Origin of the sequence: Bacillus cereus group sp. N8, from assembly GCF_016483685.1 — a bacterium.
Lineage (GTDB): Bacteria > Bacillota > Bacilli > Bacillales > Bacillaceae_G > Bacillus_A > Bacillus_A proteolyticus.
This window is the reverse complement of sequence record NZ_JAEHBK010000004.1, coordinates 115,343-230,685: the sequence shown is the minus strand read 5'-3', so window position 1 is coordinate 230,685 and position 115,343 is coordinate 115,343. Positions and strand designations below refer to the sequence as shown.

The window sequence follows — 115,343 nt, the reverse complement described above, 5'->3', positions numbered from 1 at the left end:
TATGCAATTCTTCTCCGTTTACTTTCGTAAAACGGAACATATTTTTATTGGAAGACGAGTGACGAACGAAATGGTGCTGCAGTGTACAGATCATCTCTTCGTTATCGAACAAAAGAATATTTACACCTTCGCATGCTTCCTCTTTCGGTAAGAAAGATAAATAATTATGACAATACATGCAATCATATAAAGAGTAATGAAGCGATTGTAATGCCTCAGTTAATAATGTAAAGACAGAGTCAGGTAACTCCTCAAGCCATTCCGTATAGCTAAGAAGTAATTTTTTTCGAATTCGTATCATTTCCCCATTTTGCAAATGGTGCTGTTCGTTGGCGATTTGTAATACATCTTGTTCATAGAAACGTGCTGGTAGCCAATTGTTGTTATACAAAAGTTCAAAGCCATCTTGGATAATATCTTCTAATAAAAATGCTTCATCATTTTCATCATCAAAGAATACCCACTCATTGTTTATATATTCTACATTACCGACTGTATGAGCGCGCGGCTGGTTATACAAAATATGTTTGCGTTGTACCATAGTTCATTTCTCCTTTTATAGAAATAGTTATTCTTGTTATGGACAGTTCGTACGTTCTTTATAACTAGACACACCTAAAGAGAGGTGGGCATACAATAAAACACGCTTTACACTGTGAAACTGCTATTCCATATATGAATAGTTAGTTATCGTCAAGTTTGTTGTTTTTATGTATCCGCACTCATAGGGTGGGGATTACTGCACGTTCAGAAACAGATATTAGATTAGGAAGGATGATTCTTATGTGCGGGATTACAGGATGGGTGGATTATAAGCGCTCATTAGAAGGGGAAAGGGACGTTGTGACGAAAATGGCGGAAACGCTAGCGAAACGTGGTCCAGATGATAATAAAGTTTGGATAAAAGGAAATGTCGCATTTGGACATAAACGGTTAATCGTTGTAGATCCTGAAGGTGGTAAACAGCCGATGACTTGTTTAAAAGATGAAACGAATTATGCTATTTGCTATAACGGCGAACTGTATAATACAGAAGACATTCGGAAGGAGTTGTTAAGAAGAGGGTACACATTCAAGGGTCATTCTGATACGGAAGTATTATTAGCTTCTTATATCGAATGGAAAGAAGAATGTGTCGATCATTTAAACGGTATATATGCGTTTGCAGTATGGGATGAACAGAAAGAACAAGTGTTTATTGCAAGAGATCGATTAGGTGTAAAACCGCTTTTTTATAAATATGATAGTGGACGATTATTATTTGGTTCAGAGTTAAAAGTGATACTGGCGCATCCAGAGGTGAAGGCGGAAGTAACGTTAGAAGGATTATCAGAAATATTCGGTCTTGGACCATCTAGAACGCCTGGTCACGGTATTTATGCTGGTATTAAAGAATTGCGTCCAGGTCATGCGATGACATTTTCCAAGAACGGTTTATGTATATGGAGATATTGGAATGTAGAAAGCAAAAAACATGGAGATTCATTTGAAGAAACAGTAGAGAAAACACGTTTTTTATTACAAGATGCGATTACAAGACAATTAGTTTCTGACGTACCGTTATGCACATTTTTATCGGGCGGTGTAGATTCAAGTGCAATAACAGCAATTGCCGCAAGAGAATATGAAAGATCAGGGAAAGGTCAATTGCACACGTATTCTATTGACTACGAAGATAACGAAAAATACTTTAAAGCGAATGCATTTCAGCCCAATTCAGATGCTCCATTTATTAACCTAATGACTGAGACATTTCAAACAATCCACCACCGTTGTGTCATTTCAAATGAACAACTAGCACAGTATTTAACAGAAGCAGTGCTCGTTCGTGATTTGCCTGGTATGGCAGATATTGATTCTTCATTATTATGGTTTTGCCGTGAAATAAAACAAGATTTTGTCGTCGGTTTATCTGGAGAATGTGCAGATGAAATATTCGGTGGTTATCCGTGGTTTTATAGAGAAGATGATTTACAATCAAGTGCATTTCCGTGGATGCGTTCTACAGAAGCGCGTGAACAACTTCTAAAGAAAGAATGGAGAAATAAATTAAATTTACAACAATATGTGCAAAGGCGCTATGAAGAATCCATTCAAGAAGTTCCGATTTTAGAGGGAGAAAGCCCATTAGAAGCGAAGAGGCGACAATTATTTTATTTGAACATGGTTTGGTTTATGACAACATTATTAGACAGAAAAGACCGTATGAGTATGGGGGCAAGCTTAGAAGTACGCGTTCCATTTGCGGACCACCGACTTGTCGAATATGCGTGGAATATTCCTTGGGAAATGAAAATGTATAAAAACCGCGAAAAAGGTCTATTGCGTAAGGCGTTAGAAGGATTACTTCCAAATGATATATTGTATAGAAAGAAAAGTCCGTATCCTAAAACGCATAATCCATACTATACGAAAGCAGTAACGGTATGGCTACAAGATTTATTAACGGATAAAGGATCAATTTTACACGAACTATTCGATAAAGAGCAGCTGAGTGGATTGATTGAATCTGGTGGCAGTGCATTTCAAAAACCTTGGTTCGGTCAATTAATGACTGGGCCTCAGCTTTTAGCTCATTTGGCACAAATTCATGTTTGGTTTAAAGAATATGGGGTAAATATTAAGGAATAGTAAGAGGCGGCTTGCATGTTGTGTAAGCCGCCTTTTTTTCTATTTCACTTGAATATAAACATATCTATTGTATTTTCCATCATCTGTTGTTGCGGTTAAGACAACACGTCCGGGTTTTAAAGCTTTCACATGAGTTGTATCATTTTGGGTTTCCAGGGCAATGATGTTTGTGTCACTACTTTTCCAAACTATCTTTTGATTTGTTGCATTTTCAGGAAGAACGGAGGCAGATACAAGTTTTTCATCTCCTTGATTTAGCTCAAAAGATCGCTCGTCTACTTTGATACCTGTAACGGGCACGTGATTTGGTTCGACAGTTACTTTACATGTTGCTACATATTCGCCAGTAGCAGTTGCTGCAGTGATAGTTGTAGTACCAGTTTGTACAGCATGGATACTTGCTTTTTCATCCGTTGCTTGTATTGTTGCTACATTTGGATTATCGCTTTTCCAAATTAACTTTTTATTTGTAACGTTTGGGGTAATCTTCGCAACAAGTTCAAAGGTTTCTCTTTCTTTTAAAGAGTGTTCGGATTGATTAAGTGTAAGGTTAGTAGGGAACGTTTCAAGTAATTTCTCAGGTGTTTTTGCGTCCCAAGTCATAGGTTTATTCGAGCGCAGTGCTTGTGCTACAACTGCCGCTGTATCCATATTCGTCATAGAAGTTGTAATAGAGGATTTTGCTAGAATTCCAGGGCCGTTTGCCGCCCAAAAAATTGTCTTTTCTTCAGGAGATTCTCCGCCATGTTCATATCCTTTTCCTCCGTGGTCCGTTGTCATAATAATGAGGCTATCTTCTAATAAACCAGCGTCACGAATTGCATCTAATACAACCCCTACATTTTTATCTGTTTTTTCAATTTGTTGCATATATGCGGGGCTACCGTAGCCTTTAGAATGCCCAGCACCATCAATATCGTCAAAATGAATGAATGTGATCGCAGTATCTTTTCCTTCGGTTTTAATGTAATTTGAGATTTTTGGTGCTAATTGGTCATCCGGGACAGACTCTAAGTGAGCGCCTACAGATTGTTCGATAATACCTTTATTAATAGGACTCCATCCAGCGAATGAGGCTATTTTTGCGTATGGTCGTTCTTGTTTTAGTACTTTCATAAAGGATGGATAAGGTGAGTTTTCAGGGAATGCTACTGACCCTGCGACTGTATTATCAAGTTTGGTTTTATCAGGTGTTACACCATGTATGATGCCACCCCAGTTTTGAGCGCTAATCGTTGGTGAAAGAGCTTGCGCATTATAAGTGCTGGCACCGTTAGCGATAAAATTTTTAATATTAGGAGCAGTAGCATCTTTAACAGCGATACCGGCTCCATCTAACCCGATAATAAAGACATGTTTGTATGGGTAGTTTGTAGATTGTTTTAACCGCTCTTGAAGAGGAAGCATGTCCTGTTCGTCAATTTTTCCATCTTCATTTAAATCCGCATGCTTAATTTCATCCCAGTTTGGACTATTTATATCTGATCCGGTGTATTGTTTTATAAAGTTTAAATCGTCTTGTTTAAGTAAACCATCACGCGTTATATCTAAAGAATTTCCAACAGTTAGTTCTGCAGTAGCGGCTTTTTTTCCATCTTCAGAAATGGCTTGAATTGTCGTTTTCCCAATGCCTTTTCCAATTACTTTGACTCTTTCATCTGTCGCTTCAATGTCTGCGATGCTTTTATCACTACTTGTCCAAGTAACTTTTTTATTTGTTGCATCGGAAGGCTGGATATTGGATTGTAAATAGGTGTAACCATCAATATTTAAATGAAGGGTTGGTTGATCAATGGAGATGTCAGTAACAGCAATTGGTGGAGCGGATTGATACATCTTTTGAACATCTGCAGCTGTTACTGCTTTTCTTAGAATAGATACTTCATCTAGTGTTGCGTCAAAGTTGTTTCCAAATAAAGTTCCTTTGCCATCAACTCCAATTTTTGTTGTGTAATTTGTATCGATTGTACCTTTCGTTTTACTAATATCAATTTGTTGTTCTAGCTTTCCGTCTTTATAAATAGTTGCATATCCATCGCGGTCATGAGAAATCGTAATGTGATGCCAAACGTTATCAGCGATATTTGGAATAGAGGCATCTATGCGAGAGCTACCAGAAGTTTTGAAATTCCAAAGGAGGGCCTTGTCCTTTAACCCAATAAACCACCCTAAGTTTCCGCCACTATTCCAATCTTTATTTGAAATGATAGCCGGATCAGCATTTACCCCGGAAGATTTTACCCAAAAGGCTACTGTGAAATCTGTACTTTCTCCAAATTTTAATTGCGAAGTGTCTCCTAAGTCGATATAAGAAGCGGTTTTTTGTGATATTGCTTTAAACTTGAGAGCCTTATTTATGCGTCCATCTGTAAATAAAGGATTACCATTTTTATACGAAATGATGTGATTGGACGCGGAACTATCATTTAGATTTTCCTCGAACGAAAGTTTCATAACCTCGTCAGTGAGTTTTTCTTGTTGCATTTGTATTGCTGGGGTGGGTGCAGCTAAAACGTTAAATGGAAGTGTCGTGGATAGGATCGTACTCATGGAAAGTGTAGAAATCAATACTGCTTTTTTTATAAAAGGTTGTGTCATTTTAAATCCTCCTTATATGCTTCTTTAATTAGAATTCGACGGAATTCTGTTTTCTTTTCTAAGATAAATAGTAAAGTACAAATTTTGAGGAATTATAACCAGAATATTGAGATTTTTTTAAGGTGTTGTGAAGTTCCACAGTAATTAAGAAGGATACAAAAATATGACAAATAATATTAAATGAATTGTCATATAAAATTCAAAATCATATTAGAAATAATACTTATTTAGAATAATTATTTTGACGTACTTATTATTACTTGTTATAATTGGAAACAAATGTTCTTGAAAAAGATTCTCATTTATAAGGTGAAACTTTAATCAGTGGGGGCATCCCCCACTGATTATCAGCCCTCACCAATCGGGCGTTTACGGGCAGTTGATCTTCCGGCTAAATTTTTTGCACTCGCCGAATTTTGAAGTGGGAGTCTTACTGCCCGTTAACGTGGGACAAAATTGAGGTGTTATATAGATGACGAAGAAGAAAATAGGTTTGCTTGTAATGGCGTATGGAACACCGGAGTCATTAGATGATGTAGAGGCGTATTATACTCATATCCGTCATGGGCGTAAGCCGTCTGAAGAAGCGCTTCAAGATTTAGTAGGGCGCTATAAAGCGATTGGTGGAATTTCGCCGCTTGCAAAAATTACGAAAGAGCAAGCGCATAAATTAACAGATTCATTGAATAAAATGTATACAGAGTATGAATTTGTTTGTTACTTAGGTTTAAAACATATTACTCCGTTTATTGAAGATGCAGTAGAAGAGATGAAGAAAGATGGAATTGAGCAGGCGATTAGTATCGTATTAGCACCGCACTATTCTACATTTAGCATTCAAGCGTATAATGACCGTGTAATTCGCCTATCAAAAGAAATAGGTGGGCCTGTTATTGAACCGATTGAGCAATGGTACGATGAACCGAAGTTTATTTCGTATTGGGCAAATCAAATACAAGAAACGTTTACTACTATTGCAGATAAAGAGAAAGCAGTCGTAATTTTTTCGGCGCATAGTTTGCCAGAAAAAATTATTGCAGCAGGTGATCCTTACGTAGAGCAATTACAGCAGACAGCGGATTTAATTGCGGCAGAAGCCGGTATAAAGCATTATAAAACGGGTTGGCAAAGCGCTGGAAATACACCAGATCCATGGATTGGGCCAGATGTGCAAGATTTAACGAGAGATTTATATGAAGAACATGGTTATGAGTCTTTCGTATATTGTCCAGTTGGCTTTGTGGCAGAGCATTTAGAAGTTTTATATGACAACGATTATGAATGTAAAGTTGTAACTGATGAATTAAATGCCGCATATTTTAGACCAAATATGCCTAATTCACAATCTGTATTTATTGATTGCTTAGCTGAAATTGTTTCCAAAAAAATGAAGGAAATAGTTGACAAGGATTTAGTTTTGAATAATAATTAATTTATAATAATTTTAAATAAATAATAATTACTATGAAAGAAAGAGGATGATCCCCCATGACGAATCCAAATAATCGCTTAACAACAAACCAAGGTGCTCCGGTTGGAGATAACCAAAATTCTCGTACAGCTGGTCGCCGTGGACCGGTATTGTTAGAAGACTATCATTTAGTAGAAAAACTGGCTCACTTTGATCGTGAACGTATTCCAGAGCGCGTTGTGCATGCACGTGGTGCAGGTGCTCATGGTGTATTCGTAACGAAAAACAGCATGAAGCAATATACGAAAGCAGCGTTTTTACAAAATGAAGGAACTGAAACACCTGTATTCGTTCGTTTCTCAACGGTTATTCATGGTCAAGGTTCTCCGGAAACAGCGCGTGATCCACGAGGGTTCGCTGTTAAATTTTATACAGAAGAAGGAAACTACGATATCGTAGGTAATCATTTGCCGGTTTTCTTCATTCGTGATGCAATTAAATTCCCAGACATGGTGCATTCTTTAAAACCAGCACCTGATACAAATATTCAAACTCCAGATCGTTACTGGGATTTCATGACGTTAACTCCAGAATCAACACATATGATGACATGGGTGTTTTCTGATTATGGTACACCAGCAAACTACCGTGAAATGGAAGGTTTCGGCGTCCATTCATTTAAATGGATTAATGCAGAAGGTAAAATCGTTTACATTAAATATCACTGGAAACCACAGCAAGGTGTACGTAACTTAAGTGCAAAAGAAGTGCAAGAAGTACAAGGGAAAGACTTCAACCATGCAACTCGTGACTTGTTCGATGCGATCGAAAAAGGAAACCACCCAAAATGGGATTTACACGTACAAGTGATGCAACTAGAAGAAACGGATTCTTTAGATTTCGATCCATTAGACCCAACGAAAGTATGGCCAGAAGATCGCTTCCCATTAATTGAAGTAGGGACGATGACGTTAAATCGAAATCCGAAAAACTTCTTCGCAGAAGTAGAGCAAGTGGCATTCTCTCCAAGTGCAACTGTAAATGGTATTGAACCATCTGAAGATAAATTATTACAAGGTCGTTTATTCTCTTACCCAGATACACAGCGTTATCGCCTTGGTGCAAACTACTTACAAATTCCTGTAAACTGCCCATATGCAGCTGTTCATAACCAACAACGTGATGGTGCGATGCAAGTGAATCAAAACCCATCTACAATCAACTACGAACCGAGCCGTCATACTGAAAATCCAGTTGAAGACAAAGCTTACCGCGATTCAACTATGAAAGTAGAAGGCTATGTATCTCGTGAAAAAATTGAGAAACCAAATGATTTCAAACAAGCAGGTGAGCGTTACCGTTCATTCTCTAAAGAAGAACAAGACAACTTAATTGCGAACTTAACAAATGACTTAAAGGACGTAAATGAGCGCACGAAATTATTAGCTGTTTGTAATTTCTTCCGTGCAGATCAAGAGTATGGAATGCGCTTAGCGCAAGCTTTAAATGTTGATATTACGCAATATGTAGGGAATACTCCGAAATAAATAGGAAAAGACGACCGGGTTTCGGTCGTCTTTTTATGTGTAAAATAAGCTTTACACGGGGTATTGTACGTTTAAATTATGTCGGAATTTGTTAGTAAATCGATACAATGTGTCGAAACGTCGATATACCCGAAGAATCGCTGATATATTTACATTGATACTGACTGGGGTATACTATCAACAAGTACGATAAAAAGAGATGCAATCTACTATGAATAGATTGCATCACTTTTTTAATTTACCCGCTCAGTATACTCGTAAGCTTTCTCCCCGTGCATCGAAATATCAAGCCCCATTTGTTCTTCGTGCTCATCGACGCGAACAGGAAGGAAGAAGTTAATAGCCTTAATAATGGCGTACGTCATTATGATCGTGAATGCATATGTTGCTCCGATTGCTACAAGTTGTTTGAAAAGGAGAGCTGCGTTTCCGTAAAATAATCCGTTAGCGCCATCGCTATTTATAGAAGTTGTTGCGAAAAGTCCGGTTGCAATACCGCCCCAAGTTCCTCCGATGCCGTGGCATCCAAATGCATCGAGTGTATCGTCGTATCCGAATTTTGTTTTTAAGAAGAAGACGGCGCTGAAGCATAATATGCCGCCAATTGCTCCGATAAGAAGAGCGGAGAAAGGTGTAACAAATCCGCAAGCTGGCGTAATTGCGACTAAACCAGAAACAACCCCGCAAGCAGCTCCCATCGCAGTCGGTTTTGATTGGAAGAACCATTCAGAAAGCATCCAAGTTAGAGCTGAAGCAGCAGCGGCTATATTTGTATTAATAAATGCAGTTAAAGCTACGTCATTTAAAGATAATGCACTACCGACGTTAAAACCGAACCAGCCGAACCAGAGTAAGCCTGCGCCTAGCATTGTAAATGGTAAATGATGAGGAGAGGTACCGCTTATGTTTTTTCGTTTTCCTAGGAAAATAGCTAATACAAGACCGGCAACACCAGATGTGATATGAACGACATTACCACCAGCGAAGTCTAACGCACCAAGTTCTCTTAGCCACCCACCAACGCCCCACACCCAATGAGCGACAGGATTGTAAACGATTGTTGTCCAAAGAAGGATAAAAATAAGAAAGGCGGAAAATCGCATTCTTTCGGCGAATGCACCTGAAATTAAAGCGGGAGTTAAAATAGCGAACATAAGTTGGAACATCATAAATAAATTGTGAGGAATAGTAGATGAGTAGTCTGGATTTGGTGCGTAGGTAACTCCATTTAGACCGAACCAATCGAGATTGCCAATAAGCCCGTGCCAATCTGGTCCGAATGATAAAGAATAACCGATAACAATCCATTGAATCGAAACGATAGCCATTGCGCTATAACTGTGCATTGTCGTACTGAGTACGTTTTTACTGCGAACCATGCCCCCGTAAAAAAGTGCTAATCCTGGTGTCATCAACATGACCATTACTGTCGTTACAAAAATAAAAACTGTATCTCCCGTATTCATTCTCTCTCCTCCTATGATGTTAGAAAAAATAACATCGACTTGTTATGTTTCATATCATATTCGAAATAAAAAGAAAAATCAACTAAAAATTCAGAAAACTTTTTAGTTGATGTTAGAAAATCTAACATTAGGTATTTTGGAGGGATAAAATCAACGTATGCGATTTGTTCTAATAATTGGTATAATATTCTTACAATTAGAAGTTTGGGGGATGCGTGTGAAAAAAATATGGACTAAGGAACTATTCATTTGTTTTTGTTTAGCCGTCGTTTTGTTTGTACCAATACATACTTTTGCAGACGAAAAAAGAGAGTGGCGAGATGAAGTCATATATTCCATTATGATTGATCGCTTCAATAATGGAGAACCGAAAAATGACAAACAGTTAGACGTTGGAAATTTAGAGGGGTATCAGGGTGGAGATATACGAGGGATTATAAAAAGACTGGATTACATAAAAGAAATGGGTTTTACTACTATTATGCTTTCGCCGCTTTTTGAAAGTGAAAAGTATGATGGATTAGGTGTTCAAAACTTTCAAAAAGTAAATGAACATTTCGGAACAGAAAATGATGTGAAAGAACTTGTAAATGAGGCTCACCAAAAAGGAATGAAAGTTGTATTTCAATTTCCGATTGGAGAAAACGAACAACAAGTCATCGACTCGATGAAATGGTGGATCAAAGAAGTTGATTTAGATGGAAGTTATGTAATACATAGTGAAAAAAAGTCGCGTTCTTTCTGGGATGACGTGCAAAAAGATATGCAAGCGATAAAGAAAGATTTTCATATTATGACAAAAGAAGATAGTGAATACAACGAAAAAATAGTAGAATCGTTTTCCAAAGCTGATGTATCGGTGAAAGCTTTATATGATGTGAGTAAAAAAGACGGGGAATCCGTTACATTTTTAGATAATCAAGATACAAAAAGATTTGCACGTATTGCAAAAGAAAATATGTATTACCCGCCGTCCCGTTTAAAACTAGCGCTCACTTACTTATATACATCCCCGGGGATACCGAATTTTTATTACGGAACTGAAATCGCATTAGATGGAGGGGGGGCTCCAGATAATAGACGATTAATGGATTTTAAATCGGATGAAAAGTTTATGCAGCACATAACGAAGTTAGGTGAACTTAGACAAACGAGACCATCTTTAAGATGTGGTACGTTTGAACTTCTATATGATAAAGATGGAATGAGTATATTAAAACGAAAGTATAAAGACGAAGTAACACTAGTAGCGATTAATAATACGAAAGAAACACAAAAAGTTTCCTTGCCTGTAAGTACAATTGGTGAAAAACAAGAGCTAAGAGGATTGTTAGAAGACGAAATTATAAGAGAAGAAAACGGGAATTTTTATCTCGTTTTAAAGCGAGAAGAATCCAATGTATATAAAGTTAGCGAAGAAACAGGTGTGAATTGGTTATTTATCTCCTTAATAGTTGGTGTGAATGTATTATTTATTACTTTTTTAATTGCGGTTAAAAAGAAACGGAAATGAGTAACTCTTCTTTTTAGTAGTCCGTTTGCAGTTTAAGATGAGGTGAGATATTTGGGGAGAAAGAAGTTGTTCGCTCTATGTTCCTGTCTTCTTATCGTATTCGTAAGTTTGTATTTTTGGGCCAACGGTGACGATGGGGAATTTGTTCAGTGGGGCGATAGTGTTCATTCTGTTGATACAGCGGTTCTTAAGAGAAATAATATTAAATACAAAATTGAAAATGATAAAGTGTATATTCCAGAAAAGTCATTTGATAAAGCAATATATTGTTGCTCGTAATAAGTATAAAACCTCCTCTGAATAGAGGAGGTTTCTTTTTAGCGGTAGTTAATGAACTGTACGTCGATTGGTAAGTCAACGCTGCGAACGGCTGCGATTACTGCTTGTAAGTCATCACGGCTTTTCGCTGTTACGCGTACTTGGTCATCTTGAACTTGTGTTTTCACTTTTAATTTCATTTCTTTAATGATGTTGTTGATTTTTTTCGCGTTATCTTTATCGATACCTTGTTGCAGAGTTGCACGTTGGCGAACAGTGTTACCAGATGCAGCTTCAACTTTTCCGTAGTCCAAGTTTTTGATTGGAACGTTACGTTTTACAAGTTTAGCAATTAGAACGTCTTTTACTTGGTCTAATTTGAACTCGTCATCAGAAGTTAAAACAAGTACTTCTTTTTCTAATTTAATATCACTTTTACTACCTTTAAAGTCATATCGGTTTTGGATTTCCTTTAATGCGATGTTAATTGCGTTTGTTACTTCAGGTAATTCTACTTTCGAAACGATGTCAAAAGAACTCTCTTTTGCCATAGTTAGCACCTCCAAATAAATTTCTATCTTTTCATGCACCTAAATAGGCTATGTAATATACATATTAAAGTATAGCGGAAAATACATCGATTAGATAGAGTGTTGCGAATTAAGTGTTTTGACGGATCATCCGTAGGGTAATATAGTCCGATAGATAAAGTCTTTATTTAATTATAGTGAATTTTGGGCAGTTGGACAAATAAAGGGAAAATCGTGTTATAATTAACTTTTGTTTGGAATGATAAAAAAGATAACTTTATATATATAGAAGGGAATTAAATAATATGTATTTGCAATTAGGATCGATTGAACAGGTAACTGTTTTACGCGAAACGGAAATCGGATATATGGTTGGGAACGAAGAGGAAGAAATCTTCCTGCATAAAAACGAATTAGCTGGAGAAATTGCAGAAGGCGATACAATTGATGTATTCTTATACCTTGATCACCAAAATCGTATTTCAGCAACAATGAAGGAACCAATTATTACAACGCATGATTGGAATTGGGTAAAGGTTGTAGAAGTTATTCCTAGTTTAGGTGTGTTTGTTGATATTGGTGTATCAAAAGATATACTAATTCCACTTGATGAGTTTCCGATTTATATGCCAGTATGGCCTCAAGAAGGCGACGAATTATATTGCACATTAAAATTAACGAATCGTGATCGTTTAATTGCTCTTCCGGCAAGAGACAGTGATATGCAAGAAATTATCGTAGATGCAACGCCATCTATGCGTAATAAAAACGTAAATGGACGTGTGTATCGCTCACTTCAAGTTGGTTCATTCATACTAACTGATGAACATTTCCGTGCTTTCTTACACCATACTGAAAGAAAAGAGCAAGTGCGAATTGGTGAGCGTGTAACAGGTCGTATTATTGATGTGAAAGATGACGGTACAATCAACATTTCACTGCTTCCTCGTAAAGAAGAAGGAATGGAAGATGATGCTGCAGTAGTTTATGAATATATGGAAGAACGAGGCGGAGCAATGCCGTTTTGGGATAAGAGCCACCCAGAAGACATTAAAGAACGTTTCAACATGAGTAAAGCTGCATTTAAGCGTGCACTTGGTAAGTTGATGAAAGAAGAAAAAGTTTACCAAGAAGAAGGTTGGACTTACTTTAAGAAATAAAGTGAATAAAAAAGAACTATCTTTTCTCTAAAATTATTAGGGAAGAGATAGTTCTTTTTGCGTTTAGCAAAAATTGAGAGGGGGAGTAAGAGAATTGTTGGAAGAGGAATATTTTAAAGAATATAGAAAGGATAGATAGTTATATCTATATGAAAGAGAATTTGAATTTATTTTTAATGGAAAAGAAAAGAGGTGTGTAAATGAAATATTATAACGCTGGATACCTCATAATTTCCTATGATAGGGAACTTATCTATGAAGATTGTAATATTGAGGGACTATCACAAACGATTTTAACGATATGTAATGGGATTCGGCCTACCTTTCCGGATTATTGGTTTTTTCCTTGGTGTAATTCAAATAAAAATGATCCTATTGCTAAGGTGATAAATGGAAAGTTAAGGATTAGTAAAGAAGAGCATGAAAGTGGTCAAACCTTTTTAGATACACTAATGGAAGAAGCAAAGTTTGCCTGGCCGAATGTTTTTAAAGATTTAGAAGATGCGAGATTCTTTAAGAGAAATTATTTAAAGGGGATAGAAAACTTAGAAATTATCTGCTTAAATCTTTCAGAAGAGTATCGGACGGACTTTTTAATGAATGAGCGGGAAGAAAATGACTTTGAAGTTTCTATATATGATTTTCTCGAAAGTGCATTACCTGCTGATGTTGAAAACGATGAAATATTAGGATTTGATATATGTGGCTTTAGTAACAATGATTTTTATTCTTTTATTCATAACAATCTACAAGAGGATTTTGGTAAGAAATTAAATGATTTATCACTTGTTGATAAGTATGAAGATGCAAAGCGGATTATCCATTTAATTGATGATGGGGAAATTGAGGCAGAAGAGGTGTTGTGGTATCCGTGGTTAGTTTTGAAATGTTGAAGAAATCTGCATAAGTATCGGCTGAAAAGGGAGGTATGATAGTGCAAGAGAATGTACTAGAACAATTAATAAAACGTCTTTCCGTATTATCCCCTGAAAAAGAAAGTGAAATAGCAGCGGTAGATTTATATGATATATATGAGAGTAGTGAAGGCTTTCAAAAAATGCTTGAAAATATGATACACTCTCAGCAGTCTAAAGAAGACTTAATAGATGCGTTAATTGAAGTAGAGATAGAGTTAGACCATATCAATTGGCATTATAAAAGCTTGAAGAACAAATTGAAAAAATTGAAAAAATTGATGGAAGATTAAAAAGCACAATCTTATTTTTTTAATAAGATTGTGCTTTATTTTAGTTCTCTTTCCCAAAAAGATGAGAAAATGTATCTTTCAAATCACTATCGTTTATTTTAATATCCGCCTTTTTTAATTCATCTTGTAATAACTTTTGACCGAAGGAAGGATCAGCAATACGCTCTTCCTCTAAGTCTTTACGTATAGAGTCTTTCACTTCATCGTAAGGTTGTAAATCTTTTTTATCAGTTAGTTTAATAATGTGATAGCCGTTTGGTGATTTAACGGGATTGCTAATTTGGCCGGGTTTTAACTTATAGGCAGTTTTTTCGAATTCAGGTGTCATTTTGCCTGATCCGAAGTATCCGAGGTCTCCACCATTATCTTTTGATAATGAATCTTGAGATTCTTGTTTTGCTAACTCTTCAAATGAAGCGCCGGTATCTAATTTTTTCTTTATTTCTTTTGCTTCATTTTCGTCACTTACTAAAATGTGACTAGCTTTAATTTCTGGTTTATAGCGGTCTTTTACATCTTTTTCTGTAACGCTTTGTTTAATCGCTTCATTCAATGCGAGTTTGAATCTAATTTGATCTTGGAAATCTTTTTCATCTTTTAAACGATTATTTTCTAGTGCTGCTTTAAATTGGTCTCCATATTGATTTTTTGCTTTTTCTACTTCTTTATCTACCGCATCATCAGATACTTTATATTTTTTAGTGATAACATCTTGTGCTACCATTTCATATAGCATGTCTTTTCCGTAGCGATCTTTTAATTGCTTTTCGAAATCGCTCTTTGTAATGGTTGAGTTTGTTGTTGTGGCGATTGTGGCCGAGTCATTTTTTTGTCCGCAAGCAGATAGCATTATTATACTTATTAGTGCCGTGATAATGAATATACTTTTTCCTTTCATGCTAACACCTCATCCGAATATGTTATCGCTATTGTAGAATATAGAAGTGAACATGAAGTGAATTTTTAATGTTTTTTTCCTGTGAAATGTAAAAAAAGTACATCAACATTAATGTTGATGTACGATGTAATCAAAGGTGATCGGTTTTTTTTGAATATGCACGTTTTCCTTGCTGAATATTTTTTTGTTCTTGTTCATTTTTTTGAGTGCGCTTTGCATTATTATCGCGTGCTTTTTTGTCGTTATCGCTCGTATGTGGCATATGTATCAACTCCATTTCTAAACGTTGTACGTTTATCATTTCCTTTTTCGTAAAGACTATGTATAGCGGTGCATTCATGAATACTAAAGGTGGATTAGAAAATGGATTTGAAGCTGAATTATACCGAACTTATTAAGAAGTTAGTCGTTGTAATCATTGCGGGTTTATTAAACGCGATTGGGATGAATTTATTTTTAACACCAGCGAAAGTGTACGCGAGTGGTTTTGCTGGATTGTCTCAATTATTATCACAAATATTAGGTGACTTTTTATCTATTCATATATCTACAGGAGTATTGTTTAGTTTGTTTAATATTCCTGTCGTTATTTTAGCGTGGAAAAAGGTTGGGAAGGCGTTTACGTTTTTTAGTTTTTTATGCGTTGTATTTATGACATTGTTTTTGGAAATCATCCCAGTTCGAGCGGTTTCGAATGATATTATATTGAATGCGATTTTTGGTGGGATTATTTCTGCAATTGGAGTAGGAATTGCGTTAAAATGGGGTGCTTCTACAGGTGGTTTAGATATTATCGCTATGATTTTATCTAAGATAAAAGATAAACCTGTTGGCACATATTTTTTCTTTTTTAATGCAATTATCATTATTGCTGCGGGTTATGTATATGGGTGGGAGAAAGCGTTATATACGTTGGTGACTTTATATGTATCAACGAGAATTATCGATGCGATTCATACTCGTCATGTGAAGATTACAGCGTTAATTGTTACGAAGAACGGGGCAGATGTAAGAAAGGCGATTCACTCGCGCTTGGTGAGAGGGATTACAACTATACCAGCAACAGGTGCTTATACAAATGAAAATAAAGAAATGTTAATGATTGTTATTACTCGTTACGAGTTGTACGAATTAGAGAGGGTTATTAAACAGGTGGACCCAGGTGCATTTACAAATATACTGCAAACGGTCGGTGTGTTTGGATTGTTTAGAAAAGATTAAAGAGGACCAAAGCTGGTCCTCTTTTTTTAATGCGAATTCGTAATGTTTTGCAATTGCTCCTGCATTTCACGTAGCTGAACTTTTTCAGCAGTTGAAGAGTGGGCATAAGCAGAGTGCAAAGAGTTTTTTGCTCTATAAACGAGTTCCTGTTGTTCAGCGCCACTTGAACAAGAAACGGCACTTGCAACAGCGTCTCTAGCTTGTTGGAATAGTAAGTTCCCCATTTAAACCCCTCCAGACGAAGAGTTACTTCTTGCTTTTTCTGCCTCAGCTAATGTACCTCTGTACGGGAATCTTGCATCGTGCTTCATAACAGCATCGGCTCCTTGCTGGATAAAACGTTTTGATTTGTTCTTTTTACCCATTCGAAAAACCCCCTTTATTTAGCTGAAAACAATTGACGCGCTGACTTTTGCGTCTAATAATAGTATGAGCGTTTGGCGAGAAACTATAAGCAGGGAATTTTTAGATTACAACCCAAGAACCTCTTCTAAATATAGAGCGATCCCATCTTCTTCATTCGTTAATGTCGTATGATTTGCGAGTGATTTCAGCTCAGGAATTGCATTACCCATTGCGATGCCATGACCAGCAAATTCGATCATTTCAAAGTCGTTATCTTCATCACCAAAAGCGATAATTCGCTCTTTAGGAATATTGTAATGACCTGAAATTTTTTGTAATCCGACAGCTTTATTTAATCCGCTTTTTACAATTTCAATAATTGGCCAAGGCGCACCCCATTTTCTATGATCGATGACTTCAGCGTGCATATCTGTTAAATGCTGACGAATTGCAGCGGAATGCTCGTCATGTGCGTCGATTAATAAGCAAGTTGGATGGTCGTTTAAAATATTTAATAAATCTCCTGTGAAAATCTTTGGAGAACCGAATTCAAAAATATGTTTTTTATCTTCATCAATTTCACGGACATACACATCATCCATGACTTCGGCATATACATTTTTTACGCCGAAATCAAAGCAAGCTCGGACGATTTCTTGCGCCGTTGAAAGTTCAAGAGGAGAGTGATGTGTTCCCCAACTTGAATCAAGTGGGTGATGCACGTAAGCGCCATTAAAGTTTACGATTGGTGTGTTAAGGCTAAGTTCTTTATAATAATCGTAACTAGCGCGGAATGGACGCCCTGTTGAAATAACAACAATATGTCCTTGTTCTTTTGCTTTTGCAATTGTGTTTTTAGTTCTTGGAGAAATTATTTTGTTGTCTGTTAATAAAGTTCCGTCTAGGTCTAGTGCGATTAAATGTTGTTTATTCATAATTTCACCTCTTATAATAATTTTTTTGTTTCTATCTGTATTTCCGTTTTTAATATGCAGAAATAAGAGGTTAGACTGGGTGAAACTACTGTAAATGAAAGTTTCACCATATATCCATCTTACGTCGTGAAGCGCTGTGGTGTCTACTATTTCTCATTGGAAATTAGGGAAAGTCAACAACTTTTTAGAAAGTTCAAACAATGTTTCTTTCATTATGTACAATTTGTGAAAAGGGTTACATTGTTTGACCGATGCGACTTATAATGAACATGTAATCTTCTCGTATATGTTTGACTCTCCTTTGAAACTGGCCTAAAGTAGGTTGGTTTCTTTTTTTCAACAAATATGCCAATAATTCCTGCTTAATCTTGTGTAATTATATATATGTGCATGAGTAAACGGTAGTACTTGTTTCCTAAACATGACAGAAAAGCTTTCTTTTAAAATGGATATACTAATGAGGCAAGACGTCATGGAAGGAGAATGGAAATGGGACAAAATCGCAGGTTTCGTTCAGGGCAAAAAGCGCCAAATGATGGGATTTATGTAGAAATTGGTGAAACGGGAAGTATGGTGAAAGATCCACAAATGGTGAAATTAACTGCCGGGGATCGGTTTCCAGAGAACACAAATCATAACCGTCAGTGGACATATAAAAGAAAACCGTAACAGAAGCCGCAATCGTTATTGCGGCTTTTTTGATTAGGAAAATGAATGTTACTTTTTGCATTTTCCAATAATAAGTTTGAAATACATAAGCAAAATTATTGTATAAAAAAGTTAGTTGGCGTATAATCAAATCAAAGGTCAAAGAAAGTCAAACATTTGGAGGACGGTAAAGATGGACTTAAATCAAATGACAACGAAAACACAGGAAGCGATTATGAGTGCTCAGTCTTTAGCGGTATCTCATCATCATCAAGAAGTAGATACTGTTCATCTATTGCTTACGTTATTAGAGCAGCAAGACGGATTAGCAGTACGTATTTTTCAAAAAATGAATGTCGATATAGAAGCGTTAAAGCAAGGCGCTGAAAGTTTAATTAAGAAAAAGCCTTCTGTAACTGGAAGCGGAGCAGAGGCTGGGAAATTATATGTAACCGGTGCTTTGCAACAACTGCTTGTAAGAGCAGGGAAAGAAGCAGAGAAATTGCAGGATGACTACATTTCAATCGAACATGTATTACTTGCTTTTTCTGAAGAAAAAGGCGATATAAATCAATTATTTACGAGATTTAATATTACGAAAGATAACTTATTACAGTCTTTAATGACAGTTCGGGGGAATCAAAGAGTGACTAGTCAAAATCCAGAAGCAACTTATGAAGCATTAGAAAAATATGGCCGTGATTTAGTGGCGGAAGTGAGAGCGGGGAAAATTGATCCTGTTATCGGCCGAGATAGTGAAATTCGCCGCGTGATCCGCATTCTTTCACGTAAAACGAAAAATAACCCAGTTTTAATTGGTGAACCAGGTGTTGGTAAAACAGCAATCGTTGAAGGATTAGCGCAGCGTATTGTGAAAAAAGATGTACCAGAAGGATTAAAAGATAGAACAATCTTCGCTTTAGATATGAGTGCACTTGTGGCCGGAGCAAAATTCCGCGGTGAGTTTGAAGAGCGTTTGCAAGCTGTATTAAATGAAATTAAAAAGAGTGAAGGGCGTATTTTATTATTCATTGATGAACTTCATACAATCGTCGGCGCTGGTAAAACAGAAGGAGCGATGGATGCAGGGAATATGTTAAAACCGATGCTAGCTCGTGGTGAACTACATTGTATCGGGGCGACGACGCTCGATGAATATCGTAAATATATCGAGAAAGATCCAGCATTAGAAAGACGTTTTCAACAAGTATTAGCAGAAGAGCCAACTGTTGAAGATACAATTTCAATTTTACGTGGTTTAAAAGAGCGTTTTGAAATTTATCATGGTGTAAATATTCATGACCGCGCGATTGTAGCAGCATCTGTTTTATCAGATCGATATATTTCGGATCGCTTTTTACCTGATAAAGCAATCGATCTAGTTGATGAAGCTTGTGCAACAATCCGAACAGAAATTGATTCTATGCCAACAGAATTAGATGAAGTAACGCGCCGCATGATGCAATTAGAAATTGAAGAAGCTGCTCTTGGGAAAGAAAAGGACTTAGGTAGTCAAGAACGTCTAAAAGTACTGCAACGTGAATTATCGGATTTAAAAGAAGTTGCAAGTAGTATGAGAGCGAAATGGGAAAAAGAAAAAGAAGACATTCATAAAGTTCGTGACTTACGTGAACATTTAGAGCGTCTGCGTCGTGAATTAGAAGAAGCGGAAGGGAATTACGACTTAAATAAAGCAGCTGAACTTCGTCACGGGAAAATTCCTGCGATTGAAAAAGAATTAAAAGAAGCGGAAGAAATGGGCGCGCATAATAAGCAAGAAAATCGTTTATTACGTGAGGAAGTAAGTGAAGAAGAAATTGCAGACATTGTTTCACGCTGGACTGGTATTCCTGTAGCAAAACTCGTTGAAGGCGAACGCGAGAAATTATTACGCTTAGAGCAAATTTTATCAGAGCGTGTGATTGGTCAAGAAGAAGCGGTAAGCCTTGTATCAGACGCAGTTCTTCGTGCGCGCGCTGGTATTAAAGATCCGAATCGTCCAATTGGTTCATTTATTTTCTTAGGACCTACAGGTGTTGGTAAAACTGAGCTTGCAAAAACGTTAGCACAAACGTTATTTGACAGTGAAGAGCAAATGATTCGTATCGATATGTCTGAGTATATGGAGAAACACGCCGTGTCACGTTTGATTGGTGCACCTCCTGGATATGTTGGATACGAAGAGGGTGGTCAATTAACAGAAGCAGTAAGACGTAAACCATATTCTGTTATTTTGTTAGACGAAATTGAAAAAGCACATCCAGAAGTGTTTAATATTTTATTACAAATGTTAGATGATGGACGCATTACAGATTCACAAGGCCGTACAGTAGACTTTAAAAACACGGTTATTATTATGACTTCAAATATTGGATCTGCTCACTTATTAGAAGGATTAGAAGAAGATGGCTCTATTAAAGAAGAGTCAAGAGAACTTGTAATGGGGCAATTAAGAGGACATTTCCGACCAGAATTTTTAAATCGTGTCGATGAAATCATTTTATTCAAACCTCTTACAACGAATGAAATCAAAGGTATTGTTGATAAAATTGTAAAAGAATTACAAGGTCGTTTAGCTGACCGTCACATTACAGTAGAATTAACAAATGCAGCAAAAGAATTCGTTGTAGAAGCTGGATTCGATCCAATGTACGGGGCTCGTCCGTTAAAACGATATGTGCAGCGTCAAGTTGAGACGAAATTAGCGAGAGAATTAATTGCAGGAACGATTACTGATAATAGTCACGTAGTGGTTGATGTAGAAAATAACCAATTGGTTGTTCATATAAAGTAAAAAAAGAGTTCGGATAAAATCCGGACTCTTTTTAGTGTTGTTCTACTGGCTCGTTTGGAATTGCAGCTGCAATCGCTAATACTAATACTGCAAGAACAACTGAGAAAATAGACGCTTGGTTAAAATCGTATGTACCGCCAGTCATAGAGCCGATTACATAGCTCATCATATGTACAAGTGCGAACGACCAAATTAATGCCCAAATGAAACGCATATTTTACACCTCTATTCGTTCAATCTGTCCTTATTGTAACACAATTGAAAAAAGAATATAGAAAAATATTTGTAGATTTTTCAACGCAAATTTGTATTCTGTTCATACATTATAAAAGAGTACTTTTATACGTTTAGAAAATAAGGCGGGGGAAAAATGAGTATTACGGAACGTTTTTTTTACTTAGAAAAAGAACCATGTGTAATTTATTTACCGGAAAAGCCAAATGGATTTTCTGTTATGCTCCTAGGAGATTATAACTATTTTATTGAGAATGGTACAAGTTTATGGACACAGCATGCAGGAAGAGCTTATTTTTTACAGGGCCTTATCGAAAAAGGCTATACAGTCTTTTCGTCTAACTTATACGGAAGACATTGGGGAAACGATCGAGCTGTTCGTCTTGCAAAACGTTTGTATGATGTCGTACTAAGAAAAGAGACATTAAATACGAAAATGCACATTATGGCAGATGGTATGGGTGCGCTTGTAGCACTTGAAATGATGAACAAATACCCTGAATGTATACGTTCTGTCGTTATGTTAAATCCGTGTTTAGATTTACCAGAATATGTGGAGTTTGAGAAAGAGCATAAGTTTTTTTACAAAAGATTAGTGAAAGAATTAAGTTTGGCGTATGATTCCAAAGAAGAAGAATTAGAATCAAAAATAAATAAGAAATCATTTGCGCTTCTTCCGTCTTGTGTACCTGTTAAAATTTTCGTATCAACACAAGAAAAAAGAGGAAGAAAACAATTGTTACGTAAATACGAGAAAATGAGGCAATTAAATCAATGCGATACTTCTGTCTTATTCCATCTCCAAGATGTGAAATATAAAATGGTTAGGCAAACGACTGATTTCTTTAAAAAATATGAAGAAGAATTGTGAAGCTCCCATATACATAAATGAGGAGCTATTTGTTTCAAGGGGAAAGGGTTGGTGGTATGGAACGCGTGCTGATTATAGGTGCACTTACGTTTGTAGGTTATCACCTTGTGAATAAAATGATTGCAGAAGAAGTAGAAGTATATGGTCTTGATTTTGATGAATTTGATAGTATGACAAAAATTAATGAAGAGAAATTATTGTTGATTGGGCGAAATGCGTTATTTACGTACTATTCTATAAGGGATGAAGACGGATGGCGATCGGTAGAGGAAGAGAGTTTCGATACAGTTTATTTTTGTTTGTATGAGCCGAATCAGCAAAGTGGCTTTCGGAATGAAAGAGTCATATTACAATATTTAAAACGAATCGTAAGAATGTGTGAAAAAAATAAAGTAAAGTTAAATCTAATTTCTTCTATTGAAATAGGAAGCACTGAAGAATCCGAAAACAAACGTCTGTTTTCGAAAGTGGAAGAAGGGGTGAAAAAAGGAGAATTACAATATAGTGCATATCGAGTTCCTACATTATATGGGCCATGGCAACCGTCGTTTATGATGTATCATCAGCTCATTTTATCAGAACTTGATGAAAAAGAGTGCCGTTGTATAAGTGAAGAAAAAGGAAGTGATTTACTTTACGTTGAAGATGTATGTGAATACTTATGGGAAAATGGAATGAATGTAAAGCACCTCGGTATATATAATTTACTTAGTGGAAAAGAAGCATTATGGGAAAAAGGTATGAGCCTTTTACATGCAGATGGTAAGGTAAACAAAAAAGATGAGCATATAAGAAATGAAGCGGTAGAGGTTGTTTCTCTTAAAAGAAATACGCCGTTAGAATTTGGTTTAAATAAACAATTGGCACATATGAAAAAATATAAAGAGTTATACGAAGGGTAGTGTACGTGTTACACTATTGTATGGACTATAAATTTAAAGTTTTATTGGAGAGGAAGAGCATATATGAACGAAAAAAGCATGCAATTTTTACAAATCGCAATGAAGCATTTACCAGAAGCTAAGGCAATTTTAGATGATAATGGAATTGCACTTGATATGGAGAAAGCACAGCCGGTGTTAGAGCTATTGATGAAAGTAATGGGCGAAGCATATGAGCTTGGGAAAGCTGATAAAGAATAAAAAAAACCTTCTTTTTTGAGAGGGAAAGAGGCTCAAGCCGTATGTAGAAGCGGTAAGGGCCTTTTTTGTTTCGAGCGAGGTAAGGCCAGAGCGGTGATGAGGCGAAGGTCTTAGTTTTGAAGGGAAGCTGATAAAGAATTAACCCGTCTTTTGGAGGGGAGGAGGCTCAAGCCGTGAGTAGAAGCGGTAAGGGCCTTTTTGTTTTGAGTGAAGTAAGGATAAGATGATGGAGTAATTTGTATTTCAAAATGGTAGGGATTTTTCTGTTTCTTTTAATGAAAAATAAAGTTGGTAATACGCCGTCTTTATTTTTTAGCTGAAATATATTCTAGACAAAAGTACATTTATGTTTTAAAATTAGTACCAAGTCATAATAATTGATATAAAACGGAGGGCTGCGATGTGAACGTGGGCATTTTAGGGATCGGAAGATATGTGCCAGAAAAAGTAGTCACAAATCACGATTTAGAGAAAATCGTAGATACATCTGATGAATGGATTCGTACGAGAACGGGAATTGCAGAAAGACGCATTGCCGATGATACAATAGATACTTCATATATGGCGGTAGAGGCTTCTAAAAAAGCACTTGAAGATGCAGGAATTAGCGGAGAGGATATCGATCTTATTTTAGTCGCAACAGTAACGCCGGATCGCGCATTCCCAGCAGTAGCTTGTGTAATCCAGGAAGCAATTGGCGCAAAACATGCAGCTGCAATGGATTTAAGTGCAGCGTGTGCTGGCTTTATGTACGGAATGATTACAGCGCAGCAATTTATTCAAACGGGGACTTATAAAAATGTATTAGTAGTTGGTAGTGACAAACTATCCAAAATTGTAGATTGGAACGACCGAAATACAGCAGTACTATTTGGGGACGGAGCAGGTGCTATCGTAATGGGAGCTGTTTCGGAAGGAAAAGGTGTACTTTCATTCGAGTTAGGAGCGGACGGAAGTGGTGGTAAGCATCTTTATCAAGACGAGTATGTTATGATGAATGGCAGAGAAGTCTTTAAATTTGCCGTTCGTCAACTTGGTGATTCTTGTCTTCGTGTGTTAGAAAAAGCAGGACTTACGAAAGAGGATGTGGACTTTTTAGTACCACATCAAGCGAATATTCGTATTATGGAATCTGCAAGAGAGAGATTAAATTTACCGAAAGAAAAAATGAGTATGACAATTGAAAAGTTCGGTAATACATCAGCCTCTTCAATTCCAATTGCGATGGTAGAGGAATTGCAAAATGGACGTATTCAAGACGGTGATTTAATTATACTTGTTGGTTTTGGCGGCGGATTAACATGGGGAGCAGTCGCTCTTCGTTGGGGTAAATAAGGACTGAGAGAAAAAAAGGAGTGTATTTTGTATGGAAAAAAAGAGGGTCGTAATTACAGGATTAGGAGCTGTTACACCGATCGGAACAGATGTTGAAACAGCGTGGGAAAACATTAAAAAGGGTGTATCTGGAATCGGACGACTTACAAGAATTGATCCAGAAATGTTTCCAGCAAAAGTAGCAGCAGAAATTAACGACTTTGAAGTCGAGAAATATATTGATAAAAAAGAAGCGCGCCGTATGGATCGCTTTACACAATATGCAGTAGCAGCAGCGAAAATGGCAGTTGCGGATGCGAACCTTGAAATTACAGAAGAAAACGGACCTCGAATTGGTGTATGGATTGGTTCTGGTATTGGCGGTATGGAAACATACGAAGAACAATTTAAGATTTTTACTGAAAAAGGTCCACGCCGTGTGAGTCCATTCTTCGTACCAATGATGATTCCAGATATGGCAGCAGGTCAAGTATCAATCGCTACAGGAGCAAAAGGAATTAACACTTGTTCTGTAACGGCTTGTGCATCTGGTGCAAACTCAATTGGAGATGCATTTAAAGCAATTCAGCGTGGTGATGCTGACGCGATGATAACGGGCGGAGCAGAAGCACCGTTAACAAGTATGGCATTTGCTGGATTTAGTTCAGCGAAAGCATTAACATTTAATGAAGATCCAGCGACGGCTTGCCGTCCGTTCGATAAAAACCGTAGCGGTTTTGTAATGGGTGAAGGATCAGGAATTCTTATTCTTGAAGAATTAGAGCACGCGTTAGCACGTGGTGCCCATATTTATGCGGAAATTGCTGGTTATGGTGCAACGGGTGATGCGTTCCATATTACAATGCCTGCTCCTGGCGGTGAAGGCGGAGTGCGTGCAATGCGTCAAGCTTTAGCTGATGCAGGTCTAGAGCCAGAAGATATTGATTACATTAATGCGCATGGTACAAGTACAGATGCGAATGAAAAGTATGAAACGATGGCAATTAAAGAAACTTTCGGCGAGCATGCATATAAAGTAGCGATTAGCTCAACGAAATCAATGACAGGTCACTTATTAGGAGCAGCGGGTGCTGTTGAGGCGATCTTCTCTATTAAAACAATTACAGACGGAGTGATTCCTCCGACAATTAACTATGAAACGCCAGATCCAGATTGTGATTTAGATTACGTCCCAAATAAAGCGAGACATCAAGAAGTAAACGCGGTATTGAGTAATTCATTAGGATTCGGTGGTCATAACGCAGTATTAGTATTTAAATCGTATAAATAATAGATAAAATAAGGTGTTTTTTCGTAACAAACTACGAAAAAACACCTTATTTATTTTTACGCTCTTTCCTTTTTTCGCATATACATAAAAAAAGGAGGGATGAAGATGGGGGTTGTTGATACGGCAAAATGGTTACACCTGTATTATGGACGCCCAGAAAAACTTTGTGAGAAATTTACAAAGTATATTCCATTGCCAAAAGAGAGGTTGTATCGCTTTTTAATCTCTAGAGGTATGTATCGCCCGGTAATGCGGGGTGAGCAGGAAATTAAAGAATTAGAGAAAAAAGAAATTTGGAAAGAACTTAGCATGGAGTATGAAAAATTAAAAAATTGGCTAAAAGGTCCAGATGTTCCTATCTTTATTTTATTATCAGATTCATATAATCGAACGGTACAAGAAGAGTATAACGGGAAGGCTGGTTTATCTATGCGTCACGTTATTTTCTTATTCGTATGTGGACGTAATTCAGTAGAGGAACTAAAAGCTTTATTAACGCATGAATATCATCATATATGTAGATTGCATCAAATTGAGACGAAAGAAACAGAGTATACATTACTTGATACGATGATTATGGAAGGCTTAGCTGAGCAAGCTGTATATGAAAGGTATACAGAAAAAAGATGCGCACCGTGGACTACTTACATTTCAAAAGAAGATGCTATTTATTATTGGAGAAATTCAATACAAGAACGAATAGATGTAAAGAGAGGTACGAGAGAGCATGATGTTTTATTAAATGGACTGCACCCGTATCCAAAAATGCTTGGCTATGCACTTGGATTCCATATTGTAAAAGATTGCGTAGCTTTTGAAGGAGAAGATACACTTTCTTTATTATCTATAGATGCGAAAGAAATATTGAATAAAGCAAATACATTTCATGTTTCGTAAAAAAACAGGAGAGCTATCTCTTGTTTTTTTATATATTATAGAAGAAAAAATAATAATTAGAATATATTTCCTCAAGTGGAATAAAGTTAAGCAAAAATGAACATAATGATTGGTACAAACAGTAGTGAAGTGAGGGGTAGAGAATGTTATATCTACATGATGTATGGGTAAATTGGTTTGAAGGTGAAGAGAATGGGTATAACGTTTGTCATTTTTACGAGTGGCGGAAAGATGATACGATTGAGCTATTAGATCAAGTGCCATTATTAAAAGTAGATTCCACATTATATCATTACATCGAGAACGAATTGTTAGAGCTTCCGCAAAAGTTATTGGAAGACGTACATCATAAGGCTTATATTCGTAAAAATCACGAACGTTTGCAACAAGAATATTGTTTTGTAGTTACAGATGGAAAAGGAATTATCGCGATTGATTCAATCGGCTATAATGTGCCAATTAGAAAAAGTAGGCTTATACCTCGTCAAGAGCAGATGGTATATGAGATGGTAGAAAATGTGCAAGCAGAAAAGTATGAGTTCCAGGTAGAAGAAATTGAAAAAGAGCATCATATTTTATCACCATCGCCTTTCATTATGAATGGCTTGACTCGTAAAGAAAGACAGCTAAAACAATTATTATTTATGGCGTTAGATCAATTACATACAACGAAAAATCCAGCTGAAATTCGCTATTGGTTCACAGAGTGGGATCCATCAGCATATGGAATGGTTCAACATATGGAATTTGAAGATATTTGGGCTAAACTTTATGATGAAGCGAAAACTGGATGGTCTGAGAAGCACGAACAATTATGCGAGCGCCTTGTAAAAGGACAGCCGTTTTTTGAAAAGCTATGGGAAATGGAAAATGAGCAGAAGGTAAATTAAAAAAACCGCCAATTGGCGGTTTTTTTTATGGAGTTGGCAAGAATGTTCGGTGGCTTCGCGCCTTCCTGCGAGGCCAAAAGCGCCTCTACGTCAGGAGCTCCATCCCCCTCACATTCTAAGCGAGCCGCTTCCGCTTTATATAGAAATCCAGCTCCGGCTCCTAGCCCTTCGCGTCTAAGAACCTTCCCCGCGAGAAGGTAAAAAGCACCTTCTGTGGGAAAGAACCTTATCCGTCAGGGCTAAGCAGTCGCCTCCGCTTTATATGTTACCTACGCTTTCTACTTAGTCCCATTGCGTTTTCTACTTTGCGTAGTTGTTTGAATGCAACGCGGTTTGCTTTTTCTGCACCTTTGTCTAGAATTTCGTCTAGTTCTGGGGAGCTGATTAGTTCGTTATATTTGTCTTGGATTGGGCGAATTGCTTCTACGACTACTTGTGCTAGGTCGCCTTTGAAGTCACCGTATCCTTTTCCTTCGTACATTGCTTCTATTTCTTCAACTGTTTTTCCAGAGAATGAAGAATAGATTGTTAATAAGTTAGAGATACCAGGTTTGTTTTCTTTATCGAATTTTACGATACCTTCAGAGTCAGTTACAGCACTTTTAATTTTCTTTTCAATTGTTTTTGGTTCATCAAGCATACTGATCATTGATTTTGGATTTGGATCAGATTTACTCATTTTTTTCGTAGGTTCTGTTAATGACATAACGCGAGCTCCTACTTTTGGAATGCGAATTTCAGGAACTGTGAACACTTCACGGAAGCGTTTGTTGAAACGCTCTGCTAGATCACGTGTTAATTCCATATGTTGTTTTTGATCATCACCAACAGGCACGATTTCAGTGTTGTAAAGTAAAATATCAGCAGCCATTAATGGTGGATACGTAAGTAATCCAGCCGGAACTGAATCTCTACCAGAAGCTTTATCTTTATATTGTGTCATACGCTCCAATTCTCCAACGTAAGCAACTGATTGCATGATCCATCCTAGTTGAGCGTGTGCTGGTACTTCTGACTGTACAAATAAAGTAGCTTTTTCAGGATCGATGCCGCATGCAACATATAGTGCAGCAAGACTGCGGATGTTTTTACGAAGCCCGACTGGATCTTGAGGTACTGTAATTGCATGTTGGTTTACAATGCAGAAATAACAGTCGTGTTCGTTTTGAAGCTCTGTAAATTGCTTCATAGCTCCTAAATAGTTGCCAAGTGTAATTGTTCCACTTGGCTGAATACCAGAAAAGATAACTGACATAAGTAATTCCTCCTAAATTTGAATGTGTGATAGGGAAGAGAAGGCATACAAAAAAGCCCATTCATCCCAAATTACATAGGGACGAATGGACCGCGGTACCACCCTAATTATTTCACCGTTGTGAAATCTCTCAGATCCATAATAACGTCTGGATATAACGCCAAAGCCTACTACTCACGGTTCGGTTTGGTGCTCAAAAGCCCATTCCATATTGCACAATTACTTGTTCACACCAACCACAAGCTCTCTGAAATTGCCTCAATATGTACTCTTCTTTATCATCGCATACATATAAATTTATTTATTGTTAACTGAGCCCTTTTAATATGAAAGAACTAAAGTTTTATAACAAAATGTTTTGCTGATTATTATATCATATGGAATAGCGTTTGCAAACTACATCAAAATAGTAAAGCTAATGAGAGTCGAGAACAGACCGAGTACGATGCCAGTAATACAAATCGGATACGTCCATTTGAATGAATATGTTTTATAAATACGTTCTTTCTTATCGGTAGGTTCCTCTGCTTCTTCAATTAAGGAGTCAATTTTTTTGTTCGTACCAAATACTCTTTGGAATGCGTAAATTGTTACGTTAAAAAATCCATTTTGAAATATGTATAAAAAACCACCTATAAGAATAAATAACAATGAGATATAGAATGAAATGTTGACAAAATTCAACAAAAACTGAGATGAAACGAGGAATGCGCCAACACTAGAAGCGATTATCGCTACAAAAAATAGTATACAAGAATGAAAAAAAACTTTATTCAAAATATTCCCCTCCGTCAAAATATCACTAGAATTATTATACTATAAAAGTTATAATAAGTAATATAAATAATTTTTTGAAAATTATACGCAATTGAAGCCCTAATTTCAAGATGATGGTAGCAATGTTAACGTATTCCTTTACAAAAAAAAAATAAAATAAATAATTTATTAAAAATTTTAACAAAAAAACAAAAAACTATATTCACAATCGTCATATTATATGTATAATGAAAATTGTAGAAACTTGGAGATTATTCTTTCAATTCTGTTTTTTGCAAGTGAGGGTACAGGAAGTGCAATTAGGGGAGGCAATACAACATGAAGAAAAAGATACCGTTATTAATTGCATCAACGTTGACAGTGAGTATGTTAGGAGCTTGTAGTTATCAAAAAGAAGATAATAAAGCAGGCGCAAAAGAAAAAGCCTCAAATAAGCAAGTGTTAAACCTAACTGAAACAGCTGAGATTCCAACAATGGATACGACGTTATCAACGGATGCAGCATCTTCTAACATCATGAATAATACAATGGAAGGATTATATCGTCTGGGGAAAGATGATAAACTCGTTCCAGGTGTCGCTAAATCCTATGAGAAATCAGAGGATGGTAAAAAGTATGTATTTAAATTACGTGAAGATGCGAAATGGTCCAATGGTGAGCCTGTAACAGCTAAAGACTTCGTTTATTCTTGGAGAAGAGCTGTAGATTCAAATACGGGTGCCAAGTTTGCTTACATACTATTTGATGTTAAAAATGCGGAGAAAGTTAACAAAAAAGAGTTACCAGTTGAAGAACTTGGTGTAAAGGCAATTGATGATCACACACTTGAAGTGGAATTAGACAACCCTGTTCCTTATTTTGTAAGTTTGACAGTCTATCCAACATTTTATCCTTTGAATGAGAAATTTGTAACAGAACAAGGAACAAAATTTGGATTAGAATCCAATACAACACTTTATAATGGCCCATTCGTTTTAAATGAATGGAAGCATGAACAAAGTTTCCAACTTAAGAAAAATCCAACGTATTGGGAAAATAAAGAAGTAAAACTTGAGGAAATAAACTTCAATATTGTTAAGGATCGTTCAACTGCTATAAATTTATATGAAACAAAAGCGATTGATCGAGTAGTATTAACATCAGAATTTGTAGATAAATACAAATCAGATGCTGATTTCAAAACGATTAAGAGACCATCTACACAATTTATTCGCTTAAATGAAAAGAATAAGTTTTTAGCAAATAAAAATATCCGAAAAGCAATTGCAATGTCCTTTGAACGTGAAAATATCGGGAAAGTGATCTTGAACGATGGTTCAGAAGGAATATATGGTTTTGTTCCGAAAGGCTTAGCAAAAGGTCCGAATGGAAAAGACTTCCGTGAAGAAAACGGAAAGCTTATAAAAGAGGATGTTAAAGAGGCTCAAAAATATTGGGAAGCTGGTAAAAAAGAACTTGGTGTAGACAAAGTAGAGTTAGAGTTATTAAACTTTGATACCGATGATGCAAAAAAAATCGGAGAGTATTTAAAAGGACAATTCGAAAAGAACTTACCAGGTTTAACAGTTTCAACAAAAATGCAGCCATTTGCACAAAAATTAAAGCTTGAAGCAAGTGGAGATTATGCGATGTCGTATGCGGGCTGGAGTCCAGATTATATGGATCCAATGTCATTCCTTGAAATGTATACAACAGGTAATTCACAAAATAAAGTGAATTACGCAAATCCAGCTTATGATGCGCTAATTAAGAAAGCCAAAACAGAAGTAGATGTACAAGCTCGCTGGGATGCTCTATTAAAAGCAGAACAAAAACTGCTTGAGGATGCAGCGATTGCTCCAGTATATCAACCTGGAAAGGCATATTTACAACGTAGTTCAATTACAGGCCTATTAGAACATAAATATGGCGGAGAATTTAGCTATAAGTGGGTTGAACTCAAAAACTAAAAATGGTTTCCATCATGAATAAGGGTATATGCCTATGATGGGCATGTGCTCTTATTTTAAAAAAATAAAAGTAAGAATATTTCAAACTATCTTATTGCTTTTGAGAAAAACGGGGAGGTGCTTGACTATGGGACGTTATGTATTAAAACGTTTCGTGTACATGGCTTTGACATTATTTTTAATTACTACACTGACTTTCTTTTTGATGAAATTACTACCGGGTTCTCCACTTAAAAACCAGGAGAAGCTATCACCGGCACAAAAAGAAATCATTCTTGAAAAATATGGATTAAATGATCCAGTACCAGTTCAATATGCACGTTACTTAGGTAACTTAGCAAAAGGTGATTTAGGGGTATCATTCCAATATGATAACCGCCCAGTAACAGATATGATTGTGGATCGTATTGGACCATCAGCACAACTTGGTTTACAAGCGATTATATTAGGAACATTTATCGGATTAATTTTAGGAATCGTTGCGGCACTTCGTAACAATACGTGGGTCGATTATGGGGCGACAATAATTTCCGTACTCGGGATGTCGGTACCATCATTCGTATTCGCCGCATTACTACAATATTTCGTAGGGGTAAAACTTGGTTGGTTCCCAGTAGCATTCTGGAAAGGACCTGAGTTTACAGTAATGCCTACAATTGCCTTATCGATGGCAGTTATCGCAACAATCGCACGTTTCGCTCGTGCAGAGTTAATTGAGGTTATGCAAGCTGACTACATTTTAACAGCGAAAGCGAAAGGAATTAGCCAAGGCGTTATCATTATCAAGCACGCACTTCGTAACGCATTAATTCCAGTTGTAACAATTTTAGGACCAATGGTTGCTGGATTAATTACAGGGACACTAGTTATTGAGCAAATTTACGCTGTACCTGGACTTGGGGAACAATTCGTTAAATCGATTACAGTGAATGACTATACAGTTATTATGGGAACGACAATTTTCTATAGTGCGATCTTCATCTTAGTTATTTTCATAGTCGATATTTTATACGGAATTATTGATCCTCGTATTCGTTTAGCGGGAGGGAAAAAATGATGAAAGATGTACAAAAATTATCTCCAGATTTATTTCAACCAGCCAATCAAAGTAATGTTGATAATGAAGTCATTGCCCGTCCAAGCTTAACGTTTTGGCAAGATGTAAGAAGACGTTTGTTCCAACATAAAGGTGCAATGTTTGGTTTCGTATTATTAATGCTTATTGTACTACTAGCAATTATAGGACCGATGGTAAGTAAGCATTCTTATAAAGAGCAGGATTTAGGTCGTGCGAAAATGCCGCCGAAAATTCCAGTGATTGAAAATATTCATTGGCTACCATTTGACGGTACAGATCAATATGGTGTTGACCAATATGAAAAACGTGATGTTAAAGAGTATTTCTGGTTTGGTACAGATGACCTTGGCCGTGATTTATGGACAAGAACATGGGAAGGTACACGAGTATCATTATATATCGCTCTTTTAGCAGCAGCGATTGACTTAGTAATTGGGGTTGCATACGGAGGTATTTCGGCCTTCTATGGCGGCAGAGTAGATAATATTATGCAACGTATTATGGAGATTATTAACGGTATTCCATACTTAATCATCGTTATTTTAATGGTAATCATTATGGGATCAGGTATTTGGTCGATTACACTCGCGATGGCAATTACAGGTTGGATAGGAATGTCGCGTATCGTTCGTGGACAAATCCTAAAATTAAAGAATCAAGAATATGTATTAGCATCTCGTACATTAGGTGCAACAAATACACAATTAATTGTAAAACACTTAATCCCGAACGTAATGGGACCAATTATCGTAATGACAATGTTTACAATTCCAACTGCAGTGTTTGGTGAGGCATTCTTAAGCTTCATCGGTTTAGGTATTCAGCCACCATTCGCATCACTTGGTTCTCTTGTAAACGATGGTTATAAATCAATTCAAACGTATCCACATATGATGTTCATCCCAGCGGTTGTCATCAGTATGTTAATCTTAGCATTCAACTTAATGGCAGACGGATTACGCGACGCGTTAGATCCAAAAATGCGTAAGTAAAAGAGGGGAGAAGTAAAAATGAAAACATTGCTAGAGGTAAAAGATTTGCAAGTCTCCTTTGATACACATGCAGGTGAAGTACAAGCTGTACGCGGTGTTACTTTTGATTTGAAAAAAGGAGAGACATTAGCAATTGTAGGAGAATCTGGTTCTGGTAAATCAGTTACTTCTAAAGCGTTAATGGGATTAATTCCGAATCCTCCAGGACGTATTAAAAACGGTGAAATCGTATTTGAAGGTCGTGACTTAACGAAACTAACAGAAAAAGAAATGCAGCAAGTACGCGGTAAAGATATTGCGATGATTTTCCAAGATCCAATGACATCATTAAATCCAACGATGACAATTGGTAATCAGATTATGGAAGGTCTTATTAAACACCAAGGGATGAGTAAAGCAGATGCACGTAAAGTTGCTTTAGAATTAATCGACCTTGTAGGTATTCCAAATCCGGAAGCACGCTTAAAACAATATCCTCACCAATTCTCAGGTGGTATGAGACAACGTGTAGTTATTGCGATGGCGTTAGCTTGTAATCCGAAATTATTAATTGCCGATGAGCCGACAACAGCGCTAGACGTTACAATTCAGGCGCAAATTTTAGAACTTATGAAGGACATTCAGCAAAAAACAGAAGCAGCAATCATTTTCATTACGCATGATTTAGGTGTAGTGGCAAACGTTGCTGATCGCGTGGCAGTTATGTACGCTGGTAAAGTTGTTGAAATTGGAACTGTTGATGAAATTTTCTACAATCCAAAACATCCATACACATGGGGCTTAATCGCATCTATGCCAAGCTTAGATGGTTCAGAGGACGAACTATATGCGATTCCAGGAACGCCTCCTGACTTATTAAAACCGCCAAAGGGTGATGCTTTTGCACCACGTAACCCGCAGGCGCTGAAAATTGATTTTGAAATGGAACCACCTTTATTTAAAGTAAGTGATACACATTATGCGGCAACTTGGTTACTTCATGAGCAAGCGCCAGAAGTAAAACCACCCGCAGTTGTTGAAAAACGTATTCTTCAAATGAAAGCAGGTGAACAACATGACTAAACAACGTGAGAAATTAATTGAAGTAAAAAATGTGAAACAACACTTTGATGTGAGTGGTGGTGTTGTTAAAGCAGTTAATGATATTTCATTTGATATTTACCGCGGTGAAACATTTGGACTTGTAGGAGAATCTGGTTGTGGTAAGTCAACAACTGGAAGAACGATCATTCGTTTATACGATGCAACTGCCGGTGAAGTGTTGTTCGATGGTGAAAATGTACATGGTAAAAAATCACGCGCAGAACTTAAGAAGTTCAACCGTAAAATGCAAATGATTTTCCAAGATCCATATGCATCATTAAATCCTCGTATGACAGTAGGGGATATTATCGCAGAAGGTATTGATATTCACGGACTAGCAAAAGGCAAAAAAGAGCGTATGGATCGTGTTCACGAGCTGTTAAATACAGTTGGTTTAAATAAAGAGCACGCGAACCGTTTCCCGCATGAATTCTCAGGCGGACAACGTCAACGTATCGGTATCGCTCGTGCGCTAGCTGTAGAACCTGAATTTATCATTGCTGATGAACCAATCTCAGCACTTGACGTATCGATTCAGGCGCAAGTTGTAAACTTACTAAAACAGTTACAAAGAGAAAAAGGTTTAACGTACCTATTCATCGCCCATGATTTATCGATGGTAAAATACATTAGTGATCGCATCGGTGTAATGTACCGTGGTCAAATCGTTGAGCTGACAACAAGTGAAGAGTTATATGAGAATCCAATGCATCCATATACAAAATCACTACTATCAGCAATTCCACTTCCAGATCCAGATTATGAGCGCAATCGTAAACGTATCGTATACGATCCAACGCAGCATGATTATGGTAGCGAAGTACCAACAATGCGTGAAATTCGCCCAGGACATTTCGTATTATGTTCTGAAGCGGAGTATAAGAAATATAAAGAAATCTATCAATAATAAAAAAAGCCATTCTTCCATTTAAGGAAGGGTGGCTTTTTTCTACTATATAAATGTGTTGTCAACATTGTCGGTAAGTCGATATATTGAAAGAATCGCCGATATAAATTTCATTCACTAATAACTACATCTTGATCAAACAAGCGTTACTGTACCTGAACAGAAACACTTTCTTCTTGTTCATTTGGTTTAACAAGTGCATAACTTTCCCAGGCTCTACTTCTCCATCGGAAGAACATAATAATTGCCCGCGTCCATTCGTCGATAGCAATTGCTAACCAAATACCAACGAGACCCATATCTAAGTGGAAGACGAAAAAGTAGCCGAGCGGTAAGCTCATTAATACCATAGAGAATGCACCGATTAACACAGGGTATTTTGCATCGCCTGCTGCGCGGAGTGAGTTAATGATGACGATGTTCATCGTCCGTCCTGTTTCCAGTAGTACACTTAGTAAAAGAACGGTTGCCCCTAGAGAGATAATATGTGGATTATCCGTAAATAGTCCCATTAATTGTGTGCGGAATGTAACAACGAGAATGACCATAAATAGAGTTACACCAATCGCCCATTGTACACTTTTCCATACGCGTGTGTACGCTTCATCTTTTTCATTTCCACCAACTAGGCGTCCAACGATAATCGCTGTTCCCATACCAATAGCAATAGCGAATAAATAAGTGAACATAGAAATGTTAGTAGCGTATTGTCTTGCTGCTAATGATTCCGTACCTAAGTATGTTGCGTAATATAAGAAGACAATTTGACAAGCTTGATACATGACTTGTTCGAATGCAGATGGAATGCCGATCTTTAATATTTTACCAACGTATTCTTTTGATAAAGTGAAGTAATATTGTAATTTCACACGGTATTCCATAACGCGGTATAGTAACCAGAAGAACACAATAAGTGCCAGTAGTCGACTGACAGCGGAAGAAATAGCGGCCCCCTGTACACCAAGTTCAGGGAAACCGAATTTCCCGAAAATAAGTACGTAGTTTCCGGCGATATGAATAATATTCATTCCAAGCGAAACGAACATTGCTTGCTTTGTAAAGCCGTGAACACGGATAATAGCGGCTAATGAGTTAATAATAGCTTGAAGGAAAATAGCTCCTCCGACAATGGATAAATAACCTTGTGCATACGTTAGTACATCGCCTTGTAAATTCATTGCCATCATCATATGTTTTGAAAATAAAAGAAAAGCAGCGCTTATAACGAGTCCGACCACTAAATTTAATGTGACGGCTAATGCTGATATTTTAGATGCTTCCATAAAACGTTTGGAACCGAGGTATTGAGATACGACGATTGCAGCGCCGTTCCCGATTACTTCTAGTACCAAAATAGCGATATGGAGATATTGATTCGCTGCACCAACCCCAGATACAGCATCGTCTGATAATGCACTTAACATAAAAGTATCAGCGATCCCCATCAACATAAAAAGAAAAACTTCTAGAAAAATAGGCCATGTTAATAGGAATAAACTTAGTTTCTCAGTTGGCCCACTTTTTGAGTGAATTGCTGTCATATCTGTCCCCTCTTTACCGATATCTATTTTTAGCAAAGTGTATCGTAACATACTTTCATAGCCATTGCACTCATTTTAACCTACATATTTTTAATATGAAGAGACCTTCATTTTATGTTAATAAGAGAAGGATAATTATACATAAAATATTATAGGATATAAAATTTATTTTTCTCTGATAATTTAGAAAAATATAAAAATAATATTTTTTTACGTTTCAGTCAGGAAAAATAGCAATGTGAAACGTTTTCAAAGGTTTATTTTTTAACAGAAAATTTTAATAAAATAGAAATATAAATATACAAAGAATATATTTGTGTGTATAATATGAATTATTAGAACATATATATATTTCTTTCTGTTTGAAAATGAAAGGGCTAACATTTTTTGGAGGGGTGGAAGTATGAAAAAAAAGATACCAGTTTTTGTAGCATCAACAGTAGCGATGAGCATGATTTTAGGGGCATGTGGCTATCAAAAAGATGAACCGCAAGCGAACGCAAAAGGGGATAGCGGGAAAAGCGGTGCGAAGCAAGTTATTAATTTAATTGAAACACAAGAAATTCCAACGATGGACCCAGCGTTATCAGCTGATGCAGTTTCTTCAAAAGTAATGAATAATACGATGGAAGGTCTATACCGCCTTGGGAAAGATGATAAATTAGTGCCAGGTGTAGCGAAAGAATTCCAAAAGTCAGAAGACGGTAAAAAGTATACATTTAAATTACGTGAAGATGCAAAATGGTCAAATGGTGAACCTGTAACAGCGAAAGATTTCGTATATGGATGGCAAAGAGCGATTAATCCAGATACAGCTGCAAAATCAGCGTACATTATGTATGATATAAAAAATGCAGAAAAAATTAATAAAAAAGAGATGAGTCCAGATCAATTAGGCGTAAAAGCAATTGATGATCACACATTAGAAGTGGAATTAGACAACTCGATTCCGTATCTTGTTGATTTAATGGTATATCCAATCTTCTATCCTGTGAATGAAAAGTATGTAAAAGAGCAAGGTACGAAGTTTGGTTTAGAGGCAAACACAACACTTTATAATGGGCCATTTACATTAAGTGATTGGCAACATGAACGTAGCTTCAAAATGACAAAGAGCCCATCATATTGGGACAATAAAGAAGTGAAGCTTGAGGAAGTAAACTTTAATATTGTAAAAGATACGTCTACGCCAATTAATTTATATGAAACAAACGCAGTCGATCGAGCGACGTTATTAGCAGAGTTCATCGATAAATATAAAGGAAAACCAGATTTCAAAACGGTAGAAGATACTTCTGTATTCTTCCTTCGCTTAAATCAAAAAGACCCAGCTTTAGCAAATAAAAATATTCGTAAAGCAATTTCTCTTGGTTTTGACCGTAAACCATTCGTTGATACATTATTAAATAACGGTTCTAAGCCAGCGACGGGATTAATTCCTGACAATTTCATTAAAGGACCGGATAAAAAAGATTTCCGTGCTGAAAATGGAGATATTATAAAACCAAATGTAAAAGAAGCCAAAAAGTATTGGGAAGCTGGTAAAAAAGAGCTTGGTAAAAACGAAATTGAATTAGAGCTATTAAATGAAGATGTTGAATTATCGAAGAAAACTGGTGAATATTTAAAAGGTGAATTAGAAAAGAATTTACCAGGCTTAACAGTGAAAATTAAACAACAGCCATTCGCGCAAAAACTAAAATTAGAAGATGCTGGCGACTATGTAATGTCATTCTCTGGATGGAGTGCAGACTTCCCGGATCCAGTTACATATCTTGATATGTTCGTAACTGACGGGGCACAAAACAAAATGAAGTATTCTAATCCGAAGTACGATGAGATTATTATGAAAGCGAAGAAAGATGGAAGCGACGTAAACGCTCGTTGGAAAAACTTATTAGAAGCAGAAAAAATGTTACTTGATGATGCTGCGATTGTTCCAGTATATCAACGTGGTAGAGCATATTTACAAAGAGAAACAATTAAAGATATGTACAACCATAAATATGGTGGCGAAGTAAGCTTCAAATGGGCATCAGTAGAGAAATAACAAAAAAAAGCAGGTGATTACCTGCTTTTTTTAGTACGTACGTTTTTTATAAATACCTTTTCCGCCAACTTGATTCCAGCCAGATTGTACATCTAAACTTTTGTTAACAAACTTCATTTTTTCTTTCCCACCAAAGAGTTTTTCACCGATGCTATTTGTAATGACACCAATCAATGCTGTTATTCCGATGATGAGGGTAGCAACAATGATAAAATCAGTAAAAAAAGCAATCATATGCAAATTCCCCCTTTGCCTGTCTGTATTTTTATTGTATGAGATAAAAGATAAAAAAGAAAGAAATGTCAGAAAAATATTTGATTAATTTTAGAAATCGTATAGACATGAGTGATGAGATTTGTTAATATAAGAACAGGTGTTCTTTTTTGTTTTAGCTTTTGGTCTTACATTTCTCAATTGAATTATTGGGAAAAGGTAAGAAAACGTTCTCTTTTAGGCGATTCATGTTATGAAAAACCAATCGTATATAACATGAAGTATATTATGAAAAGCAGGCGTCAAAAGGGTTGAAGATTGTTGTTAGATGACAGTTAAAGTGAGTGTAATTATGTTACATAGCAGTGGAATACACGGAGAAGTTTTCTCAACTAGCAGTAAATTTACTGTATATTTCTTGCAAAAACTATTGTATAATGATTATAGAAGTTACTTATTAAAAGTAATTATTGTTGCTTACATGAATTGCGATTTTTTACTTTGCTATAAGACAAGTTATCGCGAAAAATTGCGGAAGTTAGAAATTTAAACTGTAATTAGTACAGAATTTGTACTCTTTAAGGAGAGTGAGCTTTGTATGGTAACATTATATAGTTCTCCAAGCTGTACGTCTTGTAGAAAGGCGAAATTATGGCTAGAGGAAAATCATATTCCTTATACAGAACGTAATATTTTCTCAGATCCATTAACGATTGAGGAAATTAAAGAGATTTTACGTATGACAGAAAGCGGAACGGATGAGATTATTTCTACTCGTTCAAAAGTTTTCCAAGAATTAAATGTAAACTTAGAGTCTTTACCACTTCAAGATTTATATAAGATGATTCGTGACTATCCAGGGATTTTACGTCGTCCAATTATGATTGACGAGAAGCGCCTTCAAGTAGGTTACAACGAAGACGAAATCCGCCGTTTCTTACCACGTACAGTAAGAACGTTCCAATTGCGTGAAGCACAGCGTCTTGTAAATTAATTATAATAATATGAAAACCTTCTACCTATTATATAGTAGAAGGTTTTCTTTTAATGTTTCACATTTCGTAATCGAACTCGTTGAACGATAATACCGATGCATAAAACGGTGAAAATGAATAAGTAAGGAATACTTGTCGTGAAACTTGGGTTGTTATGAAAAAAAGTTGCAAGTCTGTCTTCATGTGTAATCATTTTTCCTGCTGTATAGGCGAGAACTGCTGCCCCGCAAAAAATGAGGAACGGAAAACGTTCCATGAGTATTAAAATAAGTTTGCTGCCCCAAATGATAATCGGGATAGAAATGAGTAGACCGATTATTACGAGTAATAATCTTCCGTGAGCTGCACCCGCAATGGCAATAACATTATCAAACCCCATAACGAGATCTGCGAATACAATCGTACGCACCGCTTGGAATAAAGTCGTTTTTCCTTGAATCGAAGAAAGATCGTTGTTGTTATCAGTTAGTAAATTTACTGCAATTAATGTGAGTAAAACTCCGCCGATGAGTTGTAAAAATGGGATGTCGAGTAAATAGACAGCTAGTATTGTGAGGAGAATTCGCAGCACAATTGCTAAAATAGTGCCAATCAAAATTGCTTTATTTCGCTTTGATTCAGGTAAATTTCGGCTAGCTAATGCGATAACAATTGCGTTATCACCACCTAGTACAACATCGATACCGACGATCATTAGTACAGATGTTAAAAACTCTAAGTCCATTCGTCTGCCTCCGTTTATGATGTTTTAATGAGCGATATGTATGTGATGAAGAAAGTTTGTTTAGCTTTTATCCCGCGCCTTTGGGATTAAATAATCTTCTCTTATAGAAGTTTCACTTTATTACAGTGTACGGGGCAACACGCAAATGTATGTCCAAATTTTTTGTGAACAGAGAATTGGAATAATGATATTTAGCCGACTATCTGCGGGTAGTAAGATTCCGTGACAAAATCCGGCTATAAAGAAAAGGAGTGCGTTTTGAGCTTCCCTGTCCGTAAATGCCTGATTAGTGTGGCTAATAATCAACGTGGATGAGCAAAGACCCCAACAATTAAAGTTTCAGTTTATGTAAGTAGCCGAATGCAGATAGGTATATAACTATTTTTGTAAAATAAATCGATTTTATTTCCATTCTGGAGAATCTTATCATAAAATGAGAGTACAAGAATCTATTGATTTGTCATATGAGTGGGGGATCCCTTCATAACAATTCTAAACAGGAAGGGAGAGTTGTATTTTGGAAATTGAAAGAATTAACGATCATACGATGAAATTTTTTATTACGTACGTTGATATAGAGGACAGAGGGTTTAACCGTGAAGAAATTTGGTATGACCGCGAACGGAGTGAAGAACTTTTTTGGGAAATGATGGATGAAGCTCGCGATCATGATGACTTCTTTATTGATGGTCCGTTATGGATTCAAGTGCAAGCAGTTGACAAAGGGATTGAAGTACTTGTAACGAAAGCAGAACTTTCAAAGGATGGACAAAAATTAGAACTACCGATAGGTGTAGACAAAATTATAGATATTCCTTTAGATGAAGGAATCGAATCATTATTCCAGCAAGAATTAGAGGAAGAGGAAATAGAACCGACAGGTACAAACTTTAATGAAGATGGTACGTTTGGCTTTTTAATTAAGTTTAATGATTTTGAGGATGTAATTTCATTAAGTCATCGTCTAATTTTTGAAGATATAAAAGATGAACTGTATTCATTTGAGGACCGCTATTATGTATATGTGGAATTCGATGAAGTGCTACATGATGAAGAAGAAATTGATCGTATTTTAAGTATTGTTTTAGAATATGGAGAAGAATCTACTTTAACGATTCACCGTGTAAGTGAGTATGGGAAACAGGTTGTGAAAGAGCGTGCGCTTGAGACAATTCGCAACCATTTTCCTGCCAAAGCGTAGGCCGATTTCTATAGTATGAAATCGGCTTTTTTTATGAAGAATAGGAAGGCTTTCTTAGTAAGGAGGTAAGAGATGAAAAACACGTTAAAACTACTTTTCTTTTTTCTACTATTGTTCGCATTATTTGTTTCGTTACGTATGTTTATTGATGTAGCATTTTATTCGGATGTCATTGGTATAAAAGACGTATCGATTTTAGGTATTATTAGTATTTTATTTACGGTTTCCGCATTTTTAATTGGATGTGTTATTTTCTTAGAAAACAGACATCCATCTAAAACACTTACATGGTTAATCGTACTAGGTATTTTTCCAGTGTTCGGTTTCTTTGCTTATTTATTATTTGGACAAAACTTTCGCAGAAAAAGAATGTTCCAAAAGAAGGCGTTACTCGATGAACAGGCATTTTTACAATATAAGGGACATGAAGATTACGAAGAACGAATTTTACGAGACCATAAGCATCAAGAATTGTTATTTCGTTTAGCAGATCGATTGGGTGCTTTAAATATTTCATTTCAAACTGAAACGAGGACATTAACAAATGGAGACGAAGCGTTTCAGGCAATTTTAGATGGGTTAAATCGAGCGAAACACCACATTCATATGGAGTATTACATTGTGCGTGATGACAAGCTCGGTACAGAAATTAAAGATATTTTAATAAAAAAATCAAAAGAAGGCGTTGTCGTTCGTTTTTTATACGACGCGGTTGGAAGCTTTAAATTATCAAATTCGTATATTGAAGAATTGAATGATGCAGGAGTAGAAATGATTCCATTTTTCCCTGTGCGTTTTCCAATTTTAAACGATAAAATTAATTATCGAAACCACCGAAAAATCGTTATTATAGATGGAAATGAAGGGTTTGTAGGTGGATTAAATATTGGTGATGAGTATTTAGGGAAGGATAAATATTTCGGTTTTTGGCGAGACACGCATTTATATTTACGCGGTGAAGCGGTTCAAAGTTTACAGCTAATTTTCCTTCAAGACTGGTTTTATATGACTGGTGAGGCGGTATTAGCACCTGAATATTTACAAGCGGAAGCAGTTGAGGGTGATCATTGGGGCGGAGTCCAACTCGTTGGAGGTGGACCGGATAATAAATGGGAAACAATTAAACATTTATATTTTGCAATGATTGCTTCAGCTAGGAAATCGATTTGGATTGCAACACCATACTTTATTCCAGATGATGATATTTTATCTGCATTAAAAGTAGCTGCACTTGCTGGTATTGATGTTCGTTTGTTAATGCCAAGTAAGCCAGATAAGCGGACTGTCTTTTATGCATCAAGATCGTACTTTCCGGAGTTATTAGATGCAGGAGTAAAAATATATGAATATGAAAAAGGTTTTCTTCATAGTAAAGTTGTTATCGTGGATTCTGATCTCGCATCAATTGGGACAGCTAATATGGATATGAGAAGTTTTCATTTAAACTTTGAAGTAAATGCCTTTTTATATGATACAGATAGCATTCGAAAGCTCGTTCAAGATTTTAAAGACGATTTAGAAGAATCCAGTGAAATTCATGTTGACCGATTTCATAAGAGACGTCTTCATAGGCGGATTGTTGAATCGACGTATCGGTTATTATCACCTCTATTATAGAAAGAGATGTCCTAATTTAGGACATCTCTTTTTTTGAGAGGAATTTGTAGTAAATTGTAGAATACAAGGAGTTGAAAGGGTGTGATTGTGATGTTTATTGCAAGGAGAGAAAACGGAGAAAAAATTCATCTATTATATAACCGGGATGAAGAGCTTTTACGCGAAATACGTAAACGAGAAAAATTTTTTTGTACAGCTTGTGGAAAAGAAGTGCAAATGAAATTAGGAAAACAGAAGAGGTGGCATTTTGCTCATAAGAAAGTGGATTCATGTCTTGCCTTTTATGAAGCAGAATCTATGTATCATATGCACGGTAAATAATTGTTATATAGATGGTTAAAACGTCAAGATTTTCATGTAGATATAGAGCATTATCTGCCGGCAATCCAGCAACGGCCAGATATTTACGTAGAGAGAGCGGATAGAACAATTGCGATTGAATATCAATGTGCAAATCTCTCCATAGAGCAGCTATACAAGCGAACATATTCGTATTTGCAAGCTAGTATACAAGTCATCTGGATAATCGGTGGAAATCAGTTAAAAAAGCGATCCGCCTATTGGATGACATTCTCCTCCCTTATGGCGTTCTCCTTACAACCTTATCCTCAGCCATTTCTCATTTTCTTTTGTCCGAAACAAAAATCGTTTATGAAATGCGCATTTATCACTCCGTTTTCTACAAATGTCTCTTTCTCACATACTATTTATTTACCAACCGATACGACTACTGTTGATATGCTCTTTTCTCCCGTTCCTTTCCGGAAAGAGGTATTAAGACAAGAATGGAAGAGAAAAAAGAACTATTTTCGGCAAAACGCTCTATCTATTTGGAATTATAATCATAAGTCACTACTCCGTCTCTTATATCAATATAAATGTACCCCAGCGAGTTTTCCTTCTGAAATCGGTGTTCCGCTCCCATCCTCGTTTGCTTTTCAAACAAATCCATTTATATGGCAGGCTTCTCTTTATATGAAGTGTATAGGTATGCTTAAGGTAGGGGAGTATATTTCTCTGCAATACGTATGTAACTATGTAGCAAAATATACGAAGAGGCGGTTACTTCCGTATTTTGCGCAACATATATGGAAGGTAGCAGTTGCAGAGTATATGACATTTTTATGTTATGCAGGTGTATTAATAAAAATAGGTATTAATAAGTATCGAAAAATAAGAGATGTTATTTTGTTAAAAACAGAGGAGGAAATTATGAAATATGATGACATTTGCTTAGCGCATGCACTATCTCTATTTGAGACAAAGTACAACATGAGAGAGGGAAAAGGGGATATAATAAAGACTGATCGTGAAGGAATTACATAAGAAAAAATCGAATTGTACTTAAGTAGAGATATTTAAAGGAGGGCTTAAAGAATGGCTGAACAAAACACAGTAAAATCATTACCAGATCGCAATGAGATTGAAGAAGCAAACACATGGCGATTAGAAGATATTTTTCAAACAGATGCAGAATGGGAGAAAGAATTCCAAGCTATTAAAGAGCTATTGCCAAAGTTAACTGAATTTAAAGGGAAGCTTGGTGACTCTGCAGACAATTTGCTTGAGGCATTGCAATATGAAGATGAAATTTCAATGAGATTAGGTAAGCTATATACATATGCACATATGCGTTACGATCAAGATACAACAAACTCTGTGTATCAAGCATTAAATGATCGCGCAACAAATTTATACTCACAAGTATCTAGTAGCACAGCTTATATCGTGCCTGAAATTTTATCTATTTCAGAAGATACATTGCAAACATTCTTACAACAAAATCGAGAACTAAGTGTATATGAGCATGCATTAGAAGAAATTACACGTCAACGCCCGCATGTATTATCGGAAGCTGAAGAAGCGCTATTAGCAGAAGCATCTGAAGTGATGAGTGCATCAAGTAATACATTTGGTATGTTGAATAATGCGGATTTAAAATTCCCATCTATTAAAGGTGAGGATGGAGAAGAAGTAGAAATAACACATGGTCGTTATATTCAATTTTTAGAAAGTGATGATCGTCGAGTGCGCGAAGATGCATTCAAAGCTGTATATGAAACGTACGGAAAATATAAGAACACATTTGCAAGTACGTTAAGTGGGGCTGTGAAACGTAATAATTTCAATGCACGCGTTCGTAAATACGATTCTGCACGTCAAGCTGCATTAAGTAATAATAATATTCCTGAAGCAGTGTATGATCAACTTGTTGAATCGGTAAATGATAATTTACACTTACTACATCGCTACATTGATATTCGTAAGCGTGCCCTAGGTCTTGATGAGCTTCATATGTATGATTTATATACACCACTTGTACCAGAAGTGAAAATGAATGTGAAGTATGAAGAAGCACAAGAAATGTTATTGAAATCTTTAAATGTACTTGGTGATGAATATGTTGAAATTTTAAAAGAAGCATATGAGAATCGCTGGGTAGATGTATATGAGAATAAGGGAAAAAGAAGCGGAGCATATTCATCTGGTGCATACGGAACAAATCCGTATATTTTAATGAACTGGCATGATAATGTAAATAATTTATTTACACTTGCTCATGAGTTTGGTCATTCAGTGCATAGTTACTATACAAGGAAGACACAACCGCACGTATATGGTGATTATTCAATCTTCGTTGCAGAAGTAGCATCAACTTGTAATGAAGCACTTCTAAATGATTACTTATTAAAAACGACAGAAGATAAGAAAGAGCGTCTATATTTATTAAATCACTATTTAGAAGGATTCCGTGGTACTGTATTCCGTCAAACGATGTTCGCAGAGTTTGAGCATATTATTCATAAGAAAGTACAAGAAGGACATGCTGTTACGCCAGACATGTTAACGGAAATTTACTATGATTTAAATAAGAAATATTTCGGTGACGCGTTAGTGATCGATAAAGAAATCGGTTTAGAATGGTCTCGTATTCCGCACTTCTATTACAACTATTACGTATATCAATACGCAACAGGATTTAGTGCAGCGACAGCTTTGTCAAAACAAATTTTAGAAGAGGGACAACCAGCGGTAGAACGTTACATTAATGAATTCTTAAAAGCTGGAAGCTCTGATTACCCAATTGAAGTGTTGAAAAAAGCAGGGGTAGATATGGCATCACCAGAACCTGTAAAAGAAGCATTACAAGTATTTGAAGAGAAATTAAATGAATTAGAAGCGCTATTGTTTGAAGAGAAGTAATGAGAAAAGACGAGGAATTTTATCCTCGTCTTTTTTGTTTGGAACATTTGCTCAAAAGCACATCGTGTCGATATTTGTCGAATGATTAAGTTGATTTTCTTTACTTTTTCTATATTAGCAGGAATTTTCACGACTTATTTTTGTAGTTAAAATCCTTTAAATCGTTTTCTATAGTTGAAATAAGAGACAGCGATGACGATAACTCCGAATAAAAGAGGGAAGGCAATAATTTTAGGAAAAGCTTGTAATAGAGAGAGGATATACAAGAAAAAAGAAACAATAACACATAGAAAGATAAGAAAAATATGAGACTTTTTCATAAGGAAACCTCCTAAATTGCTTTTTTTATAGTTTATTCAAGAATGAAAACGTTTAGAATGTGACAAAAGTGTGAAATTCGACAAAAGGGGTTGTCATCTGACGTCGAATCTTGTAATATAATAAGCGTGAACGAATTCACATACAAACATATACCCCTTTGTTTGAACGTGAAAATTTCTCCCATCCCCTTTAATATTTTTATAAGCCGTAAAGAAAAAGACCTGGTGTTTACACCAGGTCTTTTTCTTTTGCTATCCATTTCCAATAACGCTCGCACTTCACTTCAATCATTTGTACTTTTCGTTTTAGTTGTAATTTTTTTAGTTCGCGCTCTATTTCTTGCTGCGGGCAGTCATATATAAATGAGATTTCCTTTGAAGAAATAAATTGTGTTACTTCTAGTAATACCTCTAAAGGAGGTAATGGCTCTGGCTCAATCTCGCATTTTACAAGTTCTTTTAATAACTGTACGTATACATCATAGGAATAAATTCCTGCGATTTTAATACCTTCCTCATCTGAATTTGCATGGAAAAATAGGAGGGAAGGTATTTCTGTAATATGCATCTCATTTGTGAATTTTAGGTCGCATTGGAAAGCTTTTTTTGCGCTAACTGAGTGTAGGTCTTTTTTAAATTCCTCTACATCAATGTCGCTATCTTTTGCACATGTAAGCAATAGTTCACCATCTGGGTTTGATACATTTTTAAGAAGAATGTATTCTTGGAGTTTTCGCAAAAATTTCGAACCTGCTTTTCGGCCTTGCAACTCCGCCGCTTTAATTGCCATCGAAACTAGATACGGCGTTGACGATGCCTCTTGCATATGTACTTTTCCATCACATGAAAAACCTTGTAAACTTGTTGTCTTTTCCCACACAAATCGAATATTAGCAGGTTTATTCCATTTGTGTGAGGAAGCGTTTGCCCCGTCCACTTTTCCAGTTACTATATGACGAATAGAGAAGTATTTCCCATATTCGAGCCATAGTTTAATAATAAATGGCTCGATATCCCAGCAATCTTTACAAAGTGGATCAATAAATAAATATGCTTCTACAGACTTATGCTCGCATGTGAAAGGAGAAGGCATATTCATATGCTTTGCTTCCTGCTTATCCATTACACTTCACCTGTTTCATTTGGAGTATTGACCATATGTTGAGCAGTTAATGCTAAACGTTCAAAAACAAACTCTCTTATATGACCGTGCACTCCTGTATCATCCATTGCTTGCTCCATACATGATAGCCAAGCTTCTGCGCGTTTTGGAGTAATCTCAAACGGAAGATGGCGTGCTCTTAGCATGGGATGCCCATGTTCTTCAGTGTATAAATTAGGACCACCTAAATATTGTGTTAAAAATTGTTTCTGCTTCCTAGCGGTTTCTGTTAAATCATCCGGGAAGATCGGAGATAAGTCAGGGTGTTCACTGACATAGGAATAAAATGTATCCACTAATGTTGCAATGCATTGTTCACCGCCAATTGCTTCAAATGGTGTCATCGGTTGCTTGCTCATCCTTTATAAACTCCTTTTTCCATGAAATGTATATCTATTGTAGCAATGGAATGTTATGAAGAGCAACTAAACAGCCTTCATAACATTCGTTGCTTATTTTATGTGTTGCTAATAAATCTTTACTTTCCAAAAAGGCGAAACATAACCACCAGTAAATCACTTCTCCACTGATGGAAATTTCACTTTAGCGCTCTTTGTTTTGTTTGGCAAGGAAAAAGCGTTTTACTTTGTTATTTGTATGACGAACTGGTACGTTATGTTGTTTTAGTAAACTCATAAATGCGGCTTTACCAGCTTCCTCATCTTGTACTTCATATTCGATTTCATAATCATCGTGATTGTAATAGAAACTATGATCAAAGACAAGTGTTCCGCCTTCAAATAATGTTTCAGCTCTTTCTGTTGTTAAACTTCCCATATAAGTTAAAGAGGAAACTGGAATTTGTAGTTTCTGAAGTTGATCCCTTACAGTGCCTTGAATGATTACGTTTGTTTCCATCATAAGTTTTGCTTCTTTTTCAGTTATAGATTGATGAGTTTCTAATAAACCAATTTCAGCAGGTTGTTTTAATGTGAATGTATAAGTTCCATCTTTATGACGAATACGAAGTGCAGAGCCCGCGTCTTTTAAAGAGAAGTGAGGCGTTTCAAAGTAGTGATTCACTTGTTTTGTAAATGCTTCAATAGAAAAAGATTTGCATAATGTTTGGAATTCTTCCTCTGTAACCATATTTTTAAATTCAATTTCAATTTCTTGTGTCATTGTATGCGCTCCTTTTGAAAAATAATTCTTTCCACATTATCGCTTTTTCGCAAATTTGGTTCAATGTTTTATTTGTTTGCGTCCATGTTATGATACAATAATACTGTTAAGTAAGACAGGAAGTTGAGATGGAGGAGTTTGAGCATGCAAAATAAAATTCAAGTTAAGAGCGTAGAAAAGAGAGAGAATGCGCTTATTTTTTGTGCGGAAAATACTGAAATAGAGGTAAAGGAGCTAAGTGCGCGTAATCACGTACTTGTAGACTCAGACAATTTATCATTTTTATATATCTTAGAAAACGAATCATCTTTCATTTATGTAAGTATGCCGCATACATGCTGGGAAGCAATGCATGAAGCGATGAATAAAGATACAGCGATGTTTATTCACGTGAATGATGTTGAAATAGAATTAGAAGGATTAAAAGAAGAAGTAGAATATTTAGTTGAAAATATTGAAGGTAATGCAAATTACGGAGAAGAACTAGTAACTGCTGTAGAAAAAGTGTTTCTATAAGTAAATGGATTGATTTTGGTGGTGGTTGAAATGAATCGTAATTGGGAAGAATTTTTAGCACCTTATCACCAAGCGGTGGCGGAGCTGAAAGTGAAACTAAAAGGAATGCGTACTCAATTTGCAATGTTAACGGAGCATTCTCCAATTGAGTTTGTAACAGGAAGGGTAAAATCGGTTGCAAGTATTATTGATAAAGCGGAGAAGAGAAATGTACCGCTAGACCGGCTCAGAGAAGATATGCAGGACATCGCGGGCCTTCGAATGATGTGTCAATTTGTTGATGAGATTAAGCCTGTTGTAGAATATCTTCGAAAACGAAATGATTTTGAAATTGTGGAAGAACGTGATTATGTAACGCAAAAGAAAGATAGCGGATATCGCTCTTACCACGTTGTCATTAGTTATCCTGTTCAAACGATACAGGGAGAAAAAAAAGTGTTAGTGGAAATTCAAATTCGCACGTTAGCGATGAATTTTTGGGCAACGATTGAGCATTCTTTAAATTACAAATATAGTGGACGTTTTCCTGAAGATATTAAAATACGCTTACAACGTGCAGCGGAAGCGGCATTTTTATTAGATGAAGAAATGTCTTCCATTCGTCTTGAAATTCAAGAAGCGCAAAAGATCTTTTCACGAAAGCAGGAAACGAAAGATTCTGAATCATAAACTAAAGGGTGTTGGGCGATGAAATTTACAATTATGTCAAAGGGCGATCAATCATCAGATACATTAGCAAGTACGATGAAAGAATACTTGTTAGATTTTGGTTTTACGATGGATGAAAAGGAACCTGATATTGTAATTTCTGTTGGGGGAGATGGAACGCTTTTATATGCGTTTCATCGTTACTATAATCGATTAGATGAAACCGCATTTGTTGGTGTACATACAGGGCATTTAGGTTTCTATGCAGATTGGTTACCGACGGAAGTAGAGAAGTTAGTGATTGCGATTGCTAAAACACCGTTCCAAGTAGTTGAATACCCACTTTTAGAGGTGATTATTCGCTATGTGAATGGTAGTAAAGAGTCGCAGTATTTGGCGATGAATGAAGCGACTGTAAAAAGTGCAGAAGGAACATTAGTAACTGAAGTGGAAATACGCGGAGAGTATTTTGAAACGTTCCGCGGAGATGGTCTTTGTATTTCTACTCCTTCAGGAAGTACTGCGTATAATAAGGCACTTGGCGGAGCGATTATTCACCCTTCTATTGAAGCGATTCAAATTGCAGAAATGGCATCAATTAACAATCGTGTATTTCGTACGGTAGGTTCACCGCTCGTACTGCCGAAACATCATACATGCGTTTTAAAGCCGGCTGCAGGAATGAACTTGCAAATTACGGTGGATCATTTGACGATGGTTCATCAAGATGTGAAATCAATTCAGTATCGCGTTGCAAACGAGAAAGTACGATTTGTTCGTTTCCGTCCGTTCCCGTTCTGGAAACGTGTCCGTGACTCGTTTGTTGCAGATAAATAGAGAGGGTTTATATATTTGAACAGATTTACATTGAAATGGGATATACAGCTTGCAGATGAGGGGACTTTAGTTAGAGAGTTTTTGAAAACGAAAGGGATTTCGAAAGCTGCTTTAACCGATATAAAGTTTCGCGGCGGAGCTATTGAAGTAAACGGTCAACATGCGAGTGTTCGCCACAAGTTACAAGCCGGTGAAGGGTTACAAGTCTTTTTTCCATTCGAGGAAAGAAGTGAAGGGATGGAAGTAGAAGATATTCCTTTAAATATTGTATATGAAGATGACGCAGTGCTTGTTGTAAATAAAGAAGCATATATGTCGACAATTCCATCTAGAGAGCATCCATCAGGAAGTGTTGCAAATGCTCTGTTATATCATTATGATAAACAGAACCTTGCAAGTACAGTGCACATTGTAACGAGACTCGATCGTGATACTTCAGGACTTATGTTAATTGCAAAAAATAGATTCGTTCATCACCTTTTATCAAAGCAGCATCAACAAAAAGGAGTGAAACGAACGTACGAAGCGCTCGTTCATGGGATAATCCTAGAAGAGATAGGGACGATTGACGCACCGATCGGACGAAAAGCGGATAGTATTATCGAGCGAACTGTCTGTGAAGATGGTCAAAGAGCTGTTACTCATTTTAGAGTGATGGGAAGCTCTTCTAATAAGACGTATGTAGCACTTGAGCTTGAAACAGGAAGAACGCATCAAATTCGTGTACATATGGCGCATATAGGACATCCGTTACTCGGGGATGATTTATACGGCGGTCGAAGAGATGTGATGAAGCGCCAAGCGCTTCACAGTACGTCTTTGACGTTTTATCACCCTATTTTAGAAAAGGAAATGACTTTTACAGTAGGTATCCCAGATGACATGCAATCCGCTTTACATAACAATTAAAGGGAACAAAATTCTTACTGAACGAAGAATTTTGTTCCCTTTTTTTTAGCGGAATAATATTAAAATTTGATTTTCACCAGTACGTTTAATAACGAAAAAGCCACTTTCAGCTTTTGTAGCAATGCCGTCATCATTTGGAAGACAGTATCCGTGTGTTTCACAAGTACCGTCATCACGTACTAACATTTGTCCAATTAATCCGACAGGAAGCCACTCAGTGCGGTCTCTTCTTGATATATATTTACAAGCTGGATCCCATTCTGTATTCAAAAGAGGTTGTGTGTCTTGCGTGTCCGTACGCGCATATTGACGTTTTCCAAAGCTATCTGTTTTATAGCGTTTTTGCCAACTTAAAGCACCGCTATTTCCTATGAGAGCAGGAGTAGCACTAGATATTCCTAATATGAATAAATCATTTGAAGTAGCTTTTCGAATTTTTTCTTCGCTACTAAATGTAACGAAATGACCGACATCAATAGAACTATGATCTGCTGTCTCAAACATTTGTGCAAAATCCGTTCCACTTGCATTGTAAGAAGCACCATCGATATACATTTCTCCGTTGTGAGCAAGCCATTTTGCACCGATATTATGGTCGGTGTCATTTGTACCATTTGCAATAAACCAAGAATAAGATTCTTCTGCCGTGCCGAAGCGCCCCATAATATGGCTGCCTGCAAAATGATCTGTTGATGTATGCATACCTTCCGCATGAGAAGAGAATCCGTTAGCGATAGTTGCGGTTCCTTCTGCATGTGCTGCTTCGCCTAAAGCAATTGTATGTTTTCCTTCCGCATGAGAATAAGAGCCGCCTGCTGTCGTTTCACTTCCTTCACTATGCGAACTATGTCCAGTTGCTTTTGTTTTTGATCCTTCTGCATGAGAGTAAGAACCTTTTGCGTGTGTAAGAAGCCCTTCTGCATGTGAAACAATGCCCTCAGCATTAGAGTGAAGCCCTTCTGCAGATGCATGTCGGCCCCCTTTTGTTACTTTCGGATTTTCAGGAATAGGGGCCTGAATTATGATCGGTTTTCCAGCGGGTGTATCATTTGATGGGGCTAATGCTTCTTTTATTTTTTTTACTTGATTTATAATAGTAGCTGGAATTTCTGGTTCCTCTTTTTTATTTATTGCTACAGGTATATTTTCTTCCGGATTTTCCTCTGTTTGCTCAGAATGTGGTGTCTGTTCATCATGAGTAGAGAGAGGTTTGTTTTTTTGCTGCATCTTTGTTTTTTTACGATCAATTATGCGGCTCATTACAGCATTTTCTAAAGAGACATATTTTGGTTTTGTTTTACTTTTTTTTGATGACTCTTGTTCTTCCAGTTCTTCTATAGCTGCAGCTCGAATACTGCACCAGTTGTTAATTCCGTATAGGGGCTGATATAAAGGAAAGAAGTTTCTTTTTTGTTTAGAAGATTTTTTCTTCATACTGTCACCTCCTGCGACAGTATATGCCGTGTAATTAAAAAAAGATGCACTTTATTGCATCTTTTTTTAATTACTTTACCCAATTTTTATATGAGGTCCGCCTAAATAATACGGTAATCCCTCGTAATTTATGAATTGTACTTAAATAAGGGTAGTTATGAAATTGGGCGAAATTTCTCAGGGACAAAAGGCAGGGAAGACGGGACGGAAACAATCTCCATTTCAGGATAACGTAATCCGGTTAAATTGCCGCCAAATACAGCCCCAGTATCAATATTGACTGTCTGATTTACGAAGCGAGGTTCTTTTACTGGAGTATGTCCATATATAATCCAAGTTTTCTCGTTATATTCTTGCGCCCAGTCGCGACGGACAGGTGAGCCGTCAGGATGCTTTTCTCCTGTAATATCGCCATATAATACAAAGGTTTGTACTTTTTTATCTTGTCTTCCTATGTAATCTTGCCGAATCCCAGCGTGACATACGATTACTCTTTTTTCATCTAGTATGTGATATAAAGGGGATTGCTCATAAAGGGTGATGAACTTTTCTTTTATAATGTTTTGCTTATGAGAAGATAGTGCTTCATATTCAGCGACAGTTGTTTCGAGTCCGTGAGCGATTGTTACATTACGCCCAAGGAAAAATCGGTATAGTTTATTGCAGTGATTTCCAGGAGCGTAATAAGCTTCTTTTGTATTTATGACAAGTTCCCATACAATTTCAATCATACGTAATGAGTGAGGACCGCGATCTGTAATATCACCAACGAATGCAAGCTGACGTTGGTCAGGGTGAATCGGTAGGCCACTATTCCAGTTGTATCCAAGTTTCGTCGTTAAATTTTGAAACTCTTGGAAGCACCCATGAATATCTCCTATAATGTCATATTTCATATTTAAACCTCCATCATATTTTTTCATTAGTATATCTAAAAAGGGATAGAGATAAAAATATACCGTTTTTGTGATTCATTTAAACATAAAGATTTTTGTTCTTGAGCGAACGTTTAAAATAAACCCAATCGCAATCATGTATGTGAGTAAGGAACTTCCTCCGTAGCTCATAAGGGGCAATGTAATCCCTGTAATAGGGAGTAATCCGATGGTCATCCCGATATTTTGAAATACTTGAAAAGTAAACATTCCGATTGTACCAGCGCAAATATAACTACCGAAAGGATCATTACTTTCTAAAGCGATATGAATCATTCGGAAAATGAGTAAGAAAAAAAGTGAAATAATGACACTTGCACCTAAAAAACCAAATTGTTCAGCGACATTAGTGAAAATAAAATCTGTATGTGGTTCTGGAAAATATACTTGTCCATTTTCCCAACCCTTTCCTTGCATTTCCCCTGATCCAGCAGCTAAGAATGCTTGTCTTAGTTGATAGCCTTGCGCATCATATTTGTATGGTGCTAACCAGCCGTAGAAGCGATTTAATTGATATTCTTTTAAAATGTTGGCTTTAAAGAACTCTGTATGAGAAAAAAATATATATATTAATGTAGAACCTGCTGTGACAATGCCGGAGACTAATCCGAAAATAAAACGCCATCGTATACCTGAAACTAGTATCATTGCTGCGAGCATAGCTGAAATTACCATCGTATTCCCTAAATCCGGTTCCTTTGCAATAAGGAGTAGTGGTGGCAAACTTGCTGCGAATATCTTTCCGAGTAATAAAAAATCGCCCTGTATTGTTCTGAAAAAATATTTCTCATTGTGATTTGCTATAATTCGTCCAATGACGATAATTAAAAATAATTTCATAATTTCAGAAGGCTGGAAGTTACCTATGCCTGGTAAGTGGTACCAAGCGGTGGCACCTTTAATCGTTACAGCTCCTGGGATTTTGAGTTCCAGTCCAATGAGAAGTAACATTGCAAATACATATAAATACCATGCGATTTTTTTATAACGATCAAAGTCAATAATCAGAATGGAGATGATTGCTATCGTTCCAATGATATACCATTGAATTTGCTTCAGTACAAAATTTACATTTTTAAAAATCGGTGGTAAAGATGTCTGTGCGCTTGCAATAGCAAAACAACTAACAGTCCCGATTGTAAGTAAAATCAGTATCAATATGTAATCTATTTGATATTGAGAATTTTCGTCTTTCACCGTACGTAGTCCTTTCTATTCTCTTCGTGTAATAAAAATAAGACATTATCATCATATTAATGAATTTTAAGCTGTTTCGTTTATTATTTCGCTACTGGCGGACAGTAATACTTCTAACTCAAAATTCAGTGAAAGTAAAGAAGTTAGGTAGAAGATAGCTAGCCTGTAACAGTCAGCACTTTATAGGGTATGTCAGAGAACAAACTGGAAAGAATTTTGCTAGGCAAAAAGCAAGATTGAAATTTCTTCAACCTTGCTACTGAGAAGTATAAAGCTGTAATTCATTTTGATTGGATTGAAGACAATCAAATAGAGAAGGTTGTGCGTCTTGTGCTAAGTCTGAATTCGCTTTATAGTATTGAAGTGATCCGGTAATCTAAGGCAAGGTACAACCTATTCCAGTGGGGTAATCTTCACGTTTTTGTAAAAAAACGTACTTTCGTGAAGTAAGTAATGAGATGAGTAAAATCTTCTGTTCCTTCTAACAATTTTTGATGAATTTGCTGACTGGCTGTGATAACAAAAACTACTGAGTAGTTCAGCAATATATATTGCTGTTCCTTTTAATAGAAAATGGTAGAGGGTGAAATATCTTGAAAAGTTCGATTGGTATTTCTCGCAATAATCTACTGATGAATGTGAGTTTATATTCATATAAAGGAAAACAGCATGTTTATTCTTTACGCCAATATACACTTAAATTGTCAATAGGAATAAGAGGTGCTTTAATGCTATTTTGTTCTCTAAAATCAAATATAGCTGCTTTACATGTAGGCAGAGCAAAATCATCAATAATAATAAATCCACCTGGAGAAACTTTATCATATAAATTTGTTAAACTATCCATTGTAGATTCATACATATCTCCATCTAATCTAGCAAGTGCGATTTTTCCGATAGGTGCACTAGGTAGAGTATCTTTAAACCATCCTTTTAAAAACTGCACTTGAGAATCTAATAAATCGTATTTTTTGAAATTCTTTTGTACTTCTTCTAATGGAACTCTTAAATAATCATATTGATACAATGTATCATCTTTATCTTGAGGATAATTTTCTATATCTGGTTTAGGAAGACCTTCAAAAGAATCAGCAACCCATACTTTACGATTTGTTAATTCGTAAGCTTTTAAAAATCCCCGCATAAAAATACATGCTCCACCTCTCCATACTCCTGTTTCAATAAAATCTCCATCAATATTTTCTTTTATTATTGTCTCCATAGCATTATGTAATTGATTGATACGAAGACGTCCAATCATACTATGAGCTGCTTTTGGCCAATCTTCTCCTAATGTTCTATCCACTTTTGAAAAATTCTTTTTAACTATATCTAAATTTAAAGCTTCTACATAAGCTTTAATTTCAGGTGCAACAGGAAAAGTAATTGGTTCATAAGGTAAATTTTGAGATATATGCAATGTTCCAGGTAAATAACGTTCATATTCTTCCCAAATTTCAAATAAAATTGTTTTCTTTAACAATTCAAGATACAACTGAATAGCTGTTTCATTTTGCATAAGAGTCCCTCCTGAAAAATTATATACAATAGTAAGAGTATGTGGAAAAGTTGAACTTATGAATGAAAAAACTATAAAAAAAGACAGTAAAGCTTAGCAAAGTTTTACTGTCAATTAAAAAGGTTATGCTACTTTTTCAATAATGATGGACGCATTTACACCTAAAGCAAGAGTTAATCCAAGTCCAGTAGAAATAACTTCAATTATAGCTGGTGTTACGATTGGTGTAATAGCTTGCACGACCATCGTTGGTCCAACTGCAATAAGGCTTACGCCAGTTCCTGGAACTGGAGCTCCATTTACTTGGATTTGGAGACCGCCGAGCACGTTAATTATTGAAGTGTATACAATTACTGTGATTTTATAGAATCCATTTTCTGCAATAAAGAATGTCTCATCAGTTAGCTTTGTAATTGCTGTACCAAAACGTGCGCCTAGTGTGTTAAATTCAACTGGATCGTTAAGACCGAGGGTGATACCAATACCAGAGTTAAAGGCATATAATCCTGCAGGAAGCCCTAACCCACTTAGTCCAGTTGGTCCAGTGGGTCCAGTGGGTCCAGTGGGTCCAGTGGGTCCAGTGGGTCCAGTGGGTCCAGTGGGTCCAGTGGGTCCAGTTGGTCCAGTTGATCCAGTTGGTCCAGTCGGTCCAGTGGGTCCGGTTGGTCCAGTGGGTCCAGATGGAAGCGTAAATGGCGGGATTGGTGGTAATGTTGGACCTACAAAATCAGGATCAAGCGCACTAGCTGATAAAAATTCTTCTGGGTTTAAATCATTTGAAAATTTTTCGTTGGACATAAATTCACCTCCACAAAGCTTTCATTATATAGTAGATGCAAAAGCTGAAGAAAATGACACAGACATATGAATAATTTAAAAGAATTAAATGAAGCTTGAATATTATTAATTTTTTGGAAAGTTTTTGTGCCCTTCCTCATATGCTTGAGTTTGAAGAGGGTGATAACTGTGAGAGAAAAGGAGATTACAATTAGTTTATGTATGATTGTTCGAGATGAAGAACTCACGATTGGAAGATGTTTAGAATCTGTTCATCAATTTGTGGATGAAATCATCATTGTTGATACAGGATCGATAGATCGAACGAAAGAAATTGTAGCAGACTATACATCCAATATTTATGAATTTCAGTGGATTGATGACTTTGCGGCGGCTAGAAATTTTTCATTTTCTAAGGCTACGCAAGAGTATATTTTTTGGATGGATGCTGACGATATTTTGACGGAAGAGGCACAAGAGGAATTTAAAATATTAAAACAAAAGCTAGAGGGAAAAATCGATGCGGTATCGATGCCTTATCATCTTGTTATGGATTCGAACGGAACCCCCTTATACGTTTCAAGGCGTCACAGGCTGGTGAAACGAGAAAGACAATTTCAGTGGTTTAGCAAAGTACATGAATATTTAGCTGTATCCGGAGAGATTTTCAAAAGTGATGTGGCAATTACACATAGAAAAGAAAAGAAGTCGACTGATCGGAATTTTAAAATTTTTCAAAATTCAATGAGAGACGGAGAAGAATTAACTCCAAGAGATATTTTCTATTATGCAAATGAATGTACAGATCACCAAAAGTATCGTGAAGCCATTCCTTTATACGAAATGTTTTTAAAAGGTAGAAAGGGCTGGAAAGAAGATAACATTTATGCTTGTGGAAAATTAGGAGATTGTTACGTCCAACTTGCAGAGTGGGAAAAGGCAATTGAAGCGTGTGTAAAATCTTTTCTATATGATACTCCAAGAGGTGAAGTTTGTACACGCTTAGGAAATATATATAGAGAGCTACAAAGATATAGTGAAGCAATTTTTTGGTATAAATTAGCAACGGAAGTTCCGGTACCAACAGATTCGCCTTTCCATAGTCCTGCAAGTTATACATGGATTCCGTATTTGCAAATGTGCATATGCTATAGCCTTATTGGAGAGCATGAAAAGGCTTATTATTATAATGAGTTAGCAGCAGTATATGTGCCCAATGATGCTGCTATTGAATACAATCGTAAATATTTTAGAAGTTTGTTTCAAAAAGAATGAGAGTACGTAATTGCGCAAGGGGATGGACAGGGAAAGGTAGAATTTGAAATTGGGGTTATAGAATACGTCTTGACAAACTATAATACTATAAACACTCATTATAATATGCGAGAGTCAGGACCTGTGTGTGAATGATGATTATTATTTTAACTCACAATCAATTATACAAAAGAGTGTATGGATAGTGTGAAAAAATGTACAAAACAAGGAAGTTATGAATGAATATAGGGTTTCCTCACTGTGAATATATGCAGGTTGTGTATTTACTATTAACAGTAAACATTACAATCAAGTTGAATAGGAATTTTTTTATAATATAGAAAATAATACAGAAGAAAAAGAGAAACATAGTTTAGAAGGAATGCCTGTTATGAATCGTATTGTAATTTGTTATATACAAAATTCATGATGGATAAGGAGGGAGACTCAATGAGTAAAGAAAAATCGTATTTATATAAAGAAAAGTCTGATTTTTATTATGGTGGTGCAAATTCTAAATTATTAAAACATATAAAAGATGATTGGAAAGAAGTGCTTGATGTAGGGTGTTCTGAAGGTGGCTTAGGAGTAAAAATAAAAGAAAAGGGCATACGTGTCTCAGGGATTGAAGCTTTTCCACATGCTGCACAAAAAGCGAGTGAAAAGCTTGATCACGTCCTTCAAGGTGATATTGAAACGATGGAGTTGCCATATAAACCAGAACAATTTGATTGTATCATTTTTGGAGATGTATTAGAGCATTTATTTGATCCGTGGGCAGTTGTGGAAAAAGTAAAACCATATTTAAAGCAGGGGGGTGTCATTTTAGCGAGTATACCGAATGTTGCTCACATTTCAATATTAACTTCTTTACTTGCTGGAAATTGGACGTATACAGACTATGGTTTAATGGATAAAACACATATCCGCTTTTTTACATTTAACGAAATATTGCGTTTGTTTTTTTATTCAGGTTTTAATATTAGGGATGTTGATCGTGTATATGCTGACCATGAAAGTTATATTCCAATTATTGAAGATGTAAGTGAAGTTTGTAAAAAATATAACATCGGAAGTGGGTTTATGGCTGAAACGGTTGTGTTTCAATATATCATTGAAGTGGAGAAAGTATAAGTATGAATACGGACGAAAAAACAATTTTATTTGTTACTTGTGTGAACGATCAGAAAATGTATGCAAAATGTGTAAATCATATTTTAAATTTGGCAGTGCCGGATTCGTACAAATTAGATTTTTTCCCTATTCTAAGAGCAGACAGTATGACAAGTGGTTATAACAAAGCAGTTTCACATCCAGCAAAATATAAAGTGTATTTACACCAAGATGTATTTATTGTAAATCATGCATTTTTATATGAAATGCTCAATTTGTTTAACTCTCATGAGCATTTGGGAATGATTGGGATGGTTGGAGCACAGTATGTTCCGCCCAATGGGCTATGGCACGAAGGGAGAGGCGTTGTCGGTAAAGTAATGGGGTATATGAATAACCTATTTTATATGGCGACACAAGAGAAAATTTATCATGAATCTAAAACATTTATTCCTGTGGAGGTAATTGATGGGTTGTTAATGGCCACACAATACGATGTAACGTGGCGCGATGATCTTTTGGATGGATTTCATTTTTATGATTTGTCGCAATCATTTGAATTTCGAGAAAAGGGGTACACAGTGGGAGTACCTGTACAACGTGATGCTTGGTGTATCCATTATCATTTTGATATTAATATGACGAATTATGAAAAGTATAGAAAAATATTTGTGGAGCACTATATGTCAGATGTAAAACAGGAAGAATAAAGGGGCTACAAAATGAAAGATCATACAATATTAGTCGTTGTTTGTGTAAATAACGAAGAGCTTTTCGAACAATGCGAGAGACAAATAAGAAATATTTTTGTTCCCCCTGGTTATGTCGTACAAATTTTTCCGATACGAGATGCGAAAGGTATGGCAAGTGCATACAACCGAGCACTTTCATATCCGGCGAAGTATAAAGTATATATACATCAAGATACTTATCTCATTAATCGTGAGATGTTTTATGACCTCATTTCTCTTTTTAAGGACAATGAAAAGCTTGGCTTAATCGGAGTAGCTGGGGCTCAATTTTTACCAAGTAACGGGATATGGTGGGAAGGAAAAAATTTAGTAGGGAAAGTGATTGAGTATAGAAGACGGAATTATCAATTATTAAATTTAAATCAGGAGTTTTATGAAAATCAATCTTTTATGTCCGTTCAGGCGATTGATGGTTTACTAATGGCCACACAGTATGATATTCCGTGGCGTGAAGATTTGTTTCAAGGATTCCACTTTTATGATGTGTCGCAGTCTTTAGAGTTTCAAAAAGCTGGCTATTTAATTGGTATCCCTAATCAAGCAAATCTATGGTGTATTCATTACAACGGAGATGAATTTGATGCGGATACATATGAGAAGTACCGGAAAGTATTTGTAGAACATTATAAAGATATATTATCTCCATCGTAAGGGAGAGATGCAGTGTGAAAGGAATTATTTTAGCAGGTGGTACTGGATCGAGATTATATCCAATTACAAAAGTAACGAATAAACATTTACTTCCTGTTGGGCGGTATCCAATGATTTATCATGCGGTATATAAGATGAAACAATGCAAGATTACAGATATTATGATTATTACAGGTAAAGAACATATGGGAGATGTTGTTAGTTTCTTAGGAAGTGGTCACGAATTTGGTGTGTCCTTTACGTATCGTGTGCAAGATAAGGCGGGCGGAATTGCACAAGCGTTAGGGCTTTGTGAGGATTTTATTGGGGACGATCGCATGGTAGTTATATTAGGAGATAATATTTTTTCAGATGATATTCATCCATATGTTGAAGAGTTTACAAAGCAAAAAGAAGGTGCAAAAGTACTGCTTCAATCTGTAGAAGATCCTGAACGATTTGGCGTAGCGCATATTCAAAACAAAAAAATAATTGAAATTGAAGAAAAGCCAACGGAACCGAAAAGTTCCTATGCTGTTACGGGAATTTATTTGTATGATTCGAAAGTTTTTTCTTATATAAAAGAATTAAAACCTTCCGCAAGGGGAGAACTTGAAATTACAGATATAAATAATTGGTATTTAAAACGGGGGGTACTTACTTATAACGAAATGAGCGGCTGGTGGACGGATGCGGGAACTCATGCTTCTCTTCAAAGGGCGAATACGTTAGCCCGAGATATAAACTTTGGAAAACAGTTTAACGGAGAATAGGTGAAGATATGAGAGTTATAGAAACAAATTTTACCGATGCGAAATTGTTAGAACCGAGGTTATTTGGAGATGATCGAGGCTTTTTTACAGAAAGTTATAATCAGAAGGTGCTAGAAACATTAGGGATAACGTATTCATTTGTACAGGATAACGTGTCTTATTCGGTTAGGTCGGGAACGATTCGGGGATTACACTTTCAAAAAAATCCGAAAGCACAAACGAAACTCATTCAAGTTATGCAAGGGGCAATTTATGATGTTATCGTAGACTTACGAAAAGAATCACCAACATTTAAACAGTGGAAAGGGTATATTTTAAGTGCGGATAACCACCGGCAATTATTGGTGCCAAAAGGATTTGCGCATGGGTTTTGTACGCTTGTCCCAAATACTATTGTTATGTATAAAGTAGATGAGTATTATAGTGCACAGCATGACTCGGGATTACTTTGGGAGGATAAAGAATTAGCAATTCCATGGCCGGTAACAAATCCTATCTTATCTGATAAGGATCGAATATTACCATTACTTCAGGAATATGAAGATAGTTTTTAAGTAGGAGAGTTGTTTATGAATATATTAGTAACAGGTGGAGCTGGATTTATTGGAAGTAATTTTGTTCATTACATGCTGCAAAGCTATGAAACATATAAAATCATTAATTTCGATGCATTAACATATAGCGGGAATTTGAATAATGTAAAGTCTATTCAAGAGCATTCTAATTACTCTTTTGTAAAAGGGAAAATTCAAAATGGAGAGCTGCTGGAGCATGTTATTAAAGAGCGTGATGTGCAAGTAATTGTTAATTTTGCAGCTGAATCACATGTGGACCGTAGTATTGCAAATCCGATTCCCTTTTACGATACGAATGTAATCGGGACAGTCACTTTATTAGAATTAGTGAAAAAGTATCCGCATATTAAGTTCGTGCAAGTATCAACAGATGAAGTATACGGTTCTTTAGGGAAAACAGGAAAGTTTACCGAGGAAACCCCGTTAGCTCCAAATAGTCCGTATTCTTCAAGTAAGGCGAGCGCCGACATGATAGCCTTATCTTATTATAAAACATATCAATTACCAGTTATAGTAACGCGTTGTTCAAATAATTATGGACCGTACCAATATCCTGAAAAGTTAATTCCATTAATGGTTACGAATGCACTGGAAGGAAAGAAACTACCGTTATATGGTGATGGCTTAAATATAAGAGACTGGTTACATGTAACGGATCATTGTCGTGCGATTGATATTGTTTTGCATAAGGGACGTGTAGGAGAAGTATATAACATAGGTGGAAATAACGAAAAAACAAATGTAGAAGTTGTGGAACAAATTATTACTCTCTTAGGAAAAACAAAAAAAGACATTGAATATGTTACGGACCGTTTAGGGCATGATCGTCGTTATGCAATTGATGCAGAGAAAATGAAGAACGAATTTGATTGGGAACCAAAGTATACGTTCGAACAAGGATTGCAAGAGACGGTGCATTGGTATGAAAAGAATAAGGAATGGTGGAAACCACTAAAAGGACAGTAAGGGGCATGTAAATGAAAGAGCGGGTTATCATAACAGGAGCAAATGGTCAATTAGGAAAGCAACTACAAAAAGAATTAAATCCTGAAGAATATGACATATATCCATTTGATAAAAAGTTACTAGATGTAACAAATATATCCCGAGTTCAGCAAGTGATACAAGAAATAAATCCACATATAATTATTCATTGTGCAGCGTATACGAAGGTTGATCATGCTGAGAAAGAACAGAATCTTGCTTATTTAATTAATGCAATAGGAGCTCGAAATATAGCGGTTGCTTCACAATTAGTAGGAGCAAAGTTAGTTTATATTAGCACCGATTATGTATTTCAAGGTGACAGACCAGATGGCTATCATGAGTTTCATAATCCATCACCGATAAATATATACGGAGCTTCTAAGTATGCGGGGGAGCAGTTTGTCAAAGAGTTACATAATAAATATTTTATCGTTCGTACATCGTGGCTGTATGGTAAGTATGGAAGTAATTTTGTGAAAACGATGATTCGATTAGGGAAAGAAAGAGAAGAAGTATCGGTTGTATCGGATCAAATCGGTTCTCCTACGTATGTGGCGGATTTAAGTATGATTATTAATAAGCTCATTCATACTTCTTTATACGGTACGTATCATGTATCAAATAGAGGCTCCTGTTCTTGGTTTGAATTTGCCCAAAAAATATTTTTGTATGCAAATATGAAAGTGAATGTATTGCCTGTTTCAACTGAAGAATTTGGATCGGCGGCTGCGAGGCCAAAATATTCTATCTTTCAACATAGTATGCTCAGGTTAAATGGTTTTGCACAAATGCCTTCTTGGGAAGAAGGATTAGAGTGTTTTTTTATAGAAACAAAAAGTCATTAACAAATTTATGTTAGTGACTTTTTTGTTTGCCTTTAAGCGGTTTTATGGTACTATAATTATAGTATCAGGTACTAATAACAAGTATAAGTATTTCTGGGAGGATATATCATGGAACTATTACAAGGGAAAACATTTGTTGTTATGGGCGTTGCGAACCAAAGAAGTATTGCGTGGGGAATTGCTCGCTCTTTGCATAATGCAGGTGCAAAATTAATCTTCACATATGCAGGAGAACGTTTAGAAAGAAACGTTCGTGAATTAGCGGACACATTAGAAGGACAAGAATCACTTGTATTACCTTGTGATGTAACGAATGATGAAGAACTGACAGCTTGCTTTGAAACGATTAAGCAAGAAGTTGGTACAATTCACGGTGTTGCACACTGTATTGCTTTTGCAAATCGTGACGATTTAAAAGGCGAATTTGTAGATACTTCTCGCGATGGATTTTTACTTGCACAAAATATTAGTGCATTCTCTTTAACAGCTGTAGCAAGAGAAGCGAAAAAAGTGATGACAGAGGGCGGAAATATTTTAACGTTAACATACCTTGGCGGAGAGCGCGTTGTGAAAAACTATAACGTTATGGGTGTTGCGAAAGCTTCATTAGAAGCGAGCGTGAAATATTTAGCGAACGATTTAGGCCAACATGGTATTCGCGTTAACGCTATTTCTGCAGGACCAATTCGTACGTTATCTGCGAAAGGAGTAGGCGACTTTAACTCAATCTTAAGAGAAATTGAGGAGCGCGCACCACTTCGTCGCACAACAACTCCAGAAGAAGTTGGCGATACAGCAGTGTTCTTATTCAGTGATTTAGCACGCGGCGTAACAGGAGAAAATATTCACGTTGATTCAGGGTATCATATCCTAGGGTAAATATAATAGTAATTATAATTTTTAAAGGACAGTCTCTAAACGTTGAGACTGTCCTTTTTATTGTTCTCAGAAAGAACGATTTTTAACGAAAGTTCTTGCCACGTTATGAATATAACTATAATAGTACACGATTTATTCAGCTACGTATGGAAGTGGGAGGGACGAGTGTGAAGAATAAAAATAAAAGTTCAACAGTTGGAAAACCGTTGTTATATATTACGCAAGTAAATTTAGAACTTGCTACACCGAAAATAAAAAGAATTATCTTAACAAACTTTGAAAATGAGGATCAAAAAGAGAAAAGTAATAGAAAAGAAAATGTTGTAAGTAGTGCTGTGGAAGAGGTAATAGAACAACAACAAGAAGAGCAGCAAGTAGAAGAAAAAATAGAAGAAGCGGAACAAGTACAAGAGCAGCAAGAACAGCAAGAGCCAGTGAGAACAGTCCCATATAATAAATCATTTAAGGATATGAATAATGAAGAAAAAATTTACTTTTTATTAAACCGCCCTCATTATATTCCAAAAGTAAGGTGCAGAATAAAAACAGTGACGGTCTCATATGTCGGATCGATAATATCGTATCGAAAGGGGGTCGTATCAATTATGCCGCCAAATAGTATGAGAGATATTAGGTTATCTATAGAAGATATAAAATCAATTGATATGGCCGGTTTATAAATATGTAAAGGTGGTAGAAGGATTCTACCACCCCAATAGTTTTTTAGTTTACTTATTTAGATAGAAACGTCGCGTAAGCACTGAATAGCACAGAAACAGCTTAAATCAACAGTAAGGCAAGTAGATGTCGATTTTAATCTCGCATTTGGAACATTTAAAAACGTACAAATTGGATCGTCACCAGGTGGTACAGAAGAACCATCACCTAATACTACAGTTAATACACGTAGTACAGCGCAGCTATCATCGTCTACGCTCTCAACACGTAAAATTGGAGATCTACAGCTCTTAAGACTTCCTGATGGTGCAAATGCTTCAAAAGGTTCTCCAGCTTTTGTGTATAAAATAAAAGGGCGTGTATTTGCTACTGATGCAGTATTGTGTGCTCCTAAAAATGGGATTTCACAACCAGATCCACACGTTGTAGTAGAACAATCTTGTAGTTCATTGATGAATTTTACAACGTCAACCACACAATGTGAAGAGCTATGGTGTTTATTTTCGTTACAACTCATTAATGTCACTCCTTATCTTCTTGTTTGTATTTACATTAATAAGATATTGGAGTCGAGGAGATTTGGTCACAATCTCAAGACCTTTTTTTTTAAATAGGCGAAAGAAGATAAGGGAAGGTGGAAACATGCTGTTTACAAGTTGGCTTTTATTTTTTATTTTCGCATTAGCTGCTTTTAGGCTTACTCGTTTAATTGTTTATGATAAAATTACAGCCTTTTTACGAAGACCGTTTATTGATGAATTAGAGATTACAGAGCCTGATGGAAGTGTATCAACGTTTACAAAAGTAAAAGGTAAAGGATTAAGAAAATGGATTGGCGAATTATTAAGCTGTTATTGGTGTACAGGTGTATGGGTTAGTGCTTTTTTATTAGTTTTATATAAGTGGATTCCTATCGTTGCAGAGCCGTTACTTGCATTATTAGCTATTGCAGGTGCAGCAGCGATCATTGAAACCGTAACAGGATATTTTATGGGAGAATAATATATTTTCATAATACGAGAAAAAGCGGAGTTTAAAAGAATCAGGGAACGGAAATAAGGAGTTGTTCATATAGTGAATAGACAGAATTGACAGTAGAGGAGATGTTTGCTGTGAGCAATAATCCAAGGCAAAATTTATATGACCTGCAGCAGTGGTATAGTATACAGCAACAACACCAAGCACAACAACAGGCATATCAGGAACAATTGCAACAACAAGGATTTGTGAAGAAAAAGGGATGTAATTGCGGGAAAAAGAAGAACAAAATAAAACAATATGAAGAATGAAACACTCATGTTACTGTGAGTGTTTTTTATTATACATATAAAAAAGCGGTATTTCTGTATTAGAAATACCGCTTTTTACTAGCTAATTTGTGCAACTGTTAATGCTGCCGCACGGATGTCTACAGTTCCAATCAATTCAACTGGTACAATTTGAATCAAGTCACCAGGGTTTAAGTTAATAAGAATAACACCACTGGATACGTCTACTTCACCAGTACCGATAACGTTAGAACGAACCGCTGTACCTGATCCAGGAATAATGTTAGCCGGCGTACCTAATGATAAGAAGAAACGACCAGCTTCTGGTGCGGTAGGAACGTTATCAAGACTAATTGTTAATGTATAACTAATTTGATAAATACCAGCTCGTAGAATTCGAATACCATCTCCGACACTTACTGTATCATTTATTACAGGAACAGTAATATTTGGGTTTGGACTTACGCTAGGTAATAGTAATGGTGTAAATAGTGAAGCGAACTGAGGTGCAGAAGCGTTGAAAGCAAAACCGAAGGCAGGTAATGTACTAGCTGGTTTCGCTTCGCAATCAATCTTAGTAAATTCGCAATCAGAAGAGAACATGTTTTTCACTCCTTTATCTGTTTCTACTTTCAGTTAATGAAAAGGACAGGTTCTATGTTCTAGACAAGTTCCCAATTTTATGAAAAATACATAATAATACCTTTTAAGCATGGATTGGGTGGCAGATAATTCTACCACCCAATCCATGCTTAAATCAGTATTTAGTTTTATATAGAAACATCGCGTAAGCATTGAATAGCGCAGAAACAACTTAAATCAACTGTCAGACAAGCAGGGGTCGATATTAATTTGGAATTTGGAACATTTAAAAACGCACAAACTGGATCGTCACCAGGTGGTACAGGAGAATTATCACCTAATACTACAGTTAATACACGCAATACAGCACAATCATCATCATCTATACTCTCGACGCGAAAAATTGGAGATTGACAACTAGTAAGACCTCCAAATGGTGCAAATGCTTTAAAGGGTGTTCCATCTTTTGTGTATAAAATAAAAGGACGTGTATTTGCTACTGATGCAGTGTTATGTGCTCCTAAAAAGGGGACTTCGCAACCAGATCCGCATGTTGTAGTTGCACATTCTTGTAGTTCATGTATAAAACGAACGACATTAGATACACAGTTGAAATCACAATCATGGTGATGATGATCTTCATTACAATTGCAGCTCATTATGTTCACTCCTTATCGTGAGTTCTGACATACACTATTACAATATGAACGGGATATGATTGATATTACGTTAATTCTCAGGATAGAAAAAGGGAATTTATATAGAGGGGATGTACATAACGTGATATGAAAAAAGACACCCTTATTTAATGGATGTCTTTTCAGGTAAATCTTTTCGCGTAGTATATAAAAAACGAGATATATCTAGTTTCTTTCCTCTGAAAAATTGCGGGGAGGAAATATAAAGCTCCTCTTTAGCGCGTGTAATGGCGACATAGAGTAATCGTCTTTCTTCTTCTAATGCTTCAGAAGTATCCGTCACACGGTCATTTGCATCTTTTAAAGAAGAAGTGTGCGGCAATATACCATCGCTGGCACCAAGTAAAAAGACGCATGGAAACTCAAGGCCTTTCGCGTTATGAATTGACATAAGTGATACTGCATCTTTTTGCGGCATTGTTTTTAATGCTTCCATTTCTTTTTGACCTTGAATCGCCTCGTCAATAAATTGTAAGTAAGCAGGAATATCGGTGAAACGAGTTGCAGACTCCATTAATTCTTCTAACATTTCTTCTTGTATGTCTTTATGCATAGTAAAGGAAGAACGATCGTTACTTTGTAAGTACTCTAAATATTTTCCTTTACCATGAATAATTTCTTTTAATGCCTTTTTCGGTTCTAATTCTTTTATAAATTTAATAAAATCGATACGCTCATTTACCTTTTTCACTTGAAAAGGTTTCAAGCTCGGATTTAATAATAAGAAATGAAGAAGAGAAGGGAAACGCCCTTCACCATATTTCCATTGCTCCCGTTCAATAAATGAAATACATTCATCACGGCCGATATACATCGTCGGCAATATGTTAGAAAGAGATTCTATGCGAAACGGTTCTAGCACGAGTCGTAAATGATCTAATACAGGCTTAATTAAAGAGTGCTCGTAAAATGATTGACTCGCACCGTGTTTAATAAACGGGATTTTATGAATTGTAAGCTGATCAAGTAACGAACGGCTTACAGAATGTGTGCGATACAGTAAACAAAAATCTTTATAGTTTCGCTCACCGCTATCTATCTTCTCTTGAATGAGCTGCAAAATTTGATTTGCTTCATCAAGAGTTGTAGCTGGTCGTGCATAAAAAGGTTGTACACCTTCTTCACGAACAGAATATAGCTCTTTATCAAAACGTTCTTGATTTAGTTTGATAACTTCATTTCCAAGTCCGACGATAAATGGATTAGATCGATAATTCGTATTAAGCGCAATAATCGTTGTATTATCAAATTCTTTTGGAAAAGATAAAATAATTTGGTGACTTGCTCCTCGCCAGCCGTAAATCGCTTGATCGTCATCACCTGCGATAAATAAATTATTTCTTGGCGTGGCTAATAATTTTACAATTTCATATTGTGCATACGATGTATCTTGGAACTCATCTACTTCAATGTAGTGAAAACGTTGTTGCAATTGAGTAAGCAAAGGAGCATTATTTTCTAACATATAATACGTTTCTAATAAGATGTCGTCGAAATCGATATAATTGTATCGTTGTTTTACCTCTTCAAAACGTTCGTATACTTCTTTGAATTCTTGTTCAACCGGTGTTTTCGCTTTTACATCTTTCGGACGATTCAATTTGTTTTTCTCAAGTGAAATCATAGCGAGTATCGTTTCAGCATCATAATCGTCTTTTAAGCGCAATTCTTTCAAAATTTTCTTTATCATAATTTGTTTATGTTTTTCATTTGCTAAAATTTGCTGATTATATCCTTGACTACGAAGCAATTTTAAAAAGACAGAGTGGAATGTACCAGCAACAACATAGCTACTTGCAGCATGATTCATACCAGGCAAGTTTGCTACACGACTTCGGATTTCTTCAGCTGCTTTTTGTGTAAACGTAAGCAGTAAAATATTTCGCGGATGAACATGTTTTACATTAACTAAATAACCAACGCGAGTTGTTAAAACAGATGTTTTACCACTTCCAGCGCCAGCTAGTGTAAGAACAGGTCCTTCTGTCGTTTGCACTGCTTCTAACTGTTTTTCATTTAAATAAATACCTTGCTGTTCTAAAGCACGGAAATACGCTGCATCTGCATCTTCTTCCATAATTAAATGGGTAGACGTTTTCGGAATATGATATGTCGCTTGCGGAATGCCAGCATGTGTTAACGATTTTTGTGAAAATTTTTCTTGTGTCATATATTCACCTTCAAAACTATAGCATCAACATTTAACTTTAGCGGAAGAAAAAGAAAATAGCAATGTAAAAAACAGGAGGGGTTACCTCCTGCTACAAATTTATCCCGCTATTTGCGGGCAGTAAAACTCCAAACTCAAAATTCAGGTGGGAGATCAACTGCCCGTAAACGCCCGATTGGTGAAGGCCGATAATCAGTGGGGGATGAACAAAACCCCCACTGATAAAAGTTTCACTTTATAATTCTTTTATCATTACGACGTGCGGGATATTGGCTTCCATAAACATATCAGAGGCTGTTACGTACCCTAGCTTTTTATAGAAAACTTCAGCATGTGTTTGGGCATGAAGTTTCAATTTCGGTAAAGACTCTTCCTTTGCGTATGCTTCAAGTGCATCCATAATGATTTTGCCAATTCCTTTTTTACGATGGGAAGCTAGTACACAAACGCGTTCCATTTTCCCAACTCCATCAACAATGCGAAAGCGACCTGCACCGACTGGAATGTCATTGTCATATACAACAACGTGCGCCGAAGTATCTTCAAATTCATCATATTCTTCTTCAGAAGAAACACGTTGTTCTTCCACAAAAACTTGTTTACGCACAGAGAATGCATCGCTTAGCTGCTCATCTGTTTGTACGATTTGTGCGTGCAAATTAGTTGTTCTCCTTTCCAAGGTGGAATGTTTCATGTACAGTCCACGTTCCATTTTCTAATTGGTATAGAAGGTGGAAACGATTGATTGGTTGTTCATAATAGAAATCTTTCATACGTAATCGACCTAATACGTCAGCATGCTCTGCATCTGATAAGTCTTGACCGATTGTTAAATGAGGTACGAAAGAGTATTCACGCTCTTGTGTAAAGAAACCATTATGCATTTCTTCATTTAAGAAAGTTAGTTCAGGTGTTTTTTCTACTTTAAAATAAAGGACATTATTAACAGGTGCGAATGAACCGACTTTTCCAACATGAAGGGTGAAAGGGTTCGTTTTACTTGCGATTGTATGTAACTCGTTTACAATCGATTCTAGTTGATCATCTTGCGTCTCAAAGGGTGTTTTCAATGTAATATGTGGCGGAACTAATGCGTAGTGCGGATCATAACGTTTACGCAATCCGTTCGCTTTATCTTGAATCATTTTAGATGGAAAAATTACAATGCCTAATTTCATGTTCCAATTCCTCCCTTTGTAAGTCTAGTTAGATTTTGAGAAAAATAAATCTCTTTATCTATTATATCAAATTATTCTGAATACTGCTCTCTATTATTTCATTGATAGAATATGAGAGAAAGCTTTCGGTAAATCAGCTTGCCAATACTTCCAAGTGTGATTCCCTTCAAACTCTTCATAATGCGTGATGAAATTTCTATCTGTAAGAAGTTTATTTAACTCGCGATTTGGTTCTACGAAATCAGATACTTGTCCGTCTGTGCGCTTTACAGCTGTTTCTTCTGTCCCAATGACGTGATAAAGTTCTAACGCCTGTGGATCTTTGAAGTCTTTTGCTAAGTTCATGACTGTTTCATCAACAAATGGTGATTGCATAACGACTTTACCGAATGTATGCGGATACATAAGTGCAGTCATGAAAGAAACTGTACCGCCAAGAGAATCTCCAATTAAAACGCGTCCTTTACCCATTTGATACGTTGGATAATTTTCATCAACATATGGAGCAAGCTCGTGAGCAAGGAAACGAATGTAAGCAGCATTCTTTACATCCTTCGGGAAATATTTTTCCTTACGATCGTGTACATTTTTATATGGAATACCGACAATAATTGTGCGGTCGATTTCTTCAGTTTCACGAAGACGCTCAATTACACGGTGCGCTTTACCAAGCTGAAAATAATCTCTACCATCTTGTGCAATAACAACCGTATGCTTATGGAGAGGTGTGTAATTTACTGGTAAATAAACAAGAAGTGTAAGTTCCTCTTGAAGTGATGTACTAAAAAATGAAATTTCTTCAATTCTCCCTATTGTTTGATTCATGTATATCCCCCTAAATAAAAATTTACTATGATTGTAAGAGCGACGCTTGTAGTGAAAAGGTAAGAAATAGTCACTAATAGGTGCCTCAATTTCTATTTTACCATAATGGTACGAAGAATCTAAAAAATTAGTATTTAAGTTATGAAAGAAAACGGATATAATGAAGTGGGATTTTTTACAGGTGAGAGGGGAGACAGAGTTTGAAACAAGAAAAATCAATCGCGCTACCATTAGCAATTTCTATTATAGCAATTTCATTCGCAGCAGTGTTTGTAAAGATGTCCTCAGCACCATCTTCTATTTTAAGTATGTATCGATTATGGATTATCGTACTTATTATGCTGCCAATCGTTTGGAAAAAGCGGGAAGAGTTTAGTAGGATTCAAAGAAAAGATTGGGGATTTTTAATTGGATCTGGTTTCTTTTTAGCGCTTCATTTTCTTTTATGGTTTGAATCTTTAAAGCATACGACAGTTGCTAGTTCGACGATTATTTTAGCACTTCAACCAATCGTATCTTTAGTTGGAGGTTTTTTCTTATTTAAAGAAAGAACCACATACTCAGCTATTGCGACAATGGGAATTGCGATACTAGGTGTAATGTGTATTGGCTGGGGAGATTTAGGGCTAAGTGAACAAGCGATTTATGGGGATATATTATCCTTTTTAAGTGTGATAGCAGTTGTCGGTTATTTATTTATCGGGCAAACAACAGTAAAGAAAGTATCACACTGGATTTACAGCTTTACAGTTTTTGCATTCGCAGGGATCTTTATGGGGATTTATAATATAGTGCTGCAAGTACCTTTTACAGGTTATACGAAGTGGGACTGGACCGTTTTTCTTTTACTTGCGATTGTGCCGACAGTGTCACATGTCATTAATAACTGGTTATTAAACTACGTAAATGCAACAACGATTTCAATGAGTATTTTAGGAGAACCAGTTGGGGCATCTATACTAGCGTTTTTCTTACTTGGGGAAAAATTAAACGCAATGCAAATTATAGGTAGTATGCTCGTATTGTTTGGTGTATCTGTTTTCTTACTACAGCAACAAAAAAGAACATCAAAAAATGTGGTGAACGAACCGGCTTATACACAGGAATTATAACGAGTGTATTCTAATATACGAAAAGAGAAGTTATTGGTAACTTCTCTTTTTTTGTTCCATGCAGAAAATAAAACAGATCAATAGGAGGAATTCCCGCCATATAGTATGAAAAAAGATAATATATAGTGGAGTTACATCATACTTTTCCCATACAAATATTGAAGGGAAAGGAGAGACCAAATGAAAGATATTTTAATGAAATACATGACAAAGCTTACAACATTAAGTGAAGAGCAGCAGCGATGAATAGTAATACACTAATAAATTTCGGTATTTGTTTAGAGAGAAAAGTTACATATCCTAAAACGAAAAGATGTAAGCCGAAAATGATTAACCCTACAGACCAAACGTATTCAAAAGCTTCTAGAAATAACATTGTATATGCTTCTGAATTAGCAACTGTACTTTTTGAAAGAAGTAATACAAATGTTAAATTGAATATAGCAATCCCAAGTATAGCTGTATACATAAGACGAAGACAGGTAGCTAGTAATGAGAGGCTAGCATGGATAGGTTTTAGAAAGAAATAAAGAGCCCACGCGGCGACAATATCAGTAATAAAAATGATAATCCACCCGAAGATTTCTGCTTTGAAAAGTGAATTTGAAGTTTGGATATTATGGAATGTGGTACTCGCATTTTCTTGTACAACGAAAGTTCCATGAACAAAACCGTAAGAAAAAAATGCAATGAATGCCATCACAAGAAGAGAAGAGCCAGCAAATAAGGCGTACTTTCGTTCAGTCATAATATATCCTCCTATTCTAATGTTGTTTTCATTGTAATAGGGAAGAGGAGAAGATTCATTGACTTAAATCAAGAGAGGGGAAGTTTAGTGGAATTTCCATCAAAAAAAGATGTATGGTTATATCCGATTTTTTCGTTATCATTGGAGCGTGTTTTGCTCCCATATTTGCAGGGAGAGAATATTTTCTTTTATTCTTTACAATTCCATTAGCTATATTATTTATTTGGAGTTGGCTTTCAACAAAATACATCGTCGGAGAAGAAACAATTACTATTAGATCAGGTTTCGTTAAAAAGCGCATATTTATACGAGATATAAAACAAATTTCAAATACGAAAAATCCAATTGCAGCCCATGCACTATCATTTGATCGACTTGAAATTGTTTACGGTGCACATCAAACAGAAATTATTTCTCCTAAAGATAAAGAGCAATTCATCAATCTTGTTAAAAGTAAAAATCCACACATTGAAATCAAGTAAAAGAGTGGCTTCGTGGCCACTCTTTTACTTTGGATTTGTCATATAAGGTTGTACATGAATGACGCATAGGTCACGAAATTTCCCCTCAGCAGTTGTAACAATTACGACTGCTCTTCCTGCACTTTTTCCAGTAATCGTTACCGTATCACCTTTTTGATACATTGTGATGACATCAGCATTCATATTTGTCCAAATAAGTTCTTTATTCGTTGCTTGCACTGGCAAAACGGAAGCTGATAACTCAGTACTTTGTCCAGTTCTTACTTTCAACTTATTTTTTTCCATATGAACACCGATGACTGAAATAACAGAAGGAGCAATAGAAATTTTTGGTGGATTAGGTTGTATGTTTAAACAAGAAGTAGAAGTATTTGTGATAGGTGAAAATTTTCTTATATGTTGTCGCTGGAAAGCTGCTAACATGTTGGAGTCCCCTTTCTGTATAAGTGCTGATACTAATACTATAAAGGAGTAGTGTTATGTTAAATTTAACGAAACATAAAGAATTTGTTAAATTTGAAAAGAAGATTGTCGAACTGTAATAAAAGGAAAGCTCTACTGTTATGATAACAGCAGAGCTTTCTTTTTATAGATTATGACTATGTTGTTTTTCGGAATTCTCAAATTGCTCTTCAACTTCTTTTGAAGGTTTAGTTAGTAAACTAACAATTATGATTACTATTAAACTAATAGCGAAACCAGGAATCATTTCATATAAGAAATCTTTTAAGAATTTGAATTGAGTCCAAATAATTACTGTAGCGGCACCTGAAATCATACCAGCAAGCGCACCCCATTTTGTCATGCGTTTCCAATATAAGCTTAATAAAATAGCAGGTCCGAATGAAGAACCAAATCCAGCCCAAGCGTATCCAACAAGAGCTAAAATCGTATCATTTTGTTTAAACGCTAATGCGCACCCAACTAAGGCGATAACAAGTACAGCCATACGACCGACAAATACAAGCTCTTTATCAGAAGCAGAGCGTTTAAAGAATGTACGATATAAATCTTCTGTTATAGCACTAGAGGTAACAAGAAGCTGAGATGAGATTGTACTCATAATCGCTGCTAAAATAGCTGCTAATAAAAATCCAGTAATAAGTGGGTGGAATAAAATTTTTCCTAGTTCAAGGAAAATTGTTTCTGGATTAGATAATGTCAACTCTTGTTGTGAATAGTAAGCAATACCAATAAGACCAGTAAACATAGCTCCGACAACAGAGAAAATCATCCAGCTCATACCAATTCTTCGTGCGCTTTTAATTTCTTTTACAGACGAAATTGCCATAAAGCGTACGATAATATGAGGTTGTCCAACATAACCAAGGCCCCATGCGAATAAAGAAATCATTCCTAAAGTAGAGGCACCTTTAAAAATATCTAAACGTGTTGGATCTACCGATCGAATTGTATCAAATGCAGGTCCAAGTCCGTGTGAATTCATAATTGTTACGATAGGAACAAGAATAAGAGCAACAACCATAATGATTCCTTGCACGAAGTCTGTCCAACTTACTGCTAAGAAACCACCAAATAATGTGTAAGCTACAACAACGCCTGCTACAATGAATAATCCAACATGATAGTTCATACCAAATGAATTTTCAAATAATACAGCGCCTGAAACTAATCCTGAAGCTACATAAAAAGTAAAGAAAATCATAATAACAAGTCCGGATACTAAGCGTAGCATGTGAGATTTGTCGTGGAAACGGTGTTCCAAAAATTCTGGAATAGTAATAGAGTTGTTTGCAATTTCAGAGTAGGTACGTAAGCGAGGAGCGACATATAGCCAGTTTGCGTATGCGCCTAGTGTTAGGCCGATTGCAATCCAACTACTACTTAATCCAACGCTAAACATTGCACCGGGTAAGCCCATTAAAAGCCAACCGCTCATATCTGATGCTCCAGCACTTAATGCTGTTACTGCGGGGCCTAGTGTACGCCCACCAAGCATATAATCTGTTAAGTTGGACGTTCGTTTGTAGGCGAAATAGCCGATTACTAACATCCCGAGCATGTAAATAGAGATAGAAGTTAAAGTTAACATCTGCGTACTCATGTAGTTCCCCTTCCTTTTGTCATGTCTTTTGATGCGTTATGCATATTTATCCCGCATTAACGGGCAGTAAAACTCCCACCTTAAAATTGGCTGGGCAAGGAAGTTAGGTGGGAGATCAACTGCCCGTAAATGCCCGATTGGTTCAACTAATAATCAGTGGGGGATGAACAAAACCCCCACTGATTAAAGTTTCACTTTATAATCTATCATGATTATTCTGAAAAATCCATACAGAAATATGAATTTTCAGAAATGTAAGCGTTTTTTGACGTTATTTTACTTTTTTAATATATAATATTCATACAAAAAACCTTATTTTTAATAGAGTATTTATTATATTTACATAAAAAGAGGTTGTTTTGTCAATATAATATTGAATGAAGAAAAAATATTTTTTTTTGGAAAAAGTATTGACTTATTAGAAATGCGAGGAATATAATGAGTGCAACTTAAAAAAATGCAAGCGTTGATGAAGAAGAGTACACATGATGAACATGTCAGAGAGCTGATGGTTGGTGCGAATCAGTATGGAATTGATGTGGAATGGGCTTCGGAGCTTCCAAACCGAAACGAAAGAAGTAGGCTTTGGCGACATGATCTCATCGATATAAGAGACACGTATTATTTTTTGATACGGCAAAGTGCGTTACATTCGTAACGAATTAAGGTGGCACCACGGGAGTACCCGTCCTTTCTATAGGATGAGTACTCCCTTTTTGTGTACAAAAAATTAAATAAATGAAATCGTTTAAGTAAGAAGAGTACGTATATTGGAGACGTTACAGAGAGCCGGGGATAGGTGGGAGCCCGGTACGATGCCATATACGGAATGGGCTTACGAGAGGTATGCTGAACAATTATTTTCAGTAGGCAACCCGGGTTCCGCCGTTACAAGGATAAGGTATATATTTTGTACCTGAATAAAGCGGGATGCCTTTGCGTCCAACATGAGGTGGTACCACGGTAAATTTATCGTCCTCTACATATTTCGATATGTAGGGGACTTTTTTTATTTTTCAGAGTGAGGTGAAAGGCATGATGACAAAAGAGGAATTTATGAAGCAAAAAGAGCAAGGAAAAACATTTTTAGTAATAGCTGAAGAAGAAGGAGATAGCATTACGCCAATTTCTTTATATAGACGTATGAAGGGTAAGAAAAAGTTTTTACTAGAAAGTTCACAGCTTCATCAAGATAAAGGGCGCTATTCTTACTTAGGGTGTAATCCTTATGGAGAAGTGAAAAGCGTCGGTATAGAAGTAGAACGAACGATGTATGGGCAAACAGAAAAGTTGCAAGGTAACGTATTGCAAGTATTAGAAGAGGTAATCGCACCAGAACAGGTAGAGAGTCCATTTCCGTTTTGCGGAGGAGCGATTGGATATATCGGCTATGACGTAATTCGGCAGTATGAAAATATAGGAGTAGACTTACATGACCCATTAAATATTCCAGAAGTACACGTACTACTGTATCGCGAGTGTATCGTTTACGATCATTTACGCCAAAAGTTGTCGTTTGTATATGTATGCGGGCAAGAAGATTCAGCTTCTTATGAAGAAGTATACGAAAGATTGCAAAGATACAAAGAAGAAGTGTTAAACGGTGAAGAAGAGAAGGTGAGTGAAGTAATATCATCGTTATCATTTACTTCTTCAATAACGGAAAAAGAATTTTGTGAAATGGTAGAAACAGCGAAAGAATACATTCGGGCCGGAGATATTTTTCAAGTTGTATTATCCCAGCGATTAAAAAGTGAATGTAAAGGAGATCCATTTGCCCTTTACCGGAAACTTCGAATTGCGAATCCATCACCATATATGTTCTATATCGATTTTCAAGATTATGTTGTACTTGGTTCTTCGCCAGAAAGTTTACTATCAGTAAGAGACGATAAGGTGATGACAAACCCAATTGCGGGTACGAGGCCGAGAGGGAAAACGAAGCAGGAAGATGAGGAAATCGAAAAAGAACTGTTAGGAAATGAGAAAGAGCGAGCAGAACATATGATGCTTGTGGACCTAGGCCGAAATGACATTGGCAGAGTAAGTGAAATTGGCTCTGTGACGATAGATAAATATATGCAAGTAGAGAAATACTCTCACGTTATGCACATTGTATCTGAAGTTCACGGAATATTACGAAAACGAATGAGCGGATTTGATGCATTAGCGTATTGTTTACCAGCTGGCACAGTGTCAGGAGCCCCGAAAATAAGGGCGATGGAAATTATCAATACATTAGAGCATGAAAAAAGAAATGTATATGCCGGAGCAGTTGGATATATTTCATTCTCAGGAAACCTTGATATGGCGCTAGCAATTCGAACGATGGTTGTGAAAGATGAGAAAGCGTACGTTCAGGCAGGAGCGGGTATCGTTTACGATTCAGATCCAGTTGCTGAATATGAGGAAACATTAAATAAAGCGAGAGCGCTTTTGGAGGTTATGAAATGATTGTACTGATTGATAACTATGATTCCTTCACATATAACTTGTATCAACTATTAGGCGAGTACGAAGAAAACATCGTCGTCGTAAGAAATAATCAAATAACAATTGAACAATTAGAGGAGATGAAGCCGAAAGGAATTGTGCTTTCACCGGGACCTGGGAAACCAGAAGATGCTGGAATTTGTATCGATGTTATTCGTCACTTTTATAAGAACGTTCCCATCTTAGGAATTTGCCTTGGCCATCAAGCGATCATATCCGCATTTGGAGGAGAAATTGTTAGAGCAGAGCGCATTAAACACGGAAAAACATCACGTGTGAAACATAATGGAACGTCAATCTTTTCGTACGTTACGCAGCCGCTAACGGCAATGCGCTACCATTCACTCGTCGCAGCGCAAAATAGTTTACCACAATGCTTTGACATACTCGCGACAGCGATGGATGACGGAGAAATCATGGCAGTTCGTCATAACTATTATCCGCTCTTCGGATTACAGTTTCACCCAGAATCAATTGCAACGGAAGAAGGCGGAAAATTAATACGTGCCTTTTTAGCACAAGTGAAAGAGGAGGAGAGAGTATGAACAGTTATCTTCGAAAATTAGTAGAGGGACAGCATTTAACAGAGGAAGAAATGTATGAAGCAGGGCTCCTTTTATTAAGTGACAACATATTGGAAAGTGAAGTTGCAGCTTTCTTAGTATTGCTGAAAGCGAAAGGCGAGACAGCAGAAGAAATATTCGGTCTTGTTCGTGCCCTTCGCGAAAAGGCATTACCGTTTTCAAATCATATAAAGGGCGCAATGGACAATTGCGGAACGGGTGGTGACGGTGCGCAAACATTTAATATTAGTACAACATCGGCATTTGTACTTGCCGGAGCTGGCGTAAAGGTTGCGAAACATGGAAACCGCGCTGTTTCTAGTAAAACAGGAAGTGCTGATTTATTAGAAGAACTCGGTGTAAACATAAGCTGTACGCCGGGTGAGATTGACTATTTATTAGAAAATGTAGGAATTGCCTTCTTATTCGCACCAGCGATGCATCCAGCATTAAGACGCATTATGAAAATAAGAAAAGAATTAAACGTTCCGACGATCTTTAACTTAATTGGACCGTTGACGAATCCCGTTAATTTAGAAACACAATTTGTCGGTATTTATAAACGAGATATGTTATTACCGGTAGCGGAAGTATTGCAGAAACTTGGCAGAAAACAAGCGCTCGTTGTAAACGGAAGTGGATTTTTAGATGAAGCATCATTACAAGGAGAAAACTGCGTCGCTATTTTAAAAGACAATGAAATAATTGAAATGAGTATTGCACCAGAAAACTACGGTTTTTCAAGAGTGAAAAATGAAGAAATTAGAGGCGGGAATTCAAAAGAAAATGCAAAGATTACGCTCGGAGTATTGAGCGGAGAAAAAAGTGTATACCGCGATACCGTTTTATTAAATGCAGGGCTTGCTCTTTTCGCAAACGGAAAAACGGAAACGATTGAAGAAGGAATTAAACTGGCGGCACATAGCATTGATTCTGGCAAAGCATTAGAGAAGTTAAACTTATTAATTACAGCAAGCAACGAAAAATTAGAAAGGGTGAATTAAAATGGGGACGATTTTAGACAAAATTGTAGAGCAAAAGAAAGTAGAAGTTGCAGAGTTATATGAAACATATTCACCAGTGAAAGAAAAAAGGAAAACACATTCACTTGTAAAGGCTTTAGAGCAGTTTACTGTAATAGCAGAGGTAAAGCGAGCGTCTCCATCAAAAGGCGATATTAATTTACACGTTGATGTGCCAAAACAAGTGAAAACATATGAAGAATGCGGCGCAGGAGCAGTTTCGATTTTAACAGATGTTCAATTTTTTAAAGGGTCGTTTCATGATTTACAAGCGGCAAGAGCAGAAAGTAACATTCCGCTTTTATGTAAAGATTTTATAATTGATAAGATTCAAATTGATAGAGCTTATGAAGCTGGTGCAGATCTTATTTTATTAATCGTTGCAGCATTGTCAAAAGAGAAATTAAAAGAGCTTTATAACTACGTACTAGAAAAAGGATTAGAAGCGATTGTTGAAGTTCATGATGAACAGGAATTAGAAATTGCAACCCGATTAAATCCGCACGTTATCGGAATTAATAACCGTAATTTAAAAACATTTGAAGTAGATTTAAGCCAAACTGAAAAGCTCGGAAAACGACTGAATGAGGAGAAAGTGCTTTGGATTAGTGAAAGTGGTATTCATTCAAAAGAAGATATTACTCGCGTTAAAAGAGCTGGTGCAAAAGGTGTGTTAGTTGGAGAAGCGCTTATGACATCATCTTCTATAAGTAATTTTTTCGAAGACTGTAAGGTGAACATATGAAAGTGAAAATTTGCGGCATCACTGATGTTGAAACAGCAAAAAGTGCTTGTGAATACGGAGCAGATGCACTCGGATTTGTTTTTGCAGAAAGTAAACGAAAAATTACTCCAGAGCAAGCAAAAGAAATTATTGAGGAAATTCCAGCCCACGTTTTCAAGGTCGGTGTTTTCGTAAATGAATCAGTAGAAGTGATCCAGAAAATTGCAGATGAGTGTGGGTTAACGCATGTGCAACTACATGGGGATGAAGACAATCATCAAATTAGAAGATTGAATATTCCGTCTATAAAAGCGCTAGGAGTAGCTTTAGAGCAAGATATGGAACGTGCGAAAAAATACGAAACAGATTATATGTTATTTGATAGCCCGAAAGAAAAGTTCCATGGAGGAAATGGAAAGACATGCTCATGGGAGTTACTCGCGCATATGCCAAAAGCGTTGCGAGAGAAAACGATATTAGCTGGCGGATTAAACATCATTAATATAGAAGAAGCCATTCAAACCGTTCAGCCATATATGGTCGATGTGAGTAGCGGAGTAGAAACAGAAGGAAAGAAAGATCTAAAGAAAATAAAACAATTTATTATAAAAGCGAAGGAGTGTTCCAAATGAATTACGCATATCCAGATGAAAAAGGTCACTACGGTATATACGGAGGGCGATACGTTCCAGAAACGTTAATGCAATCTGTATTAGAACTAGAAGAAGCATATAAAAAAGCGATGCAGGATGAAGCGTTTCAAAAGGAATTAAATCATTATTTAAAAACGTACGTCGGAAGAGAAACACCGCTTTATTTCGCTGAAAATATGACGAAGTATTGCGGCGGTGCAAAAATTTATTTAAAACGTGAAGATTTGAATCATACAGGAGCTCATAAAATTAACAATACAATCGGTCAGGCACTTCTTGCAGTACGAATGGGTAAGAAAAAAGTTGTCGCTGAAACAGGAGCAGGACAACACGGGGTGGCAACCGCTACTGTATGTGCCCTACTCGGATTAGAATGCGTCATCTTTATGGGAGAAGAAGATGTGAGACGTCAAAAATTAAACGTGTTTCGAATGGAATTACTTGGAGCGAAAGTAGAAAGTGTAGCGGCAGGTAGCGGCACATTAAAAGATGCGGTAAACGAGGCGCTTCGCTACTGGGTTTCACACGTGCACGATACACACTACATTATGGGATCAGTTCTTGGACCACATCCATTCCCGCAAATTGTCCGTGATTTCCAAAGTGTAATTGGGAAAGAAACGAAAAAACAATACGAAGCATTAGAAGGGAAATTACCAGAAGCAGTCGTTGCTTGTATTGGCGGTGGTAGTAACGCAATGGGAATGTTTTATCCGTTCGTACACGATGAAGAAGTTGCTCTTTACGGTGTCGAAGCAGCTGGAAAAGGTGTTCACACAGAAAAGCACGCAGCCACTTTAACGAAAGGAAGCGTCGGTGTTTTACACGGATCGATGATGTACCTTCTACAAAATGAAGAAGGGCAAATTCAAGAAGCGCACTCTATTTCGGCAGGACTGGATTACCCAGGTGTTGGACCAGAACATAGTTTACTAAAAGACATCGGCCGCGTTTCTTATCATTCCATTACAGATGAAGAAGCGTTAGAAGCATTTCAATTATTAACGAAAAAAGAAGGTATTATCCCGGCATTAGAGAGTTCACATGCTGTTGCATACGCTTTAAAGCTAGCGCCACAAATGAAGCAAGACGAAGGACTTGTTATTTGTTTATCCGGCCGTGGTGATAAAGATGTAGAGAGTATAAAACGTTATATGGAAGAGGTGTAAAAAATGGGAGTAGAAAAAATTAAAGCAGCGTTTGAAAATGGCAAAAAAGCATTTATTCCGTACGTAATGGGCGGAGATGGTGGCCTTGAAAAACTAAAAGAAAGAATCCGTTTTCTAGATGAGGCTGGAGCAAGCATCGTTGAAATTGGTATCCCGTTTTCAGATCCAGTCGCAGACGGCCCAACGATTCAAAGAGCAGGGAAACGAGCGCTAGATAGCGGTGTAACATTAAAAGGTATTTTTCAAGCGTTAGCAGAGGTGAGGCAAGAAGTACAAATTCCATTTGTACTCATGACATATTTAAATCCAGTACTCGCATTCGGAAAAGAACGTTTCATCGAGAGCTGTCTTGAAGCAGGTGTGGACGGCATTATCGTTCCGGACTTACCTTATGAAGAACAAGACATCATTGCACCGCTTCTACGCGAGGCGAATATAGCTTTAATTCCGCTCGTTACCGTAACGAGCCCAATTGAGCGAATCGAAAAAATTACGAGTGAATCAGAAGGATTCGTCTACGCCGTTACAGTAGCGGGCGTAACGGGAGTACGTCAAAACTTTAAAGGTGAGATTCATAGTTACTTAGAAAAAGTAAAATCACATACGCATTTACCGGTAGTGGCAGGGTTCGGTATTTCAACGAAGGAACATGTAGAAGAAATGATTACAATATGTGATGGCGTTGTCGTCGGAAGTAAAGTTATTGAGCTGTTAGAAAATGAAAAGTTAGAGGAAATAAGTGAGCTAATACAGGCAGTAAAACAAAAAGAAGAGGCATAAGTCTCTTCTTTTTGTTTTGCGTAATAAATGTTAAAATATACAGAAAATACATATAATTCAGAGGGTGAGAAGGCATGCTAAGACGTAAACTACTATATCTTCTTTTAACTGTACCACTATACGCTTGGCTCATTAGCATGACGAAAATAGAGTTGATGGCTCTATTTTTAGGATATGTATTCATCTTTTCCCAATTAAATCGAATACAAGAGCAATCTATTTTAGAAGTATGTATATTTTCAATTAGTATAGAACTATTTAGTATCGTTTCGATTGTACTATTGAACGAATTATTTCGCTGGATCCATTCATTTGAATTAACGAAATTTGGAAATGTTGTATTGCAAGTAATATGTGCTTATATTGTGTTTGTTGTGTTAGAAAAAATAATCGGGCAGCAGACTGTTTTCCAGGATAAAAGATAATATTATATGTTATTCAAAAAGAGGAGCCGCTTGGCTTCTTTTTTAAATCTGTTGTAAAGTTAATTGAAAATTACAATATCTGTTATATAATAGTTAAAAATTGCACTTTTTACGAAAAGAGATGATAGCATGGCCATATTGTTGGCACTTATCCCGATTATGATGATTTTCATTTGTTTATTTTTGTTTAAACAAACGTCATTAAGAGCCTCATTAATCTCTTATGCTGTTTCTGTTGGAATCGTTTTACTCTCGCCAACGTTTCAATTAGGGATAAGTGAAACTGTGCACGCTACGATTAAAGGTTGGTTAATTTGTTTTATTGTCGGATACGTTTTGTTTTTCGGTATTTTTTTATTTCACCTCATGAACAAAATGGGATACATCGATCAAGTAGCAAGGTTTTTGGAACAAGTCACACATGATCGCTTATTACAAATGCTTCTTATGTGTTTTGGTATTTGCCCACTAATTGAATCAGTAAGTGGATTCGGTATTGGTTTTATGGTCGCAGCGCCGATCTTTCTTTCGTTAGGCTATAAACCATTTCAAGCTGTACTGCTCTCGTTTATCGGTTTGCTGGCTAGTTCATGGGGCGCGATGGCAACGGGTACGATTATCGGTTCGCAGCTTATTAACATACCGCTCACAACTCTTGGCACAAATACAGCATTATTAAGCATCCCGATTTTTGCATACTTTATCTTCCTTTCTTTATACGTTGTCGGTGGATTTCAGGCAGTTATAGAAAAGTGGAAGGAAGGCGTTGGTTTCTTTCTACTATTTTCTCTCGGAATCTATCTTTCTAACGCATATGTAAGTGTTGAACTAGCAGGGATATTAAGTTCTATCGTTACCATTACATTTGGTTTTTTAATCATTAAATTAAAAGGAAAAGATGAACAAAAACTTCTAACAGAGCATGCGGCGGCTACGGAGAGAGAAGTATCGATTATAAAAATTATTAGCCCTTATATATTCTTAACAGTTTGTATTTTACTTTCTCGCCTCGTTCCAGTATTACACGATCTGCTCAGGTCATATGCGGTTCTCGATTTAAAATCATACTCTTACAAACTAGAGCTACTATATTCGCCAGGATTTTGGCTTGCCATGACATGTTTGTTTACAATTATTTACTTCCGCATTCCATCTAACATTATTAAACAATCACTCTCGCAAACGATAAAACAATGGATTCCTTTCGCGATTACGACGACAATGTTCATTGCGATCTCAGAACTAATGGGTGCATCTGGCATGCATTCATTACTTGCAAAAACAGCTGGTGAAACATTTGGGACATTTTTCGTTTTCGTTGCTCCGTTCATCGGTGGAATCGGTGGCTTTTTAACAGGTAGTAACGCAGGATCAAATGCGATGTTTATTAAACTCCAAATGCAAACAGCACAAAACGTAGCGCTCCCGTGGCAATACGTCACAACACTTCAAAACACCGCATCATCAGTAGCGACAATCGCTTGTCCATCACGAATTACACTAGGTGCTTACTTATGTAATATCCCTTACCGTGAAAATGAACTACTAAAGAAGACGACGTTAATGATTTTTGGTGCAGTGTTACTTGTAGTGGTAGAGGTTATTTTTTGGTATATGTTGAGAAAATAGAAAATCCTCCTGGTAAAGGAGGATTTTCTTTTTATATGGATAATGCCTTAAGTATGAAAAGCTTCTACTAAATGAATAGGAGATGAAAGGTATGCCCTTAAAAAACTACGGTGTATTAAAAGGTACAGTTATACAATCAAAGATTGGAAAAGGGAAAACACCTCATTATCAAGTTCATTTACAAGGCGAAGCAGGAGTATACTATCGCATTGCAATTAATGTGAAGTCACAAAGTTATCCGTCAGAAGTTTTGTATTTTGCGAGTAATAATATTCAGTCAGAGGCGATTCATATATTACCGACATTACCGTTTGGTTTTACGGAAGTGAAAAACAATGAACCGAAAGTTGCTTTAGATTATGTAAGAGGAAATCTATTTGACTCAAATCAAATGATTCCTTTACCTGCTGAAAAAGCGGGAGCAGATAATGATCTAAACGAAAAAATAGAGCGGTATATAAAACGAGCGAGAGAAGAAAAAGCGATTATTTACGCGTTTGGTGAAAGATGGGGACCAGAAGAAAATATACCAGATTCATATTTTCATTTTAAACCAGGAAACGGTATACACGATATTCACATGAATCAAGGGAATGTAGAGAAATGGCAAGGTGATAATGGTATATGGCAAGACGGGGGAATACTCATTCACTTTGAGAAGGAAGAAGAATGGATTGGTATCTTCCTTGCATTCCAGTCACAGTCATGGTGTACCGATGAAGAGGGGCATGCTCGTATTCCGGTTGAGCATTGTGATTATAAGAAAAATAATTAGTGAGAAGAGGGCGTTCACAACGAACGCCCTCCTCTCATTTTATAAAACCCAAAACTCACAAGTGTAGAAATACAAGAGAAAAGAAGCGCCACACTAGAAAATGCAATGAGATACATATTATATTTCATAACTTTGCCGATTAGTTGGTTACTGTCGTATTGAAACAGTCCCGCTATTATATTGAATAAAAATAACACGATAAACATGACGATAACACCGTCTATTGATCCTTTAATATCTGGTTTACTTAAAGCGATATGTGCGGAAATACAAATGGCGATAAATAAAAATAACCAAAAGGAAGGATTCAATAAATTATTCAATGTAAATAAACTTTTCAATAATACAAACGTCGACAACAGCATGTTTTGCACCATTTCTAGATTAATAGAAGTAGAAGCGATTGTTTTTTCGAGAGTTGTATTAAATAAGAAATATGAATTTGGTACGAAATAGCGCATTAAAAGAATTAGTGCAGTAATCCCCGAAATAATAGGACCAATTCCAATGAAGAAGTTCCCGATGCGTTGATATATACTTTTTTGATTGTATTGATGTTGTACGTAACCTAAAGCTCCTTGACTTGTATCTGTCGGGAAGAACTGCGTTGCTACAATTTTATGACGAAATAGTATACACATAATTGCATGTCCAAGTTCATGAATAGGGACACCAATCCACGCAGTTAAAAGGAAGCCTTTCCTTCCGAAAGCTCTCGACCAATACATTCGTGTGAGAGATTCTAAATAACCTAATATAAATCCAATTACAATGATGACACCAATTAAAGAGAATAATTGGATCACGCTTGTAAGGAGTGTTTGAAAAATCGAGTTTACAAATTCCACTGTCTTCATCCAATCTTTTAAAAATGTTATTTGCTCTGTTTCATAATAACATTATTTTTCTATATTACTAGCACATATAGTTTCGTTTAAAAGAAGGATTTCATATTCTTTTTCTTGTAGTCATGTTTTATGTACAAAGTCATATATTGAATTTGTAACACCCTATAAGGTATATGCTTAAGGAGGGATGAGAGAATGAAATGTCCGGCGTGTCATACAGAAAATGCAGCGGAAGCAAAGTTTTGCGGGAATTGTGGACATTCGTTAACGGAAGAAGTGGTGGCAAGTGGTGCAGAGGAAGAAGGGGAGCAACAAGCGCGCGTAGCACAAGTAAAGGAAACTCGTCCGAATGAAACGGTAGAGCAAGCGAAACGATTTGCAAGTGGTTATTTCCAGTTTTTTACACATGGTTTAAAAGCGCCGACAGCGATTATGAAAAATGGCAATATTGAAGTGCGAAATGGAATTGTAAGTCTTGTTCTTATTTGTTTTTTAGGAGCATGTATTTTTTATAGAATGATGAGCGCAACGGCAGCTGTTACGAGAACGTTAGTACCAGATATAACTACTCCTACTTTCTTTGGAGAATCTGTAAAAGTCTTTTTCTTTTTATTAATTTTAACGTTATTTGTCGGATTTATTATTTTTGTAAGTGGTAAGATGATGAAATCTTCTTTTTTGTTTCTTGAAGTATTCGGTATATGGGGAACGATAGCGACTCCGGCTATTGCTATATTAGTTCTTTCTTTTCTGTTTAGTTTCCTATTGATCTTCTTTCTACCGATATTATTAGGGGTGGCTACAACGTATATGTCAATTAGTATCATCGTAGCTATATTAAAACTAGATAGCGGTGGATTAGATCCTGTTTACACTCTTCTTATCGCAAATGTTTTAATCGGAATCGCAACGTGGATTGTACTTTGGTCTTACATTAATACGATAATTCAAACTATTACTGGAGGATTTACGGGCTTCTAAGGAAAAGGTGGTTGAATGGATGAATGTATGTACAAAGTGCGGAATTCCGTTTGAAGATGGTGTGCAATTTTGTCAAAACTGCGGGACGAAGAGGGGAAGTCCTGTAGTAAAGAAGAACATGAGCAGAGGTACAAAAGTTGGTATTACACTTTTAGTAATACTTATTATAGCGATTGTTGGATTGTATTTGTACGGATCATCGTATTACACGCAGATGGCACAAGTAGACCGAATGATTACGATTTTACAAGAGAGGGACGGGGAGAAATTAGCTGAGATCATAACGGCAGATGATCCAGCCGTTATTGTCACGAGAGAGAGTTTAACGCCTCTATTTTCATATATAAAAGAAAATCCATCTTACGTGAATGAATTGAAAGAATATTTGAGGCAAGGTGAAAAACAAGGAGATGGAATAGAAAGAGCAGATTTTTCTTTAACGAAAGACGGAAAGTATTTCTTTATATTTGATCGGTATAAATTGAAAGCGAAGACGTATTATACGACTCTGCTTTCAAATGAAAAAGGTACATTATTAAAAATGAACGGAAAAGAAATTGATAAGACAAATGATAAAAAATTTGAGAAGCAATATGGACCGTTTCTTCCAGGGACTCAAGTGTTTCAAGCGGAATATAAAAATGACTATGTAAAACTATCACGAGAGGAAAAGGTTGTACTTATAAAACAAAGTCAAAATAATGTAACGGTAGATTTAACGTTACAAGGGCAATATATTACAGTTCAAACGAATGCGTCTGGTGCAACATTGTACGTGAATCAAAAGCCAGTTACTGCGTTGACCGGAGAAGAAATTACGTGGGGACCGGTAGCGACTGATGGAAGTGCGGCGATTTATTTAGAACGAAATGGAGAAAACGGAAGGGAAACGACCAAGGTAGAAACGGTAACGGCACTGTCGGCTTATAATCTTCCATTCCAAAAGAAAAGTGTAGAAAAAACAGTTGTTTACAATGTTACTCCGCCGCCTACTACTCATTATGTATATAATGGTTGCATCTTCCCGGATAGTGATATTCGAAAATTAACGAGTTCAGATTTAACATATTTATCGAAAGAACAATTGAAAATAGCGAGAAACGAAATATACGCAAGACATGGACATATGTTTCAAACGAAAGATATGCAAGCGTATTTTTCAAAACAGTCTTGGTACAGAGAAAATCCGTATTTTACAGGAACGTTAACAAGTGTGGAATCTTATAATGTTGAACTGATCAAATCAAGAGAATAGAGTGCATAAAAAAGGGACAGTGCATAACTGTACCTTTTTTATGGTTTTTTATCTGAACCAGGATCCCTTGAGAAAAAGATGTGAAAGAGGAATGTGACTTTACTTGCTCCTCCTGATGTACTTGCTTGCACATCAGATAATGCACTAGATGTTAAAACACCTTCAGAATGAGGTGGTACGACTATTTTGAGTGGATCATCTGATTCTGATGATGCAGTAACTGTTATTGTATCATCAGATAAGTTCAAAATTTTAACAGTACCGATTGGTAAGATAGACTTGCCAGCGTGTGATGCTGAAGCGAAGCGAGAGCCTTTCCAAATAGTTTGTGCGAAAGTCTCATCATTAGATAACCAAGCGCGAGCACTATAAAGTGTTGCGTTAATGGAAAACTCTTGGTCAAGTGATAAGGCGGCTTTCGGTTCTTTCGGTTCCTCTGGAGTTTGAGCGAGAAGGCCGGCGCACATGTATGTTTCACCTACTTTCAATTGTTACTGTTATAGCATATTAAACATGTTGTTTATAAGACACGACGGTTACCTAGTAAAGTATAGGTTTGTGCATCAAATTTGTGGATGAAATTCTCTTTCTTTACAATGGAGGTAGGTGTTATTTCTGTAAAATATGGAAATCGTAAAGAGTATGTAAAAAAGAAGGAGTGGTAAAGTGAACTATGTCATTATTGGCGGAGATGCAGCTGGTATGAGCGCAGCAATGCAAATTGTTAGAAACGATAAATCGGCGAATGTTGTGACGTTAGAAAAAGGTGAAATCTATTCATACGCTCAGTGCGGTTTGCCTTATGTCATTAGTGGTGCGATTGCTTCAACTGAAAAATTAATTGCGAGGAATGTGAAGACATTTCGTGATAAATATGGAATTGATGCAAAAGTACGTCATGAAGTAACGAAAGTAGATACGGAAAAGAAAATTGTGTACGCAGAGCATACGGAGACGAAAGATGTTTTTGAATTTCCGTATGACCGTTTATTAATTGCGACTGGAGTGCGTCCTGTTATGCCAGAATGGGAAGGACGAGAGTTACAAGGCGTTCATCTTTTAAAAACAATTCCAGATGCTGAGCGTATATTAAAAACTTTAGAAACGAACAAAGTTGAAGACGTAACGATTATTGGCGGCGGTGCGATTGGGCTGGAGATGGCAGAGACATTCGTTGAACTTGGTAAAAAAGTGAGGATGATTGAGCGAAATGATCATATCGGTACGATTTATGATGCAGATATGGCGGAATATATACATAAAGAAGCGGATAAACATCATATTGAAATTTTAACGAATGAAAATGTAAAAGCGTTTAGAGGGAAAGAGCGAGTAGAGGAGATTGAAACGGATAAAGGGACGTATAAAGCAGATCTTGTTTTAGTATCTGTCGGAGTAAAGCCAAATACTGATTTTCTTGATGGGACAAATATACGTAAAAATCATAAAGGTGCAATCGAAGTAAATGCATATATGCAAACGAATGTGCAAGATGTATATGCTGCTGGTGATTGTGCAACGCATTATCATGTTATAAAGGAAATTCATGATCATATCCCGCTCGGAACGACCGCAAATAAACAAGGGCGACTTGCTGGACTCAATATGGTCGATAAACGAAGATCATTTAAAGGTACGTTAGGTACAGGCATCATTAAATTTATGGACCTTACATTAGCGAGAACAGGCTTAAATGAAAAAGAAGCGAAAGGGCTAAACATCCCGTATAAGACGGTCAAAGTAGATTCGACAAATATGGCAGGTTATTACCCAAGTGCCAAACCACTTTACTTGAAATTACTATATCGCTCCGATACGAAGCAATTGTTAGGCGGTCAAGTAATTGGAGAAGAAGGTGTAGATAAGCGAATTGATGTGATCGCGATGGCGCTTTTCAATAAAATGAGCATTCACGATTTAGAAGATGTCGACTTAAGTTACGCACCACCATATAACAGCGTTTGGGATCCAATTCAACAAGCGGCAAGGAGAGCGGAATAGCACTTTTTTAAGTGCTATTTTCTCGTTAAAGGGGAGTAATCGTTTTTGTCGAATAAAGAGGATTGGGGAATAGTTACATATAAGGAAGGGGATCTGTAAAAATGGTTGTGGAACTTCAAAAAGTTCAAGAATCAGAAAAATGATTTTACGTAATTTATATTCACTATATCTACATGACCTCTCTAAGTTCACTACTAATATAACGATTGGAGCGGATGGTTTTTTGAATCCGAAGATTTGCATATGTTTTGGGAAAATGATGGAATCACTCCGTATTTTATAAAAGTTGATCATAGTATTGTAGGATTTTTATTACTATTGGAACGTCCATTTTTGAAGAAAGAAAACGACTTTGGTATTAATGATATTTTCATATTGAATCAATATAAGGGAAAAGGAATCGGAAAGAAGGTTATTGAAAATTTACTAGAAGAGAAACGAGGACAATATTTCGTTATTGAACTTACAAAAAATATACCAGCTGTTTCTTTTTGGAAGAAAGTATATAGAGAGCTGAAAATTGAATTTGACGAGCGAACACAGCTAATTGATGATGAAGAATGCCTCGTTCAGACGTTTAAAATATAATTAAATAGGTGCCCCTGATATATTACTCTGAAATTTAACTTTATCCCGCTATTTGTGGGAGTCGGGCTGCCTGTAAATGCCCGATTGGTGAGGGCTGATTAAAGTTTCACTTTATTTCGAATATACCGTTCACCCTTGAAAACATAGTACTTATCGCTTATATTGTCATATAGTATTTGTTTTTTAACAAAGCAATGAACGAACCAGGGGGTACAACATGGCAATTAACATGAAAACAATCGAAGAATGGATTGCTGAATCAAACGCAAGAAATGAAGAAGACTTTGGACACGTTGTGGAAGAAATGAAAGAAGTATGTGTCGGACTTGATAACGCGACATTAATTTATACGAAAAATGTATTTTGTTTCGGTAAGAAAGTAGAAGTATTGTTCTTCTTCCAAGATCATGTTGTTATCGGACAAGAAAAAGAAGAGTATGTTGAAATTGAGAAACTAAAGTATGATGACATTACAAATAGCAATCTAAAAACAAATGACAAAAATACAACTGTAGAATTAAAGTTTGCTAACGGACAATCTATCGATTTAGACAGTCTAAATGATAACTACGGTACGAAAAACTGGTTATTTGCAAGACAAATTAAGAGTATCTTTAAATTAATCTAGTGAAAAGGGCAGACCTAAAAGGGTCTGCTTTTTACTTATTTCCTATTACACAAAGGAAACCTCTTTCTTCATAATATTTCACACTTGTAAACCCTGTTTTATAAAAGAGATTTACTAATGATTCTGTCGTTTTAAATTCATCCATATGATATTGAACTTTGAAAGTTTCGGCCACTAATAAAAAGGATCCATTCGGTTTTAATATGCGAAATACTTCTTTTATATCGTGTTTAACGTCAGGCCAGAAGTAGTGGGTTTGAAAGGCGGTAATGAGATCGAAGCAATTCGTATGTATAGAATCTTTCACAGCTTGATCGGAGTAATCAATTCCATATATTTTCCCGAACGGAGTTAGTCTAGAAAGCGTATGTATTGTTTTACCACCCCCACAACCAATATCTAAAATAACTGCATCTTCACGTATATGTATTTTTTGTAAAGCCCAATTTGTTAGTCTCGTATGTGCAGAATTCATAATACAAAGCATTGAGGAACCGATTGTCCCACGAGGATTTTTCACTTGTTTGATTAAACGTTGTAAAATGCCCAATTTAAACGCTCCTTTTATGTAAGGATATATACTCATTTCGCTTTTAATAATTTAACTCCTCTAAAAAAAGCACGCCATCAACCGGCGTGCTTCTAATTATACAAATACCCTTTTAACCAATTACGCGCCCGATACGCCCCAACTGGAATTTGAATGAGAGACGTTTCATTTCCAGTATCAATCCCGTACAATTGATCGCATGAATTTGTATCAAAACTAAGTAAAGGATGACCACCCATTCCCATAGCGGTCGCAGCTAAAACAAGTCTATGAACGAGTATACCAGCTTCCATTTGGTGAATACGATATCCTCTATAGCCTAATGCATTTGTATAGTAATCTTTCTTTCCGACTACATGCAGGCAAAGCGGTACTTGAAAAAGATTCACGTTATCCATCGTCATACTGGATTGAAGGGGATAACGAAGGTCTCCATATCGAAGTGGTTGTATGGAATGCGTTTTACTGTTATAAGAATAAGCGCCGTTTTCTATATCTTTTACGTTATAAAAACATCCATATAAGGAAACGCGCGCATTTTTATTTACATACTGACCGTCAAGGTCGTTGTAATAAGGGAAGGAGAGGCTCGCTTCTTGTAGTAAAGTAGCGAGCTCGGCTGCGTCCCATTTCGTTAAAGTAAAGTCAGCATCAGGTGAATATCGCTTTTTACAAAGATGTAAGAAATCATAGGATAAACGTTCCACTTTAGGTAGCTGTACAGCATGTGCACTGTATTGCTGTCGATTTTTTTGAGTTAATGTTTGGAAGTGTTTTGTCGATTCAATCATAGAAGCTGCGTTAACTTTTGTTATCATCGGATATTCATCTACATGCTTTGAGCGAACGAAATGCTCATGTGTTAACGGCGGGATTTGCTGCAACAAGTCATGAGAAGTAACAGTTGTATTTTCACGGTAATCATTATGAAACCAATCTTTATGCGGTTCTATACTTAGAGGAATAACACCATACACATTTTCCTCGCCTTCAGACAGTCCAAGTAAATGATTCATTGCTCGGTCTAGAAACTGAAAATATACTCCATTTGTGTAACCGAATTGTTTTGCGCATTCAAGTAGATGCCCGATTAGAACACCACTATCTAACCCTTGAAGCCGGTATGAAAAATTATTGTATTTAAAGAAATTTTTCCAAAACATAGTGGATACGAATACTGTGCCAAAACAAGAATGTATGTTACAACGATTGCCGAGTGCTTCTGTAAGATAAGAATCGAAATTTCCCTCGCGAAGTAAGATAAGACGGTGATGCGCGGCGTCATAATGGTAAATGCCGTCTGGATAATGATCAATTTTTAAATACATATATAATTCATTTGGATATAAAGCACCCCCAGAAGGGATGAATCTTCGAAATAGAGTCGTTGTTTTATTATTTTCTAGGCTAGTAGTAGGTTGACATAATTGTGTTAAACCAAATGAGTACCAAAGATAATGCCCGATTTCCTCTAAGTTAGGTTTAGTAGAAGAGTTCCGCAAAGTTAATGGGATTTCTAAAGAGAGAGGGATGGCTGGTAAATTTCGATATAATTTATAAGGAAGTGGTGCGTCGTCCCAGTCTACCTCATGATTCGGCATAATTTCATCAATAGAGAAATGGAGATGATGTAAAAAAGCATCCAGCTGCATGAAATCCCCTCCTTTACTATGGAAACGGGTGTGGATGTGGATTTAATTGTTCATTCGTTAAAGGCTCAGCCATATATCCAAGTGTCATCGGTACGGTATACACTCTATCCAGTCCTGTAACCCGAGTGAGATGATGTCCGAATGTCATTGGAAGCATGCCTGGAATTAATACTTTTACACAATGTAATCCGTTCTTTTCTATGAGAGGAACGGTTTGATCTACAACGATTACTTCAAGTCCAGATTGATGTAACCTGTTTAAAAGTTGATGAAGATCAGATGTTAAATCCATATCAAATGATTGTAATGCCCTCATTTCTTGAAACGTTTGCACCGGAGCATCTTCACGTAAAAGGAAGTGAAGACGTTCTTCCGCTTCTTTCAATCCGTACAGCATACTATGGTCTTCCATTTTATTAACGAGATAAGAATCTTGTAAGCAGTTTTCGTAATACTCTCTTTTTTGCTGGAGCTCATCGTCTGTTATTAGTAACATGCCAGCTATTTCATGAATTGCACTCTTTAGAGCTCGGATTGGGTCTAAATGAGCGCCTCCCGCACAAACAACGTTCATTCCATTTTCACGCGTATTTTTTGCAATGACCCATAAGCTCGGGATGCCATGTTCCATCGTCGCGTTAAAAGCGTATAATTCATACCCCGTAATCGTGTGTAACCGCTGGATCATTAATTGTAATTCTGTATCATTTGCTGAACTAAGATCAAGACGAGGAAGAGGTAATTCTGCATACCATGTGAGTAAAAAAGCATCGCGCTCTACGATTTCTAATATGCCATGAAAAATGGCCTCTTCTAAACTACCACCAATCGCACATCCATTTGATGTTTCATACACAAAAGCATCTCTATGACCAAGGCTATAATAGGCGATTGATTCTGGAACTAAAAGTGGCCGTTTTTGTGATAAAGAATATCCCCATACCCAGTTTTGTTCATAATCAGGATCAAATGGTTTAAACGGAAAACTATCACGATTATAATGTTCATTTGTATGCACACCGAGTGTGCGGGGATTTAGTGCATGATCCTCAAAATCATGAAAACTACCATGCACATTTGTCTTTTTCCCGCGAGGTGACATACCGCAATATCGTTCTAAACCTTCTAAAATAGCAGTTGCCTCACTTAGTACAAATGAATGAGTTCGGCCTGCAACACCTTCATTTCCGAATATTAACGGCATGTTTATAATGACGTCAGCAAATGGCAATAAAGAATGCTGCATTTTTCCATTCAAAATACCAGTCCGGTAATCTAAATAGTCTCTCGTTAAAAATGTGTTTAGCTCATGAATAGAACGACAGCGATACGTTTCAGTACTTGTTTTTAAGCTCGGTTGTAAAGAAATTTCTGCCGCATCCGCAGTATCATCAGGTAAATTACTACATACAGAACAGAGAGGGTCTGGAAGGAAAGAATGCCGCGTACATTGCAGGGTTTGTAAGTTTAGTAAAATGAGTTCATTTTCTAAAGAAGAATGTCCGTGAGCTAATATTTTTTCCGTTTCAGCATGAATGAGCTGGCACATTTGTAACATCCCATTTTGAGTCGCACGTACATCACGCCTCGTCTCGGTATCCGCTTTTAACGCATATTTCCGCTGTAGTTCCCACATTTCTTTTTGATCAAATCCAGCGATAAAGCGTCGTCCATCGGCACAATGGGTACATCCCGTTGCAAGAGGAGGAATGAAAGGACCAATAACACCTTCACCAAAAGAAGTAAATGCACGAAGCCATGGAATATGGTTCGAACGAAATGTCAGCTCAGCATTATGATGAATAGTAGAAGGAGAGCCGTCATGTAATACGAGAGCGAGGTGAATATTTTCAGGGATTTCTTCTGTAATTGTATGTTGGCGAATGATGGAATACTGTTTGCATAATTGATCGTGTACATAGTCTGCAAGTAGGCCATCTCCTGTAAGTAATATATTTTGAATCATAGACCGTCCTCCTTTGCAATTAATACTCCGTATACACCGTCTAAGTTGTCTCTTAAAAATGATTCAATAGCTAAATCAAAAACGAATGGATAAAAATTATTTTCCGCTAAATTTTGTAAGGCAACTTGTAAAGACTGTACGCCTGGAATTTCTTCCTCTTCTTGTATTGCTACTCTAACAGAATCCGTACTATATAAAACAATGGATGATTCTGGCAAAACGTTAGCTTTATAAGGAAGCTCTTCATTTTGAATATGAAGGAGTGCTTGTTGCAGCGCGTTTCTTAACGCCAATGTTATATTAATATTTGCCGAACCGTACCATCTATCATTTATACCGATCCAAATGACAGGAAAACCAAGTAACTCCTCACTCATTCCCACTTTAGGTATCTCATGAATTGTAGAGAGAGCATCATAGTAAAACCTACAATGTTTATCATGAATTTCGGTTAAATCAAGCTCTGTAACCTCTTCTAGCATATGTGATTGGCGTTCCCACAACTTATTATTTAAATGTTTTTGCAGTGCACGGTATACACCTTCTGTCATCGTTTCCCCAGCACCAATACCGATATCAGTATGTTCAGGGATAAGACGATGAATCATTTCAGCTACATACGTTTCAACTCCTGTTAAACCAGCTTCGCGGCGTGCTTCATTATGAGTTAAACCACCACAAGTTATAGTAGGAAGGGGAGAGGTAGGTCCGTCTGATAATGGATTTGCAACTTGAATATAGCATTGTGATAAAGGTAATTGGTGCAAATCTTGTTCATCCCACATGTGGAATATACCAGCTTCTTTAGAAGTTAATGTATCAAAAAAACGAAAAAGTTCAGTTGAAGTATATTGTCCAGAACGATGGGCAAGGTTTTCTTGAAGATTTTGCACCGTATCAATTGTAAAGATTTCATCGGTTGCGAGAAGATGCTTTATAAAAGGGTGCCACTTTCCTTCAAGTGTTTCAAAGTTTAATAAAAAGAATTGAGGATTATGCTGCCGGTTTAAATCGTCAGCGACATGTTTAAATAATTCAAAAACGATAACATTTGCTAATATTGCAGATGTGATTGGTGAGAAAGGCTCGGGCGGATTTTCATTTTGCAAAGTAGTTTCGTGTAGACGATGCCATGCGGATTCCCAGCATTCTTCACGATCTGCTATTACGACGGGGCCAGCTAAACCGATTCTTGATAAGCAAATGGCTGGTATGAAATTTTTCCCCTCATCTCTACAAATAGCATGTATTGCTCTTAAACTTTCAATATCTCCATTTTGAGAAACGTATAAAATCCAGTCGAAAGGCTCGAATACTTCATGCAGGGGACGATCCGTTGTAGTATCTATTTCTTGAATAAATACATTGTCATCAAGTTCATATGCACGTTCTACTAGCTCATGAATTCGATCGTAATTTGTTTCCGCATAATCTGTGACAAGATAATGAAATTTAGGTAATCCGGATTCTAGTAAAGAAGAAACTAAGGAAGTAAGCATATCCCCAGAACCAATTATAAGGACATTTGCCGCACGGTACGTCTCGAATTTTAAAGCACCTGAATGAGAATCGGCTTCTAAAAATTCAATTTGAGAAGCGTACCTGTCGAGTAACGCACTGTTTAATTCATGAGGAGCATCTTGACTTACATCACGGGCGAAACCATTTTCATATAAAATCTCTCCAATTTCAAATACACGATTTTGATAGGGGAGAGGGAGACCATCGGTTATTTCTGCTAAAGAATAATTACCGTTAAACATAGGCATTAATTTTTCAATCCAGTTATAAATCCCATCACCGTCCATGCGGAATGAACTGGCGTTATTTCGAAAATAGACACCCCCGTTTGAGTCGGGGAGGAAGAAAGTATCCTTATTTGCTTTAAGTTTTGCATGAGCTGGAAGGTTACGCATTTTAATCCTCCTTACGTTTTAAGCATACATTATTAGCTTATGTCATGTGATTTGTCCCGTATGAACGTATGAACACAATAAAAAAAGGCTGTAGAATGATTCATTCTACAGCCTTTAATAGATTAATAATCTATCAACCTTCTAATAATAATGATTTTGGATCTTCAAGCATATCTTTAACAGCAACAAGGAAGCTAACTGCTTCTTTACCATCAACAATACGGTGATCGTAAGATAGTGCAAGGTACATCATCGGACGGTTTTCCATACGCTCGTTATCAATCGCAACTGGACGTACTTGGATTTTATGCATTCCTAGAATACCTACTTGTGGGCTATTTAGGATTGGCGTAGACATTAGAGAACCGAATACACCCCCGTTTGTAATTGTAAATGTACCACCTTGTAGCTCTTTTAATGAAAGTTTGTTATCACGTGCTTTTAGACCTAAATTACGAATCTCGCTTTCAATTTCAGCGAAGTTCAATTGGTTAGCATCACGTACAACTGGAACAACTAATCCATCTGGAGCTGCTACTGCAATACCGATATCATAGAATTTTTTAATGATAAGCTCATCGCCTTGAATTTCAGCATTTAATAATGGGAATTGTTTTAATGCTGCAACAACTGCTTTTGTGAAGAATGACATAAAACCAAGACGCACATCATGTTTTTTCTCGAAAGCATCTTTGCGTTCTTTACGTAATTCCATGATCGCACTCATATCAACTTCGTTAAATGTTGTTAACATTGCAGATGTTTGTTGAACTTCTACAAGACGTTTTGCAATTGTTTGACGGCGGCGGGACATTTTCACACGCTCAACTGGTTTTTCGAATTCAGTTTTTGCAACTGGAGCCGGACTTTGTTTTGGAGCAGCTGGTGCTTCTTTTGGCGCTGCAGCGTGAGCTTGTACATCATGTGGTCTCACACGTCCAAGTGGATCTGTGCTGCGTACGTCGTTTAAGTCAATTCCTAATTCACGAGCCATTTTGCGAGCAGCTGGTGATGCGATAGGACGATTTGTATTTGGTAAACCTTGCAACGCTTTATTTTGTTCAGCACTTGGAGCTTCTGCTTTCGGTGCTTCAGTAGTTTCTTGTTTTGGTTGCTCAGCAGGTGGTGCAGGTGTACTTACTGCAACTGGTGCTCCGTTTGCATCTAAAATTGCGATAGTTGCGCCAACTTCAACTGTATCCCCAGGTTCGCCTAGTAACTTCGATACAATACCTGAATCTTCTGCAATGATTTCTACATTGACTTTATCAGTTTCAAGCTCAACAACGCTGCCACCTTTCTCAACTTTGTCGCCTACGTTGATAAGCCATTGTGAAATAGTTCCTTCTGTAATAGATTCTGCAAGCTCAGGTACTTTAATTTCGATCATTTTAAATGTCCTCCCCTTATTTGCCTAACGGTGTGTTTTTCTTCTTTAATCTTCGGTAATCTCCATGTATTAGCTCGACTTGGGCAGATATTCTGCCCAAGTTGAGCTAATGAAATTCGTTGTTACTTTCAGTTGCTGAAAACTTCAATTTCTTGTTTATCTTGACGGAAGTTGTACTTCACATCTAAAGCGTGTGCAACAATTAGTTCTTGCTCAGCTTTGTGAGCGAATGGATCGCCACCAGATGGGCTAGAACGATCCGGACGTCCAATGTAACCTGTTTTCACTTTATCTCCAGCTAGTTCGAACAGAATTGGAGCCATGTAATGCCATGCACCCATATTACGAGGTTCTTCTTGAACCCAAATGATTTCTTCTAAGTTTTTAAAGCGTTTAATAATAGATTGAACTTTCTCAGCAGGGAATGGATACAACTGTTCAATACGAACGACATGAACTTCATCTAAGTTGTATTCATGTTTACCAGACTCGATTTCTGCTGCTAAGTCAATCGCCATTTTACCTGTGCTTAAAACAAGGCGTTTTACTTTGTTTGGTTTCATGCCAAGGTTTTCTTGCTCTAAAGCAGGTTGGAAACGTCCTTCGCTTAACTGACTAGCAGTTGAAAGCGTAAGTGGGTGACGTAATAAGCTCTTCGGCGTCATAAGTACTAATGGTCGAACGGCTTCTGTTCCTAAGATAGATGCTTGACGACGTAAGATATGGAAGTATTGAGCCGCACTCGTTAAGTTTGCAACTGTCCAGTTGTTTTCAGCAGCTAACTGTAAGAAACGCTCTGGACGTGCACTAGAGTGCTCTGGCCCTTGACCTTCATAACCGTGTGGTAATAGAAGGACTAAACCTGATTTTTGACCCCATTTTGCTCTTCCTGCTGAAACATATTGATCAAATAATGCTTGCGCAGTATTTGAGAAGTCACCATATTGCGCTTCCCACATAACAAGAGTTTCTGGAGCGAATACGTTATAACCATATTCATAACCAACAACTGCAGCTTCAGATAACGGACTGTTATGAACAGAGAATGAAGCATTAATGTTTGGTAAGCGATGTAATGGTGAATATGTTTCATTTGTATCAGTATCGTGTAATACGATATGACGATGCGCAAATGTACCACGCTGTGAATCTTGACCAGTTAAACGAATTGGCGTACCTTCTTGTAAAATAGAAGCGAATGCTAATGACTCAGCAAGTGCCCATTCAATTTTACCGTTCTCTTCAAGAGCATCTTTACGGCGCTCAAGAATTTTCTTCACTTTCGGATATACGTTAAATCCTTCCGGCCAAGATAATAAGCCTGCATTAATTGCACGAAGTGAGTCAATCTCAACACCAGTATCGATTGGCTGAATGCCCTGTGCAACAACATCTGGCACTTTAACGTGAATTGTTGCATCGCTCGTATCAGCTGGTGGTACTTGTGCATAGTCAGATTTTAATTGCTCTTGTATAAACTGTGTAACTGTTTCAACCTCATCTGCATTTAGAACACCATCAGCTTGTAATTGATCTGCATAAATTGCTCTTACAGTAGGGTGGTTTTTAATTTTTTTGTACACTTGTGGTTGCGTAACCGCTGGGTCATCCATTTCGTTATGACCATAGCGTCGGTACCCAATTAAATCGATCAAGAAGTCTTTTTTGAACAACATGCGATATTGAATCGCAAGGTTAGCAGCAGCAAGACAAGCTTCCGGATCATCAGCGTTCACGTGAACAATCGGAATATCAAAACCTTTTGCAAGGTCACTTGAATATTTCGTAGAACGAGAATCATAGCTATCAGTTGTAAAACCAACTGCATTGTTTGCGATAACATGAATTGTTCCGCCCGTTTGGTACGCGTTCAATCTGCTTAAGTTGAGTGTCTCAGACACAATACCTTGACCAGGGAATGCAGCATCACCATGAACTAAAATTACGAATGACTTTGACGTATCTTGTTCTGGAAGACCAGATTTTTTACGGTTTTCTTGAGCCGCACGTGCGAAACCTTCTACTACAGGATTAACGAACTCAAGATGACTTGGGTTATTTGCTAATGTAACGCGAGTGCTAACTTCTTCATTACTAACGACTTGTTCTCTACCTAAGTGGTATTTTACGTCGCCAGTACATCCAGTATTTGCCACTGCGCCTTCTATTTTTGCATGTTTGAACTCAGCAAACATGTGACTATATGGTTTTTCTAATACGTGTGCAAGTACGCTTAGACGACCGCGGTGAGCCATACCAATCATGACATTTTCTACGCCGCCCTTGGCACCTTCTAGAACAATTTCATCTAGAACAGGTACAAGCATATCAACGCCCTCGATAGAGAAACGCTTTTGCCCAACGAATGTTTTATGCAAGAATTGCTCGAAACCTTCAACAGCTGTTAAACGTTTTAAAAGAGCAGTTCGTTTTTTATTTGATAGTGGTTGACGCAATGAATTTGATTCCACCATTTGATGCAACCACGCGCGTTCTTCACTATCTTGTATATGAGAAAATTCATAAGCTAAAGATTTTGTATAAACGTCTTTTAATCTATGAATTACATCAAGTGCAGTGTGAATACCTTCTGGTGCATCTTGCCATACTGTTTTCGCTGGAATCGCTTTCAAATCAGCATCGCTCAGTTCGTTCATTGCTTTCTCAAGAAGAGATTGTCCATTTGCAGCATCTTCCATCGGGTTGATGTGAGCCAACGTATGCCCGAAAGAACGAATCTGCTCAACAAGTTGAACGACTTTAAGAATTTTTTCAATGTTCCCTGTGTTTTGAGGAGAAAAATGTGTTGCTGTGTTGTCCCCTGTTACGACATCATCTTGAAACGAAGGAGCTCCAAAAATTTCAAAAAGCTCTTGTAATTCCGGATCAACAGAACCTGCTCCAGTTACGTAAAGATCATACTGTTCAATAACATAACCAAGGTTCGGACCATGGAACTTGGCCCAAGGGTTTGTCGTTGTATTCTTCCTCGTCATTTGTTTAAACCTCCCAATGCATATAATCCTTTTCCTATACAAAAGGTGCATTTTGCTCTTTTTCAATAATTGATGAACTAAAAATTAATGTAATTGTTTTCTTTACTCTTATGTTATTACAATAATTTACATAATACCAAACACTATTACTTATCTGTTTTGTAAAAAAACATTCACAATAACTTATCACCCAAGTTAATCTTTCATGTTATAAAGTAATTTTACAGAAAAATGGGGTGGATATATTTGGTATACCTACATTAATACCTATAATTGTTGCATTTAAATATAAGTTAAATTGTTAGAATGTTTCGATAAGTATTAGTTTGAATTATGTATATTGAAATAATAAGCGCTTTCATTGATATTATACAACAATATAACGGAATATAGTATAAAAAATAAAAAATTATGAATTTAGCGTAAACTTTATTTCGATAGTGTTAAATATCGAAAGGAAAATGAAGGATTTCTACAAAAAAAGTGGCTAAACATAAAAAATGCTTCATAAACCGTTAGTTTCTATAAATATGGCGAAAAACAACGTAAAAACAATAGTACATTTCATCTAATAAGGAGAAGAATGAAATAGTTTAAAAGGATAAAACAAATATGGAGATATTAAATTTTCACAAAAGTGGGGAGGAGATATAGTAACGGATATATATACATTGTTCCATGTTTCATTTCAAAATAGACATGATTAAGTTGAAAAAGTTTCTTCTATATAAATAGAATGAAAAACAATCTAAATATATGTAAAGGAAACTTGACGTAAAGTTTCCTTTACATATATACTCGGTATAAGGAAGGAGGGAGAAATTTCCTTGGAAAATAAAATGGTCGAATACCGAAAAAAATTCGGACTATCTCAAGAAAAATTGGCTGAGAAACTTGGAGTTTCCAGGCAAACCATCATTTCAATTGAAAAAGGGAAATATGATCCATCACTTCCGTTAGCATTTGAAATAGCGAAAACATTTCAAACAACGATAGAACATGTATTTATTTATGAGGGAAAAGAAGGGGAGGAGTAAAGATAAACTATTCACAAAAGTACTTTGTTATTATGGGAATTATTTTTCTATTTATGAGTGGATTTATGATATTAGCAGGTATAATGACGCATTCTGCACCGCCAATTCCAACTTATACCATGCTTGCAATGATGATTATGTGTTTCTGCCTAAGCTACTTGCACCCGCAATTTAAAGAAAAAGAAGAGCGAATGAAACTCATTCGTTACAAGGGAATGTTCTTCAGCTTTTTTGCGCTAACAGCATACTATCTTCTTTTCTCGATTGGCTTAAACTTAAAAGTAATTACACTATCTGCGGTTGAACTATTGAACATACTTATGGCACTTACGATGAGTACAGTTTTTATCTCATTTGTTGTTTTATCAAAAAGATATTAAGATGGAAGAGAGAAAGGAAGATTAACATATGCAAATGATGTATGCTTTTGGCATTGGGCTTGTATTATTTTTAGCCGTATTCTTATTTATTCGTAAAGACGTTCAAGGTGGGACGTTAACGAAAAGAGGCTTTTATAAAATGATCGGCTGTTTAGTTGTTATGTTTATAGCGATTATCGTAATGATCGTTTTAATAAATCAGTCACTATAGAATTTAAAAATGGAACCTTACTTTTGTAAGGTTTTTCTTTTTGAAAAATAAAACAAAAATTACCATAAAACCCATTTACCATCTATTCTTTATATTATATAATCCAATAAAATGATAGGTAAGGAGAATAGTATATGAATAAAAAAACTATCTTCTTTATAGCGGTATGTCTACTACTTATAGCTAGTATTACTTACATAATATGTAACAAACGAGAACAAGTGCCACCTATGTTAGTATGGGAGGGCCAGGAATACTACATTACGGATGAACCTGTCAAAGCAGAAGCAGTCGGGCAAAAGCTTGGCGAAGTGACAAAGAAAATTGAAACAAGCAAACAACCTACTAAAAATAGGGAATCCAACATATTACAAGAAAAAACAGAAGTATTTGAAATGATTTTAGAAGAAGAGGATGAAAGGCGGCCGATACTCGTAAAAGAACCTAATAGTGAAGAGTATAGAGTAGCAAGGCCGATGTTAAAACAAGTACTATAAAATGAAGAAACAAATTTATAATAGAGAGTAGTGGCGTTATGAGATGGAAAGTAGGAACGTTTGAAAAAATAGAAACGAATGACCCATCTATTGAGCAATTAATACATACATTCAAAGAAAAAACCTAAATGGCGGTGCGATTATAAGCTGTTTTAAAGTAAATAACGAAAATTTTTTCAAAGAAATACCGCGTGGAGAAGATGGACACAAGCGTTTTTTCAGAAGAATCTTTAACTCTTTAGATATAATCAATAACTTAGAAGCGTTAAAAATACATACATCAGAAAAATATAAGTGTCGTTTTAAAGAGCGTCAGGCAGTCATGCTTGGTGGTAGTATTGCCACTTAAATTTTGTGCGGCGGAGCATATGTAGAATTTCAAGAACGACCAGTTGTCGCCAAGCAATTAGCGGTTAATTTATGTCAATACATGTTCCAAGATCGATATGAGGATATTAAAGCATTCGAAAGCTACCGTCCTTGGACAGATTGGTTTTACGGTATTGCGTGGGATACAACTTGGATGGTATTAGATAGTAAGGAGCATAAAATGTGGTTAATCTGTGCTACGGATTCGGATTGAAAGATAAAGAGCCTGGTAGGAATACTACAAGGCTCTTTATCTTTTGGGGAGGAATGGAAAGCGGATCGTATAAATGTTATACTAAAAAACATTTATAATGTAAGTTTTATACTATTGTATGCTGACGATAACTTAAAAGAATTATTGTTTGCGAATGTGAAATTTTTGGATAAGATGTTTGGTAGGAAGTGAATCGAAACGAAAAGACACTTTAGAGAGTGTCTTTTCGTTTTTTTGTAATTAGTAAGTACATAGTGTTTCGCTCAAATCACTAGTTTCTATAAGTAATAGTGAGCAGTCAAGGAGGTATGGAAAAACAAATCGCGTTTAAGAATAGCTCTAGGGAATTAATATCCGGATATATAATATAAAGGGGATTGAATGGGTTTTGCTCACTAATAACTAAGGGTTTGTGTTATGGGAAATACGATTTGAAAAGCGTACCAATTAAGCTGTTTACATAAGTAAATCAAATGTGTAAAAGAAATTAATTGTTTCTAAAATGGACTAATTATACAAGTGTATTAAATTTTTCTAGAGATAGTTTACTGTACTCGTATTTTCCTAAAAAGGTTAATTATCTTAGACATTCTTTTTGGAGTGTCGATGAGTTTGTTATATTCTACATTTTATATAAAGGGTGAAAAATGATGTAATTCGTTTCTTTGGGATTCACTTAATGATTTAATCTTTTCATTTAATAAATCCTTTGCGAATTCGTATAATTCTAAATCTAAATTATTATCATTATTTATCTGTATTATTAATTCATTAGGTATTAATTTTATTATGGAGGGGGCTATAAAACTATTTAATTTATTGTATTTTAAATCTTTCCAATTAAAATGGTTTTTCAGTAAAAACAAAGATTCTTTATACATATCTGTAATCCCGACTAAAACAAAATGATCTATTATGTTTTTTTTCGCAATATTTAAATCCGGGATATCTGTTCCAGATAAACATAGAGTTTGATGATTACAAACATAAAGTTTATGTTTAATAAATTGTTCAAACGTTAATTCAGAATTTATCCAATTATTTCGTTTGTAATGATGGTATTGAGAAAATATTCTATCCACAGGTTTTCTTAACATAGAAATATAAGTGATATTTCTTGAATGATTTATTTGAGATAATAGTTGGCCCTCTATTTCATCATATTTCATACCGAAACTATAATGACCACTAATAGCTTTAGCGCTATATATATGATCTTTAAGCATGTTTATTATTTGCTCCTTATTATTAAGAGGCCCAATGGTTTTATGTGCATACATAAATAATGAATGAGCACCATACTGTGTGTCTAAAATGTCTCTTAATGTTGTACCACCAGTTTTAGCAATATGAATAAAAATAATTAATTCGTTATTTGAAGTCAAAAGTCAACCCCCCGTATATAAATTTAATACTAATATTATATGCACCAATTAGAGGTATGAGGGACGGTGAATACCTAGTATACACAAATTGTTAGTATGAAAAATATTTGAGTAAAGCTGTGTGATAAAGAGGGGATTCGAATAGCACGTATTGTTAAACGGTTTGATTACGGGAAAAATATACAAAATAAAAGGGGGTGATTTAATTTTGGTGAGTTTCTTCATCTGTAACAGAAAAAGGAAATTTATGTACGCGCATGCTTGGGACAATAACTGCTAAAAGAGCGTAGTAAAATTGAAGAGCGATTTAGTAGCCTCGAACATCCACGTTAGTTTAGGAAAAATCACTATTTATTATAGGTACAGTTGTTTTTTGATTTACAACATTACATATTAAATTTAGTTTTGTAGATAATTTTTCGTTATTTTCCTTTTGGGCGAATCCTGTAGAACTTAGATTAAAACACATGAAAAAGTAGTGATAATAAATAATATGGAGCATAAAATATTTCTCCCTTAAATACAATTAGGAGGGAGATGGAAAATATTTAACAAGGAGGAAGAAATGTCTATACAATTATTTGTGCCACGGTTTGAAGTCGCAGAATGTTTGGAAGAGATTCGAGAATGTTTAGAAAAAGGATGGACGGGATTTGGATATAAAACAATAGAATTAGAAAGTGCGTGGAAAAAGTACACTGGTTTTTCGCATGCACATTTTGTAAATTCGGCAACTGCGGGTCTTCATTTGGCTGTTAAAGTATTAAAACTATTAAATAATTGGCAAGATGATGATGAAATCATCTCTACACCGTTAACTTTTGTTTCTACAAATCATGCAATTGCCTATGAGAAAATGAAGATTGTATTTGCAGATGTGGATAATCATCTTTGCCTGGATCCTAAAAGCGTAGAAAAAAAAATTACAGATAAAACAAGAGCGATTATGTTTGTAGGTATTGGGGGAAGTACAGGACAATATGAAGAGATTGTCCAATTATGTAAAAAATATAATTTACGTTTAATTCTTGATGCAGCACATATGGCAGGTACAAGGCTGCACGGTAAAATTCCAGGTGCGGATGCGGACGCGGTTGTTTATTCATTTCAAGCGGTAAAAAATTTACCCACAGCTGATTCAGGAATGATATGTTTTCGAGAGAATGAATGTGATAATTTAGTTAGAAAACTTACATGGCTAGGGATTGATAAAACAACCTATGAACGTATGGGAGACACTGGAGCTTACAAGTGGTTATATGAAGTAGACCATTTAGGTTATAAATATCATGGGAACTCTATTATGGCAGCTATAGGGTTAGTGCAATTGAGATATTTAGATCGAGATAATGCGTATCGTAGGCAATTAGCTGAGTGGTATGATGAAGAATTTGCTAAACACAGTGCCTATATTAATAGAATTCCTCTTCCAAGAGGATGTGAAAGCTCTCGACATTTATATATAATACGTGTGAAAAATCGTAATGAATTATTACTGGCATTAAATCAGGTAAATATATATCCAGGGGTTCATTATCGGGATAATACTGAATATTCTTTGTATTCTTATGGTGAAAATTCTTGTCCAGTAGCCCATAAAATGGCAGGAGAAATCATTTCTCTTCCTCTTCATTTACATTTAACCAAAATAGACATTGGTTATATTTGTGAGCAAGTTATTAATTACATGAAGGGAGGAAATTAGTGAATGTCTGTTAGTTTAATAGAAAATAATGTTTTATGCTTAAGAGAGATTCAAAAAAATGATATAGAACAAATTAGAATATGGAGAAATCAAGAGGATACGAGAAAATATTTCCACCAAAATAGTACTATTGACCCTCAAGAACAAGAAGAGTGGTATAAACGTTACCAAAAGAAAAGCGATGATATTATGTTTATTATAGTACTGAAAACGCAACATAAGGAATCCATTGGTACAACAGCTCTATACCATATTGATTTAGATAAAAAGATGGCGGAATTTGGTCGGTTAATGATTCCACAAAAAAATATGAAGGGTAGAGGATTTGGAAAACAGGCCACGATTTTGACATGTATGTATGGTTTTGAGGTATTAAAACTAAACTCTTTACATTTAAGTGTATTGGCTCATAATCAAAAAGCGATTCAAATATATAATCAGATTGGTTTTAAAGAGGAAACTAGAACGAATGATATTCTTTATATGAATATTGGGAAAGAAGAATTTTTTCAAGTAAATAAAAATTTAATAGGGTTTGAAATGCTCTTCAAAAGAGAAAAAAAAGAAATTGAATGAGGGAGTATATCATGTCGAGAAATCAAATGCCCCTAGTGAGTGTCTTAATTCCAACATATAATCGCCCAAAATACTTTCAGATTGCGTTGGAAAGTGTCATAAAGCAAACATATAAAAATATAGAAATTGTTGTTACAGATGATAGTACAAATGATGAAACATATAAGTGTATACAGCCGTATTTGAAAAAATATCGAAATATTATTTATTATAAGAACCCGAATACGATTGGTGGTGCTCACAATTTTATTCATGCATTTGAAAAAAGCAATGGAGAATACATAAATTTTCTAATGGATGATGATGTATTTGCTCCGAATAAAATTGAAATAATGCTAGCATATTTTTTAGAAGATTATGCACATGAAATTACATTAATTACTTCGTATCGGTCATTTATTGATGAGAATGGGAATAGTATTCCAGATACAATCCATAATCAAAAGAAGTTTCAACAAATTACTGCTTTAGATGGGAAGCAAGCTGGTAACAGTATAATTTCAGAGTTTAATTGGATAGGAGAGCCCACTACCCCTTTATTCCGAAAGAAAGATTTAACAGAACCATTCGGTGTTTTTTCTGGGAGATTATATCGCTCTGGCGTCGATTTAGTAGCATGGCTCAATTTATTGTCAAGAGGAAAATTATTATATATACCAGAACCATTAAGTAGTTTACGTTTACATGCAAATAATATTAGTAAATCTCCTCATATGATCTTAAATGCATTACAAGATTTAATGCATCTTATATATCATGCGAAAAAATATTCTTATTTAGAGGAAGAATGTGAATATAAAAAAGCTATTAAAAACATTTATAAATTCCTATGGCTGGTTAAAAGACAGGTCAATTTTAATGAGGACCAAAATCGGGAGATAAATTATTATATCCTCCTTTTTCGACAAATATTCCGAAAATAAATATTACGATATGTTATTTATAAGTGTAGAAAGGGGTGTGAAATATTGCCTTTACCATTGGTGAGTGTTTTAATCCCAACATATAATCGCCCAAATTACTTTAAGGAAGCTTTAAAGAGTGTACTCGCTCAAGATTATCAGAATATTGAAATTATAATTTGCGACGACAGTACGAATGATGAAACGTATTTAATAACTGCTCCTTTAGCAACTTCTTTCCAAAATCTTCGTTACTATAAAAATAATGAAAATTTAGGGGGGATACGAAATTTTCAAGCTGCTTTTCTACGTGCGAGAGGTGAATATGTTAATTTTTTAATGGACGATGATCTTTTTCACCCTCAGAAAATTAGTGAGATGATGCGCTATTATTTGCAAGATCATGAACAGAAAATAAAACTAATAACATCTTATAGGCAACCGATAGATGGAAAAGGAAATTTTATTCCGGATTTCGAGTTTACAAGGAAAAGATATGTATCTCCTACTACTATAGATGGAATAGAAGCAGGAACTTCTATGATTATAGATAGTAATTGGATAGGAGAACCTACTACACCATTGTTTAGGAAAAAAGATTTACAAGGAGCATTTGGCACATTTCATGGACATCAGTATCATTCTGCAGTTGATATGGCTTCTTGGTTAACATTATTAGCTCAAGGGAGTGTACTATATATCCCTGATACACTTAGTTATTTACGAATGCATGAAGACAATATCGGGAAAAATATAAATATGAAATTTTATTCTGCGCATGACTGGTTTCATATGATATTTTTTGCTCCACGCCGAGGGTTTTTAGGGGATCCAAAGCAATTAATGGGAAGTGCGAAAGGATGTCTTAAATATATTCTATGTATTTATGAGGCGTTTTCTAATGAGTATGATGAAGCGAAAAAACGTACTTTAAAATTTTATGTGATGTGCTTAATAAAGCGCATTAAGGAGTTATCCAAAACTATATAGGGGAGAGAAGAGAATGTTTACACATTCATCATTAGTTAGTATTTTGATCCCTGTAACTGAAAAAACTGCATATTTAAAAACTGCATTGATTAGTGCGTTATTTCAAACATATGATAACGTTGAAATTATTGTTAGAGATAACACTTTAACAAATGAAATACAGACAATGATGGAAAAGGAGTTTTTACCGCATTATAATAAGATAATTTATATAAAAAATGATAACCAAATGACAACTTTACAATTACTACAAAGTTTAATAGAAGATTCAAAGGGTCAGTATATTAATTTTTTACTTGAAAAAGACTCGTTCTATCCGACAAAGGTAGAGAAGATGATGGAGTATTTTTTATCTGACTCATTGAATACGATTCAATTAGTTACTTCTTCACAGCTACAAATTGATAAAAATGAACAATTAATCCAAAACTCAAGTGTGAATAAGTATTTTTTAAATGATATAAAAGTAAGTGGCGTAGAATGCGGAAATGCAATATTACAAAGGCAAAATTGGATTGGTGGACTATCAGCTCCTTTATTAAAAAAAGAAGGATTAAGTGAACCTTTTGGGTATCTTAAGGATCAACCGTTTTCTCTTGAATATACAATAGCAACGTGGTTGTCCGTCTTAACAAAAGGGTCGGTTATATATATATCAGATGAATTGAGTTTTGAAAGGGAGTTCCAAGAGCAGACTATAGCAGATGTGGATATAGTACGAGAAAATGAATGGGAGAAATTGCTTTTGTTCGCAAAGCAGTTAGGTTATTTAAAATAGATTATGATGCAAAGAGGATCCAAAAGAAAAATGGTTATGTTTATGTATGTCTAAACTTTAATGATTATATGAAGCAATTAATGGGTAATGCTTTATAACCAGTAAGGGGTTTGTTACAAAAATAAAAGAGAATACAGTATATATTCCTAATGAAAACGTATCTTATACTGTAAATCCAAGTAATTAAGGGTTAACACCTTTAATTCTTTCTGATTTTGTACAATCTTAACACAAAATCGTTATTGAATTAAGAAGATTTTAGATTATAAAGAAAATAAAGGAATACAAGGCTTAACTAGTCCAGAGAAAGTCTTGTATCCTATATTTTTAATATTTTTTTATTTGAAATAAATAATGTAGATAAATATTATTTTTTTAATTAAGTAATGTAAATGAAAAATAGTGTACAAAGTTTTTTGTGCACTGCCATAACACGGCTATTTCTAGTTGTGTTAGCATATGTACACTTCATAAAATAGTGAACAGATTAAATAGAAGTTTTAATTTAATAGAGCAACCTTTGAGGATGCTCTAATGACCAACACTCTTATTGTAAAAGAATATGTGATATCGTATGTGTTTTTCAAAAGGTGTGAATTATTTGAAGCAAAACTTAATTTGACACAACAAAGCAGCTAGTTTAACTAAATACATATTATACAAAAGAAATTAGGCCCTACAAGTAATGATGTGTAACTTTAAGTTACTTTTTATGTATTTGTACCAGAACCAAATTCAAAGTGAGATATTTATTTGCACTTTTAAAGTCCAACATCCTTTTTGCAATCCAACGTATAATGCCATGAGCATTTATAACATAGATTTGTTTAAGTCATCAATAAGAAAAACCAAAGCTAATCACCTCCTATGGAAAGTATCTATAGGAGGTGATTGTATGAATGAATAATTTTTTATTT

General features: G+C 36.1%; 110 protein-coding genes, 5 pseudogenes and 3 other annotated features (1 of these 118 cut by a window edge). Of the genes and pseudogenes, 72 read left to right on the top strand and 43 right to left on the bottom strand.

The genetic code is table 11. The annotated features are described in order from the left end of the window. Positions 1-541, bottom strand: the 5' portion of a protein-coding gene (locus JDS80_RS09590) for a DUF2777 domain-containing protein (protein ID WP_199638201.1). The gene continues 14 nt to the left of window position 1, outside the view; 541 of the gene's 555 nt are visible here — the first part of the coding sequence; the start codon lies at positions 539-541; its stop codon lies beyond the left edge, outside the window. A 242-nt stretch (positions 542-783) separates the two neighbouring features. Here JDS80_RS09590 and asnB point away from each other — a divergent pair, with 242 nt between their 5' ends. Continuing rightward, complete coding sequence (gene asnB, locus JDS80_RS09585) at positions 784-2,631, top strand: asparagine synthase (glutamine-hydrolyzing) (protein ID WP_199638199.1); 1,848 nt, start codon at positions 784-786, stop codon at positions 2,629-2,631. 39 nt (positions 2,632-2,670) lie between these two features. Here asnB and JDS80_RS09580 read toward each other — a convergent pair whose 3' ends face one another. Then, complete coding sequence (locus JDS80_RS09580; RefSeq protein WP_199638197.1) at positions 2,671-5,229, bottom strand: Ig-like domain-containing protein; 2,559 nt, start codon at positions 5,227-5,229, stop codon at positions 2,671-2,673. A 472-nt stretch (positions 5,230-5,701) separates the two neighbouring features. On the opposite strand from JDS80_RS09580, the gene hemH reads away from it, so the two are divergent. Both hemH and katB read left to right on the top strand, forming a co-directional pair. Continuing rightward, positions 5,702-6,661, top strand: coding sequence for a ferrochelatase (gene hemH, locus JDS80_RS09575; protein WP_199638195.1), 960 nt, complete (start codon positions 5,702-5,704; stop codon positions 6,659-6,661). 56 nt (positions 6,662-6,717) lie between these two features. After that, the gene (katB, locus tag JDS80_RS09570; RefSeq protein ID WP_098888763.1) at positions 6,718-8,187 is read left to right on the top strand and encodes a catalase KatB; all 1,470 of its coding nucleotides are present in this window, start codon (positions 6,718-6,720) and stop codon (positions 8,185-8,187) included. 233 nt (positions 8,188-8,420) lie between these two features. On the opposite strand, the gene JDS80_RS09565 is transcribed toward katB, so the two are convergent. After that, on the bottom strand, positions 8,421-9,653 hold the full coding sequence (locus tag JDS80_RS09565; RefSeq protein WP_199638193.1) for an ammonium transporter: 1,233 nt from the start codon (positions 9,651-9,653) through the stop codon (positions 8,421-8,423). A gap of 157 nt (positions 9,654-9,810) precedes the next feature. On the opposite strand from JDS80_RS09565, the gene JDS80_RS09560 reads away from it, so the two are divergent. Together JDS80_RS09560 and JDS80_RS09555 are read left to right on the top strand one after the other, a co-directional pair. Continuing rightward, on the top strand, positions 9,811-11,166 hold the full coding sequence (locus JDS80_RS09560; RefSeq protein ID WP_199638191.1) for an alpha-amylase family glycosyl hydrolase: 1,356 nt from the start codon (positions 9,811-9,813) through the stop codon (positions 11,164-11,166). A 51-nt stretch (positions 11,167-11,217) separates the two neighbouring features. Beyond that, positions 11,218-11,445 (top strand): hypothetical protein, encoded by a 228-nt coding sequence (locus JDS80_RS09555; RefSeq protein WP_071770316.1) that lies wholly within the window; start codon positions 11,218-11,220, stop codon positions 11,443-11,445. 38 nt (positions 11,446-11,483) lie between these two features. Here the strand turns inward: JDS80_RS09555 and JDS80_RS09550 are convergent, their stop codons facing one another. Beyond that, the gene (locus JDS80_RS09550; protein WP_001051113.1) at positions 11,484-11,975 is read right to left on the bottom strand and encodes a YajQ family cyclic di-GMP-binding protein; all 492 of its coding nucleotides are present in this window, start codon (positions 11,973-11,975) and stop codon (positions 11,484-11,486) included. 284 nt (positions 11,976-12,259) lie between these two features. On the opposite strand from JDS80_RS09550, the gene JDS80_RS09545 reads away from it, so the two are divergent. The 3 genes from JDS80_RS09545 to JDS80_RS09535 all read left to right on the top strand — a co-directional run bounded on the left by JDS80_RS09545 (position 12,260) and on the right by JDS80_RS09535 (position 14,321). Continuing rightward, positions 12,260-13,114: a CvfB family protein gene (locus tag JDS80_RS09545; protein WP_071744621.1), complete on the top strand. Its 855-nt coding sequence runs from the start codon at positions 12,260-12,262 to the stop codon at positions 13,112-13,114. Between the two features lie 200 nt (positions 13,115-13,314). Beyond that, the gene (locus tag JDS80_RS09540) at positions 13,315-14,007 is read left to right on the top strand and encodes a hypothetical protein (protein WP_199638189.1); all 693 of its coding nucleotides are present in this window, start codon (positions 13,315-13,317) and stop codon (positions 14,005-14,007) included. Between the two features lie 41 nt (positions 14,008-14,048). Beyond that, complete coding sequence (locus tag JDS80_RS09535) at positions 14,049-14,321, top strand: hypothetical protein (RefSeq protein WP_199638187.1); 273 nt, start codon at positions 14,049-14,051, stop codon at positions 14,319-14,321. A 40-nt stretch (positions 14,322-14,361) separates the two neighbouring features. Here the strand turns inward: JDS80_RS09535 and prsA are convergent, their stop codons facing one another. Both prsA and JDS80_RS09525 read right to left on the bottom strand, forming a co-directional pair. After that, on the bottom strand, positions 14,362-15,219 hold the full coding sequence (gene prsA / locus JDS80_RS09530; RefSeq protein ID WP_199638186.1) for a peptidylprolyl isomerase PrsA: 858 nt from the start codon (positions 15,217-15,219) through the stop codon (positions 14,362-14,364). Positions 15,220-15,349: 130 nt separating this feature from the next. Then, positions 15,350-15,481 carry a DUF3941 domain-containing protein gene (locus tag JDS80_RS09525; RefSeq protein ID WP_001120851.1) on the bottom strand — a complete coding sequence of 44 codons (132 nt, stop codon included), beginning with the start codon at positions 15,479-15,481 and terminating at the stop codon, positions 15,350-15,352. Between the two features lie 101 nt (positions 15,482-15,582). Between JDS80_RS09525 and JDS80_RS09520 the strand changes: the two genes are divergently transcribed. Then, positions 15,583-16,440 (top strand): YitT family protein, encoded by an 858-nt coding sequence (locus tag JDS80_RS09520; RefSeq protein ID WP_071744625.1) that lies wholly within the window; start codon positions 15,583-15,585, stop codon positions 16,438-16,440. A 26-nt stretch (positions 16,441-16,466) separates the two neighbouring features. Here JDS80_RS09520 and JDS80_RS09515 read toward each other — a convergent pair whose 3' ends face one another. The 3 genes from JDS80_RS09515 to JDS80_RS09505 form a co-directional block, all read right to left on the bottom strand. Further along, positions 16,467-16,664: a DUF3813 domain-containing protein gene (locus JDS80_RS09515; RefSeq protein ID WP_199638185.1), complete on the bottom strand. Its 198-nt coding sequence runs from the start codon at positions 16,662-16,664 to the stop codon at positions 16,467-16,469. Next, on the bottom strand, positions 16,665-16,805 hold the full coding sequence (locus JDS80_RS09510; RefSeq protein WP_199638184.1) for a competence protein: 141 nt from the start codon (positions 16,803-16,805) through the stop codon (positions 16,665-16,667). Positions 16,806-16,910: 105 nt separating this feature from the next. After that, a complete protein-coding gene (locus JDS80_RS09505; RefSeq protein ID WP_001041222.1) occupies positions 16,911-17,720 on the bottom strand; it encodes a Cof-type HAD-IIB family hydrolase in 810 nt (269 codons plus the stop codon). Between the two features lie 489 nt (positions 17,721-18,209). Between JDS80_RS09505 and JDS80_RS09500 the strand changes: the two genes are divergently transcribed. Further along, positions 18,210-18,389, top strand: a complete 180-nt coding sequence (locus JDS80_RS09500) for a YjzC family protein (protein WP_071744626.1) — start codon at positions 18,210-18,212, stop codon at positions 18,387-18,389. A 172-nt stretch (positions 18,390-18,561) separates the two neighbouring features. After that, entirely contained in the window at positions 18,562-21,162 is a 2,601-nt protein-coding gene (gene clpB / locus JDS80_RS09495; protein ID WP_199638183.1) for an ATP-dependent chaperone ClpB, read from the top strand. A gap of 31 nt (positions 21,163-21,193) precedes the next feature. Here clpB and JDS80_RS09490 read toward each other — a convergent pair whose 3' ends face one another. Further along, complete coding sequence (locus tag JDS80_RS09490; protein WP_001211111.1) at positions 21,194-21,376, bottom strand: YjzD family protein; 183 nt, start codon at positions 21,374-21,376, stop codon at positions 21,194-21,196. A 156-nt stretch (positions 21,377-21,532) separates the two neighbouring features. On the opposite strand from JDS80_RS09490, the gene JDS80_RS09485 reads away from it, so the two are divergent. The 7 genes from JDS80_RS09485 to JDS80_RS09455 all read left to right on the top strand — a co-directional run bounded on the left by JDS80_RS09485 (position 21,533) and on the right by JDS80_RS09455 (position 27,801). Continuing rightward, entirely contained in the window at positions 21,533-22,267 is a 735-nt protein-coding gene (locus JDS80_RS09485; RefSeq protein ID WP_002149846.1) for a lipase family protein, read from the top strand. 29 nt (positions 22,268-22,296) lie between these two features. Next, entirely contained in the window at positions 22,297-23,169 is an 873-nt protein-coding gene (locus JDS80_RS09480) for an NAD-dependent epimerase/dehydratase family protein (protein ID WP_071744628.1), read from the top strand. A gap of 63 nt (positions 23,170-23,232) precedes the next feature. Next, the gene (locus JDS80_RS09475; protein ID WP_001003333.1) at positions 23,233-23,409 is read left to right on the top strand and encodes a ComZ family protein; all 177 of its coding nucleotides are present in this window, start codon (positions 23,233-23,235) and stop codon (positions 23,407-23,409) included. 402 nt (positions 23,410-23,811) lie between these two features. After that, a complete protein-coding gene (gene fabH / locus JDS80_RS09470) occupies positions 23,812-24,744 on the top strand; it encodes a beta-ketoacyl-ACP synthase III (protein ID WP_001100550.1) in 933 nt (310 codons plus the stop codon). Positions 24,745-24,775: 31 nt separating this feature from the next. Then, the gene (fabF, locus tag JDS80_RS09465) at positions 24,776-26,014 is read left to right on the top strand and encodes a beta-ketoacyl-ACP synthase II (protein ID WP_071744630.1); all 1,239 of its coding nucleotides are present in this window, start codon (positions 24,776-24,778) and stop codon (positions 26,012-26,014) included. A gap of 105 nt (positions 26,015-26,119) precedes the next feature. Next, a complete protein-coding gene (locus JDS80_RS09460; RefSeq protein ID WP_199638182.1) occupies positions 26,120-26,911 on the top strand; it encodes a DUF2268 domain-containing putative Zn-dependent protease in 792 nt (263 codons plus the stop codon). Between the two features lie 143 nt (positions 26,912-27,054). Continuing rightward, entirely contained in the window at positions 27,055-27,801 is a 747-nt protein-coding gene (locus tag JDS80_RS09455; RefSeq protein ID WP_000966130.1) for a YjbA family protein, read from the top strand. Positions 27,802-28,066: 265 nt separating this feature from the next. Here JDS80_RS09455 and trpS read toward each other — a convergent pair whose 3' ends face one another. Beyond that, the gene (gene trpS / locus JDS80_RS09450; RefSeq protein WP_048526695.1) at positions 28,067-29,056 is read right to left on the bottom strand and encodes a tryptophan--tRNA ligase; all 990 of its coding nucleotides are present in this window, start codon (positions 29,054-29,056) and stop codon (positions 28,067-28,069) included. A 74-nt stretch (positions 29,057-29,130) separates the two neighbouring features. Continuing rightward, positions 29,131-29,347 (bottom strand) — a binding site (T-box leader). Positions 29,348-29,452: 105 nt separating this feature from the next. Then, positions 29,453-29,833 carry a DUF3899 domain-containing protein gene (locus JDS80_RS09445; RefSeq protein ID WP_071744636.1) on the bottom strand — a complete coding sequence of 127 codons (381 nt, stop codon included), beginning with the start codon at positions 29,831-29,833 and terminating at the stop codon, positions 29,453-29,455. A gap of 318 nt (positions 29,834-30,151) precedes the next feature. On the opposite strand from JDS80_RS09445, the gene JDS80_RS09440 reads away from it, so the two are divergent. The 5 genes from JDS80_RS09440 (at position 30,152) to JDS80_RS09420 (ending at position 35,843) form a co-directional block, all read left to right on the top strand. Beyond that, positions 30,152-31,783 carry a peptide ABC transporter substrate-binding protein gene (locus tag JDS80_RS09440; RefSeq protein ID WP_199638181.1) on the top strand — a complete coding sequence of 544 codons (1,632 nt, stop codon included), beginning with the start codon at positions 30,152-30,154 and terminating at the stop codon, positions 31,781-31,783. A 127-nt stretch (positions 31,784-31,910) separates the two neighbouring features. Further along, the gene (opp3b, locus tag JDS80_RS09435; protein ID WP_000534165.1) at positions 31,911-32,840 is read left to right on the top strand and encodes an oligopeptide ABC transporter permease; all 930 of its coding nucleotides are present in this window, start codon (positions 31,911-31,913) and stop codon (positions 32,838-32,840) included. After that, the gene (gene opp3C / locus JDS80_RS09430; protein WP_199638180.1) at positions 32,837-33,853 is read left to right on the top strand and encodes an oligopeptide ABC transporter permease; all 1,017 of its coding nucleotides are present in this window, start codon (positions 32,837-32,839) and stop codon (positions 33,851-33,853) included. Before opp3b ends, opp3C begins: the two co-directional genes overlap by 4 nt. An 18-nt stretch (positions 33,854-33,871) precedes the next feature. Beyond that, a complete protein-coding gene (locus JDS80_RS09425; RefSeq protein WP_000854345.1) occupies positions 33,872-34,915 on the top strand; it encodes an ABC transporter ATP-binding protein in 1,044 nt (347 codons plus the stop codon). Next, positions 34,908-35,843, top strand: coding sequence for an ABC transporter ATP-binding protein (locus tag JDS80_RS09420; RefSeq protein ID WP_000166341.1), 936 nt, complete (start codon positions 34,908-34,910; stop codon positions 35,841-35,843). The genes JDS80_RS09425 and JDS80_RS09420 overlap by 8 nt, the downstream gene beginning before the upstream one ends. Positions 35,844-35,989: 146 nt before the next feature. On the opposite strand, the gene JDS80_RS09415 is transcribed toward JDS80_RS09420, so the two are convergent. Beyond that, a complete protein-coding gene (locus JDS80_RS09415; RefSeq protein WP_142347446.1) occupies positions 35,990-37,435 on the bottom strand; it encodes an MATE family efflux transporter in 1,446 nt (481 codons plus the stop codon). Between the two features lie 352 nt (positions 37,436-37,787). Between JDS80_RS09415 and JDS80_RS09410 the strand changes: the two genes are divergently transcribed. After that, positions 37,788-39,434: a peptide ABC transporter substrate-binding protein gene (locus JDS80_RS09410; protein WP_199638178.1), complete on the top strand. Its 1,647-nt coding sequence runs from the start codon at positions 37,788-37,790 to the stop codon at positions 39,432-39,434. Positions 39,435-39,464: 30 nt separating this feature from the next. On the opposite strand, the gene JDS80_RS09405 is transcribed toward JDS80_RS09410, so the two are convergent. Beyond that, entirely contained in the window at positions 39,465-39,668 is a 204-nt protein-coding gene (locus tag JDS80_RS09405) for a hypothetical protein (RefSeq protein WP_000559981.1), read from the bottom strand. Positions 39,669-40,245: 577 nt separating this feature from the next. On the opposite strand from JDS80_RS09405, the gene spx reads away from it, so the two are divergent. After that, complete coding sequence (spx, locus tag JDS80_RS09400) at positions 40,246-40,641, top strand: transcriptional regulator Spx (RefSeq protein WP_000258267.1); 396 nt, start codon at positions 40,246-40,248, stop codon at positions 40,639-40,641. Between the two features lie 50 nt (positions 40,642-40,691). Here the strand turns inward: spx and JDS80_RS09395 are convergent, their stop codons facing one another. Continuing rightward, on the bottom strand, positions 40,692-41,366 hold the full coding sequence (locus tag JDS80_RS09395) for a TerC family protein (protein ID WP_071744644.1): 675 nt from the start codon (positions 41,364-41,366) through the stop codon (positions 40,692-40,694). 517 nt (positions 41,367-41,883) lie between these two features. Between JDS80_RS09395 and mecA the strand changes: the two genes are divergently transcribed. The 4 genes and pseudogenes from mecA to pepF all read left to right on the top strand — a co-directional run bounded on the left by mecA (position 41,884) and on the right by pepF (position 47,388). Continuing rightward, positions 41,884-42,567 carry an adaptor protein MecA gene (gene mecA / locus JDS80_RS09390; protein ID WP_199638176.1) on the top strand — a complete coding sequence of 228 codons (684 nt, stop codon included), beginning with the start codon at positions 41,884-41,886 and terminating at the stop codon, positions 42,565-42,567. 72 nt (positions 42,568-42,639) lie between these two features. After that, entirely contained in the window at positions 42,640-44,184 is a 1,545-nt protein-coding gene (locus tag JDS80_RS09385; RefSeq protein WP_199638174.1) for a cardiolipin synthase, read from the top strand. A gap of 81 nt (positions 44,185-44,265) precedes the next feature. Beyond that, positions 44,266-45,510, top strand: a pseudogene (locus tag JDS80_RS09380) (competence protein CoiA). Between the two features lie 51 nt (positions 45,511-45,561). Further along, positions 45,562-47,388, top strand: coding sequence for an oligoendopeptidase F (gene pepF / locus JDS80_RS09375; RefSeq protein ID WP_071770305.1), 1,827 nt, complete (start codon positions 45,562-45,564; stop codon positions 47,386-47,388). Positions 47,389-47,534: 146 nt separating this feature from the next. Here pepF and JDS80_RS09370 read toward each other — a convergent pair whose 3' ends face one another. From JDS80_RS09370 to JDS80_RS09355, 4 genes are all read right to left on the bottom strand, one after another. Beyond that, positions 47,535-47,708: a hypothetical protein gene (locus JDS80_RS09370; protein WP_000748141.1), complete on the bottom strand. Its 174-nt coding sequence runs from the start codon at positions 47,706-47,708 to the stop codon at positions 47,535-47,537. A 229-nt stretch (positions 47,709-47,937) separates the two neighbouring features. Beyond that, the gene (locus JDS80_RS09365; protein ID WP_071770304.1) at positions 47,938-48,831 is read right to left on the bottom strand and encodes a ClpXP adapter SpxH family protein; all 894 of its coding nucleotides are present in this window, start codon (positions 48,829-48,831) and stop codon (positions 47,938-47,940) included. Next, on the bottom strand, positions 48,831-49,229 hold the full coding sequence (locus JDS80_RS09360; RefSeq protein ID WP_000043388.1) for a globin domain-containing protein: 399 nt from the start codon (positions 49,227-49,229) through the stop codon (positions 48,831-48,833). The genes JDS80_RS09365 and JDS80_RS09360 overlap by 1 nt, the downstream gene beginning before the upstream one ends. Before the next feature lie 184 nt (positions 49,230-49,413). After that, complete coding sequence (locus JDS80_RS09355) at positions 49,414-49,992, bottom strand: CYTH domain-containing protein (RefSeq protein ID WP_199638172.1); 579 nt, start codon at positions 49,990-49,992, stop codon at positions 49,414-49,416. A 144-nt stretch (positions 49,993-50,136) separates the two neighbouring features. On the opposite strand from JDS80_RS09355, the gene JDS80_RS09350 reads away from it, so the two are divergent. From JDS80_RS09350 to JDS80_RS09335, 4 genes are read left to right on the top strand one after another with little or no spacing between them, the layout of a single operon-like run. Then, positions 50,137-50,508 carry a UPF0738 family protein gene (locus JDS80_RS09350; RefSeq protein ID WP_071744650.1) on the top strand — a complete coding sequence of 124 codons (372 nt, stop codon included), beginning with the start codon at positions 50,137-50,139 and terminating at the stop codon, positions 50,506-50,508. A gap of 30 nt (positions 50,509-50,538) precedes the next feature. Next, a complete protein-coding gene (gene yjbM / locus JDS80_RS09345; RefSeq protein ID WP_002170849.1) occupies positions 50,539-51,177 on the top strand; it encodes a GTP diphosphokinase in 639 nt (212 codons plus the stop codon). An 18-nt stretch (positions 51,178-51,195) separates the two neighbouring features. Further along, positions 51,196-51,993, top strand: a complete 798-nt coding sequence (locus tag JDS80_RS09340) for an NAD kinase (protein WP_000673196.1) — start codon at positions 51,196-51,198, stop codon at positions 51,991-51,993. Between the two features lie 15 nt (positions 51,994-52,008). Then, positions 52,009-52,902: an RluA family pseudouridine synthase gene (locus JDS80_RS09335; protein ID WP_199638170.1), complete on the top strand. Its 894-nt coding sequence runs from the start codon at positions 52,009-52,011 to the stop codon at positions 52,900-52,902. A gap of 45 nt (positions 52,903-52,947) precedes the next feature. Here the strand turns inward: JDS80_RS09335 and JDS80_RS09330 are convergent, their stop codons facing one another. The 5 genes from JDS80_RS09330 to JDS80_RS09310 all read right to left on the bottom strand — a co-directional run bounded on the left by JDS80_RS09330 (position 52,948) and on the right by JDS80_RS09310 (position 58,785). Next, entirely contained in the window at positions 52,948-54,336 is a 1,389-nt protein-coding gene (locus tag JDS80_RS09330; protein ID WP_199638168.1) for a peptidase G2 autoproteolytic cleavage domain-containing protein, read from the bottom strand. A gap of 155 nt (positions 54,337-54,491) precedes the next feature. Further along, on the bottom strand, positions 54,492-55,232 hold the full coding sequence (prpE, locus tag JDS80_RS09325; protein ID WP_199638166.1) for a bis(5'-nucleosyl)-tetraphosphatase PrpE: 741 nt from the start codon (positions 55,230-55,232) through the stop codon (positions 54,492-54,494). A gap of 75 nt (positions 55,233-55,307) precedes the next feature. Then, positions 55,308-56,468: an FtsW/RodA/SpoVE family cell cycle protein gene (locus tag JDS80_RS09320; RefSeq protein WP_199638164.1), complete on the bottom strand. Its 1,161-nt coding sequence runs from the start codon at positions 56,466-56,468 to the stop codon at positions 55,308-55,310. Positions 56,469-57,141: 673 nt separating this feature from the next. After that, complete coding sequence (locus JDS80_RS09315) at positions 57,142-57,987, bottom strand: TylF/MycF family methyltransferase (RefSeq protein ID WP_199638162.1); 846 nt, start codon at positions 57,985-57,987, stop codon at positions 57,142-57,144. Between the two features lie 123 nt (positions 57,988-58,110). Then, the gene (locus JDS80_RS09310; protein ID WP_199638161.1) at positions 58,111-58,785 is read right to left on the bottom strand and encodes a BclA C-terminal domain-containing protein; all 675 of its coding nucleotides are present in this window, start codon (positions 58,783-58,785) and stop codon (positions 58,111-58,113) included. 201 nt (positions 58,786-58,986) lie between these two features. Here JDS80_RS09310 and JDS80_RS09305 point away from each other — a divergent pair, with 201 nt between their 5' ends. The 10 genes from JDS80_RS09305 to JDS80_RS09260 all read left to right on the top strand — a co-directional run bounded on the left by JDS80_RS09305 (position 58,987) and on the right by JDS80_RS09260 (position 67,252). Beyond that, the gene (locus JDS80_RS09305; protein ID WP_199638292.1) at positions 58,987-60,039 is read left to right on the top strand and encodes a glycosyltransferase; all 1,053 of its coding nucleotides are present in this window, start codon (positions 58,987-58,989) and stop codon (positions 60,037-60,039) included. Positions 60,040-60,468: 429 nt separating this feature from the next. Beyond that, positions 60,469-61,152, top strand: a complete 684-nt coding sequence (locus tag JDS80_RS09300; protein ID WP_199638159.1) for a class I SAM-dependent methyltransferase — start codon at positions 60,469-60,471, stop codon at positions 61,150-61,152. Between the two features lie 2 nt (positions 61,153-61,154). Then, positions 61,155-61,841, top strand: coding sequence for a glycosyltransferase family protein (locus JDS80_RS09295; RefSeq protein ID WP_199638157.1), 687 nt, complete (start codon positions 61,155-61,157; stop codon positions 61,839-61,841). Between the two features lie 12 nt (positions 61,842-61,853). Beyond that, positions 61,854-62,534 carry a glycosyltransferase family protein gene (locus JDS80_RS09290; RefSeq protein WP_199638155.1) on the top strand — a complete coding sequence of 227 codons (681 nt, stop codon included), beginning with the start codon at positions 61,854-61,856 and terminating at the stop codon, positions 62,532-62,534. A 14-nt stretch (positions 62,535-62,548) separates the two neighbouring features. Further along, positions 62,549-63,286, top strand: a complete 738-nt coding sequence (locus JDS80_RS09285) for a sugar phosphate nucleotidyltransferase (RefSeq protein ID WP_199638153.1) — start codon at positions 62,549-62,551, stop codon at positions 63,284-63,286. A gap of 8 nt (positions 63,287-63,294) precedes the next feature. Next, on the top strand, positions 63,295-63,840 hold the full coding sequence (gene rfbC / locus JDS80_RS09280; RefSeq protein ID WP_199638151.1) for a dTDP-4-dehydrorhamnose 3,5-epimerase: 546 nt from the start codon (positions 63,295-63,297) through the stop codon (positions 63,838-63,840). A 15-nt stretch (positions 63,841-63,855) separates the two neighbouring features. After that, positions 63,856-64,827, top strand: coding sequence for a dTDP-glucose 4,6-dehydratase (gene rfbB, locus JDS80_RS09275; RefSeq protein WP_199638149.1), 972 nt, complete (start codon positions 63,856-63,858; stop codon positions 64,825-64,827). Positions 64,828-64,838: 11 nt separating this feature from the next. Then, positions 64,839-65,693, top strand: a complete 855-nt coding sequence (gene rfbD, locus JDS80_RS09270) for a dTDP-4-dehydrorhamnose reductase (protein WP_199638147.1) — start codon at positions 64,839-64,841, stop codon at positions 65,691-65,693. A 108-nt stretch (positions 65,694-65,801) separates the two neighbouring features. Continuing rightward, positions 65,802-66,572 carry an enoyl-ACP reductase FabI gene (gene fabI / locus JDS80_RS09265; protein WP_000421885.1) on the top strand — a complete coding sequence of 257 codons (771 nt, stop codon included), beginning with the start codon at positions 65,802-65,804 and terminating at the stop codon, positions 66,570-66,572. A gap of 146 nt (positions 66,573-66,718) precedes the next feature. Beyond that, the gene (locus JDS80_RS09260; protein WP_199638290.1) at positions 66,719-67,252 is read left to right on the top strand and encodes a CotO family spore coat protein; all 534 of its coding nucleotides are present in this window, start codon (positions 66,719-66,721) and stop codon (positions 67,250-67,252) included. Positions 67,253-67,308: 56 nt separating this feature from the next. Here the strand turns inward: JDS80_RS09260 and exsY are convergent, their stop codons facing one another. Then, positions 67,309-67,767 (bottom strand): exosporium assembly protein ExsY, encoded by a 459-nt coding sequence (gene exsY, locus JDS80_RS09255; RefSeq protein ID WP_071744665.1) that lies wholly within the window; start codon positions 67,765-67,767, stop codon positions 67,309-67,311. A 125-nt stretch (positions 67,768-67,892) separates the two neighbouring features. Between exsY and JDS80_RS09250 the strand changes: the two genes are divergently transcribed. Both JDS80_RS09250 and JDS80_RS09245 read left to right on the top strand, forming a co-directional pair. Next, positions 67,893-68,252 (top strand): DUF1360 domain-containing protein, encoded by a 360-nt coding sequence (locus JDS80_RS09250; protein ID WP_071744666.1) that lies wholly within the window; start codon positions 67,893-67,895, stop codon positions 68,250-68,252. 101 nt (positions 68,253-68,353) lie between these two features. Next, positions 68,354-68,539 carry a cytochrome C oxidase subunit III gene (locus JDS80_RS09245; protein ID WP_199638288.1) on the top strand — a complete coding sequence of 62 codons (186 nt, stop codon included), beginning with the start codon at positions 68,354-68,356 and terminating at the stop codon, positions 68,537-68,539. A 78-nt stretch (positions 68,540-68,617) separates the two neighbouring features. On the opposite strand, the gene exsF is transcribed toward JDS80_RS09245, so the two are convergent. The 6 genes from exsF to JDS80_RS09215 form a co-directional block, all read right to left on the bottom strand. Further along, positions 68,618-69,121, bottom strand: a complete 504-nt coding sequence (exsF, locus tag JDS80_RS09240) for an exosporium protein ExsF (protein ID WP_016082446.1) — start codon at positions 69,119-69,121, stop codon at positions 68,618-68,620. A gap of 167 nt (positions 69,122-69,288) precedes the next feature. After that, positions 69,289-69,759, bottom strand: a complete 471-nt coding sequence (locus JDS80_RS09235) for a CotY/CotZ family spore coat protein (RefSeq protein WP_199638145.1) — start codon at positions 69,757-69,759, stop codon at positions 69,289-69,291. Positions 69,760-69,901: 142 nt separating this feature from the next. Next, positions 69,902-71,968, bottom strand: coding sequence for an ATP-dependent helicase (locus JDS80_RS09230; protein WP_199638143.1), 2,067 nt, complete (start codon positions 71,966-71,968; stop codon positions 69,902-69,904). 235 nt (positions 71,969-72,203) lie between these two features. After that, entirely contained in the window at positions 72,204-72,626 is a 423-nt protein-coding gene (locus tag JDS80_RS09225; protein ID WP_199638141.1) for a GNAT family N-acetyltransferase, read from the bottom strand. Between the two features lies 1 nt (position 72,627). Then, positions 72,628-73,146, bottom strand: a complete 519-nt coding sequence (locus JDS80_RS09220; RefSeq protein WP_199638139.1) for a YjcG family protein — start codon at positions 73,144-73,146, stop codon at positions 72,628-72,630. A gap of 93 nt (positions 73,147-73,239) precedes the next feature. Further along, complete coding sequence (locus tag JDS80_RS09215) at positions 73,240-73,971, bottom strand: alpha/beta hydrolase (protein WP_199638137.1); 732 nt, start codon at positions 73,969-73,971, stop codon at positions 73,240-73,242. A gap of 200 nt (positions 73,972-74,171) precedes the next feature. Between JDS80_RS09215 and JDS80_RS09210 the strand changes: the two genes are divergently transcribed. Then, entirely contained in the window at positions 74,172-75,083 is a 912-nt protein-coding gene (locus tag JDS80_RS09210) for a DMT family transporter (protein WP_199638135.1), read from the top strand. A 217-nt stretch (positions 75,084-75,300) separates the two neighbouring features. Here the strand turns inward: JDS80_RS09210 and JDS80_RS09200 are convergent. Then, positions 75,301-75,831 (bottom strand): annotated as a pseudogene (locus JDS80_RS09200) (DUF4386 domain-containing protein); the annotation flags it as partial. Positions 75,832-75,918: 87 nt separating this feature from the next. On the opposite strand from JDS80_RS09200, the pseudogene JDS80_RS09195 reads away from it, so the two are divergent. Next, positions 75,919-76,313, top strand: a pseudogene (locus JDS80_RS09195) (PH domain-containing protein). Between the two features lie 24 nt (positions 76,314-76,337). Here JDS80_RS09195 and JDS80_RS09190 read toward each other — a convergent pair. Then, positions 76,338-76,736, bottom strand: a complete 399-nt coding sequence (locus JDS80_RS09190) for an Ig-like domain-containing protein (protein ID WP_199638133.1) — start codon at positions 76,734-76,736, stop codon at positions 76,338-76,340. Positions 76,737-76,899: 163 nt separating this feature from the next. Next, positions 76,900-78,378, bottom strand: coding sequence for a sodium/proline symporter PutP (gene putP, locus JDS80_RS09185; protein WP_199638131.1), 1,479 nt, complete (start codon positions 78,376-78,378; stop codon positions 76,900-76,902). Positions 78,379-78,835: 457 nt separating this feature from the next. Beyond that, positions 78,836-79,074: a binding site (T-box leader), on the top strand. Between the two features lie 42 nt (positions 79,075-79,116). After that, positions 79,117-79,361 (top strand) — a binding site (T-box leader). Positions 79,362-79,413: 52 nt separating this feature from the next. On the opposite strand from putP, the gene trpE reads away from it, so the two are divergent. The 10 genes from trpE (at position 79,414) to JDS80_RS09135 (ending at position 88,611) form a co-directional block, all read left to right on the top strand. After that, positions 79,414-80,832: an anthranilate synthase component I gene (gene trpE / locus JDS80_RS09180; protein ID WP_199638129.1), complete on the top strand. Its 1,419-nt coding sequence runs from the start codon at positions 79,414-79,416 to the stop codon at positions 80,830-80,832. Beyond that, complete coding sequence (locus JDS80_RS09175; protein ID WP_199638127.1) at positions 80,829-81,416, top strand: anthranilate synthase component II; 588 nt, start codon at positions 80,829-80,831, stop codon at positions 81,414-81,416. Before trpE ends, JDS80_RS09175 begins: the two co-directional genes overlap by 4 nt. Then, positions 81,413-82,438 (top strand): anthranilate phosphoribosyltransferase, encoded by a 1,026-nt coding sequence (trpD, locus tag JDS80_RS09170; RefSeq protein ID WP_199638125.1) that lies wholly within the window; start codon positions 81,413-81,415, stop codon positions 82,436-82,438. The genes JDS80_RS09175 and trpD overlap by 4 nt, the downstream gene beginning before the upstream one ends. A gap of 1 nt (position 82,439) precedes the next feature. Further along, complete coding sequence (gene trpC, locus JDS80_RS09165) at positions 82,440-83,201, top strand: indole-3-glycerol phosphate synthase TrpC (RefSeq protein WP_199638123.1); 762 nt, start codon at positions 82,440-82,442, stop codon at positions 83,199-83,201. Continuing rightward, positions 83,198-83,812: a phosphoribosylanthranilate isomerase gene (locus tag JDS80_RS09160; protein WP_199638121.1), complete on the top strand. Its 615-nt coding sequence runs from the start codon at positions 83,198-83,200 to the stop codon at positions 83,810-83,812. The genes trpC and JDS80_RS09160 overlap by 4 nt, the downstream gene beginning before the upstream one ends. Next, positions 83,809-85,002 (top strand): tryptophan synthase subunit beta, encoded by a 1,194-nt coding sequence (gene trpB / locus JDS80_RS09155; RefSeq protein ID WP_071770276.1) that lies wholly within the window; start codon positions 83,809-83,811, stop codon positions 85,000-85,002. The genes JDS80_RS09160 and trpB overlap by 4 nt, the downstream gene beginning before the upstream one ends. Before the next feature lie 3 nt (positions 85,003-85,005). Further along, positions 85,006-85,782 carry a tryptophan synthase subunit alpha gene (trpA, locus tag JDS80_RS09150; protein WP_199638119.1) on the top strand — a complete coding sequence of 259 codons (777 nt, stop codon included), beginning with the start codon at positions 85,006-85,008 and terminating at the stop codon, positions 85,780-85,782. Between the two features lie 74 nt (positions 85,783-85,856). Further along, positions 85,857-86,207, top strand: coding sequence for a DUF4029 domain-containing protein (locus JDS80_RS09145; RefSeq protein WP_199638117.1), 351 nt, complete (start codon positions 85,857-85,859; stop codon positions 86,205-86,207). 129 nt (positions 86,208-86,336) lie between these two features. Continuing rightward, positions 86,337-87,836, top strand: coding sequence for an L-lactate permease (locus JDS80_RS09140; RefSeq protein WP_199638115.1), 1,500 nt, complete (start codon positions 86,337-86,339; stop codon positions 87,834-87,836). Positions 87,837-87,927: 91 nt separating this feature from the next. Continuing rightward, on the top strand, positions 87,928-88,611 hold the full coding sequence (locus JDS80_RS09135) for a DUF2278 family protein (RefSeq protein ID WP_199638113.1): 684 nt from the start codon (positions 87,928-87,930) through the stop codon (positions 88,609-88,611). 14 nt (positions 88,612-88,625) lie between these two features. On the opposite strand, the gene JDS80_RS09130 is transcribed toward JDS80_RS09135, so the two are convergent. Beyond that, positions 88,626-89,459, bottom strand: coding sequence for a hypothetical protein (locus tag JDS80_RS09130; RefSeq protein WP_199638111.1), 834 nt, complete (start codon positions 89,457-89,459; stop codon positions 88,626-88,628). A gap of 195 nt (positions 89,460-89,654) precedes the next feature. Between JDS80_RS09130 and JDS80_RS09125 the strand changes: the two genes are divergently transcribed. After that, on the top strand, positions 89,655-90,440 hold the full coding sequence (locus JDS80_RS09125; RefSeq protein WP_199638110.1) for a zinc ribbon domain-containing protein: 786 nt from the start codon (positions 89,655-89,657) through the stop codon (positions 90,438-90,440). A 19-nt stretch (positions 90,441-90,459) separates the two neighbouring features. After that, positions 90,460-91,695: a TcaA 3rd/4th domain-containing protein gene (locus JDS80_RS09120; RefSeq protein WP_199638109.1), complete on the top strand. Its 1,236-nt coding sequence runs from the start codon at positions 90,460-90,462 to the stop codon at positions 91,693-91,695. A gap of 38 nt (positions 91,696-91,733) precedes the next feature. Here the strand turns inward: JDS80_RS09120 and JDS80_RS09115 are convergent, their stop codons facing one another. Beyond that, positions 91,734-92,162 carry a hypothetical protein gene (locus tag JDS80_RS09115; protein ID WP_199638108.1) on the bottom strand — a complete coding sequence of 143 codons (429 nt, stop codon included), beginning with the start codon at positions 92,160-92,162 and terminating at the stop codon, positions 91,734-91,736. A gap of 199 nt (positions 92,163-92,361) precedes the next feature. Between JDS80_RS09115 and JDS80_RS09110 the strand changes: the two genes are divergently transcribed. The 3 genes and pseudogenes from JDS80_RS09110 to JDS80_RS09100 all read left to right on the top strand — a co-directional run bounded on the left by JDS80_RS09110 (position 92,362) and on the right by JDS80_RS09100 (position 94,912). Then, positions 92,362-93,696, top strand: a complete 1,335-nt coding sequence (locus JDS80_RS09110) for a CoA-disulfide reductase (RefSeq protein WP_199638107.1) — start codon at positions 92,362-92,364, stop codon at positions 93,694-93,696. Between the two features lie 101 nt (positions 93,697-93,797). Then, positions 93,798-94,284, top strand: a pseudogene (locus JDS80_RS09105) (GNAT family N-acetyltransferase). Positions 94,285-94,501: 217 nt separating this feature from the next. Further along, the gene (locus tag JDS80_RS09100; protein ID WP_199638106.1) at positions 94,502-94,912 is read left to right on the top strand and encodes a DUF3908 family protein; all 411 of its coding nucleotides are present in this window, start codon (positions 94,502-94,504) and stop codon (positions 94,910-94,912) included. A 31-nt stretch (positions 94,913-94,943) separates the two neighbouring features. On the opposite strand, the gene JDS80_RS09095 is transcribed toward JDS80_RS09100, so the two are convergent. The 6 genes from JDS80_RS09095 to odhA form a co-directional block, all read right to left on the bottom strand. After that, positions 94,944-95,462, bottom strand: coding sequence for a class I SAM-dependent methyltransferase (locus JDS80_RS09095; protein ID WP_199638104.1), 519 nt, complete (start codon positions 95,460-95,462; stop codon positions 94,944-94,946). Between the two features lie 92 nt (positions 95,463-95,554). Continuing rightward, positions 95,555-97,114, bottom strand: coding sequence for a SagB family peptide dehydrogenase (locus JDS80_RS09090; RefSeq protein WP_199638103.1), 1,560 nt, complete (start codon positions 97,112-97,114; stop codon positions 95,555-95,557). Positions 97,115-97,130: 16 nt separating this feature from the next. Continuing rightward, positions 97,131-99,080 carry a TOMM precursor leader peptide-binding protein gene (locus JDS80_RS09085; protein ID WP_199638102.1) on the bottom strand — a complete coding sequence of 650 codons (1,950 nt, stop codon included), beginning with the start codon at positions 99,078-99,080 and terminating at the stop codon, positions 97,131-97,133. Next, positions 99,077-100,996 carry a putative thiazole-containing bacteriocin maturation protein gene (locus JDS80_RS09080; protein WP_199638101.1) on the bottom strand — a complete coding sequence of 640 codons (1,920 nt, stop codon included), beginning with the start codon at positions 100,994-100,996 and terminating at the stop codon, positions 99,077-99,079. The genes JDS80_RS09085 and JDS80_RS09080 overlap by 4 nt, the downstream gene beginning before the upstream one ends. 133 nt (positions 100,997-101,129) lie before the next feature. Then, positions 101,130-102,386: a 2-oxoglutarate dehydrogenase complex dihydrolipoyllysine-residue succinyltransferase gene (odhB, locus tag JDS80_RS09075; RefSeq protein ID WP_199638100.1), complete on the bottom strand. Its 1,257-nt coding sequence runs from the start codon at positions 102,384-102,386 to the stop codon at positions 101,130-101,132. A gap of 128 nt (positions 102,387-102,514) precedes the next feature. After that, positions 102,515-105,382 carry a 2-oxoglutarate dehydrogenase E1 component gene (odhA, locus tag JDS80_RS09070; protein WP_199638099.1) on the bottom strand — a complete coding sequence of 956 codons (2,868 nt, stop codon included), beginning with the start codon at positions 105,380-105,382 and terminating at the stop codon, positions 102,515-102,517. Between the two features lie 827 nt (positions 105,383-106,209). Here odhA and JDS80_RS09065 point away from each other — a divergent pair. The 5 genes and pseudogenes from JDS80_RS09065 (at position 106,210) to JDS80_RS31390 (ending at position 108,090) form a co-directional block, all read left to right on the top strand. Continuing rightward, positions 106,210-106,419 carry a helix-turn-helix transcriptional regulator gene (locus tag JDS80_RS09065; RefSeq protein ID WP_000428510.1) on the top strand — a complete coding sequence of 70 codons (210 nt, stop codon included), beginning with the start codon at positions 106,210-106,212 and terminating at the stop codon, positions 106,417-106,419. Positions 106,420-106,421: 2 nt separating this feature from the next. After that, the gene (locus tag JDS80_RS09060; protein WP_199638287.1) at positions 106,422-106,799 is read left to right on the top strand and encodes a permease; all 378 of its coding nucleotides are present in this window, start codon (positions 106,422-106,424) and stop codon (positions 106,797-106,799) included. 28 nt (positions 106,800-106,827) lie between these two features. After that, a complete protein-coding gene (locus tag JDS80_RS09055; RefSeq protein WP_001178300.1) occupies positions 106,828-107,010 on the top strand; it encodes a DUF3976 domain-containing protein in 183 nt (60 codons plus the stop codon). Positions 107,011-107,144: 134 nt separating this feature from the next. Next, a complete protein-coding gene (locus tag JDS80_RS09050; protein WP_199638097.1) occupies positions 107,145-107,507 on the top strand; it encodes a hypothetical protein in 363 nt (120 codons plus the stop codon). A 38-nt stretch (positions 107,508-107,545) separates the two neighbouring features. Beyond that, a pseudogene (locus tag JDS80_RS31390) lies at positions 107,546-108,090 on the top strand (hypothetical protein). A gap of 629 nt (positions 108,091-108,719) precedes the next feature. Here JDS80_RS31390 and JDS80_RS09035 read toward each other — a convergent pair. After that, positions 108,720-109,475 carry a sulfotransferase family 2 domain-containing protein gene (locus tag JDS80_RS09035; protein ID WP_199638095.1) on the bottom strand — a complete coding sequence of 252 codons (756 nt, stop codon included), beginning with the start codon at positions 109,473-109,475 and terminating at the stop codon, positions 108,720-108,722. A 565-nt stretch (positions 109,476-110,040) separates the two neighbouring features. Here JDS80_RS09035 and JDS80_RS09030 point away from each other — a divergent pair. The 5 genes from JDS80_RS09030 to JDS80_RS09010 are packed head-to-tail and all read left to right on the top strand — an operon-like array spanning position 110,041 to position 114,426. Beyond that, positions 110,041-111,180: a DegT/DnrJ/EryC1/StrS family aminotransferase gene (locus tag JDS80_RS09030; RefSeq protein WP_199638093.1), complete on the top strand. Its 1,140-nt coding sequence runs from the start codon at positions 110,041-110,043 to the stop codon at positions 111,178-111,180. A 3-nt stretch (positions 111,181-111,183) separates the two neighbouring features. After that, the gene (locus JDS80_RS09025; RefSeq protein WP_199638091.1) at positions 111,184-111,756 is read left to right on the top strand and encodes a GNAT family N-acetyltransferase; all 573 of its coding nucleotides are present in this window, start codon (positions 111,184-111,186) and stop codon (positions 111,754-111,756) included. A gap of 11 nt (positions 111,757-111,767) precedes the next feature. Next, on the top strand, positions 111,768-112,679 hold the full coding sequence (locus JDS80_RS09020; RefSeq protein WP_199638089.1) for a glycosyltransferase: 912 nt from the start codon (positions 111,768-111,770) through the stop codon (positions 112,677-112,679). A gap of 45 nt (positions 112,680-112,724) precedes the next feature. Next, on the top strand, positions 112,725-113,648 hold the full coding sequence (locus tag JDS80_RS09015; RefSeq protein ID WP_199638087.1) for a glycosyltransferase family 2 protein: 924 nt from the start codon (positions 112,725-112,727) through the stop codon (positions 113,646-113,648). A 13-nt stretch (positions 113,649-113,661) separates the two neighbouring features. Continuing rightward, positions 113,662-114,426 carry a glycosyltransferase family A protein gene (locus JDS80_RS09010; RefSeq protein ID WP_199638085.1) on the top strand — a complete coding sequence of 255 codons (765 nt, stop codon included), beginning with the start codon at positions 113,662-113,664 and terminating at the stop codon, positions 114,424-114,426. The last annotated feature ends 917 nt before the right edge of the window (positions 114,427-115,343 follow it).

Excerpts from the sequence above, each read along its gene's own strand:
- asnB (WP_199638199.1), top strand. The coding sequence starts at position 784 with ATGTGCGGGATTACAGGATGGGTGGATTATAAGCGCTCATTAGAAGGG.
- JDS80_RS09580 (WP_199638197.1), bottom strand. The coding sequence starts at position 5,229 with ATGACACAACCTTTTATAAAAAAAGCAGTATTGATTTCTACACTTTCC.
- hemH (WP_199638195.1), top strand. The coding sequence starts at position 5,702 with ATGACGAAGAAGAAAATAGGTTTGCTTGTAATGGCGTATGGAACACCG.
- katB (WP_098888763.1), top strand. The coding sequence starts at position 6,718 with ATGACGAATCCAAATAATCGCTTAACAACAAACCAAGGTGCTCCGGTT.
- JDS80_RS09565 (WP_199638193.1), bottom strand. The coding sequence starts at position 9,653 with ATGAATACGGGAGATACAGTTTTTATTTTTGTAACGACAGTAATGGTC.
- JDS80_RS09560 (WP_199638191.1), top strand. The coding sequence starts at position 9,811 with ATGCGATTTGTTCTAATAATTGGTATAATATTCTTACAATTAGAAGTT.
- JDS80_RS09550 (WP_001051113.1), bottom strand. The coding sequence starts at position 11,975 with ATGGCAAAAGAGAGTTCTTTTGACATCGTTTCGAAAGTAGAATTACCT.
- JDS80_RS09545 (WP_071744621.1), top strand. The coding sequence starts at position 12,260 with ATGTATTTGCAATTAGGATCGATTGAACAGGTAACTGTTTTACGCGAA.
- JDS80_RS09540 (WP_199638189.1), top strand. The coding sequence starts at position 13,315 with ATGAAATATTATAACGCTGGATACCTCATAATTTCCTATGATAGGGAA.
- prsA (WP_199638186.1), bottom strand. The coding sequence starts at position 15,219 with ATGAAAGGAAAAAGTATATTCATTATCACGGCACTAATAAGTATAATA.
- JDS80_RS09525 (WP_001120851.1), bottom strand. The coding sequence starts at position 15,481 with ATGCCACATACGAGCGATAACGACAAAAAAGCACGCGATAATAATGCA.
- JDS80_RS09520 (WP_071744625.1), top strand. The coding sequence starts at position 15,583 with ATGGATTTGAAGCTGAATTATACCGAACTTATTAAGAAGTTAGTCGTT.
- JDS80_RS09515 (WP_199638185.1), bottom strand. The coding sequence starts at position 16,664 with ATGGGGAACTTACTATTCCAACAAGCTAGAGACGCTGTTGCAAGTGCC.
- JDS80_RS09510 (WP_199638184.1), bottom strand. The coding sequence starts at position 16,805 with ATGGGTAAAAAGAACAAATCAAAACGTTTTATCCAGCAAGGAGCCGAT.
- JDS80_RS09505 (WP_001041222.1), bottom strand. The coding sequence starts at position 17,720 with ATGAATAAACAACATTTAATCGCACTAGACCTAGACGGAACTTTATTA.
- JDS80_RS09500 (WP_071744626.1), top strand. The coding sequence starts at position 18,210 with ATGGGACAAAATCGCAGGTTTCGTTCAGGGCAAAAAGCGCCAAATGAT.
- clpB (WP_199638183.1), top strand. The coding sequence starts at position 18,562 with ATGGACTTAAATCAAATGACAACGAAAACACAGGAAGCGATTATGAGT.
- JDS80_RS09490 (WP_001211111.1), bottom strand. The coding sequence starts at position 21,376 with ATGCGTTTCATTTGGGCATTAATTTGGTCGTTCGCACTTGTACATATG.
- JDS80_RS09485 (WP_002149846.1), top strand. The coding sequence starts at position 21,533 with ATGAGTATTACGGAACGTTTTTTTTACTTAGAAAAAGAACCATGTGTA.
- JDS80_RS09475 (WP_001003333.1), top strand. The coding sequence starts at position 23,233 with ATGAACGAAAAAAGCATGCAATTTTTACAAATCGCAATGAAGCATTTA.
- fabF (WP_071744630.1), top strand. The coding sequence starts at position 24,776 with ATGGAAAAAAAGAGGGTCGTAATTACAGGATTAGGAGCTGTTACACCG.
- JDS80_RS09460 (WP_199638182.1), top strand. The coding sequence starts at position 26,120 with ATGGGGGTTGTTGATACGGCAAAATGGTTACACCTGTATTATGGACGC.
- JDS80_RS09455 (WP_000966130.1), top strand. The coding sequence starts at position 27,055 with ATGTTATATCTACATGATGTATGGGTAAATTGGTTTGAAGGTGAAGAG.
- trpS (WP_048526695.1), bottom strand. The coding sequence starts at position 29,056 with ATGTCAGTTATCTTTTCTGGTATTCAGCCAAGTGGAACAATTACACTT.
- JDS80_RS09440 (WP_199638181.1), top strand. The coding sequence starts at position 30,152 with ATGAAGAAAAAGATACCGTTATTAATTGCATCAACGTTGACAGTGAGT.
- opp3b (WP_000534165.1), top strand. The coding sequence starts at position 31,911 with ATGGGACGTTATGTATTAAAACGTTTCGTGTACATGGCTTTGACATTA.
- opp3C (WP_199638180.1), top strand. The coding sequence starts at position 32,837 with ATGATGAAAGATGTACAAAAATTATCTCCAGATTTATTTCAACCAGCC.
- JDS80_RS09425 (WP_000854345.1), top strand. The coding sequence starts at position 33,872 with ATGAAAACATTGCTAGAGGTAAAAGATTTGCAAGTCTCCTTTGATACA.
- JDS80_RS09420 (WP_000166341.1), top strand. The coding sequence starts at position 34,908 with ATGACTAAACAACGTGAGAAATTAATTGAAGTAAAAAATGTGAAACAA.
- JDS80_RS09415 (WP_142347446.1), bottom strand. The coding sequence starts at position 37,435 with ATGTTACGATACACTTTGCTAAAAATAGATATCGGTAAAGAGGGGACA.
- JDS80_RS09410 (WP_199638178.1), top strand. The coding sequence starts at position 37,788 with ATGAAAAAAAAGATACCAGTTTTTGTAGCATCAACAGTAGCGATGAGC.
- JDS80_RS09405 (WP_000559981.1), bottom strand. The coding sequence starts at position 39,668 with ATGATTGCTTTTTTTACTGATTTTATCATTGTTGCTACCCTCATCATC.
- spx (WP_000258267.1), top strand. The coding sequence starts at position 40,246 with ATGGTAACATTATATAGTTCTCCAAGCTGTACGTCTTGTAGAAAGGCG.
- JDS80_RS09395 (WP_071744644.1), bottom strand. The coding sequence starts at position 41,366 with ATGGACTTAGAGTTTTTAACATCTGTACTAATGATCGTCGGTATCGAT.
- JDS80_RS09385 (WP_199638174.1), top strand. The coding sequence starts at position 42,640 with ATGAAAAACACGTTAAAACTACTTTTCTTTTTTCTACTATTGTTCGCA.
- pepF (WP_071770305.1), top strand. The coding sequence starts at position 45,562 with ATGGCTGAACAAAACACAGTAAAATCATTACCAGATCGCAATGAGATT.
- JDS80_RS09370 (WP_000748141.1), bottom strand. The coding sequence starts at position 47,708 with ATGAAAAAGTCTCATATTTTTCTTATCTTTCTATGTGTTATTGTTTCT.
- JDS80_RS09365 (WP_071770304.1), bottom strand. The coding sequence starts at position 48,831 with ATGGATAAGCAGGAAGCAAAGCATATGAATATGCCTTCTCCTTTCACA.
- JDS80_RS09360 (WP_000043388.1), bottom strand. The coding sequence starts at position 49,229 with ATGAGCAAGCAACCGATGACACCATTTGAAGCAATTGGCGGTGAACAA.
- JDS80_RS09355 (WP_199638172.1), bottom strand. The coding sequence starts at position 49,992 with ATGACACAAGAAATTGAAATTGAATTTAAAAATATGGTTACAGAGGAA.
- JDS80_RS09350 (WP_071744650.1), top strand. The coding sequence starts at position 50,137 with ATGCAAAATAAAATTCAAGTTAAGAGCGTAGAAAAGAGAGAGAATGCG.
- yjbM (WP_002170849.1), top strand. The coding sequence starts at position 50,539 with ATGAATCGTAATTGGGAAGAATTTTTAGCACCTTATCACCAAGCGGTG.
- JDS80_RS09340 (WP_000673196.1), top strand. The coding sequence starts at position 51,196 with ATGAAATTTACAATTATGTCAAAGGGCGATCAATCATCAGATACATTA.
- JDS80_RS09330 (WP_199638168.1), bottom strand. The coding sequence starts at position 54,336 with ATGAAGAAAAAATCTTCTAAACAAAAAAGAAACTTCTTTCCTTTATAT.
- prpE (WP_199638166.1), bottom strand. The coding sequence starts at position 55,232 with ATGAAATATGACATTATAGGAGATATTCATGGGTGCTTCCAAGAGTTT.
- JDS80_RS09315 (WP_199638162.1), bottom strand. The coding sequence starts at position 57,987 with ATGCAAAATGAAACAGCTATTCAGTTGTATCTTGAATTGTTAAAGAAA.
- JDS80_RS09310 (WP_199638161.1), bottom strand. The coding sequence starts at position 58,785 with ATGTCCAACGAAAAATTTTCAAATGATTTAAACCCAGAAGAATTTTTA.
- JDS80_RS09305 (WP_199638292.1), top strand. The coding sequence starts at position 58,987 with ATGATTGTTCGAGATGAAGAACTCACGATTGGAAGATGTTTAGAATCT.
- JDS80_RS09300 (WP_199638159.1), top strand. The coding sequence starts at position 60,469 with ATGAGTAAAGAAAAATCGTATTTATATAAAGAAAAGTCTGATTTTTAT.
- JDS80_RS09295 (WP_199638157.1), top strand. The coding sequence starts at position 61,155 with ATGAATACGGACGAAAAAACAATTTTATTTGTTACTTGTGTGAACGAT.
- JDS80_RS09290 (WP_199638155.1), top strand. The coding sequence starts at position 61,854 with ATGAAAGATCATACAATATTAGTCGTTGTTTGTGTAAATAACGAAGAG.
- rfbC (WP_199638151.1), top strand. The coding sequence starts at position 63,295 with ATGAGAGTTATAGAAACAAATTTTACCGATGCGAAATTGTTAGAACCG.
- rfbB (WP_199638149.1), top strand. The coding sequence starts at position 63,856 with ATGAATATATTAGTAACAGGTGGAGCTGGATTTATTGGAAGTAATTTT.
- rfbD (WP_199638147.1), top strand. The coding sequence starts at position 64,839 with ATGAAAGAGCGGGTTATCATAACAGGAGCAAATGGTCAATTAGGAAAG.
- fabI (WP_000421885.1), top strand. The coding sequence starts at position 65,802 with ATGGAACTATTACAAGGGAAAACATTTGTTGTTATGGGCGTTGCGAAC.
- JDS80_RS09260 (WP_199638290.1), top strand. The coding sequence starts at position 66,719 with ATGGAAGTGGGAGGGACGAGTGTGAAGAATAAAAATAAAAGTTCAACA.
- exsY (WP_071744665.1), bottom strand. The coding sequence starts at position 67,767 with ATGAGTTGTAACGAAAATAAACACCATAGCTCTTCACATTGTGTGGTT.
- JDS80_RS09250 (WP_071744666.1), top strand. The coding sequence starts at position 67,893 with ATGCTGTTTACAAGTTGGCTTTTATTTTTTATTTTCGCATTAGCTGCT.
- JDS80_RS09245 (WP_199638288.1), top strand. The coding sequence starts at position 68,354 with ATGTTTGCTGTGAGCAATAATCCAAGGCAAAATTTATATGACCTGCAG.
- exsF (WP_016082446.1), bottom strand. The coding sequence starts at position 69,121 with ATGTTCTCTTCTGATTGCGAATTTACTAAGATTGATTGCGAAGCGAAA.
- JDS80_RS09235 (WP_199638145.1), bottom strand. The coding sequence starts at position 69,759 with ATGAGCTGCAATTGTAATGAAGATCATCATCACCATGATTGTGATTTC.
- JDS80_RS09230 (WP_199638143.1), bottom strand. The coding sequence starts at position 71,968 with ATGACACAAGAAAAATTTTCACAAAAATCGTTAACACATGCTGGCATT.
- JDS80_RS09220 (WP_199638139.1), bottom strand. The coding sequence starts at position 73,146 with ATGAAATTAGGCATTGTAATTTTTCCATCTAAAATGATTCAAGATAAA.
- JDS80_RS09215 (WP_199638137.1), bottom strand. The coding sequence starts at position 73,971 with ATGAATCAAACAATAGGGAGAATTGAAGAAATTTCATTTTTTAGTACA.
- JDS80_RS09190 (WP_199638133.1), bottom strand. The coding sequence starts at position 76,736 with ATGTTAGCAGCTTTCCAGCGACAACATATAAGAAAATTTTCACCTATC.
- putP (WP_199638131.1), bottom strand. The coding sequence starts at position 78,378 with ATGAGTACGCAGATGTTAACTTTAACTTCTATCTCTATTTACATGCTC.
- trpE (WP_199638129.1), top strand. The coding sequence starts at position 79,414 with ATGATGACAAAAGAGGAATTTATGAAGCAAAAAGAGCAAGGAAAAACA.
- JDS80_RS09175 (WP_199638127.1), top strand. The coding sequence starts at position 80,829 with ATGATTGTACTGATTGATAACTATGATTCCTTCACATATAACTTGTAT.
- trpD (WP_199638125.1), top strand. The coding sequence starts at position 81,413 with ATGAACAGTTATCTTCGAAAATTAGTAGAGGGACAGCATTTAACAGAG.
- trpC (WP_199638123.1), top strand. The coding sequence starts at position 82,440 with ATGGGGACGATTTTAGACAAAATTGTAGAGCAAAAGAAAGTAGAAGTT.
- JDS80_RS09160 (WP_199638121.1), top strand. The coding sequence starts at position 83,198 with ATGAAAGTGAAAATTTGCGGCATCACTGATGTTGAAACAGCAAAAAGT.
- trpB (WP_071770276.1), top strand. The coding sequence starts at position 83,809 with ATGAATTACGCATATCCAGATGAAAAAGGTCACTACGGTATATACGGA.
- trpA (WP_199638119.1), top strand. The coding sequence starts at position 85,006 with ATGGGAGTAGAAAAAATTAAAGCAGCGTTTGAAAATGGCAAAAAAGCA.
- JDS80_RS09145 (WP_199638117.1), top strand. The coding sequence starts at position 85,857 with ATGCTAAGACGTAAACTACTATATCTTCTTTTAACTGTACCACTATAC.
- JDS80_RS09140 (WP_199638115.1), top strand. The coding sequence starts at position 86,337 with ATGGCCATATTGTTGGCACTTATCCCGATTATGATGATTTTCATTTGT.
- JDS80_RS09135 (WP_199638113.1), top strand. The coding sequence starts at position 87,928 with ATGCCCTTAAAAAACTACGGTGTATTAAAAGGTACAGTTATACAATCA.
- JDS80_RS09125 (WP_199638110.1), top strand. The coding sequence starts at position 89,655 with ATGAAATGTCCGGCGTGTCATACAGAAAATGCAGCGGAAGCAAAGTTT.
- JDS80_RS09120 (WP_199638109.1), top strand. The coding sequence starts at position 90,460 with ATGAATGTATGTACAAAGTGCGGAATTCCGTTTGAAGATGGTGTGCAA.
- JDS80_RS09115 (WP_199638108.1), bottom strand. The coding sequence starts at position 92,162 with ATGTGCGCCGGCCTTCTCGCTCAAACTCCAGAGGAACCGAAAGAACCG.
- JDS80_RS09100 (WP_199638106.1), top strand. The coding sequence starts at position 94,502 with ATGGCAATTAACATGAAAACAATCGAAGAATGGATTGCTGAATCAAAC.
- JDS80_RS09090 (WP_199638103.1), bottom strand. The coding sequence starts at position 97,114 with ATGCAGCTGGATGCTTTTTTACATCATCTCCATTTCTCTATTGATGAA.
- JDS80_RS09085 (WP_199638102.1), bottom strand. The coding sequence starts at position 99,080 with ATGATTCAAAATATATTACTTACAGGAGATGGCCTACTTGCAGACTAT.
- JDS80_RS09080 (WP_199638101.1), bottom strand. The coding sequence starts at position 100,996 with ATGCGTAACCTTCCAGCTCATGCAAAACTTAAAGCAAATAAGGATACT.
- odhB (WP_199638100.1), bottom strand. The coding sequence starts at position 102,386 with ATGATCGAAATTAAAGTACCTGAGCTTGCAGAATCTATTACAGAAGGA.
- odhA (WP_199638099.1), bottom strand. The coding sequence starts at position 105,382 with ATGACGAGGAAGAATACAACGACAAACCCTTGGGCCAAGTTCCATGGT.
- JDS80_RS09055 (WP_001178300.1), top strand. The coding sequence starts at position 106,828 with ATGCAAATGATGTATGCTTTTGGCATTGGGCTTGTATTATTTTTAGCC.
- JDS80_RS09050 (WP_199638097.1), top strand. The coding sequence starts at position 107,145 with ATGAATAAAAAAACTATCTTCTTTATAGCGGTATGTCTACTACTTATA.
- JDS80_RS09030 (WP_199638093.1), top strand. The coding sequence starts at position 110,041 with ATGTCTATACAATTATTTGTGCCACGGTTTGAAGTCGCAGAATGTTTG.
- JDS80_RS09025 (WP_199638091.1), top strand. The coding sequence starts at position 111,184 with ATGTCTGTTAGTTTAATAGAAAATAATGTTTTATGCTTAAGAGAGATT.
- JDS80_RS09020 (WP_199638089.1), top strand. The coding sequence starts at position 111,768 with ATGTCGAGAAATCAAATGCCCCTAGTGAGTGTCTTAATTCCAACATAT.
- JDS80_RS09010 (WP_199638085.1), top strand. The coding sequence starts at position 113,662 with ATGTTTACACATTCATCATTAGTTAGTATTTTGATCCCTGTAACTGAA.